This is a genomic window from Amycolatopsis sp. NPDC005232, from assembly GCF_040607795.1.
Lineage (GTDB): Bacteria > Actinomycetota > Actinomycetes > Mycobacteriales > Pseudonocardiaceae > Amycolatopsis.
On the sequence record NZ_JBEXHL010000032.1, the window covers coordinates 1 to 112144 of the forward strand.

The following is a 112144-nucleotide window of genomic DNA, read 5'->3' on the forward strand; positions in this document are numbered from 1 at the left end:
GCCTCGACGTCGGCGATGGTGTCTTCGGCGACCTTTTTCTGTTCGTCGTTGGTGAAGTAGATCGCGGAGCGGTAGCTCAGGCCGATGTCGTTGCCCTGGCGGTTCTTCGTGGTCGGGTCGTGGACCTGGAAAAAGAATTCCAGCAGGTTGCGGAAGTCGGTCTGGGAGGGGTCGTAGAGAACCTCGATGGCCTCGGCGTGGGTGCCGTGGTTGCGGTAGGTGGCGTTGGGGGTGTCGCCGCCGCTGTAGCCGACGCGCGTGGACACGACGCCGGGCTGGTGGCGGAACAGTTCCTCCATGCCCCAGAAACATCCGCCCGCGAGGATCGCCTTTTCCGTGGTCATGGTTCGCCATCGTAGCGGCGCCGCAGCAGGCCGAGCACGAGCGCGAGCGGCGGCCACGCGTCCCGCCCGCGCCGGGTGGCCGTGAACGAGCGCAGCCGCACGTCCGGCCCGGTCAGCGGCAGCAGCGCCACCTCCGGCCGCGTCGGGCGCGCGACCGGCAGCAGCCCGACGCCGGGCCCGGCGACGATCAGGTCCTCCACGAGGTCGAGGCTGTCGGCCAGGTGCGTGACGCGCGGGGTGAACCCGGCCATCGACGCCAGCGTGCGCACCACGTCCTCGTCGGCGCGGTTGCGGGAGTTGCCGATCCAGTCGCGGTCGCGGAACGCCTCGAACACGGCGAGCGTGCCCTCGCCGGTCACCCGACCCGCGTCCGTCGCCGGCACGCCCAGCCCCCACTCGGCCGTCCACAGAGGACGGACGTCGAGCGACCGGTCGGTGGTCGCGGGCGCGAGGTCGTAGTCGTAGATCAGCGCCAGGTCGACGTCGTCGGCCAGCAGCTGGGTCATGGCTTCGGCAGGTTCGTACTCGCTGATCACCAGCCGCACCCGTGGATGCGTCCGCGCCAACCGGTCGGCCGCCGGTAGCAGAGCGCGCCGGATCGCCGTGGCGAAGCCCGCCACCCGCACGGTGCCCGCCGGCTCCGCGTGCGGGTCGAGGTCCGCCCTCGCGGCCTCCACGGCGGCCAAAATCGTCACGGCGTGCTCGGCCAGCCGCTGCCCGGCCGGGGTCAGGCGGACGAGGCGGCCGTCCGGTTCGAGCAGCGGCGCGCCCGTCTCCCGCGCCAGCGCGGCGATCTGCTGCGACACCGTCGACGTGGTGGTGTCGAGCACATCCGCGACGGCGCGCATCGAGCCGAGCCGCGACAGCTCGAGGAGGAACTGCAGCCTGCGGGTGTCCATGCCGCCATTGTCCAGGATTCCCGGACAGTACGTCCACGATCGGCACGTGGACACGAACGGTGACCATCGGTTCTCCTGGACGCGTGCTCTCCTCCTCCACCCGCACCGGGGCGGCGCTCGCCGTCGCCGCGATGCTCTGCGTGCAGCTCGGCCTGGCGCTGTCCGTCGGCTTGTTCGACCGAGTCGGGCCCGAGGGCGCCGCGTGGCTGCGGCTCGCCTGGGCCGGGGTGCTGCTGCTCGTGCTGGTCCGCCCGCGCCCGTCGTCGTTCAGCCGCTCGACGCTGCTCGCGTGCGTGGTGCTGGGCGTCGTCACCGCCGGCATGACGATGCTGTTCATGGCCGCCGTCGCCCGGCTGCCGCTGGGCACCGCGAGCGCGCTGGAATTCCTGGGCCCGCTCACGGTCGCGATCACGCGCGGGCGCGGCGGCAAACGCCTGTGGCCCGTGCTCGCCGCCGTCGGCGTGCTGCTGCTGACCGAACCCTGGGAGGGCGGGGCGGACCTGGTCGGCGTCGGCTACGCCCTCGCCTCGGCGGTCTGCTGGGCGACCTACATCCTGCTGACGCAGCGCGTCGGCGACGAGGTGTCGGGCGTGCGGGGCCTCGCGGTGTCCATGCCGGTGGCGGCGATCGTGGCGACGCTGGTGCAGGGGCCGGCGGTGTTCGGGCACCTGTCGTGGGAGCTGCTGCTTGCCGGGCTGGGACTCGCGATCCTGCTGCCGGTGGTGCCGTTCAGCTTCGAGATGCTCGCGCTGCGGCGGCTCACAACGTCGTCCTTCGGCACGCTCATGAGCCTCGAACCCGCTATCGCGATGACGATCGGGCTGCTCGTGCTCCACCAGGTGCCCGACCTGGCCGCGGCCGCGGGAGTGCTGTTCGTGGTGGCGGCGGGCATCGGTGCCGAACGCACGGGCGCGCGGGAACCCGTTGTGGCGCCTTAGGTTTCGGCCAGGCGAGCCCGGCGCGTTCGCAGGAAGGCGCGTTCGGTGTCGTTGCTGGCCAGGCTGATCGCCTCGTCGTAGGCGGCGACGGCTTCCGCGGTCCGGCCCAGCCGGGTGAGCAGGTCGGCGCGGGTGGCCGGCAGCAGGTGGTACCCCGGCAGGTCCAGCTCGTCCACAGTGGCCAGCGCCGCCGCCGGACCGTGCACCTCGGCCACGGCGACCGCCCGGTTGAGCGCTACGACCGGGGTCGGGGAGTGCTGCAGGAGCTGGTCGTAGAGCGCCAGGACCTGCGTCCAGTCGGTGGCCGGCCCGTCCGTGTGCACGGCGTTGATCGCGGCCTGCAGCTGGTACGGACCCGGCTGCCCCCGGCGCAGGCAACGGCGCACCAGGTCGTGCCCCTCGGCGATCAGCTCGCGGTTCCACAACGACCGGTCCTGCTCCGCGAGCACCACCAGCTCACCCGAGGGACCCACGCGCGCCGGCCGGCGGGCTTCGGTGAGCAGGAGCAGCGCCAGCAGCCCGAGCACCTCCGGCTCGTCCGGCATCAGCTCGGCGAGCGCCCGCGCCAGGCGGACGGCGTCGGCGCACAGGTCCGTCCGCAGCAGCTCGCCGGACGTCGACGTGTAGCCCTCGTTGAAAACCAGGTAGAGCACGGTGAGCACGGGCGGCAGCCGGTCGGGCAGGTCGGCCGCGCCGGGCACCCGGTAGGGGATGCCCGCGTCGCGGATCTTCTTCTTCGCGCGCACGATCCGCTGGGCGACGGTCGCCTCCGGCACGAGGTAGGCGCGTGCGATCTCCGGCACCTCCAGCCCGCCGAGCAGCCGCAGCGTGAGCGCGGTCTGCGCGAGCGGCGACAGCGCCGGGTGGCAGCAGGTGAAGATCAGGCGGAGCTGGTCGTCGCGCACGGGTCCCACCTCCTCGGGCTCGTCGCGTTCGTTCAGCAGCAGCGCCTGCGCGTGGCGCGCCTCGCGCGTGGACTCCCGGCGCAGGCGGTCGATGGCGCGGTTGCGTGCGGTCGTCACGATCCACCCGCCGGGGTTGGGCGGCAGCGCATCGGCCCATTTGGTGACGGCCACCGCGAACGCGTCCTGCACGGCCTCCTCGGCGAGCCCGATGTCGCCGAGGAGGCGCGTGAGCGTGGCCACGCAGGGGCCGTACTCGGCCCGGTAGACGCTGTCGAGGTCCACCGGCGCCTCAGCGCTGCGAGATGTCGTCGAACGGGCGCACCTCGATCAGCTGCCCGCAGGCCAGCGCGCACTTCTCGGCCCAGGCGAGCGCCTGGTCGAGGTCGTCGCACCGGATCACCCAGAACCCGCCGAGCTGTTCCTTCGTCTCGGCGAACGGGCCGTCGGTGATCGTGACCGTGCCGTCTCCGGGTCGCACGACCGTGGACGCGTGCGAGGGCCGCAGACCACCGACGAACACCCACACCCCGGCGGACTTCATGTCCTCGGTGACCCGGCCGGTCCGGGCCAGCATCGGCTCGAAGTCCTCTTCGGGCTCCGGCTTGCTCTCGTCGAGCTGGACGGCGAGCAGGTACTGCTTCATGGTGGGCTCCTTCGCTCGGGCGACCGGTCCGTTCGCCGGTCCCTCACCCTGCCCACGAACCGGCTCGACGCCATTCGACACCACGAAGGGAAAAACTTCTCGCTTTGCCGGGTTCTCGGCACTACGCGTCGGCGAGGAGCTTCTCGCGCTTGCTCGCGTAGTGGATCGCCCACGCGGCGGCCCCGAACGCGAGGCCGGTGAGCGGGTTGCCCATGGCGATCTTGGCGAAGGCGAGCCAGCCCGTGCGGTCCTAGCACCACCGCCAGCACCACGAACACCACGCCGGACGCCACGGAGCTCACGATCCCCGGGATGAGCCCCGCAAAGGAGTTCACCACCACGAACACCAGCGACGGCAGCGACGACACGAGCCGGCCCACGAGCCCGCCCGTCCGTTCCCACGCCGTGCGCGGCCGTGACTCGGAGGCGGACCCGGCGTCGTCCCGCCGGGCTTCGGTCTTCGTCCCAGGTCGCTCCACACCTCCGATTGGAACGGGCGGGAACTAGGCAAACTCCTAGCTTGGGCCTACGGCCGGGTGGTCCGGGCGGTCACCCTGCGTGGGTCCGCCGCGTGGTGAGTCGTCCCACACCCGCCGGGCCCAGCTTCGTCGCCGCGCAGGAAGGGGTCGGTTACCTGGGAGTGCGTACTTCTGGATCACCCCCGCGGTCCTTAGGCTGAGGACATGCACGTGGAAATCTGGAGCGATGTCATCTGCCCGTGGTGCTACCTCGGGAAGGCGCGGTTCGAGGCGGCTCTGGAGGGGTTCGAGCACCGGGACGAGGTGGAGGTGACGTTCCGGTCGTTCGAGCTGGACCCGTCGCGCGACACGGTGGAGCCGTTGCAGGAAATGCTGACCGCGAGGTACGGGCCGCAGGCGGTCGAGATGGAGGAGCGCCTCGCCGGGCTCGTCGCGGAGGTCGGGCTCGGGTACCGGTCCGACCGGGAGATCGGCAACACCTTCGACGCCCACCGGCTGATGCACCTCGCACGCGAGCGCGGGCTGGAGCGCCAGATGGTGGACGCGTTGTTCACGGCCAACTTCGCCGAGGCGCGTCCGCTGTTCACCGGGGACACGCTGCTCGACGTGGCGGTGGAGGCCGGTCTCGACCGCGACGACGCGAGCCGGGTGCTGGCCGATCCGGCGGCCTACGCCGACGCCGTGCGGGCGGAGGAGCGGGAAGCGGCGCAGCTCGGCGCGACCGGGGTGCCGTTCTTCGTGCTGGACCGGCGCATCGGCGTCGCGGGTGGTCAGGCCACCGAGGTGTTCGCGCAGGCGCTCGAGCGCGCGTGGAGCGAGCGCGCCGCCTGACCGGAGACCACCGGGTCCACTGTGGACGGCGTGCTCAATCGGACCAGCCGCTGAGCCGGTTGAGCAGCCGTTCCAGCACTTCCGGGTCGGCGGCGACCGGCGCGCCCGACACGGGCTCGTCCACGAGGGTGCGGCGTTCCTGCCGACGCGGCAGGCGGACCTGGCCCGCCGTCATGCCGCTGGGCAGCGGCATCTCGCACCACGTGAGACGGCCGTTGCGCAGGGGCTCCACGCCGATCCGGTCGCCGGGCGCGGTTCGCGGCGGGTTCGGGCCGACGAGGTCGTCCTCGATCTCGACCACGAGCACCTCGCCGCGCAGCTGCAGTCGCACGGTGATGAACGCGGGGGCGGCGGTGTTGCTCTGGTCCACGATGTCGCCGACGAGCCGCGACGTGGTGGCGGTGACCTGTTCCAGCATCGGCAGGAGCGACCAGTCCGACAAGATCAGGCGGACGAACAGCTCGGTGCACGGAACCGCACTGGGCTGAGCCACCAGTCGGAGATCGTCCACCTGGGTGGTGCGCGTGCTCAAGCCTCACCTTCCTCATCGGCTCACTGCCGCCCTCCGCGGGCGGGACCGGTTGGGGCATCATGCCATCGACCTCCCGCGGGTTCGCGGCGGGAGGTCGATGTGCGTGTCCGCACGCCTCACGCGTCCGGAGTCGCGCGGTGAACGTCCCAGGTCACAGCTTCGAGTGGCCCACCGCGAAGGTCGAGTGGACGACGTCGATGAACGGGATGCCGGAAATGCCCGGTGCGGACGTGCCGGGTTCAGGAATGTGAACGATCACTTGTCGCCCAGGTCCCAGAACAGGCCGGTCATGATCGCGACGGCCTCGCGCGCCAGCGGAGCGAGCAGGTGCTCGTCGGGCGCGTGCTGGGCGCAGGCCGGGTACGAGTGGGGGAGCCAGATCGTCGGCATGTCCAGGACTTCCGCGAACGCGTCGTTGGGGATCGTCCCGCCGAGGTTGGGCAGGAGCACGGGCGCGCTGCCTGTGGTGCGGGCGACGGAGTCGGCGGCCCAGCGCACCCAGGGGTGATCGGGATCCGTGCGCGTCGGCGGCCGGCTTTCGGTGACCGCGACTTCGACCATCGGAAAACCGTGCTCCGCCAGGTGGTTCCGCAGCGCCGGCTCGAGCCCGGCGAGGTCCGTGCCCACCACCGACCGCAGTTGCAGCGTCGCCTCCGCGCGGCCCGGGATGGCGTTGACCGGTGACGCTGGCGTGCCGGCGAGGAACGCCAGCACCTCCACGGTGTTCCAGCCGAACAGTCGTTCCGCGGGCGTGAGATCCGGCTCGCCCCAGCCCTCGTCGACGGCCGGGTCGTCCGCTCCGCCGCCGACCGGCACGGTGGCCAACGCGTCGCGCACGGATTCCGGGATCGCCGGGGGACGCAGTCCCGGCACCAGAATCCGGCCCCGTCCGTCCACAAGGGAGGTGATCGCAGCGGCCAGTGTGGTGGCCGCGTTGCGGAGCACGCCACCCCAGTTGCCGGAGTGGTGGTCGCGCGGGCGCAGGTCCGCGGTGAGCGTGAACTGCGTGACGCCGCGCGAGCCGAGGAACAGCGTCGGCAGGTCGGCGCGCACGCGGGGCCCGTCGGACGCGATCAGGACGTCCGCGCGCAGCTCGTCGCGCAGCTGCCCGCACACCTCGACGAGGCCGGGGGAGCCGCGTTCCTCACCGGTTTCGACGAGCACGACGAGGTTGAACCCGAGCTGCCCGCGGGCCCGCAGCACCTCGCGCAGGGCGAAGAGGTTCAGCGTGTGCTGGCCCTTGTTGTCGGCCGACCCGCGGCCGTACCAGCGCTCGCCTTCGGCGATCAGCGTCCACGGGTCGAGGCCTTCGCGCCAGCGGGGTGCTTCGCCGTTGACGACATCGCCGTGGCCGTAGAGCAGCACCGTGGGCCGGTCGGCGGACTCGTGGCGGGTCGCCACCAGCAGCGGGCACTCGGGCGCCACCGGGTTCTCGGCCACCCGGGTGCGGCAGCCCAGGGCTTCCAGGGCCGGGGCGAGCTCGTCGGTGAGGTACGCGCGCAGCCGCGGGTGCCCGGCGGTGAGGTTGCTCTCGGTCCGGTGCGCCACGCGGCGGGCGAGCTCGGCGAAGAGCTCGCCGGAGTCGAACCGCTCCAGGGCCTGGTCGATCGTGTCCGCGCGCTGCATCGAGCACCTTCCGGTCGGGGGACGCCGGGTCCGTTGTAGCACCCGGGCCCGACGAGAATGGACTCAACCTTTTCGCGGTCCCGCTCGTCTGACCGGTCATGTACGCGCGCGAGGACCGGCATGGCCCGAGGTGACAGTGAGTTTGCGGACTTCGTCCGCGCGGTCTCGCCGCGGCTGCTGCACGCCGCCTACCTGCTGACCGGCGACCGGCACCAGGCGGAGGACGACGTCCAGACCGCGCTGGTGCGCACGTACACGTCCTGGCCGCGGATCCGCAAGCAGGACCCGTTCGCCTACGCGCGCAAGGTGCTGGCCAACCACGTGATCGACCGCTGGCGCCGCCCGTACCGCGAGCAGGCCACCGAGGAGGTGCCCGAGCGCGCCGTCGAACGCGACTTCACCGTCGGCGTCGTCGACCAGGAGTGGCTCATGCGGGCGCTGGCGCCGCTGAGCCTGCGGGAACGCGCGATCGTGGTGCTGCGGCACTTCTGGGACCTGTCGGAGGCCGACGTCGCGGCCGAGCTGAAGGTGTCGCTGGGCACGGTGAAGAGCACCAACTCGCGTGCGCTGGCGAAGATGCGCGGCACGGCCGCCGAGCGGCACTCGTGCGCGGCGGGGCAGGCGTCGTGACGGATCTCGAAGCGCTGCGCGGGGTGCTGGCGGAACCGCCCGCCGTGGCGTTCACGGCCGTGGACGTGGCGAACGTGATGCGCAGGGGACGCCGGCGTCGTCGCGTGCGCCGGCTGTCGGCCGCCGCCGCGACGGTGGTCGTGCTGGTCGGCGTCGTCGTGGGCGCGCAACTGCTGCGGACGCCCGACTCGCCCGCGGTGACCACACTGGCCGTGACGGCGGCCCAGCCCGAACTACGCGCCGCGGCTCCGATCGGCGAGGTGGTGGGCACCAAGATCGTGGACCCGGAAGGCGAGGTGGTGCTGTTCTTCGAACGCGCACCGGCCGGACCTGACGCCTCGCCGTACCAGCTCGTGCTCGGCCACCGCGACGGCGACGGCATCACTTCCGAGCTCGCCACCGGCTCCCGCGCGAGCTCACCCGGCTTCCACGCGCTCACCGCGGGCCGCCCGGGCCGGGACCTGCCGCTCTACGGCTACTACTCCGGCCCCGCCACCCGCGTCACCGCGGAGGTGGGCGGCCTGATGTACGGCGCCGACACCCAGCGCGTCGAGGCCTTGGCGGTCACGGTGTTCTGGTTCCCCCGCCGCGACACCACCGTCTTGGGCGGCATCTCGACGTTGCCGATGAACGCGTACAGCGCGGTGGGTGACGCGCTGCCGAAGTAACGGCTCAGACCGTCCGCGCCGCTTCCCACGCCGCGCTCGCGCTGAAGTACGTGTCGTAGATTTCCTGGACCTCCAGGAGGCTTTCGGGGGCTGCTTTGCCGTACGCGATGCGTTCGAGGTGGCGGAAGTACTCGAAGCGCTCGACGCCCGGCGCGATGACGATGAGCAGGTCGGCGTCTTCGCCCGGCGCGGCGGCGAAGGCGTGGGTCAGGTTGGGCGGCACGACGACGAGGTCACCGCGGTCGGCGGTGACGACGGTGTCGCCCGAGAGGACCTGGACGGTGCCGCCGAGGACGTAGAACAGCTCGGCCGAGCCGGCGTGGTGGTGGGGCGCCGCGCCGTTGGCGCCGTCCTTGAGCTCGACCTGGATTGTCGACAGGGCGCCGCCCGTGGAGCTGCTGTCGGCGAGCAGCTTGACGGTCGTGGGTGCGCGGCCGATGACCTCGGCGTCGCCCGACCGCACGATCACGGAGTCGTCGAAGCTGGGAATGACGATGGACATGTGAAGCCCCCGGGAAGTCCGTCGTGGGATCGCGGCGGCGCCGGATCCGCGGCGAACCTACCACGCTCCGACCAGGCCCAGTGCCGTGAATTTCCCCAGCGCGCCAACGGTTTTCCGTGACCGGTACACCGCACTGGCGAAGAGGAGGGGTACCTCCGTATAGTGGAACGGAGGCACCCCTCCTCTTAAGCGCAGGCTCTACACACAGGGAGCGACCATGTCCGCACGCGAGGCCATCGAGGACCTGATCTTCACCTACGCCGCGCACGTCGACGCCGGGAACTTCGCCGCGGTCGGCGAGCTGTTCGCCCACGGCACCTTCGCCGGCGGCGACCCGGCGACGGGGCGCGAAGCCGTCGAGCGGTACTTCCACGACACGCTCGTGCGCTATCCCGACGGCACCCCGCGCACCCGCCACCTGACCACCAACGTGCGCGTCCACGTCGACGAGGCCGCCGGCACTGCCACGGCCCACAGCTACTGGACTGCGTTGCAGGCCGCACCCGGGCTGCCGCTGCAGCCCATCGCGTCGGGCCACTACGACGACCGCTTCGAACGCTCGCACGGCGCGTGGCGCTTCGTCGAACGGCGTCCGCACGTGGCGCTGGCCGGGGACCTCAGCCACCACCTCAAAGCCGCGTGACCCGCCCGCTGCGGGCCGACGCCCGCCGCAACCGCGACCGGCTCGTCGCCGAGGCCGGGGTGGCGTTCCTCGCCCACGGCACGGGCGCGTCGCTCGAGGAGATCGCGCGCCGGGCCGGCGTCGGGATCGGCACGCTCTACCGCCACTTCCCGCGCCGCGAAGACCTGCTCGACGCGGTGTTCCAGGGCGAGGTGGACGCGCTGCTCGACCTCGGCCGGGAGCTGGCGCGCGCCGACGACGCGTTCGGTGCCCTCGGTACGTGGCTGAGGGCCGTGGTCGACCGCCACCGTGCGTGGCAGGCCATCGCGGCGGCGACGGGCCAGGACCGTCCGAACGCGACACTCGCGGCGTCGCGGATTCCCGTTGAACAGACCGGGAAAACGCTGCTCGCCCGAGCACAAAAGGCGGGGGAGGCCCAAAGGGGTGCGACGATCGCCGACCTCCTGCGCCTCGCCGGCGCCATCGGTCAGGCAGCCGACGAAACGCCGGACGACCCGAAGCTGCCGGACCGCCTGCTGCACCTCGTGGTGGAAGGGCTGCGGGCTCAGCCGCGCACGGGCAAGCGCGCGAGGTAGTGGTCGCGGGCCGTGAGGCTCGTGTCCAGGTGCCGCACCAGCGGCTCGAAGAACGAGCTGCGGTACGTCGAGTCCGTGACCGCGCCGGCCGCGAAGTACAGCGCCGAGAACGCGGCGATGAACAACGACACCTGCAGCAGCTCGTTGGCGATCGGCATCTGGATACCGAACAGGGTGCCCGGTGTCGGATCGTGCCCGACCCATGACTTGATCACCGGCGCGCGGACCGTGATCACGCCGAACGCCACGAAGAACACGAACGTGAGCACCGACAGCACGAGCGTCTGCAGGATCTGCGTGAGCAGCAGGACGAGCACCATGTTCGCCCGCTCCAGCTTGGTCAACGGCACCCGCTCCGGCGCGGGATCGGTGCACGACGCGAACGGGGTCCCGTCCAGCGTGTCCGGTTCGGCGGGCTTCTTCGCCTTCGTCAGCGACCGGACCTCGTCCGACAGCGTGGACACGAGGAACAGCACCGCCACCACCGAGAAAAGCCCGACGACGAGCCAGATCCGGTGCCGGGTGAGGTCGGCGGTGACCTGCCAGATCTCGGTGGTGAAGAAACCGAACACGGTGAACAGCAGGAGCAGCGGCAAGGCGCGGGACGTGAGGTCACCGAGGCGGCCGAGCTGGCGGAACGCGGCCCGCAGCGCCCAGCCGAGAATCGACCCGCCGCCGAAGAACGCCGCGACGAGCAGCACCACCAGCAACCCGAGCTGTTCCAGCACCCCGACCACCAGCGAGTCGTGCGGCGGCGCCGCGGCGTCGACGATCGGGTTGAGCACCAGGAACACCGCGGCCACCCCGAGCGCGACGGGTGTGCCCCGCCGCGCCGGCACGCGCCGCTGGACCCAGCGCGCGGCGAGCCACGCGCCGACCGAGGGCACCACCACGTACGCGAGGAGCACGACGAGGTAGAGCAGCGCGAACCAGGTCTGGTCCATCCGCCGCGCGAACTCGTCGTCGCTGCCGCCGTCGAGCACCGACGTGGCCGTGGTGAACAGCAACCCGAGCACCACGAACACCTCGGCGGGCACGATCCGCACCAGCAGGTGAGCCGGGCGGCCGCGCACCACCGACGGCAGGCCGCGCCGCCGGAACCACTGCTCGGCGGCTTCGCGGTCGTAGGGTTCGCGCGCGCTGTCCACGTCGGGTGACCTTAACGGGACTCGCGTGAACTCTCCTGGCGGAACGCGATCAGCCGCGGCGACGCTTGCGCAGTGCGTCCCGCGTGCGTCGGCCGACGAACAGCGTCGGCACCGACAGCGCCACGCTCACGCCGAGCGGCAGGCCCTGCTGCCACGCCGGCGCGCCGAGCGCCACCGGCGTCGCCGAGTCCTGCGCGTCGAAGTCGCTGACCCCGCCCCAGCGTGACGGCGGCAGCACGATGAAGCGCGCCTTGCCGATCACGTCGTCGACCGGCACCGTGCCGTTGACACCGCCCCCGCCTTGGCAGGTGGAGTCGCACGAGTCGTTGCGGTTGTCGCCCATCACCCACAGGCTGCCCTGCGGCACGGTGACCGGGGCGAACGACTTCTGCGCCGGGTCGTTCGGGTCGATCCAGTGGATGTAGGGCTCGTCGAGCGCTTTGCCGTCGACGATCACCCGGCCTTGCGGGTCGCAGCACTGCACCGTCTGCCCGCCGACGGCGATCACGCGCTTGACGAAGTCCTGCTCGTCCGGCGGCGCGAAGCCGACGAGCGAGCCGAGCTCGCGCAGTCCCTTCGCGAAGATGTTGCTCGGCTCCTGCGGCGCGATCTCGTGTTCCGTCCACGGACCGGGTCCGCGGAACACGATCACGTCACCCGGCGAGGGGTCGGTGAAGTCGTAGGTGACCCGGTCGACGACCACGCGGTCGCCGAAGCACCCCGTGCAGCCGTGCAGCGTGGTCTCCATGGACTCGGACGGGATCATGAAGACCTTCGCCACGAACTGCTGGATCAGGATCGTGAGCACGAGGGCGATCACGATCAGGATCGGCAGTTCCTGCCAGAACGGACGTTTCTTGCGCGCCTTGCGTCCGCGACCGTCCGAACCGGACGACTCGCCCTCACCGTCCTGATCAGGACGTTCGGGGTCACTCTCGGCGGAACCGCGGGGGATGGGGTCGACCACGGGGCCAGGCTACCGACTTCCCGCTCAGCGCCGCCGCAGCACCACCGATCACGATCGGGGTGTCGTCCCGCTGAGGGATCACTGGGGTTTCCCGCAGTCGCGCCCGCTTGGCGTGAAGTGATCTTGACCGGAGGGAGCCGGCGGTGGACACACCCGTGCTGAAATGCGGGAACCTGGTGCTGGGCGAGCTGGATCCGGTGCTGCGCGCCGTGCGTGACACCGGTCCGGTGGCCCGCGTGCGGACGCCGGCGGGTGACGAAGCCTGGCTCGTCACCCGGCTCGCGGAGCTCAGGCAGCTGCTGCTCGACCCGCGGCTGGGCAAGACACACCCCGATCCGGGCGACCGGCCGCGGCCCGCGAACGCCACGGCGACATCCGGGGCGCGCTCGTGCCCCACTTCACCGGCCGCAAGATGCAGCGTCTGGCCGACCGCGTCGCGGCGATGGTCGACGAGCAGATCGACGTCGTGCTCGCGGCCGGGCCCCCGGCCGACCTGCACACGACTTCTCGCTGCCGCTGTCGTTCCGGATCCTGTGCGACCTCGTCGGCGTGCCCGATTCAGACGGCTTTCTCGCCTTGCTCCTCGGCGCCGGCGAGGTCGACGCCGAGCACGCGGCGGCCGCGGCGCTGGACGAGCTGTACGCGTACCTGCGCGAGCTCGCGCGCCACAAACGAAGCACCCTTGGCGACGATCTCGCGTCCACGCTGTGCAAGATGATCCCGGACGACGCCGATGTGTCGGGCCTGCTCGCGCTCGCGAGCTTCTCGTTCCTCGTCACGCCGAGCAACCTCAGCGCGGGCATCGCACTGCTCGCCGGCACCCCGGCCAGCGCGACCGTGTGCGGGCCGACCCGCGCCTGCTCGACACGGCCGTGGAAGAGGTGCTGCGCGTGGGCCGGGTCGCCGAATCCTGCGTGCCGCGGTACGCGGCCGAGGACATCGCCGTGGCCGACATGGTGATCCGCGCGGGTGATCTCGTGCTGTGCGACCACTACTCGACCGGCTTCGACGACCTCGTGTTCGCCGATCCCGAGCGCTTCGACGTCGGGCGCCGCCCCAACCCGCACCCGGCGTTCAGCTACGGCATGTCGCACTGCATCGGCGCTCCGCTCGCGCGGGTGGAGCTGCGCGCCGCGTAAAACGCTTTGCTGCGGCGGATGCCGGACTTGCGCCTGGCCGTCCCGTTCACCGAGATCCCCATGCTGGGCACGGAACTCGGCGACCAGGTGGGCGGGTCGATCGCCCGGCTCCCGATGACCTGGTGAGTGCCCGGCCTAGACTGCCGCGCATGCCCGAAGCTCTCGTCACCGGCGCGACAGCCGGAATCGGCGCGGCGTTCGCCCGCCGGCTCGCCTCGGACGGATTCGGGGTCGTGCTCGTCGCCCGGGACGCCGCCCGGCTCGAGCAGTTCGCGCGCTCGCTGCGGGCCGACCACGGCGTGCCGGTCGAGGTCCTCGTGGCGGACCTCGCCACGGACGCCGGGATCACCCGCGTGGAGCAGCGCGTGGCCACGGTGGACCTGGTGGTGAACAACGCCGGGTTCGGGCAGCAGGCCGAGTTCCTCGAGACCGAGGTGGCCGCCGAGCTGGACATGCTGCGGGTGCACTGCGAGGCCGTTCTGCGGATCACGAAGGCGGCGTTGCCCGGCATGCTGGCCCGACGGCGCGGGGGAGTGATCAACGTCGCGTCGGTGGCGGCGTTCTTCTCGCGTGGCACCTACAGTGCGTCGAAGGCCTGGGTCGTCGTCTTCAGCGACAGCGTGCGCGAACAGGTGCGCGGCAGCGGGGTGCACGTGATGGCGCTGTGCCCCGGCTGGGTGCGCACGGAGTTCCACGAACGGTCCGGAATGGACACCAGTGGCATCCCGGACTCGCTGTGGCTGGACGGGGAGACCCTCGTCGCCGCCGCGATCCGCGACTTCCGCCGCGGCACGGCGGTGAGCGTGCCGGACGTCCGGTACAAGGCCGCGGCGGCGCTGGGGAAGCTGCTGCCCCGCCCGCTGATGACACGGATCGCGGCGCGGACGGGCAGCAAACACTGATACAGGGCCGAAAGTCTCCGTGCCCCGAAAAGTCTCAGTGCCCGAACGCTTCCGCGAGCCACCACGAGCCACCGTCGTCGGAGACTTTCGCGTCGATCACCAGCGGCGCTTCGCGAGGACCGTCGAGCCACCTCGTCACCGCGGCCAGGTCGCCAGGCGTGCGCACGGTGACGCCGGTGCAGCCGAACCCGCGGGCTATCGCCGCGAGGTCCGTGTCGGGGAAGCGCACTGTGTCGAGGTCGGCGTCGCCGAAGTGGTGGACCTCAGCGCCATAGGCGGCGTCGTTGTAGACGATCACCACCAGCGGCAGCCGCAGCCGCACCGCCGTCTCCAGCTCGGAGATCGCCATGTGGAACCCGCCGTCGCCGGCGCCGAGCACGGGCAGCCGGTCCGGGCGCGCGAGGGCCGCGCCGATCGCCGTGCCCAGCCCGAGCCCGACGCACTGGTAGGCCTGCGTGAAGCAGAACCCGTTCTCGTCCGGCACGGACAGGTACGCGCTCGGGTAACCCATGAAATTGCCCGAGTCGATCGACACCACCCGCCGGGCGGGCAGCAGGTCGTCGAGGCGGGCGCTGAGCGTGCGCGCGTCGATGCGGCCGTCGCCGGAGTTGTCGAGGTGCGCCACGTCGTTCCAGCGCACCTCGGCCGCCAGGCGCGCCGCGACCTCGGGGCCGCGGTAGCCCGCGGCCTTGTGCCCGCGCGCTTCCAGCAGTTCCAGTACGTCGACCGCCGTGGCCGCGACGTCGCCGACCACACCGAGGTCGATCGGCCGGTGCGCGCCGAGCGCGGCCTGCTCGCGATCCACCTGTACGAGCCGAGCCCGCGGCCCGAGCAGCTTGCCGTGGCGCGTGGTCCACATGTTCAGCGCGCAGCCCCAGCCCACGACCAGGTCCGCGTCCGCGATCAGCTCCGCGGTGAGCGGTGACGAGAAGCCGCCGCTGATCCCGAGTGACCACGGGTCGTCGTGGAAGAGGCCGTTGGCCACGGCCGAGGTCGCCAGCAGGGCGCCGGTGACGTCGGCCAGCGCCCGCAGCGCGGTGGCCTGGCCACGGGCGCCGCGGCCGGCGATGAACACCGGGCGCCGCGCGTCGGACAGCAGCTCCGCCAGCTCGTCGGACACCGCGGTCTCCGGCCGGATCGGCGCGGGACCGGGCATCTCCGGCGCTTCGCCGGGCGGCGGGGCTTCGTGCTGCTGCAGGTCGATTGGCAGGCTGAACACGACGGTCCGGTTCTCCTGCCGCGCGGTGCGGAACGCGCGGATCGTGTCGGCGAAAGCGGATTCCGCCGAATGCACGCGGTCGGCCACCGCGCCCACCGCGATGCCGAGCGCGTCCTGGTCGATCTTGAAGTTCGACAGCACGGCCGCCGCGGCGGCGTCGGCGGTGACCACGACCATCGGCGTGCGGCTCTTCGCGGCCTCCGTGATGCCGGTGATCGCGTTGGTCAGCCCGCAGCCCTGGTGCAGGCTCAGCACGGAGACCTGGCCGCTCATCCGCGCGTACGCGTCGGCCATGCTCGCCGCGCCGCCTTCGTGGCGCGCGGCGACGAAGCGCACGCCCGCCGCCCGCAGCGCGTTGGTCACCTCGAAGTTGCCGCTGCCGACCACGCCGAAGGCCATACCCGCGCCGAGGTCGGCGAGCGTGCGCCCGACGAGTTCCGCGACCTTCACGCGCCACGCTCGACGAGCGCGAACACTCGGGCCGGGCTGCCGGAGCCGCCGACGATCGGCAGCGGGCTGATCACCAGCATCGCGCCGGTGGCGGGCAGGTTCGCCAGGTTGCGCAGCTGCGTCAGGCCGAACTTGCCCGCGCCGAGCAGCAGTTCGTGGCACGGGAAGGCCGGGTCGAGCCCGGGCGCCTGACCGGCGTCGGTGCCGACGGTCTCCACTCCCAGCCCCGCGATCGGCGTCTCCTCGGCGAGCCACTTGGCGCACTCCGGCGAGATGCCGGGGGTGTGCGAGCCGGACTCGTCGGCGTTGAGGAACTCGTCCTGGTCGCTGGAGTGCACGTCCCAGCCGCTGCGGTAGAGCAGCCACGCGCCCGCCGGCAGCGCGCTGTGCTCGGACTCCCACTCGCGCACGTCTTCGATGGACAGCAGGAAGTCGGGGTTGCCCTCGGCTTTCGCCGACGCGTCGAGCACCACCGCGGGCGCGACGAGCGTGCTCAGCGGCGCCTGGGCGACGTCGAGACCGTCCTTTCCGGACAGCCAGTGCACCGGCGCGTCGAAGTGGGTGCCGGTGTGCTCGCCGGTGTGGATGTCGTTCCAGTACCAGCGCGGGCCGCGCTCGTCGTAGCGGCTGATCTCCTCGAGCCGGAACGGGATCGTGTTCGCGAACGGCTCGGGCAGCTGCAGGATCGGGGTGCTCGAGGTCAGGGGAGCGGTGAGGTCCACGACCTCGATGCCACCCCCGGTGATCGCCGCGCTCAGCTCGGCCAGCAACGACATGTGTCCTCCAGTGCTCGACGGTGAACTGCTCATCCGTGAAACCTGGGGGAGACCCTATGCCCCGCAAGGGGTTCCGGGGAACCGCTCAGCCGGCGCGCAGGCCGTAGAAGCCGGCGATGTGCCGCGTCACCTCGGCCGACGCACGATCCGGGTCGCCGGTTTCGATCGCGTCGAGGATCCACGTGTGTTCGGTCGCGAGCTGCCACGCCGTGGCGGGCCAGTCGGCCGTCCGGGCGTACCCGGCGGTCATCTCGTCGCCCACGGCGTCTCCGAGCGAGGCGAGCAGCACGGCGGCGAGATCGTTGTGCGCGGCGCGGGCGAGGCCGAGGTGGAAGCCGGAGTCGAGCTCGCGGAACCGCACGCGGGTCACGCCGGGACGGCCCATCTCGGCGGTGACCTCCCGCAGCTGTTCGAGGTCCTCCGGAGCCGCGCCGCGGGCCGCGCGCGCCGCCGACGAGCGTTCGAGCTCGAGCCGGATGGACATGAGGTCACCGGTGGCGAACCGCGACAGCGAGAGGTGCAGCCGGAGCAGCTTGTGCAGCGCGCCGCTCGGTTCGCCGGCGACGACCGCGGCCGCCGTGCCCGTGGCCGCCGGTTCGAGTACGCCCGCCGCCTCCAGGGCGCGGACTCCGTCGCGCACGTGCGCGGGCCCGACGCCGAGGGCCCGAGCCAGGTCGCGTGCGGCGGGCAGGGGGTCGCCCGCGCCCAGCCGCGCGCTGAGGATCCAGTCCTGGATCCCCGCCAGCGCCTGGCCGGGTGACCCGAGGTACCGCACGTTGTCCGGTTGGCCCATCGATCGGACCGCCTCCTCGACCGCGTTGTCGGATTTCCGGCTGGTCCGAGCCTAGGTCAGCGGTGGTCAGACCACAATGTGGACTGCTCCGGTAAGTCCAGCTCGTCGGCAAGCGGTGCGAAGAACGCCTCGACGGCCGCGTCGTCGACCTCCGCGAGCGTGCCCGGGCGCCAGCGAGGTGAGCGGTCCTTGTCGAGGATCGCCGCCCGGATGCCCTCGGCCAGGTCGGGATGCGCGAGGAATCGGCTGCACAGGCGGAAGTCCTGGCGCAGGCATTCCTCGATCGAGGTCATTCCACGGGCCTGGCGGACCGCTCGCAGCGTCACCTTGAGTGCCGTCGGGGCGGCCGCGGTGATCGCGGCGCGGGCTTCGCGCGGCCCCGGCTCGTCGATCGCATCGAGGCGGTACAGCACGTCTTCGACGGTGGTCGCGCCGCCGTACGCGTGGTCGATCCAGCACCGCGCGGCCGCGAGCGGCGCAGGGCCGGGATCCTCGGCGTACTTCGCCACGGTCGCCTCGGGTGCAGCGCCTGCGGCGAGGTCTTCGACGAGCGGCGCCAACCGGCCGGCGGGTACGTGGTGGTCCGCGAGTCCACAGTGGACCGCGTCGCCAGGGCCCACGCGACCCGCCGTCAGCGCGAGGTGCACGCCGAGCTCCCCGGGGGCACGGGCGAGCAGCAGCGTGCCGCCGACGTCGGGTGCGAGGCCGATCGCGACCTCCGGCATCGCGAGCACCGAGCGTTCGGTGACCACCCGGACCGCCGCGTGCGCGCCGATCCCGATCCCGCCGCCCATCGTGATGCCGTCCATGAGTGCGACGACGGGTTTCGGGTAGCGCGCGAGGCGGGCGTCGAGCCGGTACTCCTCGCGCCACAGCGTCCGGGCGACCGCCGGATCGCCGACGGCCGACGAGTGCACCACGCCGATGTCGCCGCCCGCGCAGAACGCCCGATCGCCCGCGCCGTCGAGCACCACCGCGGTCACGGCGGGGTCGGACTCCCACTCGTCGAGGGCGGTCAGCATCGCCCGGATCATGGGCAGGTCCAGGGCGTTCAGCGCCTCCGGGCGGTTCACGGTCAGCCTGCCGATCGCCCCTTGTCTGCGGGCCAAAACGGTGCTCACGTCGATCAAGTCGGACACCTTCGCCTTCGTGCAGCCGGGTGGTGCTTGGGCACAGGGTTGCACAGCGCCTTGCACGAACCGCCCCTTGCACAAACCGTACGCCCACTTCTATGGTCAGACCACATTCAAGGCAAGACCAGATGCAATTCAGGTCGTGGAACGAGGTGTGGACACGGTGGGTGAGAGCGGCGGCGAACCGATCCGGGTGATGCTGGCCAAGATCGGGCTGGACGGCCACGACCGGGGCGTGAAAGTCGTCGCGCGGACCCTGCGCGACGCGGGCATGGAGGTGATCTACACCGGCCTGCACCGCAGCCCCGAGCAGGTGCTGGAAGCGGCCGTTCAGGAGGACGTCGACGTGCTCGGCGTCAGCCTGCTCTCCGGCGCCCACATGCCGATCTTCACCCGCATCTTCGAGCTGATCGACGCGATGCCCGACCGGCCCGGGTTCGCGATCGTCGCCGGCGGCGTGATGCCGGACGAGGACGAGGAGGCGCTCAAGAAGATGGGCGTCGCCGAGGTACTCGGCCAGGACACCACCCCGGAGACGATCGTCGAGCGCATCCGCGCGCTGGTCGGCGTGACGGAGGAGGCCTGATGGAACAGTGGACTTGGCCGCCGCGCTACGACGAGACCTACCGCCCGCCGTCCGGGCAGGCGCACTGGTTCCCGCGCCGCGAGACCATGCCGGCCGGGGAGCGGGACGAAGCGATCCTCGCCCGCATCCGTGAGGTGATGGCCTACGCGTGGGACCACGCGCCGTTCTACCGGCGCAAGTGGGAGGAAGCGGGGATCCACCCGTCGGCCATCCGCGACCTGTCGGACTTCGAGAAGGTTCCCGTGGTGCGCAAGGAAGAGCTGCGCGCCGACCAGGCGGCCCACGAGCCGTTCGGCAGCTACCTCGCCGTGGACCCGAGCGAGGTCAAACACGTGAACGGCACGTCGGGCACCACCGGCCGCCCGACCGCGTTCGGCATCGGCGAACGCGACTGGCGCAGCGTCGCCAACGCCCACGCCCGCGTGATGTGGGGGATGGGCATCCGCGAGCACGACACGGTGCTGGTCGCCTCGCCGTTGAGCCTCTACTGGGGTTCCTGGGGCGCCTATCTCGGCGCGGAACGCCTCGGCGCCCGCGTGTTCCCGTTCGGCGCGGGCACGCCCGGGCAGACCGCCCGCACGGTCATGTGGATGAAGCAGATGGGCGTGACCGTGTTCTACGGGACGCCGTCGTATGCGCTGCACCTGGCCGAGGTCGCCGCCGACGAGGGCGTGGACCCGGCGGATCTGGGGCTGCGCAAGCTGTTCTTCTCCGGCGAGCCCGGCGCGAGCGTGCCGACCATCCGCGGCCGCATCGAGGCGGCTTTCGGTGCCGAGGTCTACGACTCGGGCAGCATGGCCGAGGTCAGCCCGTGGATGCACCTCGGTGCCGCGAACCACGAGCCGGGTGTGTTCGCCTGGCAGGACCTCGTCTACACCGAGGTGTGCGACCCCGTGGACCACCACCGCGTGGACTACGGCCGTGAGGGCACGCCCGTCTACACCACGCTGGAGCGCACCAGTCAGCCGATGATCCGGCTGCTGTCCAACGATCTGACGCGCTGGGAAGCGCCCTCGGCCGACCGCGGCCGCACGTACCCGTTCCTGCCGCAGGGCATCTACGGGCGCATCGACGACATGTTCACCGTGCGCGGCGAGAACGTGTACCCGAGCGCGATCGACGACGTGGTGATGGCCGCCGAGGGCTACGGCGGCGAGCACCGCATCGTGATCAGCCGCAAGTCCACGATGGACACCCTCGCCGTGCAGGTGGAGCACCGCGGCGTCGCGGAGTCCACTCTGGACGGCTGGGCCCGCGCCATCGAGGACAAGCTGCGCCGCGCGCTCGGTGTCGGCGCGCACGTCGTCCCGGTGGAGTACAAGACGTTCGACCGCACCGAGTTCAAGGCCCGGCGGGTGATCGACGACCGCGACCTGCTGCGCCGCCTCGGAAGTGGGTCGTGAAGACGCCGGGCGACGTGGTCGGGCGGGTGCTCGCTGGGGAGCACCCGGCCATCGCACGGATGCTCACGTTCGTGGAACGGCGTACGGCCGGGGTCGACGAGGCGCTCGCCGAACTGCACGGCAAGGCAGGCAACGCCCACGTCCTGGGCCTCACGGGGCCACCGGGCAGCGGCAAGAGCACGCTGGTCAAGTCGCTGACCGAGTACTACCGAAAGCAGGGCAAGACGGTCGGCGTGCTGGCGGTGGACCCGTCCAGCGTGTTCAGCGGCGGCGCGATCCTCGGCGACCGCATCCGGATGACGGGCCTCGCGGGCGACGAGGGCGTGTTCATCCGGTCCGTGGCCACCCGCGGCGCGCTCGGCGGGCTCTCACGCGCGACGCTCGACGCGATCACCGTGCTCGACGCCGCCGGCAAGGACGTGGTGGTGCTCGAGACCGTCGGCGTCGGGCAGGCCGAAGTGGACGTGATCAGCGCCGCCCAGACCGTCGCCGTGGTGAGCGTGCCGGGCATGGGCGACGACGTGCAGGCGATCAAGGCCGGCCTGCTCGAGATCGCCGATGTGCACGTGGTGAACAAGTCCGACCGCGAAGGCGCCGCCAAGACCGTGGCGGAGCTGCGCGACATGCTGCGGCTTTCGCACCGCAAGCCGCACCAGTGGAACGTGCCGATCCAGCAGACCGTCGCCGCCACCGGCGACGGCGTGCCCGAGCTCGCCGAGCAGTTCGCCGCGCACCTGGCATGGATGACCGAGCACGGCGAACGCGAGCGGCGCGCCCGGCGCAACAGCGCGACCCGCATCCGGTGGGTCGCCGAACAGCTCGTGCTCGACGGGCTGCGCCCCGGCGTCCCCACGTTCGACCGGGCGGTGGACGACGTGACCGCGCGCCGGGAAGACCCGCTTTCCGCCGCGCGCCGCCTGGTTGGGCGGCCGGGTGTGACGACTGACGAGGAGGAACTGTGGTGAACGAGCACGACCCGGCCCCGGCCGACTCAGCACTGACGACCGAGGCGCTCGTCGAGGCGGTCACGCGCGAGCTCGCCGGCTGGGAGGGGGACGAACTCGCGGCGTTCGTCGACCGCCAGCCCGAATCGCGCGAGGTCTACCGCTCCGGCAGCGGCATGGCGGTGCAGCGCGTCTACACGCCCGCCGACCTACCGGACGACTGGCACGACATCGGCCTGCCCGGCCGCTACCCGTACACGCGCGGCCCGTACCCGACGATGTACCGCGGCCGCACCTGGACGATGCGCCAGATCGCGGGCTTCGGGCAGGCCGAGGAGACGAACAAGCGGTTCCAGTACCTCATCGCCCAGGGCCAGACGGGCCTGTCCGTCGACTTCGACATGCCGACGCTGATGGGCCTGGACAGCGACGACCCGATGAGCCTCGGCGAGGTCGGTCGCGAGGGCGTCGCGATCGACACGCTGCCCGACATGGAGGCGCTGTTCGACGGCATCGACCTCGAGAAGATCAGCGTGTCGATGACGATCAACCCGTCGGCGTGGATCCTGCTCGCGATGTACGTCGCCGTGGCCGAACAGCGTGGCTACGACCTCAACAAGCTCTCGGGGACGATCCAGAACGACATCCTCAAGGAGTACGTCGCGCAGAAGGAGTGGGTGTTCCCGGTCCGGCCGAGCATGCGGATCGTGCGCGACACCGTGGTCTACGCCAGCGAGCACATGGCGCGCTACAACCCCGTCAACATCTCCGGTTACCACATCAGTGAGGCCGGGGCGAACGCGTTGCAGGAGATCGCGTTCACGATGGCCATCACGAAGGCCTACGTGGAGGACGTCGTCGCCACCGGGGTCGACGTGGACCAGTTCGCCTCACGGCTGTCGTTCTTCTTCGTCAGCCAGGCGGACCTCTTCGAGGAGGTCGCGAAGTTCCGCGCGGTGCGGCGGTTCTACGCGAAGATGATGAAGGAGACCTTCGGCGCCAAGAACCCGCAGTCGATGCGGCTGCGCTTCCACGCGCAGACGGCGGCCGCCACGCTCACGAAACCGCAGCCGCTCAACAACATCATCCGCACCGCGCTGCAGGCCCTCTCGGCCGTGCTCGGCGGCGCGCAGTCCTTGCACACCAACGGTCTCGACGAGGCTTACACGATCCCGAGCGAGCAGGCGATGAAGGTCGCGCTGCGCACGCAGCAGATCATCGCCCACGAAACCGGCGTGCCGAACGTGATCGACCCGCTCGGCGGCTCGTACTACGTGGAGAACCTGACCGATCGCCTCGAACAGGGCATCCACGACTACTTCACGAAGATCGAGGAGCTCGGCGGCGTGGTGGCCGCGATCGAACAGGGCTTCTTCCAGCGCGAGATCTCCGACACCGCCTACGACTACGCGCGCCGCAAGGCCAGCGGTGACCGGCCCGTGATCGGTGTGAACTCCTACGTCGACTCCGGTGACGGCGAGAAGATCGAGACCCACAAGCTCGACCCGGAGTCCGAAGCCCGGCAGCTCTCGCGCCTCAAGCAGGTGCGGGCCGACCGGGACCCCGACCGGGCGAAGGCGGCGATGGAGCACCTGCTCGCCGTGGCGGCCGACCCGGCGGCGAACCTCATGCCCGCCACGATCGAGGCCGTGAAGGCACACCTGTCCATGGGAGAGATCACCGGTGCGCTGCGTGATGTCTTCGGCTCCTACACCGAAACGCCGGTGTTCTGACGAGCCCAGCTCCAGTCCCCACCCCCTCACCCCCTCTCAACGACGAGAGTCCCGGAGGTGACCTGTGTACACACAGGTTCCCGCGCCACTGGGCGGCAGCCTCGGCTGGTCCGCCCTTGTGTCCGCCCTGCCCCTGCTGGTGTTGTTCGTGCTGCTGGGCGTGTTCCGCGTCCGCGCCTGGCTGGCTTCGGTGATCGCGCTCGTGCTGTCGATCGTCGTCGCCATCGCGGTCTACGGCATGCCCACCGGCCCCGCCCTCGATTCCGCGCTCGAAGGCGCGGCGTTCGGCTTGTTCCCCGCGCTGTGGATCGTGCTGAACTCGCTGTGGATCTACCAGATGACGAAGGTTTCCGGGCACTTCGACGTGCTGCGGCGCACGTTCGCGAAGATCAGCGACGACCAGCGGGTGCAGGGCGTGATCATCGCGTTCTCGTTCGGCGCCCTGCTGGAGGCGCTCGCCGGATTCGGCGCGCCGGTGGCGATCTGCTCGGTGATGCTGGTGGCTGTCGGGCTGAAACCGCTGAAGGCGGCGACGGTCGCGCTGATCGCCAACACCGCACCGGTCGCGTACGGCGCGGTGGCGCTGCCCGTGATCACACTCGCGAAGGTGACCGGGCTGCCGCTCGACGACCTCGCGGCCATGACCGGGCGGCAGGTGCCGATCCTCGCGCTGATCGTGCCGCTGGTGCTCATGATCGTGCTCGACGGGAGGCGCGGGCTGCGGCAGGCGTGGCCGGCCGCGCTCGTGTGCGGGGTGAGCTTCGCGGTGGTCCAGTACCTGATGGCGAACTTCGGCCCGGTGCAGCTCACGGACATCGCGGCGTCGCTTGTGTCCGCCGCGGCCGTGCTGGTGCTGCTGCGGTTCTGGCGGCCGAAGCCGGCCGAGGCGCCGGACCGTGCCCCGGATGACGGTGGTGCGCGGCCCGCGCCGGTTTCCGGTGGCAGCGGGGTGGCCGCGGCGACGGTGGTGCGCGAGCGGACGGTCGTCGACTCGCGAATCGAGCAACTGCGGTCGTTCGCGCCGTACGCGACGATCATCGTGCTGTTCTCCATCGCCGCGATCCCGGCGGTCGCGGCGGCGCTGGCCACGACGACCAAGACGTTCAGCTGGCCCGGCCTCCACATCGCGACGGCCGCGGGCAAACCGCTGAGCCTGGTGTCGTTCAAGTTCGACTGGCTCGCCGACAGCGGCTCGGTGTTGTTCATCGCCGGTGTCGTGTCCGCGTTCCTGCTGAAAGTACCGCTGCGGCAGGCGATCCGCGCCTACGGGCAGACGATCGTGCAGCTGCGTACCGCCGGGCTGACGGTGATGGCGGTGCTGGCGCTGGCGTACGTGATGAACATGTCGGGCCAGACGGCGACGCTCGGGTTGTTCCTCGCCGGCGCGGGCGGGCTGTTCGCGCTGCTCTCGCCGCTGCTGGGCTGGTTCGGCACGGCGGTGACGGGTTCGGACACGTCGTCGAACTCGCTGTTCGGGGCGCTGCAGGTGGCGGCCGCGCACGGCGCGCAGCTGCAACCGACGCTGATGGCGGCGGCGAACAGCAGCGGCGGGGTGCTCGGGAAGATGATCAGCCCGCAGAACCTGGCGATCGGCGCCAGCGCAGTGGGACTGGCGGGTAAGGAGGGCCTGCTGTTCCGGCGGGTGCTCGCGGCGTCGGCGGTGTTCGTGCCGCTGATGTGCGTGCTGGTGTACCTGCAGTCCACGCCGGTGCTGTCGTGGATGGTGCCGTGAGCGCGCGCGACGCCGTCGAAGAGGCCAACGCGGCGATCGGCGCGGCGGTGTCCACGTGCACGTTGCCGGCCGACGACGAGGCGGTGCTGCTCGACGTCCAGTACGAGCTGCTGGAACTCGCCGACGCGCTTGCCGCCGGCGTACCGGTGCCCGAGTTGCCCCGGTTGTGGCGGGCGGCTCGGGACCTCGGGCCCGTGGTGGCGCCGCGCGGGTTCGAGGTGCTCGGCGGGCTGAGTGCCGCCGCCGGGCTGCTGAAACTCGCGCGGGCAGTGGCGCGGCGGGCGGCGCGGGAAGCCCCGGCCGACGGGGTGGTGGTGCTCGACCGCTTGGGTGACGTCCTCCTTGCGATCGCGTTCCGCGCCGAGGAGCGCGAACGCTCACTCGGGTACGCCGGATTGTGTGCCGACTGAGCCGATGGTTACTAATCCGACCACAGTCACGGCCGAATAGCTTCGCAGCAACGGTTACGTGATGGCCGGGGGTCGGCCTACTTTTGGTCGGATTAGTAAGTGTGGTCATACCAACAAAGAGGTCATATTGACACTGACTGCGAGCTCCGATTACCTTGAGTGAGCACTACGCGGTGCAGAGGAACTCCGGTGAGATTCCGGGCCGGTCGCGCCACTGTGATCGGACCCCGCCCGGCGGGGTTCGCAGGCAGACCCTCTCGCCGCGTCCATCCTTGAGCGGGTCGCACGAACCCGAGGAGGAGCGTGACCACCGTGATACCCGGAACGATGCCGGAAACGACGCCGAGGAACCGGTCATGACGACCGAGGCGGCCTGGGAGCCGGTGCGCCGCGTGCGGATGCACGAACAGGTGCTGGCGCAGATCGAGGAGAAGATCCTCGACGGCAGCCTGCGCGCGGGGGAGAAGCTGCCCAGCGAACGCGAGCTCGTGAGCGCGCTGGGGGTGAGCCGGACCAGCGTCCGCGAGGCCCTGCGCGCGCTCGAAGCGATGGGGATCATCGAGGCCCGCACGGGTTCGGGCGCCGACGCGGGTTCGATCGTCACCGCGCGGTCGACCCCGGCGCTGACCAACCTGCTGCGGCTGCACCTCGCGCTCGCGCGGATCAGCCTGGCCGATCTGGTCGAGACGCGCGTGCAGCTCGAACGCAACGCGGCCCGCGGCGCGGCGGCGACCCGCACCCCCGAGGACGTGGCCCGGCTCGCCGAGCTGGTCGAGGGCATGCGCGCGGCGGACCAGGAGTACCAGCAGTTCAACGCGCTGGACACCGAGTTCCACGTGAGCATCGCCCGGATCTCGGGCAACGCGCTGGCCACCGACCTCATGCAGGCCCTGCGGGGTGCCGTCGAGTCGGAGATGGCGGCGGCGTTCGCGCGTCTGCCCGATTGGCGGGCCGTCGCGGCCGACCTGGTGGCCGAGCACGAGGAGATCCTGCGCGCCATCGAGGCGGGCGACGGGGATCGCGCGGCCGAGCTCGTGGCCGAGCACATCACGCGCTTCTACACCGATCGCGTGCTCAACCCCTGATCGCACGGCGGCATCCGGCGCGGTCCGGGTCGTAAGTCAGCGGAGCCCACCGGCCCGCCGAACGAGGCGGGCCGGGGCGTCGCCAGTCACCTGCACCAGCTCGTGCCGATCGCACCGAGGTTCGATTCACGCTGCCGCGGTGCGCGGCGTCGACTAGACTCGTTTGCCTCCTTTTCCCCACAGGGAGGAGTCGGTGATGAGCGACTTCCCCACTTCACAACACAGCAGGCGGGACGTGCTGCGCGCGGCCGCCGCCCTCACGTTGGGTTCGGTGGCGCTGGGCGCCTGCGCATCCGAGGAGGACACCGGGGGAACCACCGGTGGCCAGGCCCCGCAGGAGACCTTCAGCGAACCGTCCACAAAGCTGTCCGGTGACCTGAAAATCCTTCTCTGGAGCCACTTCGTGCCAAACCATGACGTGTGGTTCGACCGGTTCGCGCGCGACTGGGGTTCCCGGGTCGGTGTCAACGTGACCGTCGACCACATCGACCAGGCGCAGATCCCCACCCGGATCGCGGCCGAGATCCAGGCGCGGCAGGGCCACGACCTCATCCAGTACATCGCGACGCTGTCGCAGTTCGAGCCGAGCGTGCTCGACCAGCGGGACCTGGTCAGCGAAGCGACCGGGCGCTGGGGACAGCAGCTCCCGCTGTGCGAGAAGTCGAGCCTCAACCCCGCCACCGGCAAGTTCTACGCGTACTCGCCGGGCTGGGTCCCCGACCCGGGCAACTACCGCAGGTCGCTGTGGGAGGCCGTCGGCATGCCGAACGGCCCCACCACGTGGGACGAGCTGCTCATCGGTGCGGCGCAGATCAAGAGCAGCAAGGGCATCCCGCTCGGGCTCGGCATGTCCCAGGAAATCGACTCCAACATGGTGCTGCGAGCCCTGATGTGGTCCTACGGCGCGTCGGAGCAGGATGCGAACGAGCGCGTCACGATCAACTCGCCGGAGACGATCGCGGCCGTGGAGTACATGACGAAACTCTACGGGCAGGCGATGACGCCCGAGGTCTTCTCCTGGAACGCCGCGAGCAACAACCAGGGCCTGGTCGCGGGCAAGATGTCCTACATCGTCAACTCGATTTCGGCCTGGCGGACCGCCGCCGGGTCGAACCCGGCCGTCGCCGACGACACGTTCTTCGTGCCGGCGCTGCGCGGACCCGAGACCGCGCTGGCTGCGCAGCACGTGCTGTACAACTGGATCATTCCGCAGCACGCCACCGGGGTGCCGGCGGCGAAGGAGTTCCTGCTCCACTACACCGCCAATTTCGCCTCGGCGACCTACCAGTCGAAGCTGTACGACTTCTCCGCGTGGTCCAAGCTGACCCCCGAGCTGCCGAACTGGCTCGCGAACGACCCGTTCGGCTCTCGGCCGCCGGACAAACTGAAGCTCCTCGCCGACGCCGTCCCGTGGAGCGCCAACATCGGTCATCCGGGGCCGGCCAGCACGGCCATCGGCGAGGTGTTCAGCACCTTCGTCATCCCCAATATGTTCGCCAGGGCGGTGCGCGGTGAAGCCACCCCGCAGCAATCGGTCGCCGAGGCGGAGGGGCAGATCAACGCGGTCTTCGCCAAGTGGCGTGCCGCTGGGCTCGTCGGCGGCTGAGTGCGATGGCGGTCGTCGAGGTTCGTGACCTGGTGAAGCGGTTCGACGGCGGGCGGGTGCCCGCCATCGACCGGGTGAGCCTGGCCGCCGCGGCCGGGGAGTACCTGGTGCTGCTGGGCCCGTCGGGCTGCGGCAAGACGACCCTGCTGCGGACCATCGCCGGGCTTGAACAGCCGACCAGCGGCGATGTGCTGATCGGCGGGCACGTGGTGACCGGACTGCCGCCCCGGGCGCGTCAGATCGCGATGGTGTTCCAGAGTTATGCGCTCTATCCGCACAAGACCGTGCTGGCCAACATCGTGTTCCCCCTCCGGGCTGGGGGCATGGGCAAGGAGGATCGCGAGCGCAAGGCCCGCTGGGCGGCCGGGCTCTTGGGCCTCGGCCCGCTGCTGGACCGCAAACCCCGACAGCTCTCCGGTGGTGAACGGCAACGGGTGGCACTCGCCCGGGCACTCGTCCGCGACCCCCAGGTGTTCCTCCTCGACGAGCCGTTGTCCAATCTGGACGCGAAGCTGCGCGCCAGCGCCCGGGACGAGCTCAAGCGGTTCCAGGAGGACGTGGGAACCACGACGATCTACGTGACTCACGACCAGGCCGAGGCGATGGGGCTGGGCGACCGGATCGCCGTACTCAACGCCGGCCAGGTCCACCAGGCCGGCCCTCCGGTGGAGGTCTACGACAACCCGGCCGACACCTTCGTGGCGACGTTCATCGGCTCGCCGCCGATGAACCTGATCCCGCACGACGGCAAGCTGGTCGGGTTCCGCCCCGAGCACCTGCTGCCGGTCGAGAACGTCCCGGCCGGCGAGCGGGTCACGATGCCGCTCGCCGTGGAGCGGCTCGAATACCTCTCCGGCGACCGGCACGTGTACGGCACGGTGTCGCGGATCGGCGAGCCCACCAGGGTGGTCGCCCGGCTGCCGGCCACAGTGGACACCTCGATCGCGGCGGGCGAGACGCACGAGTTCGCGGTGCCCGGCACACGCCTGCGGTTCTTCGACTCCGACAGCGGGCAACGCTCCGACCCGGTCCGCCTGGACGGTGGGTGAGGTGGCCACCACCGCCGACGCGGTCACCACTCCCGAGACCGCCCCGGCGCGGCGCCGGCTGGCGGACCGCGACGGCCTGCTGGCATGGGGTTTCCTGCTGCCCAGCATCGTCTACATCGTCGCGCTGGTAGGCGTCCCGTTCGTGCTCGCCATCGCGTTCGCGTTCTCGGACGTGACGGCAGGGGACCCGTCCTACGATTTCGTCGGCTTCCGCAACTTCACGCGGGTCTTCCAAGACCCCGTGTTCTGGCGGGCCCTGGGCAACACGTTCGTGTTCACCCTCATCTCGATGGTCCTGATCGTGGTGCTGGGCAAGGTGCTCGCCAACATCCTCGTCGCGGACTTCCGCGGCAAGTGGCTCGTCCGCTTCCTGGTCCTGCTGGCGTGGACGACGCCGGTGGCCCTGTCGTCGATCTCGTGGCTCTGGTTGCTCGATTCCATCTACTCGCCGATCGACTGGATGCTGCGGCAGTTCGGCGCGCTCGGTCCGGCGGAGAACGTGTACTGGCTCGGCCGGCCAGGCCTGTCGATGGCCTCGGTGATCGCGGTCCACGTCTGGCGGCTGACCCCGCTGGCCGCGGTGATCATGATGGCCGGGCTGATGGCCATTCCCAAGGACATCGACGAGGCCGCGCGGGTCGACGGAGCCGGGTACTGGCGCCGGATGTTCGAGATCACCATCCCGCTGGTGCTCCCGGTGGCGGCGGTCGCCGCACTGTTCGGCGCGATCTTCACGTTCACCGACATGGCCGTGGTCCGCGTGCTCACCCGCGGTGGCCCCAACGACGCCACGCAGGTGCTCGCCAGCTGGGCCTTCTACCGCGGCATCGACGGCGGCGACGTCGCCCAGGGCGCCGTCATCGCGCTCTTCCTGTTCCCGCTGTTGCTCGCCGCAGCGGTGCTCATCCTGCGCGCGGTGCGCCGGATCGAGGTGCGATGACCACCGCCGAGGAAGCCGGCCGGCTGCGGCAGCGATACGCCAGGCGCCACGTGTTGGCCCGGGTGGGCCTGTACCTGACAGCGATCGTGGCGGCGCTGATCTGCGCGGCGCCCTTCCTGTGGAGCCTGATCACGGCGTTCAAGCAGAACCGGGACCTGTACAACCCGCAGAACAACCCGTTCGTGTTCAACCGGCCGCCCACCGCGGACCACGTCGGCTACCTGTTCACCGACACCGAGTTCCTGACCTTCGTGGCCAACACGCTGCTCGTCGGGATCCTGGTCGTGCTGATCACGCTCGCGCTCGGCCTGCCTGCTGCGTATGCGCTGGCCCGGCTGGACCGACCGTGGTCCGGGCCGATGGCGATCGGCATCTTCCTCGTTTACCTCGTGCCGCCCAGCCTGCTGTTCCTCGCGCTCTCGCGGATCGTGGTGGCCGTCGGGCTCCAGGACTCGACGTGGTCGCTGGTCCTGATCTACCCGACCATCACCATCCCGGTCTCGGTCTGGCTGCTCATGGGATTCCTCAAGAACATCCCGAAGGACATCGAGGAACAGGCCATGGTCGACGGCTACAGCCGGGTGGGCGCGTTCGTGCGGGCCGTCCTGCCACTGGCCTACCCCGGCGTCATCGCGGTGGTCGTGTTCGCGTTCACCCTGACCGCGAGCGAGTTCATCTACGCGCTCGCCTTCGTCGCCCCCACGGACCAGATGTCGGTGAGCATCGGGGTGCCGACCCAGCTGGTGCGCGGTGACGTGTTCTTCTGGCAGTCGTTGCAGGGCGCCACCGTGCTGGTGGCCGTGCCGATCGCACTGGTGTTCACCTGGTTCCTGGACCGGTTCGTCAGCGGATTCACGATGGGCGCGGTCAAGGAATGAGCAGCGGAGTGGGCTCCCTGACCGAGCACGGCCACCGGATCGACCTCGGGGGCCGCGCAACGCCCAGGGAACCGGATCGCGTGCTCAACCCCTGATCTACGCTGTCGGCCATGACTGACAGCGCTACCTCTGCCACCGGGGCCACCGCGCTGGCGGCCTTCGGCTACGAGCTCGGGGTGCTCAAACGCGTCCGCCGCAGCGGCTGGTGGCAGGCCGGCGTGCGCGATCCCGAGTCCGTGGCCGAGCACAGCTTGCGGGCGGCTCAGCTCGCGGCGTTGCTGGCCGCCGAGGAAGGCGCGGCACCGGAGCGCGCGGCGTTTCTGGCGCTGTGGCACGACACGCAGGAGACCCGTACGGGTGATCTGCCGCATTCGGCCGGGCCCTACCTGGTGAAACCGGACCCGCGGGCGATCACGGCGGACCAGACAGCGGCGTTGCCGTCGCGTGCGCGTGCGGTGGTGCGCGAGGCCGTCGACGAGTACGAGGCGCGGGAGTCCACTGAGGCGCGTTGCGCCAAGGATGCCGACAAGCTGGAAATGCTCCTGCAGGCGCTGGAGTACCGCTCGTCGGGTGTGTCCACAGTGGAGGAGTGGGTCGACTCCGCGTGCGCCGGGTTGTTCACCTCGACCGCCCGCCGTCTCGCGACGGCCGCGCTGGCGTTGCCGCCGCTGTCCTGGCGCACACTCTGATCACGGTTGGTTGGAAACTCGCCGGCCGGGGAATTCTTCCTGTGACCGACGGGAGGCAGAACGATGAGGTGGAGGATCACAGCAGCGTTGGCGGGCGCGGCGGCGGTCGCGGCCACGATCGGCTTCGCCGACAGCGCGAACGCGGCCACCGCACCGTGCGGCGCGCAGGCGAAAGCCTGCGTCCAGCTGCACACCGGCACGGCCTGGCTGATGGACAACGGAAACGTCGTCCGCGGCGGTGTGCCCATCACGGTGGGCAAACCCGCGTACCCGACGCCGGCCGGCACGTTCCACGTGCAGTACAAGGACATCGACCACTACAGCAAGCAGTTCAACGGGCCCATGCCGTACTCGGTCTTCTTCACGACCACCGGCGTGGCGTTCCACCAGGGCAGCCTGGAGGTGCAGTCGCACGGCTGTGTCCACCTCTCCCACGCCGACGCGGTGGCGTTCTACAACGCACTCCACCCGGGTGACGTGGTCCAGGTAGTCAAGTAGTGGAGTAGGACGGTCGCGGGGTGGGGAGGATCCCGCCCCGCGCGGTCGTGGTGGTCTGGACCCCGTGCTGGCAGGATGGCCGGGTGACGGTGGGGCAGGGGGAGCGGCTGGGCCCGGACTTCGCGCGCGTCTGGGCGGCCGCTTCGGTGTCCGTGGTGGGCGACGGCGTGCGGATGGCGGTGCTGCCGCTGCTCGCGGTGGCGGTGTCGCCGACGGCGGTCGCGGTGAGCGCGGTCGCGGCGGCCGGGGCGCTGCCGTGGCTGGTGTTCTCGTTGTTCGGCGGCGCGCTGGCGGATCGGTACGACCGCCGTACGTTGATGTGGCGCACGGACGCGGTCCGGGCCGTCGTCGTGGCGGCGGCCGCGATGTGGGTTTTCCTCGCGACGCCGCCGGTCGGGGTGCTGGTGGCGCTGGCGTTCGCGCTCGGGTGCGCCGAAACGGTGTTCGACAACGCGTCCACGGCGACGCTGCCCGACATCGTGCCGCCCGAGCGGCTCGACGCGGCGAACGGCCGTTTGCAGGGCAGCCAGGTACTCGGCCTGCAGTTCATCGGGCCGCCGCTCGGGGCGGCGTTGTTCGCGGCTTCGGCCGGGGCGCCTCTGGTGGTGGACGCGGCGTCGTTCGCGCTGGCGGCTTTGCTGATGTGGTTCGTGCGGGCGCGGCCCGCCGTGCCGGTGCGTTCGGGCCGCTCGATGCGGGCGGACATCGCCGAAGGCGTGCGCTGGCTCTGGGGTCACCATGGGCTGCGGCTGCTCGCGATCGAGCTTGGGGTGGCCGCGCTGGCGGTGCAGCTGGCGACGTCGGTGCTGGTGCTGCTCGTCGTGCAGACGTTGAACGCGCCGGAGTTCGCCTACGGCCTGGTGCTCGCCTCCGGTGCCGCCGGTGGCGTACTGGGGTCGTTCGTCGCGGGGCCCCTGAAGCGCAGGTTGCCGCTCGGCGCGCGCATCGGTCTCGCCATCACGGCCATCGGCGCCGCCCTGGTGGTGACTTCGTTCGCGACGTCCGTGTGGCTCGTGGGCGGAATGTACGCACTTGGCAGTTTCGGCATCATCCTCTGGAACGTGCAGGCCGTGTCGGTGCGCCAGCGCCTGGTCCCGCGCGAACTGCGCGGCCGCGTGAGCAGCGCCTATCGCCTCATCGGCTGGGGCGGCATCCCGCTCGGCGCGGCCCTGGGCGGTGTCCTCGGCACCGCGGCAGGCGTCCGGACCCCGATCCTGGTGGGTGGCTGCCTGGTGCTCGGGTCGCTCGTGCTGGTGCCTCGGCTGGGGAAGCTGGAGCGAGACGCTCGCTAGGCTGGCCGGCATGGATCTTTCCGTGCGGTACGGGCCCGAGCCCGACCAGTTCGCCGACGTGTTCCTCCCTGCCGCCACCACCCCCGCTCCTCTCGTTCTCGTGCTGCACGGCGGTTCCTGGCGGCTCGACGTCGACCGCGGATACGTCGAACCACTGGCCCGGGCGCTGGCGCGCCACGGGTTCGCGGTGGCCAACGTCGAGTATCGCCGGCCCGGCGGCGGGGGCGGCTGGCCCGAGACCTTCACCGACACCGGCCTCGCCGTGGACACGCTCCCGGGCCTGATCGAGGCCGCGGCGCCGGGCCGCGTCGACCCGGCGCGGCTGGTGGTGCTGGGTCACTCGGCCGGCGGCACGCTCGCTCTGTGGGCCGCGCACCGGCCCGGCGCGCCGGGGGTCGTCGCGCTCGCCCCGGTGGCCGCGCTCGCCGACGCCCACCGCCGTGACCCCGAAGGTCCGGTCGACCGGCTGCTGGGCGGTGGCCCGGACGAGGTCCCGGAGCGCTACGCCGAGGTGGATCCGGCCGCGCTCGGCACGCCGCCCGGGCCCGTCGTGCTCTTCCACGGCGAGGTCGATTCCGCGTTGCCCACCAAGCTTTCGAGTGACTACGCCGACGCGATCGGCGCGGAACTGGTGCTGGTGCCCGGCGCCGACCACCTGGACGTGGTCGTGGCGGACGGGCCGGCGTGGCCCGCGCTGGTGGACACCCTCACCAAGATGTCCACAGTGGAACGGTCCTGAATGGAGTGTCCGCTGCCCGTCATCGGGTACGTCCGCACCGCCCGCACGGAACTCGAGCGCACCCCGGTGCAGGCCGGCGCCAACCGTGGTGAGGAGGGCGTGCTCGAGCTCGCCGAGGAGTACGTCGAGGGTCTCGACGGGCTGGCCGGGTTCGACTACGCCTGGCTGCTCAGCTGGCTCGACCGTCCGGACCGGCCCCTGGCCAGCCTCACCCAGGTGCCCTACCTGCTGCGCCGTGAGCAACGGCGCATGGGCATCTTCGCGATGCGCGGGCCACGGCGGCCGAACCCGATCGGGCTGAGCCTGGTGCGGATCGTCGAGGTCATCGGGCACACGGTGCGCTTCGCGGGCGTCGACCTGCTCGACGGCACGCCGATCCTCGACCTCAAGCCCTACGTCACCGCATTCGACCGCCCGCCCGGCGAGCCCGGCAGCGGTTGGTTCGACGACGTCACGGTGGCCGAAGGCACCACCCCGGAGGACCTCGCGCCGCCCGGGGAGACGGGGAGGTGTTAGCCGCGCTAAGGGATCGCGTCACAGAACGCCGCTGGTCGTGGCCGCGACGCGAACCTAGCGTCGATCGTGGCCCTGATCCCCGACGACGCCAAGGAGACCCCCAGTGGACGCCGGCACCCCCTCCATGATCCTGACGGCCGCGCTGATGCACGGCCTCGGCATGCACACCGGCGCGTGGATGGCGCGCGAAGGCGACGCCGGTGACCACCTGACCCCCGCGCTGTACAAGGACATCGCCCGCACCGCCGAGGCCGGCAAGCTGCACGCGATCTTCCTCGCCGAGCAGATGACCAACCAGGAGGTCGGTACCGAGCGCCCGTGCGGCGCGCTCGACACCGTCACCGTGCTGTCGCTGATGGCCGGGATCACGGACAAGATCGGCCTGGTCGGCACCGGGTCGACCACCTACAACCAGCCCTACGACCTGGCGCGGCGCTTCGCGACGCTGGACCACCTCAGCCAGGGCCGCGTCGGCTGGAACTCCATCGCCACGCAGAACCCGACCGTGATCGAGATGTTCGGCGGCGGCAGCCACCCCGACCACGCGCAACGCTACGCGCGCGCCGACGAATTCATCGACGTGGTGCTCAAGCTGTGGGACAGCTGGGAGGAGGGCGCGCTCGTCGGTGACAAGGAAGCCGGCGTGTTCGCCGACCCCGATCTGGTGCACGAGATCAACCACGTGGGCGAGTACTTCGCGGTGAAGGGCCCGATGCCGTTCGCGCGCTCGCCGCAGGGCCGTCCGGTGATCTTCCAGGCCGGCTCGTCCGACCGCGGTCGCGACCAAGCCGCCAAGTACGCCGACGTGGTGTTCACCGCCCAGCACGTGCTCGAAGACGCCGTCGCCTTCCGCGACGACATGCGCCGGCGCGCGGCCGAGTACGGCCGCCACCCCGACAGCATCAAGATCCTGCCCGGCATGTCCGTGGTCCTCGGCGCCACCGAGAAGGACGCGCAGGAGCGCAAGCAGCTGATGGACGAGGTCTTCGGCGTCACCGCGAACATCAAGAAGCTCTCCAAGCGCGTCGGCCTGCCGGTCGAGGTGCTCAAGCTCGACGAGAAGTTCCCCGCGCACCTGCTCGGCCCGGACGAGGAGTTCACCGGTTCGATCGGCTTCCGCCGCAGCATCGTGAGCCTCGCGGTCAAGGAGGACCTGACCGTCCGCGAGCTCATCGGCAGCTACGGCGGCGGTCACCACCAGGTCGTCGGCACCGCGGAGCAGGTCGCCGACCAGATGCAGGAACGCCTGCTCGCCGGTGCGGCCGACGGCTTCACGCTCATGGTCGACATGCTGCCCTCGGGCGTGCACGACGCCGTCGAGATGCTGGTGCCGGAGCTGCAGCGGCGCGGCCTGTTCCACACCGACTACGAGCACGACACCCTGCGCGAGAGCTTGGGCCTGCCCACCCCGTCGCTTGTCCCGGCCGCCTGAAGGAGTCGATCATGACCGCATTGCCGAGTATCGGGGGAGACCCCGTGCGCGTGCTGGGGATCGGCGGCACGCTGCGGCCGGGTTCGACGTCGGAGCGCGCGCTGCGGCACGCGCTCGCGGCGGCCGCGGCCGAGGGCGCCGAGACCGAGCTGATCACGGCCACGGAGCTGGCCCTGCCGATGTACGACCCGGGCGTGGCGCCGCTGACCGACGAGGCCGTGCGGCTGCTCGAAGCCGTCCGGCGGGCCGACGCCCTCGTGCTGTCCGTGCCCGGCTACCACGGCGGGATCTCCGGGCTGTTGAAGAACGCGCTGGACCACCTGCAGGAACTCGCGGGCGACCCGGTGCCCTACCTCGACGGCAAGGCCGTGGGCTGTGTCGTCGCGACGGGCGGCTGGCAGGCCGGGGTCACCACCCTGACGTCACTGCGCTCGACGGTCCACGCCCTGCGCGGGTGGCCGACGCCGCTGGGGGTCGTGGTGAACTCGGCGACCAAGCCGTTCGACGCGGCGGGCGGGATCGCCGACGCGAAGGTCGGCGACCAGCTGGCCACAGTGGGCCGGCAGGTGTGCGGGTTCGCGCGGTCGTGGAGTGCCGCGTGACGCTGTCACCGGCCCGGGAGGTGGTCGCGGCCGGCGGTGTCACGGACGCCGCCGCGGCGCTGGCCCGGGGTGAGGTCGTGCTGGTCGCGGGCGAGGCGGGGGCGGCGCTGGTCGCCGCCGCCGAGCTCGTGACCGGCGAGACGGCGCGGTTCCTGGCCGCCCACGGCGGGCCGGTCGGCTGCGCGCTGCCCGGCGCGTGGGTCGACCGGCTGCGAATCCCGGCTATGGTGCCCGGCTCCGACGTCCACGTCGGGGTGGGGCACGGGTCACCGGCCCGCACCCTGCGCGCCCTGGCCGATCCCGCGACGCGCCGCGAAGACTTCCGTGTGCCCGGGCCCGTGTTCCCCACTCGCACGCGCGAGCACGGCGTGCTCGAACGCCCCGGCCTCGCCGAGGCGGCCGTGGATCTGGCCCGGATCGCGGGCTGCGAACCCGCCGCGGCCTTCGTGGAGCTCGACGCCGCGGCCGACGGTCTGCCGTGGGTGTCCGTCACCGAAGTGGCGGCGTACCGGCGGGCGCGCGAACGGCTCGTCGAACGCGCGGCGGACGCCCGGCTTCCCTTGGCGCACGGTGGTTTCCGGGCGCTCGGGTATCGCGACCTCGTCGACGGCGGGGAGCACGTCGCCCTCGTGCACGGCGAGCCGGAGCGAGGCTCGGTGGTGCGTGTCCACGTGGAGTGCCCTGCCGGCGACGCCTTCGGCGCCCGGCACTGCGGGTGCGCGCAGGCCGTGCGCGATTCGCTCGACGAGATCACCCGCGCCGGATCGGGCGTGCTGGTCTACGTCCGCGGCCGCCGCTCACTGTGGTCCGCGCTCACCGGTCACCGGGTCCCGGACGGCCGGCCGGACGACGTGGCGGGCCAGATCATGCGCGACCTCGGTGTGGACGACTGACCGCATCCGGCGTTCCACTGTGGACTTCCGGCCGGGAATCGTGCCGCGGAACCGGGTTCGCGCCGCGCGCCTCACCCGAAACGGGTGAGGCCGCGCGCGTCGAAGGGCTCCACCGCGGGACCGCCGGGCGCACCGGTCCGCCGCTGCCCGCGCCCGCGCTGCCGGCGAGGCGGGCGGTGCGCGGGCCGGCGGGATATCTCGCCCTCAGCAGGTGATGGGGAAACCCGCAGTGGTTGAAAGGTTTAGGCGTCGCCGGGGAAGGGACCCTGGTCGGTGCGAAGAGGACTGAACCATGGCGGGCGATAAGCGGGCCGAGCGGATCGCGGAGTTCATCAGGCCGCTGCGCGTCGAGCCGGGGTCGAAGGTCCGCCTCTCCCGGGACTTCGACCCGGCCTACCGAGGTGACGTGCTGCGCAAGAAGGACGGCCGCGAGCTGCTCGCGGCGGGAGTCACCCTGCTGGCGGACTACCAGCGGCGCCTGGCCGCCCAGAACACCTACGGCGTGCTGGTCTGCCTGCAGGCATTGGACGCCGGGGGCAAGGACGGCACGATCCGGCACGTGATGAGCGGCGTGAACCCGCAGGGCGTGCGGGTGAGCGGGTTCAAGGTGCCCTCGTCCGAGGAACTGGACCACGACTACCTGTGGCGCTACGCGCGCCGGCTACCCGCGCGCGGGGACATCGGGATCTTCAACCGGTCGCACTACGAGGAGGTGCTCGTGGTGCGGGTGCACCCGGAGCACCTGGACCACCAGCAGCTGCCCGCGTCGGCGCGGCGCGGGCACGTGTGGGCGCGCCGGTTCCGGGAGATCAACGACTGGGAGCGCTACCTGACCGACAACGGGTTCAAGATCGTGAAAATGTTCCTCAACCTGTCGAAGGAAGAGCAGCGCACGCGGTTCCTCAGGCGGATCGACCGGCCCGACCGCAACTGGAAGTTCTCCGCGGCCGACGCCCGCGAACGCCGGTTCTGGGACGACTACCAGCGCGCGTTCTCCAAGGTGCTCTCGGCGACCAGCACGGAATGGGCCCCGTGGTACGTGATCCCGGCCGACCGCAAGTGGTTCGCCCGCACGTGCGCGGCCGCCGTGCTGGCGCACACCCTGATCGACATCGACCCCCAGTACCCGACGGTGAGTGACGAGCGGCGCGACGACCTCCTCGTCGCGCGGGCGGAGCTGGAAAGCGAAGCACCCGAAGGCGCGCCGGCCGACCCGTACGCCGCCGCCGAGAAGAAGAAACGGGACAAGAAGAAGAAAACGAAGCACTGACGACCGCGGTTTCGGCTCACGGCGATCGGAGGGCGGAAATGGTCGCACAGGAGCACGCGCCGGCGAAAGAGCACAACTGGTACTCACGCACCCCCGGCGACGTGGCCTCGGCGTTCGGCGTCGACCTGGAGTTCGGGCTCTCCTCGGCGACGGCCGCGGAGCGGCTGAGCGTGAACGGTCCCAACGCGCTGCCCGAGGAGAAACCGAAAGCGGCCTGGCTGCGGTTCCTCGAGCAGTACACCAGCTACATGCAGCTCATCCTGGTCGCGGCCGCCGCGGTGTCGCTGGTGATCAAGCAGTGGGGCACGGCCACGCTGCTGCTGGCGCTCACCGTCGGCAACGCGATCGCGGGCCTGCGCCAGGAGGGCAAAGCCGAGAGCGCGATGAACGCGCTGAAATCGATGATGAAGGCGACCGCGCGAGTGCGCCGCGACGGGGTCGAAGAAGCGGTGCCGGCCGAAGAGATCGTGGTCGGCGACGTCGTGCTGATCACGGCGGGCGACCAGGTCCCCGCCGACTGCCGCATCGTCGTGGCCAACGCGTTGCAGATCGACGAGTCGTCGCTGACGGGCGAGAGCACACCGGCGGTGAAGGACGCGGTCGCGTTGCCCGCCGGCAAGCTCGGCCCCGGCGACCAGTCGAACATGGCGTTCATGAACTGCCCGGTCACGCACGGCAGCGCGACCGTCATCGTGACCGGCACCGGCCAGGAAACGGAGCTGGGCAAGATCTCGGGGATGCTGTCGGCCACGACGCGCGAGAAGTCGCCGCTGACGAAGCAGCTCAACACGCTCACGCTGTGGATCGCCGCGGCAGCCGGGATCACCATGGTCGTGATGTTCGTGCTGGGCCGCGGCCGTGGTCTGTCGTGGGACGTCTTGTTCGTGAGCGCGATCTCGTTGGCGATCGCCGCCATCCCCGAGGCGCTGCCCACGGTGAGCCAGGTGATCCTGTCGCTCGGCAGCGTGGACCTGGCCAAGCGCAACGCGATCGTCAAGGACCTCCCTTCGGTCGAGACCCTCGGGTTCACCTCCGCGATCAACTCGGACAAGACCGGCACCCTGACGATGAACCAGATGACCGCCGTCGAGGTGGTGAACCACACCGACCGCTACACCGTGAGCGGCATCGGGTACAGCCTCGAGGGCAAGGTGCACCACGCCGCCGGTTCGGCGGGCGGCATCGAGAGCGCGATCCTGCCCTACCTGCTCGCCAGCGACGCGAAGATCGTCGACGCCAAGGTCGTCGGCGATCCCACGGAGGGTGCCCTGCTCGTGCTCGGCGCCAAAGCCGGTCTCGACGTCGACGCCACGCGGGAGAAGCTGCCGCGCACGGCGACCTTGCCCTTCGACCCGTCGTACAAGCTGATGGCCACCTTCCACCCGACGACCGACGACTCGGGCCGGGAGGTGGTGCGCTGCTTCGTGAAAGGCGCGGCGCCCGCGGTGCTGGACCGCGCCGCGACCGCCTTGTCGGGCGGCGAGTCCGTGCCCTGGGACGACGCCGTGAACCGGCAGGCCCGCGAACGCATGAAGAGCATGGAAGCGCAGGGCCGGCGTGTGATGGCCGCCGCCCAGTGCGACCTCGACCCGGCCACGTTCGACCCTGAAGGCGACTTGCTGTCCTACGTGACCGGCCTGCAGGTGATGAGCCTGGTCGCGATGGTCGACCCGCCGCGTGAGCAGTCCCAAGCCGCGGTGGCCAGCGCACAGGCGGCCCACATCCGGGTGCGCATGGTGACCGGAGACGACGTCACCACCGGTGCGGCGATCGCGAAGCAGCTCGGCATCCCGGGTGACGCGGTCCTGGGCTCGGAGTTCGCGGACCTGCCCGAGGCCGAACGGTTGTCCCGCATCGACGACATCGGCATCGTGGGGCGCGTTTCCCCGGAACACAAGGTGATCCTGGCCGACACGCTCAAGAAGAAAGGCGACGTCGTCGCGATGACCGGCGACGGCGTGAACGACGCGCCGGCCATCAAAGCGGCGGACCTCGGGATCGCGATGGGCAGCGGAACCGACGTCGCGAAGAACGCGAGCCGGATGATCCTGTCGGACGACAACTTCGCGACGATCGTGTTCGCCGTCGAGCAGGGCCGCAAGATCTACGACAACCTCACGAAGTACATCCGCTTCGTCCTGGTGCTGCTGGTCGTGTTCGTGCTGACGTTCCTGGGCGCCAGCCTGTTCAACATCGCGGCCGGGGAGCCGTTCACGCCGGCACAGGTCCTGTGGATCCACTTCGTGGTGAACGCGCCCTTCGGGTTCGCGCTCGGCTTCGACCGCGAAACACCGGGGCTCATGGGGCTGAAACCGCGGCCGCGCGGCGAGTCGGTGCTCACCCGCCCGGTGTTCGTCACCGTCGGGCTCTCCGGGCTGGTCGTGACCGTCGGGCTGCTCCTGCTGCTTTCGCTGGGCCAGACGTACTTCGGCAGCGCCGAGGTCGCCACCACGATCGCGTTCACGGCCTTCGCAATGTGCTTGATCGTGGCGGCGGTCGAATGCCGCAGCGAGACGGGGACCGCACTCACGATCGCCACGTTCGACAGCAAGCAGATGAACTGGGCGATGCTCGGCGAGTTCGTGCTCGCGGTGCTGGTCATCAAGATGGACGTCTTCAACAAGCTGCTGGGCACCACGGACCTGACGCTGACGGAGTTCTTCTGGGCCCTGGTCCCGGCGGTCGCGCTGCTGATCCTGTGGGAGGCCGGCAAGGCCGTGGCGCGGTGGCTGAAGGGGAGCGGCGCGCACCGGGTCAATCGCACGTGAGGAAAAAGTAAAGGAACCATTACCTTTCGTTGCCCGTTGTCAGGGCATGGAGCGCACGGTGATCGAGCTCGGGAGCCGCGACCTGCTCGTGGTGGCGGGACTGCCCGGAGCCGGCAAGACGACCCTGCTGCGCCACGCCGCCGGCTCCCTGCGGGTGCTCGATTCGGACCAGGTCCGCGGACGCCTCGGAGCCGTGCTGCCCGCCGCCGTGCCGTACCGGCTCTACCGGCCGGTGGTGCACGTGTGCCACCGCGCGCGGATCGTGCTGTTCGCGGCTCTGCGACGCGGGCCACTGGTCGTGCACGAGCCCGCCACCCGCGCGTCGACCCGCCGGTGGCTCGGACTGGTGGCCCGGGGCACCCGGCGTCCGGCCCGGTTGCTGTGGCTCGACGCGAGCGCCGAGGAGGCGCTGGCGGGGCAGCACCGCCGCGCGCGGCTCGTGCGGAGCCGCTCGTTCGCGCGGCACGTCGTGAGGGCCCGCGTCGCGCGGGAGGAGCTGCTCGCGGGGCGGGTGCCCCCGGGCTTCGCCGGCGCCCAGGTGCTCACCCGCTCCGCCGCTCCGTACGCGGTGCTCAGGCCAGGCGCCGACGGACCCACCAGAACGCCCCTGCCACGCACAGCGCGGCCAACAGCACGAACAGACCCGCCTCGCACAGCTGCAACGTCCAGAACCGCCCGGCCGGCTGCACGGGGTACAGCCGGGTGAACCCGGCCGCGGCCAGCTTGTCGACCGGCTCCATTCCCGGGATCGGGGGCCGCCCGACCCCGGCCAAGGCCAGGGTTTCGTCGTAGCTGTGGATCACGCCGGCGCCGTCGCGGAACACCTGCGTGCCGACGGTGAGATCGCCGAAGTGGGTCTGCTCGGTGAGCACGGGGGAGAGCAGCCGCGGGCGCACGAGGTTCTTCACGACCACGATCACCGGCAGGAATCCCACGAGCGCCACGGCCGCGCCGGCGAGCGTCCGCCGGAACACCGCGCCGCCGGCGACTCCGAGCGCGAAGCCGAACAGGCAGGTCGCCGGAAAGGAAACGAGCCCGAAGTCGAAGGTCGGGAACCAGCCGTCGACCCGCGTGGCCGGCGCGAACCACCACGCGTACGCGGCGGCGAAGACGAGCCCGTAGGCCACGGAGAACGTGCCGCCGAGCAGCAGCTTCGAGCCCAACCACCGACCGCGGGTCACCGACTGCGTCCAGGTGAACCGGAACGTGTGGTGCTCCAGCTCCGTGGCCACGACAGGCGCGCCGAGGAACATGCCGAGCGCGGCGGGCAGGAGCGTCAGCAGCAGCTGCGCGTAGTTGTGCACGAAGGCGATCAGCGTCGGCCAGTCACCGCATTGCGGGTCTGGCGCGCCGGCGAAGCAATCGGGCAGGTCCACTGTGGACAACGATGACCGCATGCCGGCGCCCATTGCGACGTAGCCCGCGGCCAGTACGACGAACAGGACGGCGAGGCCCAGCAGCCGCGCGCGGTCCTGCCGCCAGGAAACCCAGATCACGCCGCGACCTCCTTCGGCTGCCCGGCCGCGAGGTGGTGCAGCACGAGGTCTTCCAGCGACACCGGCTCGGCGCGCCAGCCCGGCGGAAGCGCCGGCCGAGGACCGCGCAGGAGCATCGTGGCCGCGTCGCCCCGGCGTTCGCAGGACAGCGGGACGATCCGGATCTCGTCCACAGTGGACGCCGGACCGGTGAGGCGCACGTGCTCCGCCATGAGATCGTCGACGTCGCCGGACAGCACGACCCGGCCGTGATCGAGCACCACGAGGTGGTCGCACAGCCGCTCCAGCTCGGACACGACGTGCGAGGACAGCACTACCGTGCAGTCGTGGTCGGCCTTCGCCGCCATCAGGCTGCCCATGAGGTCGCGGCGGGCGAGCGGGTCGAGACTCGCTACGGGCTCGTCGAGCACCAGCAACTCCGGTCGCCGCGCGAGGGCGACGCTCAGCGCCACCTGTGCCCGCTGGCCCCCGGAGAGCTCGCCGACGCGGCGTTGCAGCGGAATGCCCAGCTCACGCACGCGGTCGAGCGCCGCACGGTGGTCCCAGCGCCGGTTGAGCCGGCGCGCGGCTTCGAGCATCTCGCGCACTCGGAACGACTCGTAGAGCGAATGCCGCTGGTCGAGGTACGCGACGCCGTCGGTCGGCTGTCCCGGCTTCACCGGCCGGCCGAACAGCTCGAGATTTCCGGCCGAGGGCCGCTGGAGCCCGGCCAGGAGGTTCAGCAGGGTCGACTTCCCCGCGCCATTGGGTCCGACGAGGCCGACCACGCGACCCTCGTCGATTTCGAGTGTGCAATCCCGAAGCCCCCAGGCGCGACCGTAACGCCGGCCCAGGGCATGGGTCGCGATCGCCGCTGTGCTCACTCATTGTCCTTCCCAGAACGTTTTCCGATGCGCAGGAGCACGGACGAGACGAGGGCCTCGACGTCGGCGACGGTCAGGCCCGATCCGCGAGCCTCGTTGATCCACCGCTCGAACCCGGCGCGCAGGTGCGCTTGCCGTTCGGGCGACACGCCTGCCGGGTCGTCGCGCGCGACGAACGTGCCCATTCCGGGCCGGCCGCGCACGATGCCGCGGTGGTCCAGCTCGCGGTACGCCTTCTGCACGGTGTTGGGGTTGATCACGAGCTGGCGCGCGACCTCCTTGACCGTCGGCAGCTGGTCGCCCCGCTTGAGCTCACCGAGCCGCACGGCGTGCTCGACCTGCCGCACCAGCTGCAGGTACGGCGGCACACCCGAACCACTCTCGAACCGGAACTCGAACACCGTGTCCGTTACCCCTGTATCGGTTACCCCAATTGACTAGGGAACTAGGTTAACGGCCGGTCAGAGTGCTGATCATCCGGGGGTGGTCACTGGGCGCCCATGATCCGTCGCTGCAGGCCGCCGTCGTCTTCAGCCACTTCGGCGGCCGGACCGAGGTCGATCCGGACCGTGTGCACGAGCCCCGTGAACGCGTTGGTCCCGGCGGCGTAGGCGTCGGACACCGGCGTGCCGAGGTCGACGCCTACGTCGAGCGTCTCGTCGAAGGAGAAGTAGTACGCGATCGTCCGCTCCACGCGGGCCGCCGCGAGCTTCTCGCCGTCGGCGGTGAGCACGGCTTCGCCGCCGAGGCCGGGCCCGCCGCCGTCGTAGGTGAACTCGAGGCGCAGCTCGTGCCGGCCCGGGGCGAGCGGGTCGGTCGCCACCGCGGTGAAGTGCTCGAGGCCGAAGTAGTTGTAGACGTAGACCGGGCGGCCGTCGGCGAAGTACAGCGTCCAGCCACCGAAACGGCCGCCCTGCGCGATGACGACGCCGGACGCGCGCGTGGCGGGCAGGTCGACGTCGGCGGTGATGACGTGCGAGCGGTTCTTGACGTTCGGCGTGGTCTCCTCGGTGAAGCGCCGCATCCCACCGCGGTAGGTCACCGACGTCCGCGCGCCCAGCAGGTCGAGCCGCCCCGCCAGCACGGGGTTCTCGCGTTCGGTGACGCGGTCGTCGAGCGGGAACACCTGGTGTTTCGCCGCCTCCACGAGGAAAAGGTCCTGCAGCTCCCGCAATTTCACGGGGTGGTCGGCGGCGAGGTCGCGGGTCTGGCTCCAGTCGCGGGTGAGGTCGTAGAGCTCCCAGACGTCGTCGGAGAACGGCCGACGCTTCGTCGCCACCATCTCCCACGGCACGCCGTGGCGCGTCACCGCGGTCCAGCCCTCGTGGTAGATCCCGCGGTTGCCGCACATCTCGTAGTACTGCGTGTGGTGGCGCTCGGGCGCCGCGGCGTCGGTGATCGTCTCGCGCAGGCTCACGCCCTCGATCGGCTGCTGCTGCACGCCGTCCACGCTGTGGGGCGCGGGAATGCCCGCGCAGTCGAGGATCGTGGGCAGTACGTCGATCACGTGGCCGTACTGGTGGCGCAGCCCGCCGGCCTCGGCGCCGCCCGCGGGCCAGTGCACGATCAGCCCGTCGCGGGTGCCACCGAGGTGCGAGGCGACCTGTTTCGTCCACTGGTACGGCGTGTTCAGCGCGAGCGCCCACCCGGCGGGCGCGATCGGGTAGGTGCCGGGGTCCCCGATCTCGTCGAGGTGGCGGATCATCTCCTCCGGGTCGTCGACGAGCCCGTGGCCCAGCCGGTGTTCCACGAGTGTGCCCTCGACGCCGCCTTCGCCCGACGCGCCGTTGTCGCCGAGCAGGTAGAGGAACAGTGTGTTGTCGAGCTCGCTCAGCTCGTCGAGCGCGGAGACGAACCGGCCGACCTGCGTGTCGGCGTGTTCGACGAACCCCGCGAACGTCTCCATGAACCGCGCGGCCAGCCGTCGGCGGGTGTCGTCGAGCTCGTCCCAGCGCGGCACGCCTTCGGCCCACGGCGCGAGTTCGGTGTCCCCGGGCACCACGCCGAGCTCCTTCTGCCGCGCCAGCGTCAGCTTCCGCTGCCGGTCCCAGCCGTGGTCGAACCGGCCGCGGTGGCGCTCGCGCCATTCGCGGCCGACGTGCAGCGGCGCGTGGGCGGCGCCGAGGGCGAGATAGGTGAAGAACGGGCGGTCCGGCGTGAGCGTGCGCTGTGTGCGCACCCAGTCGACGGCGTGGTCGACGAGGTCCTCGGTCAGGTGGTAGCCGTCCTCCGGCCGCCGGCCGGGTTCGACCGGCGTGGTTCCCTGGTACAGCAACGGGTACCAGTGGTTCATCTCCGCGCCCAGGAAGCCGTAGAAGGTGTCGAACCCCTCGCCGGTCGGCCACCGGTCGAAGGGGCCGACCGCGCTGATCTCGCGCGGCGGCGTCTGGTGCCACTTGCCGAACGCGGCTGTGCTGTACCCGTTGCCCTGCAGGATCTGCGCGAGCGTGGCGGCACTGCGCGGGCGAAAGCCGTGGTAACCCGGCGCCGAGGTCGCCATCTCCGTGGTGCCGCCCATGCCGACGGAGTGGTGGTTGCGTCCGGTCAGCAGCGCCTGGCGGGTCGGTGAGCACAGCGCCGTGACGTGGAAGCGCGTGTAGCGCAGCCCGCCGGCCGCGAGCCGGTCGGCCGTCGGCATGGCGCACGGGCCGCCGAACGCACTCGACGTGCCGAAACCCAGGTCGTCGGCCAGCACCACCACGACGTTCGGCGCGCCTTCCGGTGGTGGTACCGGCCCGATCGGCGTTCCCCTGCCGCGCTGCTCGCGCACGTCGAGTGCCGTGGGCGCGGGCACGGGCACGTCCGGGCGCGGCAGTACGTGGCGCCCGGCGGGGAACGCGGACATGAAGGGCTCCTTCCGAAGCGGACGCCAACGAGCTTCACAGCGGCGAGCCCGCGGCGGCCAGGCTCCGGACGGGGGTGGCCCAGACCGGAATTCGATCAGCCCGAGAGGTGATCCTTATGGGGTCCCGCCCGCGAGGGCGAGGAACCGTTCGGCCGCGGGGGAGAGCGGCCCGGTGCGCCAGACCATCCGGCCGCGCCGCAGCAACGGCGGGTCCAGTGGCACGGTGATCGCGCCCTGGCGACGGGCGTCTTCGGCCATCGCGCGGGGCAGCAGCGCCGCACCGGCTCCGGCCAGCACGAGGGGCACGATCATCGCGCGGTGCTCGGTCTCCACGACGACGCGGGGCTCGGCCGTGCCGCGCAGGGCTTCCTCGACGATCCACCGCGTCGCCGTGCCCGGCGGCGTGGTGACCAGGTCCAGCGCGGCGAGCTCGGTCACCGGCAGCACGTCGCGCACCGGCGAGTCCGCGGGCAGCACGGCGAACACCTCCTGCTCGGCGAGGTCGAGCCCGGCGAGCCCCGGCGTTTCGGCACCGGACTCGACGAGACCGACCTCGCTCTGTCCATTTCGGACGCGGTTCACGACGTCCGAGCCCGTCTCCGGCGCCCGCACGCGCACGAGGACCCGGGGGTGCGCCGCGCGGAACCGGCCGAGCAGCTTCGCGAGCGGGTCGACGGCGAGCGTGGTTTGCGACGCGAGGTCCAGCGTCCCGCCGCCGAGACCGAGGACCTCGCGCACGGACGCGTCGGCCGTGCAAAGGTCGCGCAGGATCTGCCGGGCCGGGGCGACGAGCGCCGTGCCGGCCGGCGTCAGCGTGGCGCCGTGGGGCAGGCGGTGGAACAGCAGCCCGCCGAGTTCCTTTTCCAGCGTGCGCACGGCGTGCGAGAGCGACGGCTGCGCGACGTGCAGCCGCCGGGCCGCGTTGGTGAAACCGCCGTGGTCGACGACGGCGAGGAAGTACTGAAGCTGGCGGCGTTCCATCCCCGCAGTTCAGGCCACGGGGGCGGGCCGCCGCAAGGCCTGGCGCCGCAACCGGGTGAACTGCTTGGCACTGTTGAGTGCGAAGACCCCGACCGTCACTCCATCGCGCTGGTAGGTCGCCACGAACGCGGGGTCGTCGGGGCCGCCCTCGGTGAACACGACCTCGTCACCGGGCTCGGGGTGGCCGGCGAGCTGCAGGGTGCCTTCGTACTGATCCGACCAGACGTAGCCGCTCGGCGCGTAGTGCCGCGTGGTGGTGCCGGCGAGCAGGTTCGCGACGGCGACACCGGCTTGCTCGCTCGCGTTGGTCCAGTGCTCGTGCCGGTGGCGCCGCCCGCTTTTCTCCGACGGGTGGGCCGCCGACCGGTAGGCCGCGACGTCGCCGGCCGCGACCACGTTGGGCAGTGCGGTGACGAGCCCGCTCGAGACGTGCACGCCGTTGCCCACCTCGAGGCCCGAACCGGCCAGCCACTCGGTCGCGGGCACCATGCCGATCCCGACGACGACCACGTCGGCCGGCAGTTCCTCACCGCCCACGAGCCGGACGCCGGTCACCCGCCCGCCCGCGGTCACGAGCTCGTCGACGGCGGCGCCGCAGCGCAGGACCGTGCCGTGACGATCGTGCAGCCGCGAGCACACCTCGGCCAGCTGTGGTCCCAGCACGCGTTCGAGCGGCGTGGCCAGCGCTTCGAGCACGGTGACGTCGAGACCGAGCGAGCGGCAGGTCGACGCGACCTCCGCCCCGATGAACCCGGCGCCCACGATCACCACCCGCGCGCCCGACACCAGCTCCGCGCGCAGGGCCAGCGCGTCGTCCAGCGTCCGCAGCACGTGGACCCCGGCGACGCCCTCCGTGCCGGGCAGTGTCCGCGCGCGCCCGCCCGTGGCGAGCACGACGCCGTCCACCGCCAGGTCACCGCCGTCGGAGAGCACGAGCCGGCCGGCGGCGGCGTCGAGCCGTTCCGCCTGGGTGCCCAGCCGCAGCTCCAGCGACGCCGTGTCGTCGGCATCGAGCAGGTCCAGCGACTCCCTCTCGGCGGTGCCGGCGAGGAAGGCCTTCGACAGCGGTGGCCGGTCGTAGGGCAGGTGCGGTTCGGCCCCGACGAGCACCACCCGGCCGTCGAACCCTTGCGCGCGCAGCTCCTGCGCGGCTCGCGCCCCGGCGAGCGAAGCGCCGACGATCGCGACGCTTTTCACGCGGCGTCCTCGGCGCGTTCCGCCTGCACGTAGATCACGCCACCGTCGACGAGTACCTCGTACGTGCGCACCGGCTCCTTCGCGGGCAGGCACGACGGCATCCCCGTCCGCAGGTCGAACAGTGCTGCGTGCAGCGGGCATTCGACGAAGCAGCCTTCGAGCCAGCCGTCGGCCAGGGACGCGTCCTGGTGGCTGCACGTGTCGCCGATCGCGTAGAGCTCGCCGTCGGCGTTGAACACCGCGATCGGCTCGGGCCCCGCGATCCGGACGGATTCGCCGGGGGACAGTTCGTCCACTGTGCACGCGCGCAGCATCTGGGCCTCCGGGAGGAGCTGGGGTGTGCTTGTGATGGGGTGCTTTTGATGGGCATAGTGTTGCGTATGGGGGAACGCAGAACGCGATACGCAACAAGTCTGAGTGTGCGGGCGGGGTGCCGTCAAGAGGTGTCCGGGGTCCGATCGGGGCGGATTTTGTGGCCTGTTCCCGGGCACGCCGCAGACCCGTGCGCCGGGTGGGCGCACGGGTCCGGCAGACCGGCGGCTACGCGGGACTGTGGCGGTAGAAGGGCTGCTTGATCGGGGCGAGCGGGGTGTTGCCGAGGATCAGGTCCGCGGACTTCTCGGCGGTCATCATCACCGGCGCGTAGATGTTGCCGTTGGGGATGTAGGGCAGCACCGACGCGTCGACCACCCGCAGGCCCTCGGTGCCGTGCACGCGCATGCTGCCCGGGTCCACCACGGACAGTTCGTCCACGCCCATCTTCGCGGTGCACGAGGGGTGCAGCGCGGTCTCGGCGTCCTTGGCGACCCAGTCGAGGATCTCCTCGTCGGTCTCCACGGCCGGCCCGGGCGAGATCTCGCCGCCGTTGAACGGGTCGAGCGCGCTCTGGTTGAGGATCTTGCGCGCCACCCGCACGGCCTCCACCCACTCGCGGCGGTCGTTGTCCGTGGACAGGTAGTTGAACCGCAGCGCCGGGTGCTCGCGCGGGTCGGTGGAGGTGATCTTCACCGTTCCGCGGGTGTCGGCGTACATCGGTCCGACGTGCACTTGGTAGCCGTGCCCGCCCGCCGGCACCGAGCCGTCGTAGCGGATGGCGATGGGCAGGAAGTGGAACATCAGGTTGGGGTAGGCCACCGCGTTGTTGCTGCGGACGAACCCGCCGCCCTCGAAGTGGTTGGTGGCCGCGGGTCCCGAGCGCAGGAACAGCCACTGCGCACCGATCCACGGCCGCTTCCACTTCGCGAGCGAGGGCTGCATCGACACCGGCTGCTTGCACGCGTACTGGATGTAGACCTCGAGGTGGTCCTGCAGGTTCTCCCCGACACCCGGCAGATCACGCACCACATCGATGCCCAGCTTCTCCAGCTCGGCCGCGTTGCCGACGCCGGAGAGCTGCAGCAATTGCGGCGTGTTGATCGCGCCGCCGCACAGGATGATCTCCTGGCCGTACACCTCCGCGGGCGCGCCGCGGCCCTGCGTGTACTCGACGCCGATCGCGCGGGTGCCGTCGAAGAGGATCTGCGACACGAACGCGTGGGTCTTCACGGTCAGGTTCTTCCGGTGCAGCACCGGGTGCAGGTACGCGCGGGCGGCCGAGAGCCGCCGTCCCTTGCGGACGTTGCGGTCGAAGGCGGCGAAACCCTCCTGCCGGTAGCCGTTCACGTCGTCGGTACGCGGGTAACCGGCCTGTACCGCGGCGTCGAAGAAGGCCTCGAACAACGGGTTGGTCGCCGGCCCGCGTTCCAGCTCGAGCGGGCCGTCGTGGCCGCGCCACGGCCCGTCGGGCGCGTCGGCGAGGCAGTTCTCCATGCGGCGGAAGTACGGCAGGCAGTGGGCGTAGTCCCACTCGGACATGCCGGGGTCGCCCGCCCAGCGCTCGTAGTCGAGCGGGTTGCCGCGCTGGAAGATCATCCCGTTGATGCTGCTGGACCCGCCGAGCACCTTGCCGCGCGCGTGGTAGATCCGCCGCCGGTTCATGTGCGGCTCTGGTTCGCTGCGGTAGCCCCAGTCGTAGTACTTGCTGCCGATGGGGAACGTCAGCGCGGCGGGCATGTGGATGAACACGTCCCACTTGGCGTCTTCGCGGCCGGCTTCGAGGACCAGCACCTTCGTCGCGGGGTCGGCGGAGAGGCGGTTGGCGAGCGCGCAGCCCGCGGACCCGCCGCCGACGATGACGAAGTCGTAGGTCTCGGTACTCATGTCTCCTCCTTCTCTCAGCTGGTCACGGAACCGGGCGCCGGGGTGTCCGGCTGGTGTTCGGGGCTCGTGTGCGCGGCGGCCCAGTGCCGGCGACGCACCCACAGCAGGACCCCGCCGACGAGCACGATCAACGCGGTGACGAGCACGGCACCCCACTGGAAGTACCAGTGGTCGTCGCCGTAGACCTCGGCCCGCGGCCAGATCAGGTTGATCGTCATGCCCGCGCCGTAGAGCACCGCGACGAAGTTCACCAGCGTGCCCCAGCGGCCGAGCTTGAAGTACGGGCCGTGCTCGGGGCGCGGCCACCGCCCGCGCAGGCGGCGCACCAGCATCGGGCCGGTGACCATCAGATAGGGGATGTAGAACAGGATGATCGCCGTCGAGGTGAGCACGAAGAACGCACGCTGGTTGCCGAGGTTGATCAGCAGCACCACGACCGTGAGCCCGCCGGTGATCAGCGCCGGCAGCACCGGCGTCTTCGAGCGCGGCGACACCTTCGCCAGCGCCTTGCTGAACGGCAGCCGCCCGTCGCGGGCCATCGCGAAGGTCATGCGGATCGCGGCGGTCTGCACGGCCAGGCAGCACACCGTGATCGCGATGGCCGAGCAGATCAGGAACGCGTCGCCGAGACCGGTGCCGAGCGTGCTCTTGAGCAGGTACGGCATGCCGGACGTGGAGAGCTCCTCGGCGTTCAAGTCGCCGACGGCCATCATGCCGACGAGCATCATCAGCCCGCCCACGATGAACGCGGCCGTGATCGCGCGGATGATCGCTCGTGGCGCGTGCTTGCGCGGCTGCGTGGTCTCCTCCGCGAGCGAGCCGGCGGTGTCGAAGCCGTAGAACACATACGCGCTCATCAGCGACGCGACCAGGAACGCGCCGAGGTACCCGAGCGACTGGCCGTCGCCGGTGCCGTGGGTGTCGAACACCAGCCCCGGGCCGCGTTTGATGTGCACGGCCAGCGCGATGATCAGCAGGACGCTCGCGCCGAGCTCCACGGCCACGCCGAAGTTGTTGATCTTCGCCATCAGCTTCACGCCGATGATGTTCACGATCGTCGCGAACACCACGAGCACGAGCGCGAGGATGATCGCGTTCTGCGCGCCGCCGGGGGTGGAGGTGAGGCCGGCGTCGGAGTCGCTGCCGACGATCTGGAACGCCGTGGAGACCTGCGGCAGGATGATCTGGTAGGCCACCGCGACGGCCGCGGCCGTCACGATCGCGCCGATGATCATGATCCAGCCCGCGAGCCACGACGTCGCCGGTTTCGCGATCTGCTTGGCCCACTGGTACACCGAACCGGCGAGCGGGAACTGCCCGGCCAGCTCGGCGAAGCACAGCGCCACGGCCAGCTGGCCGATGAACACGAGCGGCCAGGTCCAGATGAAGGCCGGGCCGCCTGAGCCGAAGCCGAAGAAGAACAGCTGGAACACGCCGGTCATGATCGAGATGTAGCTGAACCCGGCGGCGAAGCTGGAGAAGGAGCCGAGTGAGCGCTCGAGTTCCTGGCGGTACCCGAACTTGGCGAGCTCGGAGCTGTCGGAGTGGTCCCCGGCGGACCCCCCGCCCGCCGGCTTGGATCGTGTGGTCATGGTTCGTCGTCCTCAAAGGTGGTGGGGCGGGGGATCAGGGGGTGGCGAGCGGATCAGCCTTTGAACCAGCGCTGCGGTACGGGGTCGATGTTGTGGTAGACGTGCTTGGTCTCGCGGTACTCCGCCAGCCCCGAGGGGCCGAGCTCACGGCCGATGCCCGACCGGCCGAACCCGCCCCACTCCGCCTGCGGCAGGTAGGGGTGGTAGTCGTTGATCCACACGGTGCCGTGGCGCAGCGCCCCGGCCACGCGCTGCGCCCGCCCGGCGTCCGAAGTCCACACGGCACCGGCGAGCCCGTAGTCGGTGTCGTTGGCGAGCGTGATGGCCTCGGCCTCGTCGGTGAACCGCTCCACGGTGAGCACCGGCCCGAAGACCTCCTCCCGCACTACGGCCATGTCGCGGGTGCAGCCGGAGAACAGGGTGGGGCGCAAGAAGAACCCGCGCTGCAACGCGGGATCGTCAGGCCGGACGCCGCCCGCGCGCAGCTTCGCACCCGCCTTGACGGCGCCGGCGATGTAGCCCTCGACCTTCGCCCGGTGCTGTGCGGACACGAGCGGGCCCGCCTCGCTGGCGGGGTCGAGCCCGTCGCCGATGCGGATCCGGTCGGCCCGCGCGGCGAGCTCGGCGACGAAGCGGTCGTGCACGCCGTCCTGCACGATCAACCGCGCGCCGGCCGAGCAGACCTGTCCGGAGTGGACGAACGCGGCGGCCAGCGCGTAGTCCAGCGCGGTTTCGAAATCGGCGTCGTCGAACACCACGTTGGGGTTCTTGCCGCCCAGTTCGAGGGCTACGCGCCGGACGCCGCGCGCGGCCGCGGCCATGATCTTCTCGCCCGTGGCGAGCCCGCCGGTGAAGGACACGAGGTCGACGCCGGCATGCTCCACCAGGGCCGCGCCGACCGCACCCGGGCCGAGCAGCAGGTTCACCGCCCCGGGCGGCACGCCGGCTTCTTCGGTGAGCGCGACGAGCCGGATCGTGGACAGCGGCGTGACCTCACTCGGTTTGAGCACGGTGGTGTTGCCCGCGGCCAGCGCCGGCGCGAGCTTCCACGACATCTGCAGCAGCGGGTAGTTCCACGGCGCGATGAGCGCGCAGACACCCACCGGTTCGTGCGTGATCCGGCTGATCGCGCGCGGGTCGCCGGTGTCCACCACGCGCCCGGCGTCGTGCGCGGCCAGGGCGGCGTAGTAGCGGAAGACCGCGGTGACGTCGTCGATGTCGATGCGGCCCTCGGCCAGCGTCTTGCCCGTGTCGAGCGTTTCGGTGCGGGCCAGGGCCTCGCGGTCGCGCTGCAGCAGCGCGGCGATGCGGGTGAGCAGGTCCGCGCGGTCGGCCGCGGTCGTTCTTCGCCAGGGCCCGGCGTCGAACGCCCGGCGGGCCGCGGTCACGGCGGCGCCGACCTCGGCGGGACCCGCCACGGCCACGGTGGCCAGCACTTCGCCGGTGGCGGGGTTGAAAACTTCCGAGCGCGCCTCGTCGGCGGCTTCGGTCCAGATTCCGTCGATGTGGAGGTCCTTCATCAGGCCTTCCCAAGCAGCTCGCGGAGCCTTTTGCCGCGCGGGGTGTGACGCGCGGCACTTCGAGTGCGTACATTTGTACGCTAAGCGTGTACACATGTCCACAACGAGTTCTCGGCGCCGACACCAGGCGTTCGCACGAGGCCGTGCGACGATCAGCGGTGCCCGACGAGACCGGTGAGTGAAGGAGCTTGGCGGCGATGACGACGCGTGACACCGCCGGGCGCAGGAAGCTGCGCGGGCCCAACGACCCCGAGCGGCGGGCCCGGATCGCGAAGGCGGCGATCGAGGTCGTGGCCGAACGCGGCATCGACGGGCTGACCCACCGCGCGGTCGCGGCGGCGGCCGGGGTGCCACTCGGTTCCACGACCTACCACTTCGCGACGCTCGACGACCTGCTCGAGGTGGCGCTGCACGAGGCCGCCGCGAGCAACGTGCGCGAGCTTCGGGAGTGGGAGCAGGCGCTCGACCCGGAGGCCGACTTCGCCGCGGCGCTGGCCGATCTGGTGATGGGCTACATCCACGAGCTCTACCCGCACACGGTCGTCGAGTACGACCTCTACGTCGCCGCCCTGCACCGGCCGCGGCTGCGGCCGGCGAGCGCCGCGTGGGACGACGCCCTGATCAAATTGTTCTCCACCCGCACCGACCCGCTCACCGGCCGGCTGCTCGCCGGGTTGTTCTGCGGCCTGCTCATGCAGGCGGCGCTGGCCGACCCGCCGCCGACCCGGCCTGAGATCGAAGCGCTCTTCCGTCGCGCCATCGAGGGCCCCGCGGCCTGACGGGCTTTCGTTGGGGTTGAGCCGAAACCGCTTCCGCGCACCAGGTTCGAGGCGGCGTCCGGTAATCGGGTGACGCGAAAATCCCGTCCTTGACAGCGCCGGTCGAGCGCCCGCATTGTGTTCCGGAGAGAGCAACCCGGCGCGTCCTGCGCAACATCAACGCCGGGGGTGCCTCTCCCGTGACTTCTGCCGTTTTCGCGCCCGGCACCTCCCGCATCGAGCCGGCCCCGCCCCGACCGTCCCGCCCCGAGAGGAGCACCGCCGGTGACCACCACCGACCTCCCGCAGAGCCTCCTGCCGACGCTGTCCGGCCGCCATTACACCGACCCGGAAATCTTCGCCCGTGAGCAGGAGCGGATCTTCGAGACGGACTGGTTCTGCGCCGTGCGCACCGCGGACCTGCCGACCGCGGGGATGTTCGAGACCGTGCAGATCGGCCGCGAGAGCGTGCTCGTCGCCCGCGGCCGCGACGGGAAGGTGAACGCGTTCCTCAACGTGTGCCGCCACCGCGGCGCGCGCCTGTGCACCGACGCGCGAGGGCAGGTGAAGCGCGCGTTCCAGTGCATGTACCACGCGTGGACCTACGGCCTCGACGGCAAGCTCATCGCCGCGCCGAACCTCACCGGCATGCCCGACGTCGACCGCACCGAGTACGGGCTCACGAAGCTGGCCGTGCGCGAGTGGCTCGGCTACGCGTGGGTGTGCCTGGCCGAGGAACCGCCGTCGTTCGAGGCCACGGTGATGGCCGACGTCTCGGACCGGCTCGGCGGGCCGGGGGAGATCGAGGCGTACGGGCTCGACGGGCTCGCGCTCGGCCGGCGCATCGAGTACGACGTGAAGGCCAACTGGAAGCAGATCATCGAGAACTTCATGGAGTGCTACCACTGCGCGACGATCCACCCGGAGCTCACCGAGGTGCTGCCGGAGTTCGCCGACGGCTACGCCGCGCAGTACTACGTGGGCCACGGCGCGGAGTTCGGCGAACAGATCGCCGGGTTCACCGTGGACGGCAGCGAGGGCGTCACGCGGCTGCCGGGTGTGGGGGAGCACCAGGACCGCCGCTACTACGCGATCACCATCCGGCCGCAGGTGTTCGTGAACCTCGTGCCGGACCACGTGATCCTGCACCGGATGTTCCCGCTCGCCCCGGATCGCACGCTCGTGGTGTGCGACTGGCTCTACCTGCCCGAGGTGGTGGAGTCCGGGGCGGACCTCGACCGCTCGGTGGAGCTGTTCCACCGCGTGAACCTGCAGGACTTCGAGGCGTGCGAACGGTGCCAGCTCGCGATGGACTCGCGTTCCTACGCCCGAGGCGGCGTGCTGGTGCCGAGCGAGCACCACATCGGCGCGTTCCACGACTGGGTCCGCGCGCGGACCGAAGGTTAGATCAGCGCGCGGATCGCCTGTTCGAACCCGGTCACGTGGTCGAGTGTGAGGTCGGCGGCCTTCTTCGCGTCGCCCTCGATGATCGCCGTGAGCAGCGGCAGGTGCTCGTTCACGTGGCCGGCCATGCCGCGCAGGCGCGGCAGGAACACACACCAGATGCGGGTGGCGAGGTTGTCGTAGTGGATCAGGGTGTCCTCGAGGAACGGGTTGTGCACGCAGCCGTAGATCGCGCGGTGTAGTTCGAGGTCGGTGCGCAGCAGCTCGGTGTTGTCGGCCGGGTTCGCCGTGTCGAGCTGCTCGCGCAGCACCGTGAGGCCGGCGCGGTCGGCGTCCGACGCGCGCTCGGCCGCGGCCGCCGTCGCCATCGGCTCCAGGGTGCGGCGCACCTCGGAGATGTGCGCGAGGTCGGAGATGTTCACGTCGGTGGCGAACGTGCCGCGGCGCGGGTAGGCGACCACGAGGTGCTCGGTCTCGAGGCGTTTGAGCGCCTCGCGCACGGGCGTGCGACCCATGCCGAGCATGCTGCCGAGCCAGTCTTCGTTGATCGGGTCGCCCGGTTTGATGTCGAGCATGACGAGGCGGTCGCGGATGAACAAGTAGGCCTGTTCCGCGAGTGACGGGCCGCTGACCGGGATCGGGCTGTTGACCTGGGTGCTCACCCCACCTACCCTACATCGAAGATTGATATATCAGAAGTCGATCAGCCAGTTCTGAGTCCAGCGAACGGAAGCAGGCAGGAATGACCTCGACGATCGGGGGAGCGGGCGCCGTGCTCGGCCGCTCCCTGCAGGACTTCGACCCGGACGTGGCCGCCGCGATCGGCGCCGAGATGCGTCGCCAGACCTCGACGCTGGAGATGATCGCCAGCGAGAACTTCGCGCCCACGGCGGTGCTGCAGGCCCAGGGCTCGGTGCTCACCAACAAGTACGCCGAGGGCTACCCGGGCCGGCGCTACTACGGCGGGTGCGAGCACGTGGACGTGCTGGAGAACCTGGCGCGCGAGCGCGTCAAGGAGCTCTTCGGCGCCCGCTTCGCGAACGTCCAGCCGCATTCGGGCGCGCAGGCCAACGCCGCCGCCATGGCCGCGCTGCTCAAACCCGGCGACCGCATCTTCGGCCTCGCGCTCGCGCACGGCGGGCACCTCACGCACGGCCTGCGGATCAACTTCTCCGGCCTGCTCTACGAAGTCTCGGCCTACGAGGTGTCCGAAAAGGACTTTCGCGTGGACCTGGCCGAGGTCGCGCGGCTCGCGCGGGAGCACCGGCCGAAGCTGATCATCGCCGGCTGGTCGGCCTACCCGCGGCAGCTGGACTTCGCGCGGTTCCGCGAGATCGCCGACGAGGTGGGCGCGTACCTGATGGTCGACATGGCTCACTTCGCCGGCCTTGTGGCCGCCGGGCTGCACCCGTCGCCGGTGCCCCACGCGCACGTCACGACCACGACCACGCACAAGACCCTCGGCGGCCCGCGTGGCGGCGTCGTGCTGACGAACGACCCGGAGCTGGCGAAGAAGGTGAACTCCGCGGTGTTCCCCGGCCAGCAAGGCGGCCCGCTGGAGCACGTGATCGCGGCGAAGGCGGTGGCGTTCAAGATGGCCGCCGAACCGGAGTTCGCCGAACGCCAGGCCCGCACGTTGCGCGGCGCGAAGCTGCTCGCCGAACGGCTGCTGGCCGACGACACCACAGCGGCCGGCATCTCCGTGCTGACCGGCGGCACCGACGTGCACCTGGTGCTGGCCGACCTGCGCGAGTCCGTGTTGGACGGAAAGCAGGCCGAGGACCGCCTGCACTCGGTGGGGATCACGGTGAACCGCAACGGCGTCCCGTTCGACCCGCGTCCGCCGATGGTCACCTCGGGCATCCGCATCGGCACCCCGGCGCTGGCCACGCGCGGCTTCGGTGACGACGAGTTCCGGGAGGTCGCGGACATCGTGGCCACGGCGTTGCTGCCCGGATTCGACGAAACCGTCGCGGAGAAGCTGCGCGCCCGCGTGGCCGCCCTCACCGCGAGGTTCCCGCTCTACCCGGACTTGGAGGCCCCGCAGTGAACCCGACGGCCCCCGGCGCCGACCTGCCCGAACACCCGGACTTCCTCTGGGACAACCCGGAACCGAAGCGGTCCTACGACGTCGTCGTGGTCGGCGGCGGGGGCCACGGCCTCGCCACCGCCTACTACCTCGCGAAGGTCCACGGCATCACCAACGTCGCCGTGCTGGAGAAAGGCTGGCTCGCGGGCGGCAACATGGCCCGCAACACCACCATCATCCGGTCCAACTACCTGTGGGACGAGAGCTCCGGCATCTACGAGCACTCGCTGAAGCTGTGGGAAGGCCTGGAGGAGGACCTCGGCTACCCGATCCTGTTCAGCCAGCGCGGCGTGCTCAACCTCGCGCACAGCCTGCAGGACGTGCGCGACAGCGTCCGCCGCGTCGAGGCCAACAAGCTCAACGGCATCGACGCCGAGTGGGTCGACGCGGCCGGGGTCAAGGAGATCTGCCCGATCGTCAACACCTCGCCCGACGTGCGGTACCCGGTGCTGGGCGCGACCTACCAGCCGCGCGCGGGGATCGCGAAGCACGACTACGTGGCGTGGGGGTTCGCTCGTGCGGCCGCCGCGCTGGGCGTCGACCTCATCCAGGACTGCGAGGTCACGGGCATCGAGAGCACAGCCGGCCGCGTGACCGCGGTCGGCACGACGCGGGGCCGGATCGCCGCCGGCAAGGTCGCGTTGTGCGCCGCCGGGCACTCGTCGGTGGTCGCGAAGATGGCGGGGTTCGACCTGCCGCTGGTGTCGCACCCATTGCAGGCGCTGGTGTCGGAGCTGCTCGAACCGGTGCACCCGACCGTGGTCATGTCGAACGCCGTGCACGTGTACGTGTCCCAGGCGCACAAGGGCGAGCTCGTGATGGGCGCCGGCATCGACTCCTACGCGGGTTACGGCCAGCGCGGCGCGTTCCACATCATCGAGGACCAGATGGCTGCCGCGCTGGAGCTGTTCCCGGTGTTCGCGCGGGCGCACCTGCTGCGCACGTGGGCCGGGATCGTGGACGTCACGCCCGACGCGTCGCCGATCGTCGGCCTCACGCCTGTGGAGAACCTCTACGTCAACTGTGGCTGGGGCACCGGCGGGTTCAAAGCCACGCCCGGCGTCGGCGACTGCTTCGCCCACACCGTGGCGAAGGGCAAGCCGCACCCGTACGCCGAGCCGTTCACCCTCGACCGGTTCACCACCGGCGCCCTCGTCGACGAGCACGGCGCCGCCGCCGTCGCCCACTAGGAGCACCCGTGCAACTCATCCCGTGCCCGTGGTGCGGTCCCCGCGAGGAGACCGAGTTCCACTACGGCGGCCAAGCGCACGTCGCCTACCCGCAGGACCCGGCCGCACTGTCCGACGAGGACTGGGCGAAGTTCGTGTTCTTCCGCGCCAACCCGAGCGGCCCGCTGCCCGAGCGGTGGACTCACAGCGCGGGCTGCCGCCGGTGGTTCAACGCCGTGCGCGACACCCGCACCCACGACCTCCTGGCGGTCTACCGCCTCGACGAGCCCAGGCCGGTGATCCCGTGACCCGACTGCCCGACCGCGGCGTCGTCGACCGCGCCGTCCCGCTGAAATTCACCTTCGACGGCCGGGAGCTGACCGGCTTCCGCGGCGACACCCTCGCTTCGGCCCTGCTCGCGAACGGCGTGCACCAGGTGGCCACGAGCATCAGGTACGGGCGTCCGCGCGGCATCCTCGCGGCCGGCGTCGAGGACGCGACCGCGCTCGTGCAGATCGAAGCGCCGTTCCCGGAGCCGATGCTCAGCGCGACCACAGTCGAGTTGTACGACGGCCTGGTCGCCCGCGGCCTGCCCGGCCAGGGCAAGCTCGCCGCCGAGCCCGACCCGGCGCGTTACGACGCCAAGCACGTCCACTGCGACCTCCTCGTCGTCGGCGCCGGGCCGGCCGGGCTGGCCGCCGCGGCCGGCGCCTCCGGACGAGTGCTCCTGGTCGACGACCAGCCCGAGCCGAGCGGTGAGATCCCGGACGGCGTGCGGTTCCTCTCCCGCACGACGGCGTTCGGCGTGTACGACGACGGGTTCGTGCTGGCGCTGGAACGACGCGGCGAGAACGCGGCCCCCGAGCGGATCTCGCGCCGGCGCGTGTGGCGGATCCGCGCGAAGCGGATCGTGCTCGCGACCGGCGCGCACGAGCGGCCCGTGGTGTTCCCGGACAACGACCGGCCCGGGATCATGCTCGCCGGCGCGGCGCGGACGTACCTGAACCGCTACGGCGTGCTCGCCGGGCGGCGCGCGGTCGTATTCACCACCAACGACAGCGCCTACGCGGCCGCTTTCGACCTCGCCGACGCCGGTGCGGAGATCGCGGTCATCGCCGACGCGCGGGACACCGTGTCCGCTCGCCTGCGGGAAGACGCCGCGGCGCGGGGGATCGAAATCCGGACCGGGCACGGGGTCGTCGGCACCGCCGGGGGTGACCGCATCACGTCGGCGGTCGTCGCGGAACTCGGGGCCATGCAAGGGGATCGCTTCGCCTGCGACCTGCTGCTCGTGTCCGGCGGCTGGAACCCGGCCGTGCACCTTTTCAGCCAGGCTCGCGGCACTCTGCGCTACGCACCCGAGCTCGGCGCGTATGTCCCGGACGGTGACCTGCCGGCCGTACGCGTGGTCGGCAGCGCGGCGGGGGAGGGCCTGCCGGAGGCGAAGGTGCTGTGGCAGGTCCCGGCGGCGGAGTCCGAAGTGGACACCCGATTCGTCGACCTGCAGCGCGACGCCACCGTGTCCGACGTCCTGCGCGCGACCGGCGCCGGCCTGCGGTCGCTGGAGCACGTGAAGCGCTACACGACCATCGGCACCGCGCACGACCAGGGCAAGACGTCCGGGCTGCTCGCCGCGGGCATCACCGCCGAGGCGCTCGGGCGGGACCTGGCCGGGCAGCGGCCGACGACATTCCGCCCGCCCTACACCTCCGTGTCGTTCGCCGCGCTGGCCGGCCGCAATCGCGGCGACCTGCACGACCCGGTGCGGGTGACGGCGCTGCACCCGTGGCACGTCGAGCACGGCGCGGAGTTCGAGAACGTCGGCCAGTGGAAGCGGCCGTGGTACTACCCGCGGCCCGGGGAAGACCTGGAAACGGCCGTGCTGCGTGAATGCCGCGCCGCCCGTACCGGCGTCGCGCTGATGGACGGCTCCACGCTGGGCAAGATCGACGTGCAGGGCCCGGACGCCGCGGCGTTCCTCGACCTGCTCTACACGAACCTGATGAGCTCGCTCAAGGTCGGCCGCATCCGCTACGGCGTGATGTGCGGGGTCGACGGCATGGTCATCGACGACGGCACCGTGATCCGCGTGGCCGAGGACCGGTTCCTCGTCACCACGACCACCGGCAACGCGGCGATGGTGCTGGAGTGGATGGAGGAGTGGCTGCAGACGGAGTGGCCGCACCTGCGCGTGTTCGCCACGTCGGTGACCGAGCATTGGGCCACGATCCCGCTCGTCGGCCCGCGCTCCCGCGCCGTGCTCGCGAAGGTGGCGCCCGGCCTCGACGTGTCGAACGACGCCTTCGGGTTCATGACCTGGCAGGACGCGGTGGTCGCCGGAATCGACGCCCGCGTCTGCCGGATCAGCTTCTCCGGTGAGCTGGCGTACGAGATCAATGCGCCGTCGTGGTACGGGATCACGCTGTGGGAAGCGCTGCTGGCGGCCGGCGCCGAGGACGGGATCACACCGTACGGCACGGAAACCATGCACGTGCTGCGCGCCGAGAAGGGCTACCCGATCATCGGCCAGGAGACCGACGCGACGGTGACCCCGCAGGACCTCGGCATGAGCTGGGCCGTGTCGAAGAAGAAGCCCGACTTCCTCGGCAAGCGGTCCTTCACGCGTGCGGAGAACCTTCGGCCCGACCGCAAGCAGCTCGTCGGCCTGCTGCCGCAGGACCCGGCTGCGCTGCTGCCGGAGGGTTCGCAGCTCATCGAGTCAGACCACGTGCCCGAGCCGCCGGTGCGCATGCTCGGCCACGTGACGTCGAGCTACCGCAGCGCCGCGCTGGGCCGCACGTTCGCCCTCGCGCTCGTGCGGTCCGGACGGGGACGCGTCGGCCAGACGCTGTACGTGCCGGTCGGCGAAGCCGTGGTGCCGGTGACCGTGACGGAATCCGTGCTGTTCGACAAGGAGGGGACCCGTCGTGACGGCTGACCTGATGCGCCGCGCCCCGCTCGCGGACCACGCGGCCGCGCTGGCCGCCCTCGCACCCGCCGTGATCGCGGTGGAGCAGCCGTTCCTGACGCAGCTCACCGTGCGGGTGCGCGGAGGCCATGACGCCGTGGGGGAGATGCTCGGGGTGCCGTTGCCGGCCCAGCCGTGCACCTTCACGTCCGGCCGCGGGCCGTTCGGCGGCGTGGACGTGCTGTGGCTGGGGCCGGACGAGTACCTGGTCCTCGCCGGACCCGGCGCGGTGACCGAGACGGATCTGCGGCCGGCGATCGTGGTCGGGGCGGTGACCGACACGTCGGCGCAGCGCACCACCGTCCGGCTGGCCGGGCCGGCCGTGCGCGACGTGCTCGCGCACCGCTGCGCGATCGACCTGGACCCGGCCGTATCGCCGCCCGGCACCTGTGTGCAGACGTTGCTGGCCCGCACCGGGATCGTGCTGCTGGTCCGCGAGGCCGCCGAGTTCACCGTGCTCGTGCGCCAGTCCTTCGCGCCCTACTTCGCCGCGTGGCTGGCCGACGCCGCCACGGAGTACACCGAGGAGGCACCGTGGCCTTCACGCTGACGCTGAAGTGTCCCGAGCGCGCGGGCATCGTCCACGCCGTCACCACATTCCTGATGGAGCGCGGGTGCGACATCGTCGAGCACCAGCAGTTCGACGACGACGTGCGCGGCTCGCTGTTCCTGCGCACCTGCTTCACCTGTTCCGTGCCGGCCACTGTGGACGATCTCCGGCGAGCGTTCGTGCCGGTGGCCGGTGACTTCGGCATGGAGTTCGAGTTCGCCGACGGTACGGCGCCGCGGGTGCTGGTGATGGTGTCGAAGTTCGGGCACTGCCTCAACGATCTGCTGTTCCGCTGGCGCGCCGGCAGCCTGGGCGCCCGGATCGCGCTCGTGGTGTCGAACCACGAGGACCTGCGCCCGATGGTCGAGGCCGCCGGCGTGCCGTTCGAGCACGTGCCGGTGACTCCCGCGACGAAGGCCGGAGCCGAGCAGCGGCTGCTGGACCTGGTGTGGGAACACGAGATCGACCTCGTCGTGCTCGCCCGGTACATGCAGGTGCTCTCGGACGAGCTGTGCGGCAAGCTCGCGGGCCGCGCGATCAACATCCACCACTCGTTCCTGCCGGGGTTCAAGGGCGCGAAGCCTTACCACCAGGCCTACGACCGGGGCGTGAAGTACGTGGGCGCGACCGCGCACTACGTGACGCCCGACCTCGACGAGGGCCCGATCATCGAGCAGGAGGTGCAGCGCGTGGACCACACGTACTCGCCGCGGGAGCTCGTCACCGTCGGGCGGGACGCCGAGGCGCTCGCCCTGTCGCGAGCGGTCCGCTGGCACAGCGAACGCCGCGTCCTGCTCAACGGCAACAGCACCGTCGTCTTCCGGTAAGGAGTGTTCGTCATGACCCGAGTCGTGATCATCGGCGCCGGCATCGTGGGCGCCAACCTCGCCGACGAGCTCACCGCGCGCGGCTGGACCGACGTCACCGTGCTGGACCAGGGGCCGCTGCCGCTGACCGGTGGTTCCACCTCGCACGCGCCCGGTCTCGTGTTCCAGACCAACCCGTCGAAGACGATGACCGAGTTCGCGCGCTACACCGTCGAGAAGTTCAGCGGCCTGGACGTCGACGGGCTGCCGTGCTTCAACCAGGTCGGCGGCATGGAAGTGGCGAGCACGCCGGCGCGGTGGCACGACCTGCACCGCAAACACGGCTGGGCCACGTCGTGGGGCGTCGAGGCGCACCTCATCGATGTCGACGAGTGCGTGCGGCGCTGGCCGTTGCTCGACGGCTCGCGGATCCACGGCGCGCTGTACGTGCCGACCGACGGGCTGGCGAAGGCGTCGCGCGCGGTCGTCGCGCTGGCCCGCCGCGCCGAATCGCGGGGCGCGCGGTTCGTGGGCTCGACGAAGGTGACCGGGCTGAAGCATTCCGGCGGCCGGGTGACCGGCGTCGAGACGGACCACGGTGAGTTCTCCGCAGACATCGTGGTCTCGTGCGCCGGGTTCTGGGGGCGCGAACTCGGTGCGCTGGCGGGGATGTCCGTGCCGCTGCTGCCGCTCGCGCACCAGTACGTGAAGACGGGTCAGGTCGCGGAGCTGGTGGGCCGCAACACGGAGACGAGCGAGGCGAGCCTGCCGATCCTGCGCCACCAGGACCAGGACCTGTACTTCCGGGAGCACGTGGACCGGCTCGGCATCGGCTCGTACGCCCACCGGCCGATGCCCGTCGAACCCACCGGCGTGGACGGCGAGGTGACGGAGTCGTCGATGCCCTCGATGCTGCCGTTCACCGACGAGGACTTCGCACCCTCGTGGGAGGAGAGCAAGCTGCTGCTGCCCGCGCTCGGCCGCACGAAGGTCGAGGAGGGGTTCAACGGCATCTTCTCCTTCACTCCCGACGGCGGTTCGCTGGTGGGGGAGTCCGAGCATGTGCGCGGGTTCTGGATCGCCGAGGCGGTGTGGGTGACGCATTCGGCCGGCATCGCGAAGGCCGTGGCGGAATTGCTCGTGCACGGTCGTTCGGAGACCGATCTGCACGAGGTGGACGTGCACCGGTTCGAGGAGGTGCAGCTCGCGCCGGAGTACGTGAGCGAGACGTCGCAGCAGAACTTCGTGGAGATCTACGACGTGCTGCACCCGTTGCAGCCCAAGCTTTCGCCGCGTGACCTGCGGGTGAGCCCGTTCAACGTCCGGCAGCGCGAGCTGGGCGCGGTGTTCCTGGAGGCGGGCGGCTGGGAGCGGCCGCACTGGTTCGAGGCCAACGCGCCGCTGGTGAAATGCCTGCCGCACGAGTACCTGCCGCCGGCGCGCGACGCGTGGGCGGGGCAGTTCCACTCGTCGATCGTGGCGGCGGAGGCGTGGCACACGCGCAACGGGGTGGCGCTGTACGACATGACGCCGCTCAAGCGTGTGGAGGTGAGCGGGCCGGGCGCGCTGGAGTTCTTGCAGGGGCTGACGACGAACCAGCTCGACAAGTCCGTGGGTTCGGTGACCTACACGCTGATGCTCGACGATGCCGGTGGCGTGCGCAGTGATGTGACGGTGGCGCGGCTGGAGCCTTCGGTGTTCCAGGTCGGGATCAACGGGAACATCGATGTCGCGTACCTGAACTCGCTGGTGCCTGACGGGGTCCGGGTCCGGGACATCACCGGGGGCACGTGCTGCGTCGGCGTCTGGGGACCGCTCGCGCGCGACCTGGTGCAGCCGTTGTCGGCGGAGGACTTCTCGCACGCGGGTCTCAAGTACTTCCGAGCGCGCTCGGCGCGGATCGCCGGGGTGCCGGTGACGGCGATGCGACTGTCCTATGTGGGCGAGCTCGGCTGGGAGATCTACACGTCGGCGGACAACGGGCTGCGGCTGTGGGACGCGTTGTGGGCGGCGGGACAGGAGCTCGGTGTGATCGCGGCCGGGCGGGCGGCGTTCAACAGCTTGCGACTGGAGAAGGGCTACCGGCTGTGGGGCACCGACATGACCACCGAGCACGATCCGTACGAGGCCGGGGTCGGGTTCGCCGTTCGCCCGGCGAAAGGTCCGTTCACAGGACGGGAGGCGATCGAGGGCCGTTCGGAGGAGACGGCCGCGCGGCGGTTGCGGTGCCTGACAGTGGACGACGGGCGGACGGTGGTGCTGGGCAAGGAACCGGTGTTCGCTGCCGGCGCTGCTGCGGGTTACGTGACCAGCGCGGCGTACGGCTACACGGTCGGGCGGCCGATCGCGTACGCGTGGCTGCCGGGGACCGTCGGCATCGGCGACGCGGTGGAGATCGAGTACTTCGGGCGGCGGGTCGCGGCGACGGTGGCCGCGGAGCCGTTGGTCGACCCGGGTATGGAACGAATTCGCCGCTGAGAGGGATTTCCATGCGGGATCAGATCATGAGCGAGTTTCTGAAGTCCCTGGCGAGGCCGCCGGTGGGGTCCGCGGTAACGGCCGGCGGGACCGTCGCGGCCCTCGCGTTGGCTCAGGCCGCGGCCCTGCTGGCGCGCACCGGCGGCGGGGATGGCGGCAGTTGGCTGCGCCGCACGGGTCCGGTGCCGGCGCTGGGGGTGGACGAACTCGTCTCGCGGGCGGAGCGGATCACGGCGGCGGTGCGGAGTGGTCTAACTAACCAACTGGTTGGTTGACGAACGTCGGGGATCGGTGTCTGATGGAGAGGTAGGCACGAACTCCCGGAAGGCACTCATGTCCAAGACCTGGCTCATCACCGGCAGCTCCCGCGGCTTCGGGCGGGAGCTGGCGAAAGCAGTCCTCGACCACGGCGACCGGCTCGTCGCGACCGCTCGCAAGCCCGAACAGCTCGACGACCTGCTCGCCCAGTACGGCGACCGCGTGCGCGCCATCGCCCTCGACGTCACCGACCCGGCGGCCGCCCGCGCGGCCGTGCAAGCGGCGGTGGACGCGTTCGGCTCGCTCGACGTCGTGGTGAACAACGCCGGCTACGCCAACTCCGCACCCATCGAAGAAATGCCCGACGACGACTTCCGCGCCCAGGTGGACGCGAACTTCTACGGCGTCGTCAACGTCACCAAGGCCGCCCTGCCGATCCTGCGCGCCCAGCGTTCGGGGCACCTCGTGCAGTTCTCGTCGGTCGGCGGCCGCGTCGGCGGCTCGCCCGGTATGGGCGCGTACCAGGCCGCGAAGTTCGCGGTCGAGGGCTTCTCGGAGGTGCTGGCCAACGAGGTCGCCCCCTTCGGCGTCAAGGTCCTCATTATCGAGCCCGGCGCGTTCCGCACCGACTGGGCCGGCTCGTCCATGCGCGTCGACCCGGTGACCCCCGACTACGACGAGACCGTCGGCGCGATGAACCGCCGCCGCACCGACTCCGCCACCTGGCCCGGCGACCCCGCCCGCGCCGCCAAGATCATCGTCGACGTCGTCGACCACGCCGACCCGCCCCGCCGCCTCCTGCTGGGCGCCGGCGCGGTGGAGCTGGCCGCTCGGTCCTCAGCGGAACGCGCGGCCGAGGCCGAGAAGTGGGCCGACGTGAGCCGCTCGGCGGACTTCCCTCCGGGGGAGTGATTCCGCCCCTTCGAAGCACCCGCGGCGCCGGCGCGGAGCACTAGCATCGGTCGCATGAGTCGACGTGCTGGGCCGGACCGGTGAGGGCCTTCGTCGTCACCGGGCCTGGCGTGGCCGGGGTGGCCGAGGTGCCGGAGCCGGTCGCGGTGATGGGCGAGGTCGTGGTGGCCGTGGAGCGCGCGGGGGTGTGCGGTACGGACTTCGAGTTCTTCACCGGCGAGATGCACTACCTCGGCGACGGCCAGGCGCGCTACCCGATGCGGATCGGGCACGAGTGGTGCGGCACCGTGGTCGAGACGGGTGAGGGCGTGCATCCCGCATGGGTGGGGCGGCGGGTCGTCGGCGACACGATGCTCGGGTGCGGGCACTGCCGGCGGTGCCGCGACGGCCACCAGCACGTGTGCGCGGACCGGCAGGAAGTCGGGATCCGTGGCGGGCGGGCCGGGGCGCTGGCGGAGAAGATCGCGGTGCCGGTGACGTCGCTGCACGAGGTGCCCCCGCACCTCGACGCGACGGCGGGCGCGCTGGTCGAGCCGGGCGGGAACGCGCTGCGGGCGTCGCAGGCCGCGTTGGGCGAGAAGGACGGCATGCGGGTCGCGGTCTACGGGCCGGGCACGATCGGGCTGCTCACCGCGATGTTCCTGCGCGCGGCCGGCGCCGAGGTCCACCTGGTCGGCGCCACGGCCGACTCGATCGCCTTCGCGCGTGAGCTGGGGTTCTCCGCGGCCGCGGAGCCGCCCGCGTCGCCGGTGGACGCGGTCGTGGACGCCACCAGCGACCCGGCCGTCCCGGCGGCCGCGCTGGAGCTGGTGGAGCCGTCGGGCCGGATCGTCTACATCGGACTCGCCGGTGAGCCCAGCGGGATCGACACGCGGCAGCTGGCCCTCAAGGACGTGACGGCCGTCGGGATCCTCAGCGCGTCGCCCGGCCTGGAGGCGGCGATCGACCGCTACGCCGACGGGGATGTCAACCCGCGGCCGATCGTCGCGGCGACGGTCGGGCTTCACGAGGTCGCCGACGTCTTCGCCGGACGCCGCCCGCCGGGCGCGGGGCCGAAGATCCTGGTCGACCCGAACCGGACGTGAAGGCCGGTCCGTGGGCATGGGTCGGGGGACCGCGCCCACGGACCGGGGTCAGGCGAGGTACTCCGCGGCCGCGCGCAGGCTCACGTACGAGCCGCTGAACGTGTCGATCCGCGGCCCCGTGCTCGACGGTCCGGGCACGCCGGTCTCGACGCGGATGTAGTCCACATCGGACAGTTCCGCGAGGAACGCGAGCACCGCCGGGTGCCGGTGTGCCTCGCGCGTCACCACGACCACGCTCGCGAAGTCACGAGCCTCCGAACGCACCGACGCGGCGTCCGCCGGGGACGCCGTCAGAGCCCGGGTGCCCGGCACCAGGTCGGTCAGGTGCGGGCCCAGGCCCCACGGCATCGGCCCCGCCGCGATCGTCGGGTCGGTGCTCACGTCGACGACCAGCGGCGCACCCGCCAGCCGCGGCGAGCCCTGGATCCGCAGGGCCGCGCGAGCCGCCGAGAGGCCCAGCGCGTAGTCGACCGGCTGCGGCTCGGCGGGCGTCGGCGAGGTGCCCAGCGCCGCCGTCCGGGCGGCCGCGTCCGCGAGCCGTTCCGCGGACAGCGTCCCGTCCGAAACCGCGGCCACGATCGCAGACGTGATGGCGTCCAACGTGTCCGCCTCGAACGCCGCCCCGCCGATGCACAACGCGTCCGCGCCCGCGGCCAGTGCGCGGACGGCCGCGCTGCCGAGCCCGTCGTGCCGGCCGTAGGAGCCGGAGACCGCGCCCATCTCCAGCGCGTCCGTGATCACCGCGCCGTCGAAGCCCAGCTCGCCACGCAGCACCTCGGTGAGCGCGACACGGTTCAAAGTCGCCGGTTCGTCGCCCCACGCCCGCACTACGAGGTGGCCCGACATGATCGACCGCACGCCCGCCGAGATCGCCGCGGCGAACGGAACGAGCTCGATCTCCCGCAGTTCGTCGACCGTCCGCGGCAGCACAGGCAGCGAAACGTGCGAATCCTCCGTCGCCGCACCGTGGCCGGGGAAATGCTTCGCGCACGCGGCCACGCCGTACTTCTGCAGCCCCGTCACGAATGCCGCGACGTGCGGCGACGCCTTCGCCGGGTCCGACCCGAACGCGCGCACCCCGATGATCGGGTCCTCCGCCGCGAGCGTGAGGTCCGCGCACGGCGCCAGGTTCACCGTCACGCCGCACGCGGCCAACCGCTCGCCGAGCGCCGCCGCGACCGCCGTGGTGAGCTCCGGGTCGTCGGCCGCGCCCAGCGCGAGCGGGCCGGGCACGAACGAGCCGGTGTTCACATCGAGGCGGGTGACGTCGCCGCCCTCCTCGTCGATGCCGACCACCACGTCGTCGCGTTCGGCCCGCAGCGCCGAGGTCAACGCCGCCACCTGCTCGTCGTCGACCACGTTGCGCCCGAACAGGATCACGCCGCCGAGGCCCTCGCCCAGGCGCCGCCGCAACCAGTCCGGCGCCGTCGTGCCCGCGAAACCGGGCAGCAGCACCGCTTCCGCCCAAGCCCGAGGATCAGTCATCGCTCACCCCTTCACCGCGCCGGCGGTCAGGCCGGACACCAGCTTGCGCTGCACGATCAGGAAGAAGATCAGCGCCGGCACCGCGTACACCGCCGAAGCCGCCATGATCGCACCCCAGTCGACCGAGAACGCGGTCCTGAACGACGAGAGCCACACCGGCAGCGTCTGCTTGTTCGGGTCGTGGATGAACACCAGCGCGAACAGGAACTCGTTCCAGGCGGTGATGAAGCTGAACACCGACGTGGTCACCAGCCCCGGCCCGAGCAGCGGCAGCGTCACGCGGCGGAACGCGCCGGCGCGGCTGCAGCCGTCGATCATGGCCGACTCTTCGAGGTCGTACGGGATGCCGTTGATGAAGCCGTAGAGCATCCAGACGGTGAAGGGCAGCGACGTCGCGAAGTACACCAGCAGCAGCGAAGGCAGCGTGTCGAGCAGCCCGATGTCGCGCATCAGCAGGTACATCGGGATGAACAGCGCCGAGAGCGGTGCCAGCTGCGCGACCAGGATCAGCAGCAGGAACCCCTTGCGCCCGCGGAAGCGGAACCGCGCGAGCGGGATCGCCGCCAGCACTCCGACCACGAGGGCCGCGATCACGGCGCCGAGGGTGACGATGAGGCTGTTGGTCAGGTACGTCACGAACCCCGGCTTGGTGAGCGCGGAGACGAAGTTCTCGAGCGTCGCCGAGGAGGGGAGCAGGTCGTACTTCGGCGAGAGCACCTCGCCGGGCGTCTTCAGCGACGTGGTGAACATCCAGTACGTCGGGAAGAAGAACACCAGCGCGATGAGCACGCCGACCACCGAGAGCGTGATCCGCTGGGTCAGGGACTTCTTCACGCGAGTTCACCGTCCTTCGAGCGCACCAGCAACTGCACGTAGCGCGCGGTGACCAGCAGCAGGATCACCAGCATGATCGTGGCGATGGCCGCGGCCGAGCCGAAGTGGCTGCCCGCGATGCCCTTGAGGTACTGCAGGATCGCGAGCGTCGTGCTCGCGCCGTCGGGCCCGCCCTGGCGGATGGCCCAGATCTGGCCGAACATGTTGAAGTCCCACAGCACCGACAGGAACGTGACCATCGTCAGGATCGGGCGGATCGCGGGCCAGCTGACCGCGCGGAACGTCTGCCACGGCCCGGCGCCGTCGATGCCGGCGGCCTCGTACTGCTCGCGCGGCACGCCGATCAGGCCCGCGTAGAGCGTGAACGCCACGAACGGCGCGGCCTGCCACAGCACCAGCAGCCCGACGACCGTCATCGTGCTCACCCCGGTGGAGAACCACGAGTAGCCGATGAACGAGTGGAACCCCAGCCGGTCCAGCGTCTTGTTCAGGATCCCGTACTGCTGGTCGAAGATCCACTGGAACACCGTGGTCGTCGCGATCACCGGCACGGCCCAGGCGAGCACGAGCGAGATCTGCAGGAGGATCCGGACCACCGGGTTGAGGTGGCGCATGAGCACCGCGATGACCAGCGCGACCAGCAGCGTGGCGGCCACCAGCAGGGCGGTGAACACGATGGTCCGGACGGCGACCGCCCAGAAGTCCGGGTCCGTCAGCTCCTCGGTGTAGTTGTCGAACCCGACCCACACGGCCTTGCCGGTCACCAGCTCGTGCAGGTCGAGCTTGCGCAGGCTGATGCCGAGCATCTGGATCGTGGGCCAGCCGAGCAGCACCAGGACGGCGACGAGGGCGGGCAGGAGCAACAGATAAGGCGTGGCCCGCTCGCCGAACCCACCCCGGCGGCGCGGTTTCGCGGGAGTGACGCGCGCCGATGCCGGCGGGGTGGCCCCCGCCGGCATCGGCATGTCTTTGGTGGCGGTCATCCGCCGATGATCTTGTCGAGGGCGGCGTTGGCGTCAGCCGTGGCCTGGTCGATCGACTTCTTCCCGGTCAGGTACGCCGTCAACATGTCCTTCAGCGGGTTCTGGCCCGATTCGACCTCGCCCCACTTCGGGCTGGTGGGCACGGCGCGCCCGTTCTTCGAGGCCTTCGCCATCACGCCGCCGAGCGGGTCCTTGTCCAGCGCGCTGGTGTCGGTCGAGGTGCCCGGCACGTAGCCGGCGGCGGCCATCTGGCTCATGTACTTGGTGCTGGTGAGCAGCTTCAGGTACTCCTTGGCGAGGTCCGCGTGCTTGCTGTTGAGCGGGATCACCAGGTTCGAGCCGCCGAGGAACACCGGGGCCGTCTGGCCGGCGGTCTTGCTCGGGATCGGGAACGCGCCGGTCTTGTCGGTGATGCTCGGGTCGGTCTTCGCGGCCGTGGCGACCTCGCCCGGCGTGCCGATGAACATCGCGACCTTGCCGCCGCCGTAGATGCCGGCCTGCTGCGGCGTGGCCTCGTCGTTGTCCTTCGGCGCGGTGGTGCCGGAGGCGTCCACGAGCTGCTTGTAGAACTCGAGACCCGCCTTTGCACCGGCCGAGTCGAGCGTCGACTTGAAGCCCTTGCCGTCGGCCTGGGCGACGTCGCCGCCGTTGTCCCAAATGAACGACAGCAGGGTGTACCAGTACTGACCCGGCAGGTAGAGGGGCTGGAAGTCCTTGTCGCTGCCGAACTTCGCCTTCAGCTTGGCGATGTCGTCGAGCCACTCCGCGTTCGAGGTCGGCGGTGCGGTGATACCGGCTTGGGCGAACATGTCCTTGCGGTAGAGGACCTCGCGGTTGGCGGCGTAGAACGGCACGCCGTAGGTCTTGCCCTCGAACTCGCCCGAGGCCTTGAGTCCGGTCAGCCACTGCGCGCCGTTGAAGCTGTTGACGTCGGCGGAGAGGTCGGTGAGCACCTCGTCGGAGGCGAACGCCGGGGTCTGGGTGTTGCCGACCTCGATCACGTCGGGCGGGGTGTCACTCGCGAGCGCGGTGGTCAGCTTCTGCTGGATGCCGTTCCACGGCTGGATCTGGTAGTTGACCTTGACCCCGGCGTGGGCCGCCTCGAACTCCTTGTTGAGGGCACCCGTGAGGCTGTCCGGCGCGGAGCCGTCCATGAGCCAGACCGTGAGCGTGCCACCGTCCGAACCACCCGAGCCGGACGCGGTGTCACCGCCGCCCGAACCGGCACACCCGGCTGTCGCGAGGGTGAGGGCGGCGGCACCCGCCGCCAGTTTGAGCCAGCGCTTCACTTGTCTGTCCTTTCGGTGTCCGGCCCCCAGGCCGGTCGAGTGACAAATGGTGTAGACCAATGTTGAGCAGAGTGGTCCGGACCACAGCTGGTGTCAAGCCGGTTGCCAAGACGTTGTAAACGCGACGGAGAGTTTGACGCTGCGTGTCCGGCCGGTTACCAGCGTGCGGCGCAAAAGTGCAGGTGGCGCACCGGAAAACCTTTACCGGGCAGGGTTTGTCTCGCCGTGGCGGTTGTTCGTGAAGACCTCGCCGGAGTGCGGGACGCGGACAGAAGCTGTCCGCGAGACGGGGCGCGACCCGGTCCAGTGGTACGGGCTGGTCCGCCTGAAAGGCGGGCGGCAAGAAATCGGCGCGGCTCGGGCAAGGCCGAGAGTGGACATCGGCCCCGCGATCGTACGGAAGCCCGCGATCGGGATTCGGGTGGGCGAGTCCCGCTAGCCGGGACGCCGCGAAAACGAGTGCTGCGCAAGGGGTTGACACACGAAAAGGGCCCCGCCCGGCGGGTGCCGGGCGGGGCCGTGGTGCGCTCCCCGAGCGGGTCAGGGTCGACCGTTCGGTGGTTGACCGAGCGGTGCGGGATTGGTCAGCGCTGGGTCGTCGAGTGCTGGACCGGTCAGTGGTTGACCTTGAACCACGGCTGCGACCAGCCGAGGTAGGTCTGGCCCCACGAGCTCTTGATCTCCGAGATCGTGGTCTGGGTGTAGCTGCCCGCGCCGTGGATGTCGTTCGACAGGAACTGGCCGCCGCCGATCGAGATCATGGTGTGGCCCGCGCCGCCGTTGGAGAAGAAGGCGAGCCCGCCGGCCGGCACGTTCTGGTCACCGGCGTGCTTGTACTGCGCGGGGATCTGGGTCCAGTGCACGTACGCGGTCTCGGAACCGCTGGCGGAGAACCCGTAGTTCTGGGCGTTGATGCGGTCGCACCAGCCGTCGTAGGAGGCGACGTTGTTGGTGTGCACGCGGGTCTTGGCGTAGGCCACGGCCTGCGCGCAGGTCTTCGCGTCACCGAGCCCGGTGGTGGAGCAGGTGCTCTGCGGCGGCGTCGGCACGCCGGTGCAGTCCGGGGCGATGCGGCCGTCGGAACCGGTGTAGACGTAGGTGTCGGTGATGTAGCCGCCCTTTGCCGCGACGTGGTCCCAGATATTGCTGGTGCCGTACTTGCCGGTCACCGTGTCGCCGGTGGTCTGGCAGTCGATGACCACGGCGGTGCCGTCGGCGATGGTGCCGACGGAGCTCGCGCCGGTGCCGGGCGCCGAACGCACGGTGAGCGGCGCGCCGGAGTCGGTGTGCACGGTGCCGTTGGCGTCGGCGGCCAGCGCCGGCGCGATGCCCGACAGCGTCAGCGCCGCGGCGAACGCGACCAGGCCCAGCGTGCGTTTCGCGATTCTCATCCTCGGTCCTCCTGATCCCCAGTGGGTGTGGGAACCAGGTTCGCCCGAGCCGATACACGCGCCGTACAAATGCGTTCGCGGCGGCCGTGAACCCCGGACAATCCGGACGCGCGGTCAGCCCTTGCGGGGGTGGCCCGACTTGCGCCGCGGCACGTAGTCGCGGCTGTCGCCCTGGATCAGCCGCGAGCGCAACGTGGTGAGCAGCTCCGAGGTCTGGTTGGCGTGGTCCTCGTCGCGCGAGGCCAGCCCGAGCAGCAGCGCGTCCGCCAGCACCTCGGCGCTGAGCATCTCGCCGGTGAAGTTGCTGGGGGAGTGCGTGGCCTGCAGGGCCACGGCCACGCGGTCGCCGAAGACGGGTGCGAGCGAGTCGGTGATCAGCAGCGTGTGGGCGCCGACCTCGCGCGTGCGGTCGAGCAGCACCTCGATGTCGCCGAGCAGCCGGCTCGGCAGGAACAGCACCACGACGTCGCCCTCGCCGAGGCCGAGCAGGTCGTCGGCGAGGCGGAAGCCGGTGGCGCCGCTGGCGCGGGCGCGACGGCCCATCCGGCCCAGGCGCAGCGCGACGTACCCGGCGAGGAAGCTCGACGGGCCGATGCCGAAGGCCAGCACCTCGCGCGCGCCGGCCAGCAGGTCCACGGCCTTCTCGAAGTCCTCCTCCGAAATGAGGCGCCAGGTCTCGGCCAGCCGCTCGGTCGCCTCGGTGAACACGCGCGCGAGCACGGTCGTGGGCTCGCCGGTGGGCTCGCCGATCTGGCGGTGGCGCAGCTCGATCGACGGGCTGGTCTCGGTGACCACCTGCCGGGCGAGGTGCTGGCGCATGTCGGCCAGGCCGCTGTAGCCGAGCGTCTTGGCGGTGCGGACCACGGTGGCGTCGCTCGTACCCGTGGCCGAGCCGATCTGCTCGGCGGTGGCGAAGATCGCCTCGCGTGCGTGGTGGCGCAGGTACTCGGCGACGGCGCGCTCGGCCCGCGACATCCCGGCGAGGCGGCCGGTGATCCGCTCGGTGAGCGAATCGCCGCCGTCAGCGGGGGTGGCGTCGTCGGGCATCGGATCACTCTCCTGTCGGCTCGCCTGCATCGTAGTGGTCCGCGGTGCCGTCGTGTGCGGGACCACAGTGGACGGTGTGGCGCGCCCCTGTGATCCGCGGCGCGGGTTGCCCTCCGGGAATGCGGTGACTAGGGTTCGAGTTAGTCATTGTTAGTGACTAATTCGAACCGGGGAGCTGACGATGTCGGTGATCGAGCTGACGACCTTCACGGTCCGGCCCGACCGGACGCGGGCGATGCTGGATGCCCGCCCCGGCATGGTGGAGGCCTTCCGCCGGGACCGGCGCGGGTTCGTGTCGGCGCGCCTGGTGCGGGTGTCCGAGGACACTTGGCTGGACTTCGTCGAGTGGACCGACGACACGGCCTGGGACGCCTCGCGCGCGAAGGGTGCGAACCAGCCGGAGATCGCCGCGTTCTTCGCGACGCTGGACACTCTGGTGAGCTCCGAGCGGGGCGTGCGCTACGACGACCCGGCGGGCGCGAGGGTCCGGACCATTGCCTATGGGCCTTCTCCGTCGCAGGTGGGGGAGCTGTACCTGCCTGAGGGAGCCGGGCCGTTCCCGGTGGTGGTGCTCGCCCACGGCGGGTTCTGGACGGCGCTGTATGACCGTCGCCAGATGACCCGTCTCGCCGACGACCTCGTCGCGCGCGGGTATGCGGTGTGGAACGTCGAGTACCGCCGCCTGGGCGAATCCGGCGGCGGCTGGCCGGGCACGTTCACCGACTTCGCCGCGGCGGTGGACGCCGTCGCCACCCTCGACCCTGCGCTCGACGTCTCGCGTGTCGTCCTCGTCGGCCACTCCGCCGGCGGCCAGCTCTCGGCCTGGGCCGCCGGCCGTTCGGCCCTGCCCACCGGCGCACCGGGCGCGGACCCCAGGGTCACGCCCGCCGCCGTCGTGTCACTTGCCGGTGTCCTGGACCTGCGCGGCGCGGCCGACGCCCGCCTCGGCCGCGAACTGGCCGATCCTGATCTGCCGGCCCCGGCCGGTGCCCCCGTCGAAGCGGACCCCGCGCACGTTACGGCCGTCGCCGCCCTCGCCGGCGCCGGCCTGGTCCCCGCCCTCCTCGGCGGCACCCCGGCCACCGTCCCGGACCGCTACGCCCTCGCCACGCCGGCCGGCACGGGCGTCCCCCTGCTGGTCGTGCACGGCGACGCGGACGAGATCATCCCGGCGGCCCAGGCGCGCAGCCCGTACGCGGAGGAGACGATCGACGTCGCGGGCGCGGGCCACTTCGAGGTGATCGACCCGGCGAACCCGTCGTGGGCGCGCGTGGTGGCGTGGCTGGAGACGAAGCCGGCCGGGTGAACTCCGACCGGCCCCGGTTATCCGGGCTGGGTACCTCGCCACTGCCGACCAGTCGCAGCCTGGCGCGGTGCGGCTCGGCGGTGTCCGATCTCGGAGTGGCCGCGCCGGGCCCGTGGCAGGTGATCGGCGGGGGAGCTCGGCCGGGTGATCGGGGCCGGTCGCTACGCTGCCGGACATGACCACCACTCGTCCGGCTTTGCGGGGGTTGCCCGGGTTCGTGCTCGTCGTGCGGTTCTGCACGGAGCTGGCCCTGCTGGCGGGCCTCGCGGTCGCCGGGGCACGGCTGGGTGGGAGTGTGCTGCTGGACATCGTCGGCGGGGTGCTGTGGCCGGTGCTGGCCGGGGCGATCTGGGCGCTCGTCGTGGCCCCCAAGGCGCCGCGGCGGGCGCCGGAGCCGACGCGGTTCATCCTGGAGTTCGCGTTGTTCGCGGCGGCGGCCGTGGCGCTGGCGGCGTCCGGGCTGCTGATCGCCGGGATCGTGCTCGCGGTGGTCGGCGTGGCGACGGCGGTCGCGGTGCGGGTCTTCGCCAAGGACTCCTAGCCGGAAGCCCTGGTTGTGGTGCCTCAGTCGAGCCGGTCCAGGACGTCCAGGTCGGCGCGGGTCAGCGAGTTCGTGGTGATCGCCAGCTCCGTCAGCAGGTTGTGGTTGAGCGAGTTGCCGATCGGCTCCGGCACCTCCGTGCGCTTGAGCCCGCGCACGCCCTGACCCGAGAGCCGCTCGCGCACGGTCGCGATCACGCGGTCGACCTTCCGCACGTCCCACTCGCCGCCCGGCTCGAGCGCGCCCATGATCTCGGCGACGTGGCCGCGGCTCATGGGCTGCGGCTGGACCTCCCGCCGCAGGTACTGCTGGCCGAGCACCGTGAGCACGAGCCGCTGGGCGGCGGTGAGGTCCCACTGCCGGCCGGGCAGCGTCGGGCCGGTGACGGGCATCGGCCGGTTGTGGTCGGGCGCGTTCACGCGGACCTCGAGCGGGTGCTTGCGCCCGCCGGAGCCGACCACGAGCAGCGTGGTGAAGCCCGCAGGCAGCGGCTCGGGCTCGTCGTCGGAGTGCAGCAGCCGCGTGGGGGAGAACTCGATCGGCGTGTGGCCGGAGTTGCTCAGCAGCCACCAGCCCCGCCGGTACGTCAGCGCGCCGTGCTCCCGGCTCACGCGCGGGTCGTCCTCGCCGACCTTGACACCGTCCGGCCCGGGTTGGCGCCCGAACGGCAGCCGTGCGTACTCGGCGGGCAGCACGACGGCCGTGCCCGCCAGGCCGCGGACCACGACGGCGCCTGGGGTTTCGGCCGCGGGGTTGTCAGCGGGGAAGGAGGTCACCTCGGGTCCTCTCGAATCGGGGACCGGTCCCGTCGCAGGCCGGTACGGTGCGCGCATGGATCTTCGCACCACTGCCCGGGCGGCCGCCGCCCCCGTGGCCGCCGCGGCTCTGCTCGGCGCTCTCTCCGCGTGCGGGAGCGACGCCGCCCCCGTGGCACCGGCGGCGTCGGCGTCCGCGCCGGCCTCTTCCTCTTCGGTCGCTCCGCCCTCGACATCGGTGCCCGACCGCGAGCCGCACACCCTCGTGCTCAACGCGACGGGCGAGGGCAAGCTGACCCAGATCAAGTACACGCTCGACGGCGAGACGAAGCAGACCGGCGCGGTGACCCTGCCGTGGCGCCAGTCGCTCACCGTGCCGGCCGACGGCAAACCGCACCAGTGGACGCTCGAGATCTCCTACGCGGGCGGCACCAAGGGCACCGTCGACATGTTCTCGATCGTCGACGGCAAGGAGAGCATCCACACGGGTGCGGGCAGCGCGGGTTCGCCCGGCTCGCACATCAGCGGCAGCGCGTCCGTCGGCGGGACCGTGCAGGGCTGAGGACCCGCGCTCACACCGGTCCGGCGTCGTGGGACCACCAGTCGATCAGCGCGAACGGATCGTTGCCGCGGTGGGCGATCGCCTCGATGGCCGTCGCGTCGTCCGTCCACTTGAGCACGCGCTCGCCGCCGGGATCCTCGGTCGCGCAGGAGAGCCGGCCTGTGCGCCCGGCGCGGGAGTACGGCCGGTCGCCCGAGAAGTCCTTCGGCAGGCTCGTGCACGCGGCGTCACTGTCGCCGGTGCTGTTGAAGACCTGGCGCATCGTCGCGGCGTCCGGCAGCTGGTAGTAGACCACCAGCCCGGCGCCGCTCGTCCGTCCACACGCGACAGCGGCGAGCGCGGTCACCGCACCGAGGTCCTGCCACTTCTGGTCCGCGGACGGGCGCACGCAGTTGAGCCGCGACTGCTGCGGCACGTGCTGCAGCAGCGCGCGCTCGGCGTCGGTCGGGAACGCCGGCGCGGCGTGGGCGTTCACCTCGCTCACGATCCGGCTCAGCGGCGCGAGGTGCCACTGAGACCACCACCCGCCGACGGCGCCGGGCGAGGAACCCGTGACGTGGCCGATCATCGAGAACGCCTCGAGGCTCCAGTCCATCGCGACCGTGCCCTCGGGACCCGGGTGGCACAGCACCTGCCCGAGGTCCACGCTGAGCCAGTCGAACCGCGTCGTGCCGAGGAAAGCGCCGCCCGGGCACCCGCTCCCACTGGGCGCCTTGGCCGAGCCGACGAGACCGGTGAACGCCGAGCGCAGCGCCGCTACGTCGGCGAACCGGAAGTACGAAACCTGACGCGCGCCCGTGCCCTGCGGGGTGCAGGTGATCCCCGCGACGGCACCGGGATACGCGTCGAGGTCCGCGGGTGCGGCGCGCCGGCACGCTGAGCCGGCGGCGACGTCGAGCACGGCCTTTTCGTCCGGGGTGGGGAACGCGGCCGGCGCCCAGCCCGTCCAGCCGGCCCACGCCTTGCGCAGCGCGGCGTCGTCGGGTGCTTCGGCGCGGCTGACGGTGCGGGCCTTCTCGTCGGTCCAGACCACGGTCGCCGTGCCGTCGCGATCCTGGCACAGCACGCGGCCGCGCACGGGTCCGGTCGCGGGGTAACGGTGTTCGCCGCCCGTCGCGGCGGCGCAGTCGCCTTGGTTCGCTTCGACGCCCGCACGTGTGACGGCCTCGGCGTACGCGGCCGTGACCTGCTGCGGAGTCGCGTAGAGCGCCGTGGTCGCCGCCTGCCCGGACGCGTCGTGGCACGTCACCGTGGCGGTCGCGCCGGCCACGGGCTGGTTCGCGGCGGCGCACCCGTCGCGCAGGGCCGTGGGTACGCGGGCCAGCGTCGAGTCCGCGGTGCCCGGCGAACCGCCGGTGGTGAACCACAGTACGAGCGACGCCACCACCACGAGCGCGGCGGCCGGGATGCCCACCGCCTGCCACCGGCGCTTGCGGCGCCCGGCCCGTTCGGCCGCCTCGGTGGTGGCCACGAGATCGTCGACGAGCTCCGCACACGTGCGGTGCCGCTGGGCCGGATCGCGGTCGAGGGCCCGGCGCAGCGCGGCGACGCCGGGGTGCGCGAAGTCGGCGTGGTGGTGCGGCGGACTGCCGGAGAGGCATTCGTAGAGCACGCACGCCAGCGCGTACACGTCGGCCGCCGCCCCGACCGGCCGGCCCTCGCGTTGCTCCGGGGCCGCGTAGTTCATCGTGCCGAGGAACCCGCCGGTCGCGGTGAGCCGCGTCAGGTCGAGGTTGCGTGCGATGCCGAAGTCGCACAGGTACACACCACCGGTCGCGTCTTCGAGCAGGATGTTGCCCGGCTTCACGTCGCGGTGCACGAGGTTGCGGGCGTGCGCGGCGTCCAGCGCCGCGCCGACCCCGCGCCCGATCGCCACCGTCTGCTCGAACGACAGCGCGCCGCGGCGGTGGATCAGCCGCGCGAGGTTCGTGCCGAGCACGAACTGCATCGCGAGGTACCCGAGGTGCCCGTCGGCGGAGAACCCGGCGTCGTAGGACGCGACGATGTGCGGGTGGTCCAGGGCCAGCGCGATGCTCGTCTCACGCTCGAAGCGCCGGCGGAACCCCGGCTCGGCCATGAACTCCGGCCCGACGACCTTGAGCGCGACGGGCCGCTTCGCCACTAGGTCGTAGGCCTCGAAGACCTCGCTCATGTTCGTTTTGGCGAGCTGGCGCAGCAGCCGGTAACGGGGCAGCCGGCCGGTGATGTCCGGCCGGTCGAGCGTCGGTGCTTCCGTCTCGTCCACTTCTTCGTCCCCCGAGGTGCGCCGGGGGAGCTTAACCGGTGGCGCGCGGATGCCGCTCGGCCTGGCAGGTCGCGGCCGCGCGCCAGGGTTGCGTCCCGCGCGGTGGTGGATGAAACTCCGGGCTATGCCGAGCCCGTTCAGCGCCGAAACCGGCGAAGCGATCCAGCACGCGCGTCAGCACTCCGTCGGTGACCTCCTCCGGCGCACGGCCGCGCGGTACCCGGACAAGCTCGCCGTGGTCGACGGGGAGCGGCGGCTGAGCTTCGCGGAGTTCGACGCGGCCGTGAACCGCTGCGCCCACCGCCTCGCCGAGCGCGGTCTCGTCAAAGGCGACCGGCTCGCGCTGCTGAGCCACAACTGCCTGCAGTACGTGGTGCTGGCGTTCGCGACGGCCCGGCTCGGCGTGGTGCTCGTGCCCGTCAACTTCATGCTCGGCGCCGACGAGATCGCCTACATCCTCGGCCACGCCGGCGTGTCCGGGCTGGTCGCTGAAGACGCGCTCCTGGCCACCGGGGCGGCGGCGCTGGAGCGCGCGGGGCTCGGCGGCGGGGTGCGCGGCCGCATCGGCGGCACCGCTGAGGACTGGGAAGATGTCGACGCCTGGATCGACGGCCCTGGCGACGAGACCGAGCCCGGTGTGGCCGTCGCCGACGACGACCCGCTGCGGCTGATGTACACCTCCGGGACCGAGTCGCGGCCGAAAGGCGTGCTGCTCTCGAGCCGTTCGCTGATCGCGCAGTACGTGTCGTGCGTGATCGACGGCGGCATGAGCGCCGACGACGTCGAGGTCCACTCCCTGCCGCTCTACCACTGCGCGCAGCTCGACTGCTTCTTCTCCGTGGACGTCTACCTCGGCGCCACCAGCGTGATCCTGCCCGGCCCGGACCCGGCCGCGCTGCTGGCGGCCGTCGAGCGCGAGCGCGCCACGAAGCTGTTCGCGCCGCCGACGGTGTGGATCTCGCTGCTGCGCCACCCGGCGTTCGACACCACCGATCTCTCCAGCCTGCGCAAGGGCTACTACGGCGCCTCGGCGATGCCGGTCGAGGTCCTGCGCGAGCTGGCCCGGCGGCTGCCCGACGTCGAGTTCTGGAACTTCTACGGCCAGACCGAGATGGCGCCGCTGGCCACGATCCTGCGTCCGCACGAGCAGCTGCCGAAGGCCGGTTCGGCGGGCCGGGCTTCGCTCAATGTCGAGACGCGCATCGTCGACGAGGACGGCCGCGCGCTGCCGCCGGGGGAGATCGGCGAGATCGTGCACCGCAGCCCGCACGCGACGCTCGGCTACTACGAGGACGAGGAGAAGACGGCCGGCGCGTTCGCCGGTGGCTGGTTCCACTCCGGCGACCTCGGCGTGCTCGACGACGAGGGCTACCTGTCCGTGGTGGACCGCAAGAAGGACATGATCAAGACCGGCGGGGAGAACGTCGCGAGCCGCGAGGTGGAAGAAGCCCTCTACCGCCTGGACGGCGTCGCCGAGGTCGCCGTGTTCGGCGTCGCGCACCCGCGCTGGATCGAGGCGGTGACGGCGGCCGTCGTCCCGCGCGAGGGCGTGGAGCTGACCGCCGAGGCCGTGCTCGCCCACGCGCGCGAGCACCTGGCCGGCTACAAGTGCCCGAAATACGTGGTCTTCACCGACGCGTTGCCGAAGAACCCGAGCGGGAAGATCGTGAAGCGCACTTTGCGCGACACCCACGCGGACCTCGCCGCGGAGGAGCAGGGCGCTCAGCCGTCGGGCACTCAGTCTTTGGGCGCTCGGTCTTTGGGTACTCAGTCGCCTGGTGCCGTCAGGTAGCGCTGCGCGACGGCCTTGTTGTAGCGGCTCAGCAGCGAGCCGAACGAGCGCAGATCCTCTTCGCTCCAGTCGCCGAGCAGCTCCGCGGCCGCGTTGCGGCGGCGCGACTGCGTCACCCGCATGCGGTGGCGGCCCTCGTCCGTGGGCGTGAGGATGCTGCGCCGACGGTCGGCGGCCGAGGGGCTGCGTTCGACGAGCCCTTTGCCGAGCAACACCGAACCCTGCCTGCCGACGGTGGACGGGTCTAGACCGAGTGCCCCGGCGAGCGTTCCCACGTCCGCCGAACCCAGTTCGTCCAAAGTGCGCAGCAGCAGGTACTCCGCTTGGTCCAGTTCGGCGTACGCGTCGGTGCGTCGGCGCAGCAGTTCGAAGTTGCGCACGAGCACCGCCGTGGCCAGTTCGAGCACGTCGAGTGTGTCGCCGGTCTCGGCGAGCCGATCCGCGAGCTTCGAGGCTGCGAAAGTCGGTTCGATCACTCGGAACTCCAAACCCCTGTATGACACCGGTATTTATCGGTATCATACCGGTGATCACTCCGAACGCACGGGAAGGCGGGTTTTGTGCTGCCCACGGCCAGGGAGTTCCGCGACAGGGTCGTCGCTTCGGATCCGGGTCTCAACCGGTTGAGATCGGCCGGTTCGGCGACCATCGGCATGGCCAGCGCCCTGGCGGTGGAGTACCTCGTGGCCAAGCTCACCGGCGCCGACGCCATGGGCACACTCACCTCGATGCTGCTCGGCGCGGTCGTCGGGATGATGGGCGCGATGGCGCTCGGTGACGGCAGCCGGTGGGTGAAGACCCGCACGGCCGCGTTCTTCCCGGTCGCGCTCGGCACCGGTATGACGCTCGGCGTGCTCGTCGGCAACAACGGCACCCTGATGCTCGTCGTGTTCGTGCTGGTGATGTTCATGTCGGTGTACGTCCGCAAGTTCGGCGGGCCGTTCTTCTTCTACGGCTTCATGGGCTGGATGGGCTACTTCTTCGCAGCGTTCCTGCACGCGACGTTCGCGACGCTGCCGAGCCTGCTGCTCGCCGTGGTCGTCGCGAGCGCGTGGCTGCTGCTGCTGTTCGTCACCGTGCTGCGGACCAACACCACGAAGACGCTGCGCCGCGTGCTGCGCGCGTTCGACGCGCGCGGCCGGGCCGTGGCGCGTGCGTGTGCCGACCTGCTGGCCAACCGCGAGCCCAAGCAGGAGGTGCGGTTGCGCCGGCGGCTGCAACGGCGGCAGGCGCGCCTGGCCGACACGGCGCTGATGGTCGAGGGCTGGTCGGCTCAGCCGGGCGCGGTGCCGCGCGGGCGTTCGGCGGCTTCGCTGCGGCGACAGATGGTCGACGCGCACCACCTGCTCGACGAGCTCGCCACGGCCGCGGACTCGTTGGTGCGCAGCGGTTCGGGCCTCACCGTGCTTGCGGCCGAGGTGGCCGACCGCCTGGCCCGCCGCGACGACCGCGGCGCGAGCGAGGTCGCCTACCGGCTCGCGGGGCACGCCGAGAGTGCCGGCGGTGCCGCGGGCGGCTGGTGGCCCGCGCGGCACTTCGCGGCGGCGGCCCTGGAGGTCGTGGCGGTGTTCGACGCCGCGCCGAAGCCCGAGGAGATCGCGGCCGAACCGGTGGACGACTTCGAGCCGGCCGTCGGGCTCGCGTTCGGCAACCTGCCCGGCTCGCCCGCCGCGGCGGGCGACGTGCCGGCTCGGCAGTCGAAGTGGAACCCCTTGGCGCGGCTGGACTTCATCACGCGGCAGGCGGTGCAGAGCGCGGTCGCGGGCGGGCTGGCGATCCTCATCGGCAAGGAACTGTCCGACGCGCGGTACTACTGGGCGGTGCTGGCGGCGTTCTTCATGTTCACCGGCACGGCCACGCGCACCGAGACGTTCATCAAGGGCTTCAACCGGGTGCTCGGCACACTCGTGGGGCTGCTCGCGTCGGTCGGGTTCGCCGAGCTGACCGCGGGCAACACCGCCGCCGTGCTGGTGACGATCTGCGGCGCGATGTTCTTCGGTTTCTACCTGATCCAGATCTCGTACGCGTACATGATCTTCTTCGTCACGATCATGGTCGGGCAGCTCTACAGCGTGCTCAACGAGTTCTCGGCGGGACTGCTCCTGCTCAGGCTCGAGGAGACCGCGGCCGGCGCCGTGGCGGGGCTGGTCGTCGCGGTGGTGGTGATCCCACTGTCCACCCGGGACACCGTGCGCAGCGCGCGGAACAACCTGCTGGCGGCCCTCGGCGACATCCTCAAGGCCGCGGCCGAGCGGCTGGAGCACGGCAAGGCCGTGGACCCCCAGCCCGATTTCGACGCCCTCGCGCGCGCCCTGGACCACCGCCGGTACCAGCTCGCGCTCGTCGCGCGGCCGCTGACCCGGCCCATCCTCGGCGGCACCGACTCGCCGAAGCGGCGGCACCGGCTTTCGCTCTACGCGGCGCTGGCCACGCACGGCCGCGCGCTCAGCGTCGCGGTCCGCTGGCCGGAAGGCACGTGCAGCGCGCACCCGGATGGCCCGGTCGCGGCGTGCGCCGCGCTGGCGGCGGCGGTGGAGGAGCTCGCCGCGACGCCGGTGGGCGCGCCCACCACAGCGGTGCGCGGTCCGCTGGCGAGCGCTGACGTGGCGTTGTTCGCGTACACACCGGCGGCGCCAGGGGATCGGGCGAAGGATCCGGTGCTGCTGGCGTTGAGCCACCTTTACCTGGTGCTGCGCGATCTGACGGCCACCGGCCCGATGGAGCTGCGTCCTTCGCCGGCACTCGCGTCGCCGGGGCCGCGGCTCTACCGGCAGATCCGGGCTGGGTTGCCGCCGGTGCCGGCCCCTGTGCCGACCGCCGTGCCGACCCGGGAAAACTGACATCCGCGCACGAACCGTGCCCTTCGCGACCTTCCTCTGAGACCGGCCGACGCGTTTCGGACGGCGGAGGCGCTATCACTCTCCTACTGGGGATTTCCGGGAGGAGGGCTCCGATGGCCGCGGAAACGAGGCAGACCGTCCAGCTGTGCCGGTGCGTGTGTTCGGTGCTGGGACACCACCATTCGGTGTGCGACGAGCTCGCCGTGCCGGGTGCCACGGTCGCGCTGGTGTCCGGCACCGACGTGCGGGCCGTGCCCGCGTGCCTCGGCTGCCACACCGCCGTGAACCGGCAGCTGGCGCGCCGCTGAGGCTTCGCGGGGGACTACGCTTTCCGGGTGGCGCGACGGAAGAACCCTGCGGTGGACCTGCCCGAGCACCCGAGGCTGACCCTGCCGCCGCGCACCATCCTGCGCGACAGCGTGTACGAGGCGCTGAAGGCGATGCTCATGGACCTCGACGTCGCTCCCGGCAGCCGGCTGTCGATCGACGGCATCGCCCGCCGCCTCGACGTCTCGCCGACCCCCGTGCGCGAGGCCCTCACCAAACTCGAGTCCGACGGCCTCGTCGCGACCCGGCCCAACGCCGGCTACGTGGTCGCGCCCGTCCTCGACGAGACCGAGCTGGACCACCTCTTCGACGTCCGCGTCCTCCTGGAGCCCGAGGCCGCCCGCCTCGCCGCCGGCGCCGCCTCGAAGGCCGAGGTGTCCGCCCTGCGCGCCGCCTGCGCGGCCATGTCCGCCCACCCAGCGGGCGAGGACTACCACGCCTACCGCGACTTCGCGGTTCTCGACGTACGCCTCCACCGCGTCATCGCGGAGGCCTCGGGCAACCCGCTCATCGCCGACGCCCTCGCCCGCCTCCATGCCCACACCCACGGCTACCGCCTGTACTTCCGGGTGGGCATCGCGGCCGAGACGACGCGCGAACACGCGGCCATCGTCGAGGCGATCGCCTCGCACGACGGCCCGGGCGCGGCGGCCGCGATGCGGACGCACCTGGACCGGTCACGGGTCCGGCTGCACAGCGCCTACGACGGCGGGGTCGGCCAGTCCGAAGAGGACTGACCGGGGCTGTGCCCGGGCACTGATCTGCTTCGCACGACGGCCGCGCGGCCCAGGCCGCGGTCCACGAGCATCGGGACCATTGGCGCTCGGCGGCGCGGAGGTTCAGCCGGCGGCGCGGCCGGTAGCGCTGGCGGGGTCGCCGGCCGGCGACCGACTGAAGCGATGTCGCCGCGACCCGGTCGTGGTGCTCAGCCGTCTCGACCGTTCGCGCCCGGCGGCGCGACCGGTCCTCCGGCGACGAGCGCGACGTTTCTCGCGGCGCGCTTCGCGTCGAGCGCGGCAGGAGGAGGCGACTGACCGCACCGGATTTCGGTAGCCGGCGACCGGTCCTGTGCTGCTAGGTTCGTGGGAGTCGTCCGGGCCCGCATTGGTTCGGGCCTTACCTTCCCCCGGCGACGAGGGCCACGGGTCGCGCGGCGATCGTGACTCGCCCCGCCGGGTGGCGTGAGGGAATGTCGATGTCGGGCGCCGGTGGTTATCGGTCGCTGTTGTGTACGCGTGGTGCGGCCGCGTTCTTCGTGGCAGCCGCGGTGGGGCGCGTGGGGATCGCCATGACGGGGCTCGGCCTCGTGTGGCTAGTGCATGCGCGCACCGGGTCGTACGGCACGGCCGGGCTCGCCGGCGGCGGGTTCGCTCTTGCCGAGGCGTTGTGGGGGCCGCAGGTCGCCCGGCTCGTCGACCAGTTCGGGCAGACGTGCGTGCTGCCGTGCTGTCTCGTCGCGCACGGGGGCGCGATCGCCGTGGTGCTGGGGTCCTCCGGCGTGGCGGCGGAGGTCGTCGCCGCGAGTTGTGCCGGTGCGGTCGTGCCGCAGCTCGGTGCGCTCTCCGGGGCACGGTGGGCGTACCTGTTGCGAGAGCGGACCGAGGAGCTGCCCACCGCCTTCTCGCTGGAGTCGCTGGCCAACGCCACCGCGTTCCTCCTCGGGCCCGTGCTGGTCACCTCTCTCGGCGCGTCCGGACACGAGGCGCCGGCCACCGCCGTCGCGGCGAGCCTGATTCTCGCCGGGGGAGCGGTGCTGGCCGCCGAGCGCCGCACGGCACCCACGCCCGCGAAGACCCTCCACACAGGACAGACCCTGCTCCGCCCGGCCTTCGCCCGGATCGCCCTGATGAACCTGGCCCTCGGCATGTACTTCGGCACCACGCAGGTCTCCGTGAGCGCCTTCGCCCTCGATCACGGCGCCCCGGCTGCACCGATCGTCGCCGTGGCCAGCGTCAGCGGGCTGCTGTCCGGCTGGGTCTACGGACTGCGCCGCCACCGCACCCCCGCCCGGCGCCGGCTCCTCAGAGCCGGCGTCTACCTCACCGGTGCATCGGCGGTGCTTCCCCTCGCTCCCAACGCACTCTGGCTCGCCGCCGCCCTCGCCCTCACCGAGGCGGCGATCCCGCCCACACTCGTCCTGCTGAACGTCGAAACCGAGAAGTCCGTCCACCCTACCGCGCTCACCCAGGCGTTCACCTGGAACAACTCCGCCAGCGCAGCCGGTTCTGCCCTCGCGGCCTCCCTCGCCGGACGAGTGGCGGACGGTGGGGGTGCCTCGGCCGCACTGGCACTGGCGCTGGTCCCCGCGGCCGGTCTCGTCGCGTTGGCTAGGCCACCCGGCGGTCGTCCATCGCGTCGCGGTTCCACGGGATGCCGAGGCCCGGCGTCTCCGGGGCGACGGCGTGCCCGTCGGAGATCGTCATCTCGGCCGTCGTGACGGCGCGCAGCTGCGGGATGTGCTCGACGTAGCGGCCGTTCGGAATCGCGGCGGTCAGGCTGACGTGCAGCTCCATCAGGAAGTGCGGGCACACCTGGACGTTGAACGCCTCCGCCAGGTGCGCGACCTTGAGCCACGGCGTGATCCCGCCGACGCGCGCGACGTCGACCTGCACGATCGAGGCGGCACCACGGTGGAGGTAGTCGCGGAACTGCGCCACGGAGTACAGGGACTCCCCGACGGCGACGGGGATCGGCGTGGCCGCGGACAACCGGGCGTGACCGGCGACGTCGTCGGCGGGCAGGGGCTCCTCGAGCCAGAACAGGTCCACCGCCTCGAACGCTCTCGCCCGCCGGATCGCCTCCGCCGCGGTGAGGGACTGGTTGGCGTCCACCATCAGGTCGAACCGCGGCCCGACAGCCTCGCGCACGGCGGTGAGCCGCTCCAGGTCCTCGTGGGCGGTGGGCTTGCCGACCTTCACCTTCACGCCGCCCCACCCCGCGGCCGCGGATTTCCGGGCGCCCGCGACGAGTTCGTCGGTGCTCAGGTGCAGCCAGCCGCCTTCGGTGTCGTAGAGCGGCACGCGCGGGGCGAACCCGCCGGCGACCCGCCACAGCGGCTCGTCCGCGCGCCGGCACTTCAGGTCCCACAACGCCGTGTCCACCGCGGCGAGGGCCAGCGACGTGATCGCGCCGACGGTGGTGGCCCGCGTCGAGGCGAACAGGTCGTGCCAGACCGCCTCGATCCGGCGCGCGTCCTGGCCGATCAGCCGGGGCAGCAGGTGGTCGCGCAGCAGCGCGAGCACGGCCGTGCCGCCGGTGCCGATCGTGTAGGAGTAGCCGAGCCCGGTGCCGCCGTCGGCGGTGGCCAGCTCGACGAACACCGTCTCCTGCTTGAGAAACGCCTGCACGGCGTCGGTGCGCTCCTGCTCCACCTCGAGATCGACGAGAAACGCCTCGGCCTTCACGACCACAGCCACGCGGTCCTCCTCGCTGACTCGGCAGGGACAGTGCACGATCCTATAGGAAAGTGCACCGATGAGTTTCCGCGCCCGCGCCGGTCGGTACGGGAAACGACCACGGAGGTGCGGAATGGGCAAGCTGCTCTACTCGGCGTCGATGTCGCTCGACGGGTTCATCGCGGGACCGGGCGGGGACATGCAGTGGGTGAAGGAGTTCTTCGGCCCCAACCCCGAGATCGACCGGCTGGTGGCGGACATCGGCGCGCTGCTCGTCGGACGCCGCACGTACGGCGGCGACGACCCGTACCGCGACACGGAAGCCGAGGGCAAGGCCTTCGGCGGCGCCTGGGCAGGTCCGCAATTCGTGCTCACGCGCCGGCCCGCCGAGCCGGCGCCCGACGTGACGTTCGTCGACGACCTGCGCAGCGGTGTCGAGCTGGCGAAGGCGGCCGCGGGGGAGAAGTACGTGAACGTCCTCGGTGCCACTGTCGCGCGGGCGTGTCTCGACGCGGGGCTTCTCGACGAGGTCCTCGTGTCGGTTTTGCCCGTGCTGCTGGGCGACGGGGTGCGGCTGTTCGACCGGCCCGGCGGCGATCCGGTGCGCCTCGAACGGAAGTCGCAGACCGAAGCGCCGCTCGCGACGAACCTGTGGCTACGCGTCGTGCGCTGACGAGATCAGGCCGGTGAGCACGGCTTCGGTGAGGTGGCGCAGCCGCGGCGTGAACTCGACGACGGCGTGGCCCAACCGCGGGTCCTCCCGGTAGAGCTGCGCGAGCGTCTCGGGCGGGTGCGAGATCTGCCAGAACGAGGCGGCCAGTGACGTCACGGCGCCGACGACGTGGCGCCCGCCTGCCGCGCCCAGCCCCGGCAGCGTCCGGGTGAGGAGGGCGGCGATGTCCTTGACGGCTTCCAGTGCGGAGAGCTTGAACGCCCGCACCGACTCGAGCGACACGTGCCGTTCGAGGGTGAGCGCCGCGTGGGCGAGGAGGTCGCAGAAGAGCGGTCGTTCGTCGAGCGTGCGCGCGATGACGTCGGCGACCTCGGCCGGCGACGCGCCGGTGGTCTCGTCCAGTGCCGCGTGCAGCCCGGCCGCCCAGTCGCGCCAGCTCTCGGCGGTGAGGTGCAGGTAGATCTCTTCGCGGGTCTCGAAGTAGCGCAGCAGCGCGGACTTGTGCACGCCGACTTCACCGGCGATGTCCCCGAGTGTCACGGCCCGCACGCCGTCGCGGGTCGCGAGCAGCCGTGCCGCGGCGAGGATCGCCTCGCGCCGCTGCTCCTTGTGCTCGGGGCGCCGCGCCCGCTGGAAGTCGGAAGTGACCACCTGCACAGGTTACCGCAACGCCGTTGTGTTGTTAAGAGAACGGCGTTGCGCTAACTTGGTGGTGCGGGGAGCCTCCCCGCTCGAGGCGAGAGGGATCGAACGATGAGCAAAGTGTGGCTGGTCACGGGTGGTTCGCGCGGTCTGGGCCGTGCGGTGGTGGAAGAGGTGCTGGCGGCGGGCAACGACGTCGTGGCGACGGCGCGCAACGTCGACTCCCTGAAGGACCTGGACGAGCGTTACGGCGATCATCTGCTGCGCCACCCGCTGGACGTGACCGACCCGGCGCAGGCCGAGGCGGCCGTCGCGGCGGCCGTGGAGCGGTTCGGGCGGCTCGACGTGGTGGTGAACAACGCGGGTTACGCCAACCTGGCCTCGGTCGAGGAGGTCGACCTGGCGGACTTCCGCGCGCAGGTCGAGGCGGTGTTCTTCGGGACTGTGCACGTGACCAAGGCGGCGCTGCCGGTGTTCCTGGCGCAGCACTCGGGGCACTTCATCCAGGTCACGTCGATCGGCGGCCGGGGCACCGCGCCCGGCATTTCCGCCTACCAGAGCGCGAAGTTCGCGACGGAGGGCTTCTCCGGCGTGCTCAACGACGAGGTATCGGGCCTGGGAATCAAGGTCACCATGGCCGAGCCGGGCCTGATGCGCACGGACTGGTCCGGGCCGTCGATGGAGGTCCGGCCCTACAAGCCGGAGTACGAGCCCACGATGGGCCCGCTGATCGAGCACCTGCGGAGCAAGCGGGGCATCGAGCCGATCGACCCGGCCGCGGTCGCGCGCGTGTTCCTTCAGGTCGTGGAGATGGCCGAGCCACCGCTGCACCTGGTGCTCGGCAGCGACGCCGTGACCATGATGCGGGCCGGGATGACGAAGCTGATGGCGGAGGACGAGCGCTGGGCCGAGCTCGGCCGCTCCGTCGACTTCGCGAGCTGAACCGGGCTGAGCCGGGCCGAGTCGAGCCGCGCGGGGTTTGAGCGGGAGGCGAATCGGGGCAAAACCGGGACACCACGGCGGTAGGTTGGCCCGCAAGGAGGACGTCATGGCTCGTTACGGCACCCAGTTCGGCCCGGACCTCACCTTCCTCGGCGTGGCGCGCTGCGACTGGGCCGATCCCGCCACCTACCCGAGCGCCGACGTCGTGATCCTCGGCGCGCCGTTCGACGGCGGCACCTCGCACCGCGCGGGCACCCGGTTCGGCCCGCAGTACATCCGGCAGAGCTGCTACCTCCCCGCCGACGGTTCGCGCCCGTCGCTCGCCCTGCGGGTGGACGCGTTGCGGGACCTGAAGGTCTTCGACGCCGGCGATGTCGAGATGTACTCGGGCGATGCCGAACGCTCGGTGCGCTCGCTGCAGGAAGCGGTGTACGCGGTCACCGCCACGGGCGCGATCCCGCTGGTGCTCGGCGGGGACCACACGATCGCGTGGCCGGACGCGGCCGGGGTGGCGCAGCACCGCGGCCAGGGGCGGGTGTCGATGGTGCACTTCGACGCGCACGCCGACACCGGCGACATCGCGTTCGGCTCGCTCGTGGGCCACGGCCAGCCGATGCGCCGGCTGATCGAGTCGGGTGCCGTGCGAGGCGACCGGTTCCTGCAGCTCGGCCTGCGCGGCTACTGGCCCGGCCCGGAGACGCTCGACTGGATGGCCGCACAGGGCATGCGGTCCTACGAGATGACCGAGATCGTCGCGCGGGGGCTCGAAGAGTGCCTCACCGAGGCGTTCGGGATCGCCACCGACGAGTGCGACGGCGTGTTCCTCTCGGTGGACATCGACGTGTGCGACCCCGGCCACGCGCCGGGCACGGGCACGCCCGAACCGGGTGGGCTCACCGCCCGGCAGCTGCTGGATTCCGTGCGGCGCATCGCGTACGAGCTGCCGGTGGTGGGGGTCGACGTGGTCGAGGTGTCGCCGCCCTACGACCACGCGGACATCACGTCGTTCCTCGCGAACCGGGTGGTGCTGGAAGCGTTGTCGGGCATCGCGCGCCGGCGCCGCGACCACGCCGACGGCACGGTGTGGGATCCCACGCGGCCGCTGCTGGCCGATCGGCCCGACCGGCGTCCGTGACGGGCGCGGTGACCCGAACGTGCGACGGTTTCCGCCCGTGCGGCCGATGCCGTGTGCCCCCGCGCGCCCCTACGGTGATGAGTCCTCGGAGTGGGGAGGACACGTGGCCAAGTCGGTCGAGGAGATCCTGGCGAACGTCGACCTGTACGCCGAGGACCAACGCGAGAACCTGCTGGCGGCGGCTGCGGCCGCCAGAAGTGGTTGTCCCGTCCCGCACACCGTCGCGGACGGCGGCTACCACCTGCTCACCCGCTACGAGGACGTGCGGGCGGTCTGCGCCGCACCGGAGCTGTTCAGCTCGGCGCAGCCCGCGATCCGCGGCGTGCCGGTGCGGGTGATCCCGATCGACACGGACCCGCCCGACCATCGCGAATACCGGCGGATCCTCAACCCGTTCTTCACGCGGGCCGCCCTCGCGCGGTACGAGCCGCAGCTGCGTGAACTCGCGCGCACGGCGATCGAGTCCTTTGTGGACCGCGGCGCCTGCGACATCGTGAGCGACTTCGCGATCCCGTTCAGCGCCGGCTCGCTCGCGCGGATCGTCTTCGCGACGGACAACCGCGACCTCGTGGACCGCGGGGTGGCGGCGGCCAAGGACGCCGCGGTCACCAGCAGTCCCGAGGCGTTTCAGACGCTCGCCGGCCTGGCGATGGAGGCACTGGCCGAAGCCGAAGCGAGGCCGGACGACGGCGAGGACAGCGTGCTGCGCGCGCTGGTCACCGCGACGATCGACGGCCGGGCGCTGACCCTCGAGGAACGTCTCGGCATGGTGACCACACTGTTCCTCGGCGGCCTCGACACCACGCGCGGGGTGATCGCGAACATCGCCTACCACCTCGCCACCCGCGACGACGTCGAGCCGATCCTGCGCGATCCCGGCGGCTGGCAGCGGGAGCTGGAGGAGTTCCTGCGGCTCGAGGCCACCGTCGCGTTCATGGCGCGCACGGCCACGCAGGACACCGAGATCGGGGACACGCCGGTGAAGGCGGGGGAGCGCGTCGCCGTGTTCTTCGCCGCGGCCAACCGGGATCCGGCGCGGTTCGAACGGCCCGACGAGCTGGTGTTCGACCGTCCGAACGTGCCGCACGTGTCGTTCGGCTTCGGCATCCACCGCTGCCTGGGTCTGCACTTCGCGCGTATTCAGCTGGCGGTGGCGTTCGAGGAGCTGCTGGCCCGCACCACACGGTTCCGCCTCGCGCCGGGTGCGGAGATCCGGCGACAGGTCGGACTGAGCCTGGGCAGTCCGTACCGGCTGGACGTGACGTTCGACCGCGTGTGACTCACGAGGGTTCGAAGCCGGCGATCGCCTTCGTGACCGCTTCCCCCATGGCGGGGCTGCCCGTGTGACCGGAGTCGTCGATCACCACGAGCTCGGCCGCCGGCCAGGCCTGCACGAGATTCCACGCCGCCCGCAGCGGCACGCTCAGGTCGAGCCGGCCCTGGATGAACACGGCGGGGATGCCGTGGAGGCGGTGGACGTTCCCCAAGATCTCGCCGGCTTCCAGCCACGCGTGGTGGCCGAAGTAGTGCGCGCACATGCGGGCGAGCGTGATGAGCTCCTCCGCGGGACGATCGCTGTACTGGCCGGGCTTGCCCTTGTTCTCGTGCGCGATCACGGCGTCTTCCCAGGCACACCAGTCGCGCGCGGCCTTCAGCTGCACCTCTCGGTCGGGTGAAGCGAGCAAGCGGGAGTACGCGGCGAGCAGGTCACCGTCGCGCTCGGCCTCGGGTACGCCGTCGCGGAAGGCCTCCCACTCGCGGGGCAGGAGCCGTCCGACGCCGCGGTAGAGCCAGTCGACCTCGTCGGGAGTACTGGTGAAGCCGGCGATCATCACCATCTCCGACACCCGTTCAGGGTGGCGCTCGGCGTAGGCGAGCATGAGCGTCGGGCCCCAGGAACCGCCGTACAGCATCCATTTCTCGACGCCGAGGTGCTCACGCACGCGTTCCATGTCGGCGATCAGGTGATGGGTCGTATTGTGCGCCAGGCTCACCGCCGGGTCGGCGATGTTCGGCACGCTCTCGCCGCACCCGCGCTGGTCGAACAGGATGATGCGGAACTTCTCCGGGTCGAACCCCTTGCGGCTGTTGCGGGTCCCGCCCGCGCCGGGGCCGCCGTGCACGCACAGCACCGGTTTGCCGTCGGGGTTGCCGCTGGTCTCCCAGTAGATCCGGTTGCCGTCGCCGACGTCGAGCAGGCCGTGCGCATACGGTTCGAGCGGCGGGAACGGGGCCATGGCGGGATCCTCCAGGGTGTCGGCGGCCCGGGAAGACTACTGATCGGATCTCGCGGTGACACCTCGTTTTCCGTGTGGCCGCTGGCTGACGCCGCAAATCGCGTCGGATGGGGCCGGTTGAGGCCAGCACACATTCGATATTTACATGATTAATCGACGTCATTACCGTTTCCTGGATGGACCACTTCGTCTCCGCGGTGTCCGCGGAACTGATTCCTGCGCTCGTGTCCTCGGTGGAAGCGTTGTTCCACGAGGACGGCGGCCGCCACGACGACCGGATGGATCTCGCCTGGCCGCAGCGCGAAGGCTCCGCCTACTACACCACGCTGCTGACCGACGAGGACGCGCTTTGCCTTGTCACACAGGGAGAACACGGCGTCGCCGGGCACCTCGTCGGCCGGCTCCGGCGGCAGGACTCGCTGCACCCCGGCGTCGTCACCGCCGTGCTGGAAAGCATGCGAGTCGCCGCTGAGGAACGCCGCACCGGGATGGGCACTGCGCTCGTCGAGCGATTCGACGAATGGGCGAAAAGCAACGGCGCGAACGGATTCGAGGTCACTGCCTATGCCGCCAACACCGACGCCCTCGCGTTCTACCGCGGGCACGGGTTCCGCGAGTTCGAGGTCACCCTCCGGCGCTGATCACCCCGTCGAGATGTCCAGCACGGCCTTGCCGTCGAGGACACCGGAAAGACGGACGGTCACCATGTGGCCCGCCATGCCGAACGAGCCACTGCCGCCGACGCCGAAGCTCATCTCGCCGGAGTCCTGCAGAATGCGGACGCCGCTCGAGGTGACGGACGCGGTGAACGTCATGCCGCTCGCGGTGATGTCGGCCTGGCCGGTCACGAGGACCTGGCACTTGCCGCCGGCGCACGCGCCCAGGTCGGTGCCGTTGGCGGCGGGCGGCAGCGTCGGGGGCGGTGAGCCGAGCGGGCGGCACTGCGGCGCGACGTCGTGGGAGTGGGCCAGCACTGGGTTCGCGGCCGCGATGGTGGGCAGGTCGGGTGTGGGCAGGGCGATCGTCGCCAGCACCCCGATGATCTGCTGCGCCTGTGGTTTCAGCTGCTCGACGGGCTGGAAGTCCAGGTCGGGCATGCGTGAGTCGCTCGACGGAAGTTTCGGCGCCACCGCGCGCAGCGCGGCGAGCAGGCTGTCGTGGTACTTGTCCGCCGCGGGGATTCCCGAAGGCGTGACGGTGCCCAGCGTCTCGACCAGCCGGGCGACGCCGGAGCCCGCTGAGGAGATGAAGCTGCTCAGGTCGAAGCCGCTGAGGCGGGCGTAACGCGGATCGGTGATGACGAGGTCCTCGATCTTGTGCGCCTTCAGTGCCGCGGTGGCGGTGACCGCGCCGCACATCGTGTCCGCCCACGCCACGAGCGGGCGCGTCGGCGCGGCGGCGTCCAGGGGACCGAACTGCCGCAGGGGCGCGCAGGCGGGCGCGACGTTGTACGACGCGTTGAGCTTCGCGTCGCCGCGCACCGCCCTCGTCAGATCGGCGGCCGCCGGCTTCAGCGCGGCGACGGCGGTGGCGAGCTCGCGGGCCTGCGCGAGCGTCGGCTGCGCGGTGGTGTCCGGGGGCGCCTTCTTGGTCACCTCGTCGAGTGATTTTCCCAGCTGTGCCACGTAGGTGTCCGCGGCCTTGACGCCCGACGGCGGCACGGACTTCAGTCCCGACCCGGCCTGGCCGATCCGCCCCGTGATGCCGCTGACGTAGGAGCTGATCTCCGAGGGGAGAAAGTCGGCCTGCGACGGGTCGGCCGCCGTGTGGTTCACCTCGTCGATCCCGGCCTGCAGGCCCTGCAGCGCCTGCACGCTCGTGCACACCGTCTGCGACCACGCCACGAGCGCCCGGGCGGCGGCGGGCACCGGGGGCAGCGGCGCGGGCAGCGCGTGCCCGCCCGTGGTGCATCCGGCCGCGACCAGCGTGAACGCTCCCAGCACGACCGCCGACCGAACCCGCATCTCCGACTCCCTTTCCGTGGTGCGCGCAGACTAGGCCGGCCCTCCGGGAGGGGTCCCCGACGATCGCGGGAGACTCCACTGTGGACGGTTCCGGATCAGGGGGCATGTAGCCGACCTCGGACACGGCGTGGATCAGCGGCGGGCCGCCCAGCTTGCGGCGCAGCCGGCTGATCTGCCCGGGCAGATCAGCATTTTCCGTGAAATTCCGTCACCCTGGGTGAGCAAGTGGGGGCGGGTTTACCCGATCGGGCGGAGGTTCATAGGATCTTGCCGCCGGTCGTGCCGCGGGCTCGCGGTCCCGGCGGTGTGGAGGTCTGGATGGCAGGCACGGGGCCCGGCGAAGGCCGCGATGAGCTCGACTCGGTCGCGAAGCTGGTGAGCCTGTCGGAGACGGCGCCGATGCCGCGCATCGACGGCGAGCGGCCACCGCTCGTCAAGCGGCCGAAGCCCCAGCCCGATCCGAGCGGGCTGTACCCCGAGCCCGCCACCGCGCCGCGCACCTCGGGCGAGGGCCCGGCCACGAAACCGCAGTCGATCGTCGGCGAGCTGCCGTTGGGGCTCGACGGGATGTTCGCCGCAGCGGGGCCCGAGCACGAAACCGAACGGACGCAGACCTCGCCGCCCGTGGGGAACCGGCGCAATACGCGGTACGTGGTGATCGCCGGCGCGGTGGTCGTCGCGCTGGCCGGGCTCGGCACGTGGGCGCTGTGGCCCGCGCCGGAAAGCGGCTCGGCCGGCCGGCCCGCGGAAGTGCCGGCCGCGCCGTCGAAGCCCTCGTCGGCGCCGCCCGCGGTCACCACCATGACGGCGAGCCCCACGCCGCCGACGGCCACCGACGAGGTGGACCACACCACCGTGCGCACCACCGAGGGGCAGAAGCCGCCGCGGCAGCCGGCGAGCGAGCACCCGAGCGCGCCGCACGGGACGGCCGGCACGACGTCGGAGGACATCTGGAGCTCGGCCGTGAGCTCGTACCTCCAGGACTGGAGCAGCCGCCACCAGCAGCCGCCGAGCCGCCACCGCGGCTGACGGGCGCGGAAGACGCAGGTAGCACCGATTTCCGCGGCGACGTGCAGGCTAAACGGGCGACCTCACGTAACCGGAGGGGGTCAAGGTACTACTCTGAGTGGGTCAAAGCCGCCCCCCGAGCCGCCTTGCGAGGTGCCCATGCCCAGCGCTCCGCCGTCCACGCTGTCGCCCAGTCAGGTTCCTGTGGGGGTCGACCCGAACCGGCCGAGCATCGCGCGGATCTACGACGGCTTCCTCGGCGGTAACCACTACTACGAGGTCGACCGCGCGGTCATGGAGAAGATCAGCACGGCCGTCCCCGAGGCCGTGCACATCGCGCGCGGCAACCGCGGGTTCCACAACCGCGCGCTGCGGATGCTGGCCAACCAGACGGGCATCCGCCAGTTCCTCGACTGCGGCTCCGGCCTGCCGACCGCCGAGAACACCCACCAGATCGTGCAGCGCGCCCACCGTGACGCGCACGTGGTCTACGTCGACAACGACCCTGTGGTGCTCGCCCACGGCCGCGCGCTGCTGGCCGAGAACGACTACACGCACATGGTCGACGCCGACATCTTCCAGCCGGAACTGGTGCTGGAGAACGAGACTGTGCGCGAGTACATCGACTTCTCGCAGCCGCTGGGCCTGCTGCACATCGGCACCATCCACCACTTCGAGGGCGACGGCGCCATCGACGTGATGCGCCAGTACATCGACGCCCTCGCCCCGGGCTCCTTCGTGGCGCTCGCGCACTTCTACGACCCCGAGGTGCCGGAGTTGACCGCCGTCGCGAAGCGGATCGAGGAGATCCTCGTGTCCGGTCCGCTGGGCGCCGGCCGCTTCCGCACGCGCACGGAGATCGAAAGCATGCTGCCGGGCCTGGAACTGCTGCCGCCCAACGCGACCAGCGGCCCCGGAATGTCCGTCTGCGACGAGTGGTGGCCGGACGGCCCGCGGCTCATCCCGCTCAGCGACTCGGCGAAGTGCGTCGCGGGTGTCGTCGGCCGCAAGCCCTGAGCTGACCCTTCCGCAGATCCCCGGCACCCGCGTGGTGCCGGGGATTTTTCTTGCCCGGCAACGGGTTCAGGTCGGCAACGCACGTGGCGCCGTGGCGAGTACGTGCTTGCGGAACGTCTCGCTCGCCGGCGGGAGCACCCTTCCGGCGAGCTGGGCCAGACCGATGTCGCGAGCCGCGGGCACGTCCGTGACGCGCAGGTGCGGGGTCGTCGGCGCGGTGGCCGCGGGCGGGAAGGTCGCGGTGTGGGGGAGCGGCAGCAGGGACACACCGAGCCCCGCCGTGACGAGCCCGCGCAGCGTCTCCACCTCCTCGCCCTCGAACCCGACGCGTGGCGTGAACCCGGCCTGCGCGCACAGCTGCTCGGTGGTCTCGCGCAGCGCGTATCCCCGGCGCAGCAGGATGAACGACTCCTCGGCGACGTCGGCCAGGCGGGCCTGCTTGCGGCGCGCGAGGCGGTGTTTCGGCGGCACGGCCAGCAGCAGTGGTTCCTCCAGCAGCCGGACCCAGTGGATCAGCGGGTCACCCGGGTCGCCGCTGGTGAGCACGAGGTCCGCCGTGCCGTCGAGCAGCTCGCGCGCCAGGCCTTCCTCGCCGTGCTGGCGCAGCTCGAACCGTGCCCTCGGGTGCGCGGCGCGGTAGCTGCTCACCACCGGCGGCACGAGCCAAGTGCCGAACGTGTGCAGGAACGCCAGCGGAATCACCCCGGACTCGGGATCGACGGCTTCGGCGACGGCCCGCAGGCCTTCGTCGTAGCACTCCAGGATCGCGTCGACGTGGGTCGCGAAGGCGTGGCCCGCGGGCGTGAGCCGCAACGCGCGGCCCGAACGCTGGAACAGGGCGGCGCCCGCTTCGCGCTCGATCCGGTGCAGCGCACGGGAAAGCGCGGGCTGGGTGAGCCGCGCGCGGGCCGCCGTGTCGGTCACCGTCGCCCCGCGGGCCACCTCCCGGAAGAGCCTCAGCACGTGCAGGTCCATGCCATCCATACTGCCATGGCATGGAACCGAGGAGAAAGAGGCATTGGACGCATACGGGCAGGCAGCACATGCTGGAAGCAGGTTTTCCGAGAGAGGAGCGTGGCTCATGGCCACTGTGGCCGAACAGCTCGTGCGGACACTTCGCGACGCCGGCGTGGAACGGATCTACGGCATCGTCGGCGACAGCCTGAACCCGATCGTCGATGCGGTGCGCCGCACCGACGGCATCGAGTGGGTCCACGTACGCCACGAAGAAGCGGCGGCGTTCGCTGCCGCGGCCGAAGCCCAGGTGACGGGGAAGCTCGCCGTGTGCGCGGGCAGCTGCGGCCCGGGCAACCTGCACCTGATCAACGGGCTCTTCGACGCCCACCGCAGCGGCGCGCCGGTGCTGGCGATCGCGTCGCACATCCCGTCGGCGCAGATCGGCACAGGGTTCTTCCAGGAGACGCACCCGGAGCAGTTGTTCACCGAGTGCAGCTACTACAGCGAGCTCGTGTCCCAGCCTGAACAGATGCCGAGGATGCTGCGGATCGCGATGCAGACGGCTGTCGGCAAGGGCGGCGTGTCGGTACTGACCATCCCGGGCGACATCGCCGACCGCAAGGCCGCGCAGCCGGGATCGGAAAAGGTCCAGCTCGTCACGCCGTCGCCCGTCGTGCCGCCGGCCGAGACGATCGAGGAGCTGGCGCGCCTGCTCAACTCCGGCGAGAAGGTGATGCTCTTCGCCGGCGCCGGGACCCGCGGCGCGCACGACGAGGTGCTGGCCCTGGCCGAGCGGCTCAACGCTCCGGTCGGCCACTCGCTCGGCGGCAAGGAGTGGATCCAGTACGACAACCCGTTCGACGTCGGCATGAGCGGCCTGCTCGGCTACGGCGCCTGCTACGACGCGATGCACGCCGCGGACCGGATCGTGTTGCTGGGCACGGACTTCCCGTACGACAACTTCCTCCCGCAGGCCCGCACGATCCAGGTCGACACCGACGTCGCGCGCTTGGGCCGCCGCACTCCGCTGGAGCTGGCGGTCCACGGTGACGTGAAGGCGACGATCGAGGCCGTGCTGCCGCTGCTGCGCCAACGGACCGATCGCACCTATCTCGACCGGATGCTGCGCGAGCACGTGCGGAAGCTGGAAAAGGTGGTGTCGGCCTACACCACGAAGATCGAGCACCGCCGGCCCATTCACCCGGAGTTCGCCGCGGCGATCCTCGACGAGGTGGCCGACGACGACGCGGTGTTCACCGTGGACACCGGCATGGGCAACGTGTGGGCCGCGCGGTACCTCACGCCCAACGGCCGCCGCCGCGTGCTCGGCTCGTTCCGCCACGGCAGCATGGCCAACGCGCTGCCGCACGCCATCGGCGCCCAGTTCGCGCAACCGGGCCGCCAGGTCGTGTCGCTCTCGGGCGACGGCGGGCTCGCGATGCTCATGGGTGACCTGCTCACGCTGCCCACCTACGACATCCCGGTGAAGGTGGTGGTGTTCAACAACGCCACGCTCGGCATGGTGAAGCTCGAGATGCTCGTGGACGGCCTGCCCGACTTCGGCACCGACCACGCGCCCGTGAACTTCGCCGCGATCGCCCAGGCGTGCGGCATCCACGCGACGCGCGTCGAAGACCCGCGCGACGTGCGGGAGGCGCTCGCGAAGGCGTTCGTCCACCCCGGACCGGCCGTGGTCGAGCTGGTGACCGACCCCAACGCGCTGTCGATCCCGCCGCACATCACCGGCGCGCAGGTCCGCGGCTTCGCGCTCGGGGCGAGCAAGACGGTGCTCAACGGCGGCGTCGGCAAGATGATCGAGCTCGCGCGCACCAACCTGCGCAACGCGCCGGGCTTCTGAGCCCGCGCCGGCCCGTACGCTGGGCGCCGAGGAGGTGACCGACGTGCGTGAGCTGGCCGGGCGCATGCGGGCGATCGACCCCGGAGCCGGGGCCGCCCTGCAGGTGGTCGCCCACTTCGACGCCCTGGTGGAGGCCCGCGCCGGTCTCGAGGCGACGGTGCGGGCCGCGGCCGTGCTCGCCGGTTGCGCCGCGGGTCTCGTGGTTCCCGGACGCCGACTGCGGGTCCGCGTGGAACCGGACGGCCGGCGCGTGGACGGCGAGGTGGCCGGGTTTGCGGTCACCCTGCCGGGCTACGCGGGCGCGCTCGTGTGGGTGGAACGCGAGGCCGAGGACCCGAGCCGGGCGGAGTTCGACCGCGTGCTCGTGGACCGGCTCGCCACGACGGTCGGGATCGTGCTCGACCGCACGGGTGCCGGGTTCCTCACTGGTGACCCGGCGGCGGTGGAGCTCCTGGTGGACGCGACCGCCGACGAAGCCGCACGGCTCGCGGCGGCCCGGCGGCTCGGGTTGTCGCCGGAGGGATCGTTCGTCGTGACGGTCTGCGCGGGCGGCCCGCACCCGCCCGGTGCGGCCCGGCTCGGCGACGTGGCGGTGACGATCGACCCGGCCGGATTACCTGCAAGGGCCGGCCCGGCGGTGCGGTCGGCGTCGGGACCGGCGGTCGCCGTGCGGGATCTGCCCTTGTCCTACGGGCAGGCGGTTCTCGCGCTGCGGCTCACCGCCGTCGACGAACCGGGGCCGTCGCATGTGGACGCCGCCGAGGTGGGTGGGCTGCTGGCGCTCGCCGACGGGTGCGACTCGCCGGCGGCCACGGCGGAAGTGACGCACCTCGAACGCGTCCTCGCCGCGCACCCGTGGGCGCTCGCGACCCTGACCGCGGTCGCGGCGGAGCCGAGCCTGCGGGCCGCCGCGGCGGCGCTCCACGTGCACCACTCGACGTTGCAGAGCCGAGTCGACCTGCTCGCCCAGGCGCTGGGCTACGGCGTCGCCACGCCGGCCGGGCGGACCCGGCTGACGGTGGCGTTGGTGCTGCGCCGGTTCCGCCGGAACCGCTGACCGCCGCGTGGCGGGCAACGGCCGCCGCGTGACGGGTTCACCGGGGCGGGCTGGGGGCTCTAGCGTCGGGGGTCGACGTCCCGAGAGGAGCAGGCGGCATGAAGAGGGTGCACCCACCGTTCGACCCCGAGATCGCGGCGGCGCTGGTGGTGGTGAACGAGGCGCTGCCGTCGTCGGTGACGCCGGAGCTCGTGGGCCGGCTGCGTGAGCTGACGGCGGCCGGGCACACGATGAGCGTGGCCGAGATCGGCGAGCACGCCGATGTGCGCGAGGTCGACGCAGGCGTTCCGCTGCTGGTGCTGCGGCCGAAGGGCAGCGACCCAGCTGTGCCCTTGCCGGGCGTGTACTTCATGCACGGCGGCGGCATGATGGCCGGCAACAGCCGCACGGGCGCCGACTGGCTGCTCGGCTGGCTGGCCGAGATCCCGATGGTGGTGGTGAGCGTCGACTACCGCCTCGCGCCGGAGCATCCGCACCCCGCGCCCGTCGAGGACTGCTACACCGGTCTGACGTGGGTGGGCGAGCACCTCGCCGAGCTGGGCATCGACCCCGCCCGGCTCGTGGTGGCGGGCGGCAGCGCCGGCGGCGGGCTCGCGGCCGCCACCGCGCTGATGGCGCGCGACCGGGGCGGCCCGCCCCTGCGGGGACAGCTGCTGGTGTGCCCGATGATCGACGACCGCGCGAGCACGCCGTCGAGCACCGAACTGATCGGTGAAGGCGTCTGGGACAGCGTCTCCAACGCCACCGGCTGGTCCGCGCTCCTGGGTGTCGCCGCCGGTGGTCCGGATGTCTCCCCGTACGCCGCGCCCGCCCGCGCCACCGATCTCTCGGACCTGCCGCCCGCGTTCATCGAGGTCGGCTCGGTCGAGACCTTCCGCGACGAGGCCGTCGCCTACGCGTCACGCCTGTGGCAGTCGGGCGGGCAGGCGGAGCTGCACGTGTGGCCGGGCGGGTGCCACGGCTTCGACGAGGTTGTCCCGCACGCCCCGATGTCCCGCGAGGCGCGGGCGAGCCGGGCCAACTGGCTACGCCGCGTCTTCGCCGAGTAGGACAGCCGAGTAGGTCACTTGCGCGCTTTGCGCGCCGCCTTGAGGAACTCGCGGTTGAGCGTGTTGATGCTCGTCAGCGGGATGCCCTTGGGGCAGGCCAGCGTGCACTCGCCGCTGTTGGTGCAGCCGCCGAAGCCTTCGGCGTCCATGGTGTCGACCATGTCCAGCACTCGCTGCGCGCGTTCGGGCTGGCCCTGCGGCAAGGAGTTGAGGTGGCTGACCTTCGCGGCGGTGAAGAGCATCGCCGAGCCGTTGGGGCACGCCGCGACGCAGGCGCCGCAGCCGATGCAGGTGGCGTTGTCGAAGGCGAGGTCGGCGTCGGGCTTGGGCACCGGCGTCGCGTGGGCGTCGGGGGCCGCGCCCGTCGGGGCGGTGATGTAGCCGCCGGCCTGGATGATGCGGTCGAACGCCGAGCGGTCGACGACGAGGTCCTTGATCACCGGGAAACCCTTGGCACGCCAGGGTTCGACGTCGATTACGTCGCCGTCGGAGAACGCTCGCATGTGCAGCTGGCACGTCGTGGTCGTCTCCGGCCCGTGGGCCTGGCCGTTGATGACGACGCCGCAGGAGCCGCAGATGCCTTCACGGCAGTCGTGGTCGAACGCGACCGGCTGTTCGCCCGACTCGATGAGCTGCTGGTTGAGCGTGTCGAGCATTTCGAGGAAGGACATGTCGGTGCTGATGCCGTCGATCGCGTAGTCGACGAGCTGTCCTTCGGTGTCGGGGCCGGACTGGCGCCAGACACGCACGGTGAGTTTCACGTGTAGCTCCGCTGGGTGGGGTGGACGTAGTCGAAGTTCAGGGGTTCCTTGTGCAGCACGGGTTTCTCGCCGTACTCCCAGGCCGAGACGTGCGAGAAGTTCTCGTCGTCGCGGGCGGCCTCGCCCTCGGGAGTCTGGTGTTCCTCCCGGAAGTGCCCGCCGCAGGACTCCTCGCGCACGAGTGCGTCCAGCAGCAGGAGCTCGGCGAGCTCGAGGAAATCGGCGACGCGCGCGGCCTTCTCCAGCTCCTGGTTGAGCTCCTCGCCGGTGCCGGGGATGCGGACGTCGCGCCAGAACTCGGCTCGGAGTTCCGGGACGCGTTCGAGGGCCTTGCGAAGGCCTTCCGCGGTGCGGGCCATGCCGCAGTGGTCCCACATCATCAGGCCCAGCTCGCGGTGGAACGAATCCACCGACCGCGTGCCGTTCACCGCGAGGAGCCGCTCGAGGCGGTCGCGGACGCCGGTCTGCGCCTCGACGACGGCGGGGTCGTCCAGGGTGACGTCGGTGAACCCGCCCTGTCCGATGTAGTCGTTGAGGGTCGCCGGCAGGACGAAGTAGCCGTCGGCCAGGCCTTGCATGAGCGCCGAGGCGCCGAGGCGGTTGGCGCCGTGGTCGGAGAAGTTGGCCTCGCCGATCACGAACATGCCGGGAATCGTGCTCTGCAGGTCGTAGTCGACCCACAGCCCGCCCATCGTGTAGTGGATGGCGGGGTAGATGCGCATCGGGACCTCGTACGGGTTCTCCGCGGTGATGCGCTGGTACATGTCGAAGAGGTTGCCGTAGCGGGCTTCGACGGCCGGGCGGCCGAGACGCTGGATGGCGTCGGCGAAGTCCAGGTACACCCCGAGCCCGCCGGGTCCGACGCCGTAGCCGGCGTCGCAGATGTTCTTCGCCGCCCGCGACGCGATGTCGCGGGGGACCAGGTTGCCGAAGCTGGGGTAGAGGCGTTCCAGGTAGTAGTCCCGTTCGTCTTCCGGGATCTCCGACGGCGGCCGCGGGTCCTGCTTTTCCTTCGGCACCCAGATGCGGCCGTCGTTGCGCAGCGACTCGCTCATCAGCGTCAGCTTCGACTGGTGGTCGCCGGAGCGCGGGATGCACGTCGGGTGGATCTGCGTGAAGCAGGGATTGGCGAAGTACGCGCCCCGCTTGTGGGCCCGCCAGATCGCCGACGCGTTGGAACCCTTGGCGTTGGTGGAAAGGTAGAAGACGTTGCCGTACCCGCCGGTGGCCAGCACGACGGCGTCGGCCAGGTGCGTGGTGACCTCGCCGGTGACGAGGTCGCGCGCGACGATGCCACGGGCCCGGCCGTCGACCACGATCAGGTCGAGCATCTCCGTGCGCGGGTGCAGCTCGACGTTTCCGGCGTCGATCTGCCTCGACAACGCCTGGTAGGCCCCGATCAGCAGCTGCTGACCAGTCTGGCCCCGCGCGTAGAACGTCCGCTGCACCTGCACGCCGCCGAACGAGCGCGTGTCGAGCAGCCCGCCGTACTCCCGCGCGAACGGCACGCCCTGCGCCACGGCCTGGTCGATGATCTGCGCCGACACCTCGGAGAGCCGGTACACATTGGACTCCCGTGATCGGAAGTCGCCGCCCTTGACCGTGTCGTAGAACAGCCGGTGCACGGAGTCGCCGTCGTTGCGGTAGTTCTTCGCCGCGTTGATGCCGCCCTGGGCCGCGACCGAGTGCGCGCGCCGCGGTGAGTCCTGGAAGCAGAACTGCACCACGTGGTAACCCTGCTCGGCCAGCGTCGCCCCGGCGGATCCACCGGCCAGGCCGGTGCCGACCACGATCACCCGGTGCTTGCGCCGGTTCGCCGGGTTGACCAGCTTCGCCGAGAACTTCCGCGCGCTCCACCGCTCGTCGATCGGCCCGGACGGCGCCTTGGTGTCGGTGATCGGCTCGCCGATCGTGTAGTCGAGCATGCTCAGCTCACCCATCCAGTCATGACGGAGATCGGCACGATCATGAACCCGCCGGTGATGACCACGGCCAGGACGGTGCCGACGGTCTTGACCGTGCGGTCCTTGGTCGCGCTCTTGATCCCCAGCGTCTGCGTGGCGCTCCAGAACCCGTGGTTGATGTGCAGCCCGAGCATCAGCAGGGCCACCAGGTAGATGACGTTGACCCACCACACCTGGAAGTCGGCGACGACGTTGTGGAACGGCTGCCCCTCCACGAAGTCCCGGTTCGCGACCCCGACGGTGAGGTCGAGGATGTGCCACACGATGTACACCGCGAGCGTCGCGCCGCCCCAGCGCATGGTGTGCGTGGCGAACGTCGCCCGCGGCCGCTGCCCGTGCGCGTACCGGACCGGCCGCGCGCGGCGGTCGCGTTTGGACAGCTGTACCGCGGCCGTGACGTGCAACACCAGTGCCACCACCAGGACCGCGCGCTGGATCCACAGGAACCACGCGTACGGCAGCGCCGGCTCCCCGATCGTGCGCAGCCAGGCCGCGTAGTGGTCGAAGGTCTCCGGCCCGAAGAAGATCTTCAGGTTGCCGGCCATGTGCGCGAGCAGCCAGACCACGAACAGCAGTCCGGTCGCCGCCATCACGACCTTCTTGCCGATCGACGATTCCCAGAAAAGCCGCACCGCCGAGCGTTTGCGCCGGGCGGTGGCGAGTTCACTTGCCACGGCTCCGACGTTAGGTCCGCGTCAACGAGAGGGCAAACACATGATTCCTCTCGTGACCAGAGACAAAGCCTATGATGAGCTTCATGCAGTTCCAGCAGCTGGCATATTTCCTGGCAGTGGCCGACACGCGGCACTTCACGCGCGCGGCCGAGCAGGCGCGTGTGGCGCAACCCTCACTGTCACAACAGATCCGCGCGCTCGAACGCGACGTCGGCGCCACCCTGTTCCACCGTGTCCGCGGCAACGTCACGCTCACCGAGGCCGGCGAGACGCTCCTGCCCATCGCGCGGCGCATCCTGGCCGAGACCGAGACGGCGTACCGGGCGATCCGCGAGCTCGACGAGCTGGGCCGCGGCCGCGTGCGCCTCGGCGCGACGCCCAGCCTGTGCACCGGCCTGCTGCCGGTGATGCTCGCGGCGTTCCGGCGCACCTACCCCGGCATCGAGCTGGCGCTGCACGAGAGCGGTTCCCGCGACCTGCAGACCGACCTTTCCGAAGGCGGGCTCGACCTCGCGATGATCGTCGACAGCCGGGTCCGCGACGACCACCGCCTGGAAAGCACGCCGCTGTTCGTCGAGGAGCTCGTGGTGATCTCCCCGAAGCACGAGCCGGCGCCGGTGCGCGGACGGCTCGCGATCCAGGACCTGAAGGGCCGGCCGCTCGTCATGTTCCGCCGCGGCTACGACCTGCGCGAGGCCACCGTGAACGCCTGCCGCGCCGCCGGGTTCGACCCGGCCTTCGCCATCGAGGGCGGCGAGATGGACGCCGTGCTCGAGCTCGTGCAGGCGGGCCTTGGTCTGGCCGTCGTCCCGAGCACCGTGGTGGGGGACCGGTTCCGGATGACGCAGTTCACCGAACCCGGCCTCAGTCGCGTCGTCCGGCTCGCCTTCCGCCGCGACGTCGAGCTCACGCGCGCGGCCCGCGCTCTGCAGGAGGAGATTGTCCGGTTCCTGGCCGGGGGAGGTGGGCTCGGTCACCTCCCACCCGGGATCCGCTCGCTTGCCGGGCGCTGACGGGGTCATGATCAACTCGAGGAGTCCGAGAGGGGAGTGCGTGATGGCGGGAGCGCTGAACGAGCAGTCGGCGGTACGGGTGCTGGAGCTCGGGGGAGTGCGCTTCACCTACGTGGTCGACGGCGCGCTGGCCATGGTGCCCGGCGGCTTCTTCCCTGCCATCCCGGCGGCCTACTGGACCGAACACTCCGAGGTGCTCGACGTGAAGGGACGCGTCACGGCCTCCGTCGGCGGCCTGCTCGTGGAGCGAGACGGCCGGTCGCTGCTCGTCGACGCCGGGCTCGGCGTCGTGACCGACCCGGTCGAAATCGGCGGCAAGCCGATCGCCTTCAGCAATTCCGGTGCCCTGCCCGACACCCTCGCCGCGCTCGGCCACAAGCCCGAGGACATCGAGGCCGTGGCGTTCACGCATCTCCACGTGGACCACACCGGCTGGGCGTTCGTCGACGGCCGCAAATTCTTCCCAGCGGCCACCTATCTCGTCGCCGCGCAGGAGTGGGCGCCGCACGGACGAGGGGAACTCATCCCGGGAGCGCCGGGCCGGGCCGAGGTGATCGAGCCGCTGGCGGGCACGCACCAGGTGATCGGCGACGGCGACGAGGTGTTCCCCGGTGTCCACGCGCTGGTGACACCCGGCCACAGCCCGGGCCACACCTCGTACGTGATCGAGGCGGGGGAGCAGCGCGTGATCGCGTTCGGCGACGTCTTCCACATTCCCGCGCAGATCACCCACCCCGACTGGCCTTCGCTGCCTGACGTCGACGCCGCGGGCGTGCTCGCCGCCCGTCGCCGGATCGTGGCGGAGCTGGAGCGGCCCGGCGCGATCGGATTCGGCATCCACTTCGGCGACCAGGCGTTCGGCCGCGTCCGGCGAGGCACCGATGGCCTGCTCAGGTGGGAACCGATCGAGGCCGAAGCGGTGCTGCCCGCTCCGCGTGTGCTGGGGGACTGAGCCCGCTCCGCCCGTGGGGCGACGCCCGTGGACAGGGTGCAGCGTGGGTGCTATAACCGGACTACTCCATACTGCATACAACATCCAGTCGAGCGGGTGACGCCATGTCCGAGCGCCGGACCACCACCGCGGTTCGCGAAGTGAAGGACGTCTACGGACGCCGGTACCGGGTCGGGGAAAGCGATCTGGACCTGCTCGGCCGACCCCGGAGCTGGATGCTCTGGCTCAGCGGCGCCGCGATGTTCGCGGCCGGGCTGCAGCAGTACGGCTTCGGCGCCATCGCGCCGGTGCTCACCGGCACGCACGGCTGGACGTTCACCGAAGTGGTCGTGTCACTTGCCGTGTGGGCGGTGGCCCAGTCGAGCGTGGTGTTCCCCGCCGCGTGGCTGCGCGACCACGGCCGGCTCTCGCCGTCGTTCGCGGTGGTGCTGGGCGGGATCCTGTGCGCGATCGGGCTCGTGACGCTCGGCCACGCGTCGAGCCTGGCCGTGGTCTTCGTGGGCTACTCGCTGCTCGGCGGCATCGGCACGGGGCTGGTCTACGGGACGTGCGTCGGCGCCGTGATGCGCTGGTTCCCCGACCACACCGCCACCCGAGTCGGCGCGGTTAGCGGCGCCTTCGCCTACGGCAGCGTCCCCTTCGTGCTCGTCGCCGGCTTCGGTCTCAGCTTCGGCAACCGCGGCGTGCTGCTCGACGTGACGGCGGCACTCGTGCTCGTCATCGTGGTCGGCGCGGGCGTGCTCCTGCGCTATCCGCCGCGCAACTGGTGGCCGTCCGGGGCACCGGACCCGCGCGAGTGGGCGCGGGACAAGGTCCGCAACCGCACCGTCTCGGTCAACCGTCCCGCCGTCCGCCACTACCGGCCGGCCGAGCTCCTGCGCTGCGGCACGACCTTCGCCCTGTACGTCACAGTGGTGCTGGCCGCCGCCGTGCTGCTGTTCGACCTCGCCTATCTCGCCACGTTCGTCGCCGAGCAGGGCGGCGGCACAGGCCTCGCGGCGGTCGCGCTCGCGGTGCTCGCCGGCGTGACGGGCACCGGCCGCGTGCTGCTCGGGTGGCTGTCCGACCGCGTGGGCCGCCGCCGGATCCTGCAGCTGGCCCTGGTGGCCGGCGGTATCGGCCAGTTCGTGCTCTTCTACTCCGGCGAGCACCGGCACGCCTTCGGCCTCGTGTTCGGCGCCGCGCTCGCCGGGCTGGGCAACGGCTGCTGCTATACCCTGCTGACCGGATTGGTGCGCGAGTACTTCGGCGAGGAGTCGGCGTTGCAGAACTTCGGTGTGCTCTACAGCGCCAAGGCCGTCGGCGCGCTCCTCGGCATCGGGCTCGCCGCCCTCGTCGTCACGGCGCACGGCTACTTCGGCGCCTTCGCCGCGGCCGGGATCTTCAGCCTGGCCGGCGCCGTTCTCACCGGGCGGCTGACGCAGCCGGGCCGGCCCAAGTCCCTGCTTCCCGCGCGCTGATCCCGGAGGTGGCCCCATGGGCCGGATGACGAGCCGACGCCGCGTGTTCCGCGTCGTCGACGGCGAGCTCACGATGCGCCCGGACACGCTCAGCGCAGAGGAACCGCTGGAGATCCGCGTGGCCGGCAAGGCGCTCACGATCACCATGCGTACGCCCGGCAGCGACTTCGACCTCGCCGCCGGGTTCCTGGTGGGCGAGGGGATCGTGCACCAGGGCGCCGACATCGCCGGGATCCGGTACTGCGCCGGGGCCACTGTGGACGGTTCCAACACCTACAACATCGTCGACGTCGTGCTGCGCGCCGGCGTGCCGCTGCCCGACCCGTCGATGGAACGCAACTTCTACACCACGTCCTCGTGCGGCCTCTGCGGCAAGGCGAGCCTGGACGCGGTGCGCACGACGTTGCGGTGGCCGGTGACCGCCGACCCGCTCGCCGTCGGTCCGGAGGTGCTGACGGGCCTGCCCGACGCGTTGCGCTCGGCGCAGAAAGTGTTCGACCGCACCGGCGGCCTGCACGCGGCCGGGCTCTTCGACGCCGCCGGAGAGTTGCTGTGCGTGCGCGAGGACGTGGGGCGGCACAACGCGGTCGACAAGGTCGTGGGCTGGGCCGCGCGCGAGGGCCGGCTGCCGCTGACCGGCACGATGCTGATGGTCAGCGGGCGGGCGTCGTTCGAGCTGGTGCAGAAGGCGGCGATGGCGGGAATCCCCTTGCTGGCGGCGGTTTCCGCACCCTCGTCGCTGGCGGTGGAGCTGGCGGAGGAGGTCGGGCTCACGCTCGTCGGGTTCCTGCGTGGCAGCTCGATGAACGTCTACACGCGAGCCGACCGGCTCGGCCTGCACGACCCGCTGCAGCTCGTCGAGCGCTGACTCGCCTGCCCGGACCACCCCAATGCGGCGTTGGTTGCGTTGAGCGCACCCAATGTGGCGTTCGGTGCGTTGAGCGCACCCAATGTGGCGTTCGGTTGGGGGGTGTGTCGGCACTACACAATTGGGGGGTTGTGTTGTGTTGTC

The 112144-nt window shown here is 71.4% G+C and carries 105 protein-coding genes; 65 read left to right on the plus strand and 40 right to left on the minus strand.

Features of this window, described 5'->3' with window-relative positions; all coding sequences use genetic code 11:
* Both msrA and ABZU76_RS39975 read right to left on the minus strand, forming a co-directional pair.
* Positions 1-344 (minus strand): peptide-methionine (S)-S-oxide reductase MsrA (gene msrA / locus ABZU76_RS39970; protein ID WP_354879946.1); only part of this gene is annotated, 344 nt, incomplete at its 3' end.
* Complete coding sequence (locus ABZU76_RS39975; protein WP_354879949.1) at positions 341-1243, minus strand: LysR substrate-binding domain-containing protein; 903 nt, start codon at positions 1241-1243, stop codon at positions 341-343. The genes ABZU76_RS39975 and msrA, both read right to left, overlap by 4 nt.
* An 83-nt stretch (positions 1244-1326) precedes the next feature.
* Between ABZU76_RS39975 and ABZU76_RS39980 the strand changes: the two genes are divergently transcribed.
* Positions 1327-2181 (plus strand): EamA family transporter, encoded by an 855-nt coding sequence (locus ABZU76_RS39980; RefSeq protein WP_354879951.1) that lies wholly within the window; start codon positions 1327-1329, stop codon positions 2179-2181.
* Here ABZU76_RS39980 and ABZU76_RS39985 read toward each other — a convergent pair.
* A complete protein-coding gene (locus ABZU76_RS39985) occupies positions 2178-3368 on the minus strand; it encodes an RNA polymerase sigma factor (protein WP_354879954.1) in 1191 nt (396 codons plus the stop codon). The two genes, ABZU76_RS39980 and ABZU76_RS39985, sit on opposite strands and share 4 nt — an antisense overlap.
* 7 nt (positions 3369-3375) lie before the next feature.
* Entirely contained in the window at positions 3376-3729 is a 354-nt protein-coding gene (locus tag ABZU76_RS39990; protein ID WP_220240488.1) for a YciI family protein, read from the minus strand.
* Positions 3730-4412: 683 nt separating this feature from the next.
* Here ABZU76_RS39990 and ABZU76_RS39995 point away from each other — a divergent pair.
* Complete coding sequence (locus tag ABZU76_RS39995; protein ID WP_354879957.1) at positions 4413-5039, plus strand: DsbA family oxidoreductase; 627 nt, start codon at positions 4413-4415, stop codon at positions 5037-5039.
* Between the two features lie 34 nt (positions 5040-5073).
* Here ABZU76_RS39995 and ABZU76_RS40000 read toward each other — a convergent pair whose 3' ends face one another.
* A complete protein-coding gene (locus tag ABZU76_RS40000) occupies positions 5074-5571 on the minus strand; it encodes an ATP-binding protein (protein WP_220240491.1) in 498 nt (165 codons plus the stop codon).
* Positions 5572-5826: 255 nt separating this feature from the next.
* Positions 5827-7197, minus strand: coding sequence for a M20 family metallopeptidase (locus tag ABZU76_RS40005; RefSeq protein WP_354879960.1), 1371 nt, complete (start codon positions 7195-7197; stop codon positions 5827-5829).
* 120 nt (positions 7198-7317) lie between these two features.
* Here ABZU76_RS40005 and ABZU76_RS40010 point away from each other — a divergent pair, with 120 nt between their 5' ends.
* Together ABZU76_RS40010 and ABZU76_RS40015 are read left to right on the plus strand one after the other, a co-directional pair.
* On the plus strand, positions 7318-7827 hold the full coding sequence (locus ABZU76_RS40010) for a SigE family RNA polymerase sigma factor (protein ID WP_354879963.1): 510 nt from the start codon (positions 7318-7320) through the stop codon (positions 7825-7827).
* Positions 7824-8495, plus strand: coding sequence for a hypothetical protein (locus ABZU76_RS40015; RefSeq protein ID WP_354879966.1), 672 nt, complete (start codon positions 7824-7826; stop codon positions 8493-8495). Before ABZU76_RS40010 ends, ABZU76_RS40015 begins: the two co-directional genes overlap by 4 nt.
* A gap of 4 nt (positions 8496-8499) precedes the next feature.
* Here ABZU76_RS40015 and ABZU76_RS40020 read toward each other — a convergent pair whose 3' ends face one another.
* Positions 8500-8997, minus strand: a complete 498-nt coding sequence (locus ABZU76_RS40020; protein ID WP_354879968.1) for a cupin domain-containing protein — start codon at positions 8995-8997, stop codon at positions 8500-8502.
* Between the two features lie 217 nt (positions 8998-9214).
* Here ABZU76_RS40020 and ABZU76_RS40025 point away from each other — a divergent pair, with 217 nt between their 5' ends.
* Both ABZU76_RS40025 and ABZU76_RS40030 read left to right on the plus strand, forming a co-directional pair.
* Complete coding sequence (locus tag ABZU76_RS40025; protein WP_354879971.1) at positions 9215-9640, plus strand: nuclear transport factor 2 family protein; 426 nt, start codon at positions 9215-9217, stop codon at positions 9638-9640.
* Entirely contained in the window at positions 9637-10215 is a 579-nt protein-coding gene (locus ABZU76_RS40030; protein ID WP_354879974.1) for a TetR/AcrR family transcriptional regulator, read from the plus strand. The genes ABZU76_RS40025 and ABZU76_RS40030 overlap by 4 nt, the downstream gene beginning before the upstream one ends.
* Here ABZU76_RS40030 and ABZU76_RS40035 read toward each other — a convergent pair.
* A complete protein-coding gene (locus ABZU76_RS40035; RefSeq protein ID WP_354879977.1) occupies positions 10185-11363 on the minus strand; it encodes a hypothetical protein in 1179 nt (392 codons plus the stop codon). The genes ABZU76_RS40030 and ABZU76_RS40035 overlap by 31 nt on opposite strands.
* Positions 11364-11412: 49 nt before the next feature.
* A complete protein-coding gene (gene lepB, locus ABZU76_RS40040; RefSeq protein WP_354879980.1) occupies positions 11413-12330 on the minus strand; it encodes a signal peptidase I in 918 nt (305 codons plus the stop codon).
* A gap of 549 nt (positions 12331-12879) precedes the next feature.
* Here lepB and ABZU76_RS40045 point away from each other — a divergent pair.
* The 3 genes from ABZU76_RS40045 to ABZU76_RS40055 all read left to right on the plus strand — a co-directional run bounded on the left by ABZU76_RS40045 (position 12880) and on the right by ABZU76_RS40055 (position 14371).
* Positions 12880-13290, plus strand: coding sequence for a hypothetical protein (locus tag ABZU76_RS40045; RefSeq protein ID WP_354880230.1), 411 nt, complete (start codon positions 12880-12882; stop codon positions 13288-13290).
* Positions 13245-13469 (plus strand): cytochrome P450, encoded by a 225-nt coding sequence (locus ABZU76_RS40050; protein WP_354880221.1) that lies wholly within the window; start codon positions 13245-13247, stop codon positions 13467-13469. The genes ABZU76_RS40045 and ABZU76_RS40050 overlap by 46 nt, the downstream gene beginning before the upstream one ends.
* Before the next feature lie 149 nt (positions 13470-13618).
* Positions 13619-14371, plus strand: coding sequence for an SDR family oxidoreductase (locus tag ABZU76_RS40055; protein WP_354879983.1), 753 nt, complete (start codon positions 13619-13621; stop codon positions 14369-14371).
* Between the two features lie 34 nt (positions 14372-14405).
* On the opposite strand, the gene ABZU76_RS40060 is transcribed toward ABZU76_RS40055, so the two are convergent.
* The 4 genes from ABZU76_RS40060 to ABZU76_RS40075 form a co-directional block, all read right to left on the minus strand.
* Positions 14406-16040, minus strand: coding sequence for a thiamine pyrophosphate-binding protein (locus ABZU76_RS40060; RefSeq protein ID WP_354879986.1), 1635 nt, complete (start codon positions 16038-16040; stop codon positions 14406-14408).
* Positions 16037-16816, minus strand: a complete 780-nt coding sequence (locus ABZU76_RS40065) for a cyclase family protein (protein ID WP_354879989.1) — start codon at positions 16814-16816, stop codon at positions 16037-16039. The genes ABZU76_RS40060 and ABZU76_RS40065 overlap by 4 nt, the downstream gene beginning before the upstream one ends.
* Before the next feature lie 85 nt (positions 16817-16901).
* A complete protein-coding gene (locus tag ABZU76_RS40070; protein ID WP_354879992.1) occupies positions 16902-17609 on the minus strand; it encodes an FCD domain-containing protein in 708 nt (235 codons plus the stop codon).
* Positions 17610-17665: 56 nt separating this feature from the next.
* Positions 17666-18730, minus strand: coding sequence for a 3-hydroxyisobutyryl-CoA hydrolase (locus ABZU76_RS40075; RefSeq protein ID WP_354880224.1), 1065 nt, complete (start codon positions 18728-18730; stop codon positions 17666-17668).
* A gap of 154 nt (positions 18731-18884) precedes the next feature.
* Here ABZU76_RS40075 and ABZU76_RS40080 point away from each other — a divergent pair, with 154 nt between their 5' ends.
* The 22 genes from ABZU76_RS40080 (at position 18885) to ABZU76_RS40185 (ending at position 42513) form a co-directional block, all read left to right on the plus strand.
* The gene (locus ABZU76_RS40080; RefSeq protein WP_354879995.1) at positions 18885-19328 is read left to right on the plus strand and encodes a cobalamin B12-binding domain-containing protein; all 444 of its coding nucleotides are present in this window, start codon (positions 18885-18887) and stop codon (positions 19326-19328) included.
* Positions 19328-20731 (plus strand): AMP-binding protein, encoded by a 1404-nt coding sequence (locus ABZU76_RS40085; protein ID WP_354879998.1) that lies wholly within the window; start codon positions 19328-19330, stop codon positions 20729-20731. The genes ABZU76_RS40080 and ABZU76_RS40085 overlap by 1 nt, the downstream gene beginning before the upstream one ends.
* Entirely contained in the window at positions 20728-21696 is a 969-nt protein-coding gene (gene meaB / locus ABZU76_RS40090; protein WP_354880001.1) for a methylmalonyl Co-A mutase-associated GTPase MeaB, read from the plus strand. The genes ABZU76_RS40085 and meaB overlap by 4 nt, the downstream gene beginning before the upstream one ends.
* The gene (locus ABZU76_RS40095; protein WP_354880004.1) at positions 21693-23408 is read left to right on the plus strand and encodes a methylmalonyl-CoA mutase family protein; all 1716 of its coding nucleotides are present in this window, start codon (positions 21693-21695) and stop codon (positions 23406-23408) included. The genes meaB and ABZU76_RS40095 overlap by 4 nt, the downstream gene beginning before the upstream one ends.
* Positions 23409-23472: 64 nt before the next feature.
* Entirely contained in the window at positions 23473-25140 is a 1668-nt protein-coding gene (locus ABZU76_RS40100) for an L-lactate permease (RefSeq protein ID WP_354880007.1), read from the plus strand.
* Positions 25137-25550 carry a hypothetical protein gene (locus ABZU76_RS40105; RefSeq protein WP_354880010.1) on the plus strand — a complete coding sequence of 138 codons (414 nt, stop codon included), beginning with the start codon at positions 25137-25139 and terminating at the stop codon, positions 25548-25550. Before ABZU76_RS40100 ends, ABZU76_RS40105 begins: the two co-directional genes overlap by 4 nt.
* Positions 25551-25906: 356 nt before the next feature.
* Positions 25907-26635 carry an FCD domain-containing protein gene (locus tag ABZU76_RS40110; protein ID WP_354880013.1) on the plus strand — a complete coding sequence of 243 codons (729 nt, stop codon included), beginning with the start codon at positions 25907-25909 and terminating at the stop codon, positions 26633-26635.
* A gap of 196 nt (positions 26636-26831) precedes the next feature.
* Entirely contained in the window at positions 26832-28241 is a 1410-nt protein-coding gene (locus ABZU76_RS40115) for an extracellular solute-binding protein (protein ID WP_354880016.1), read from the plus strand.
* 5 nt (positions 28242-28246) lie between these two features.
* Positions 28247-29290: an ABC transporter ATP-binding protein gene (locus tag ABZU76_RS40120; protein WP_354880019.1), complete on the plus strand. Its 1044-nt coding sequence runs from the start codon at positions 28247-28249 to the stop codon at positions 29288-29290.
* A 1-nt stretch (position 29291) separates the two neighbouring features.
* A complete protein-coding gene (locus ABZU76_RS40125; RefSeq protein ID WP_354880022.1) occupies positions 29292-30230 on the plus strand; it encodes a sugar ABC transporter permease in 939 nt (312 codons plus the stop codon).
* Entirely contained in the window at positions 30227-31108 is an 882-nt protein-coding gene (locus ABZU76_RS40130; protein ID WP_354880025.1) for a carbohydrate ABC transporter permease, read from the plus strand. The genes ABZU76_RS40125 and ABZU76_RS40130 overlap by 4 nt, the downstream gene beginning before the upstream one ends.
* 110 nt (positions 31109-31218) lie before the next feature.
* Entirely contained in the window at positions 31219-31797 is a 579-nt protein-coding gene (locus tag ABZU76_RS40135; RefSeq protein ID WP_354880028.1) for an HD domain-containing protein, read from the plus strand.
* A 63-nt stretch (positions 31798-31860) separates the two neighbouring features.
* Positions 31861-32295 carry a L,D-transpeptidase gene (locus ABZU76_RS40140; protein WP_354880031.1) on the plus strand — a complete coding sequence of 145 codons (435 nt, stop codon included), beginning with the start codon at positions 31861-31863 and terminating at the stop codon, positions 32293-32295.
* Between the two features lie 83 nt (positions 32296-32378).
* Complete coding sequence (locus ABZU76_RS40145) at positions 32379-33587, plus strand: MFS transporter (RefSeq protein WP_354880034.1); 1209 nt, start codon at positions 32379-32381, stop codon at positions 33585-33587.
* A gap of 10 nt (positions 33588-33597) precedes the next feature.
* Positions 33598-34326 (plus strand): alpha/beta hydrolase, encoded by a 729-nt coding sequence (locus ABZU76_RS40150; RefSeq protein WP_354880037.1) that lies wholly within the window; start codon positions 33598-33600, stop codon positions 34324-34326.
* Positions 34327-34842, plus strand: a complete 516-nt coding sequence (tsaA, locus tag ABZU76_RS40155; RefSeq protein WP_354880040.1) for a tRNA (N6-threonylcarbamoyladenosine(37)-N6)-methyltransferase TrmO — start codon at positions 34327-34329, stop codon at positions 34840-34842.
* 103 nt (positions 34843-34945) lie between these two features.
* The gene (locus ABZU76_RS40160) at positions 34946-36274 is read left to right on the plus strand and encodes an NtaA/DmoA family FMN-dependent monooxygenase (RefSeq protein WP_354880043.1); all 1329 of its coding nucleotides are present in this window, start codon (positions 34946-34948) and stop codon (positions 36272-36274) included.
* Positions 36275-36285: 11 nt separating this feature from the next.
* Complete coding sequence (locus ABZU76_RS40165) at positions 36286-36876, plus strand: NADPH-dependent FMN reductase (protein ID WP_354880046.1); 591 nt, start codon at positions 36286-36288, stop codon at positions 36874-36876.
* Positions 36873-37769 (plus strand): 3,4-dihydroxy-2-butanone-4-phosphate synthase, encoded by an 897-nt coding sequence (locus tag ABZU76_RS40170; protein ID WP_354880049.1) that lies wholly within the window; start codon positions 36873-36875, stop codon positions 37767-37769. Before ABZU76_RS40165 ends, ABZU76_RS40170 begins: the two co-directional genes overlap by 4 nt.
* A 292-nt stretch (positions 37770-38061) precedes the next feature.
* The gene (locus tag ABZU76_RS40175; RefSeq protein ID WP_220240520.1) at positions 38062-39039 is read left to right on the plus strand and encodes a polyphosphate kinase 2 family protein; all 978 of its coding nucleotides are present in this window, start codon (positions 38062-38064) and stop codon (positions 39037-39039) included.
* 38 nt (positions 39040-39077) lie between these two features.
* Positions 39078-41807: an HAD-IC family P-type ATPase gene (locus tag ABZU76_RS40180; RefSeq protein WP_354880052.1), complete on the plus strand. Its 2730-nt coding sequence runs from the start codon at positions 39078-39080 to the stop codon at positions 41805-41807.
* Positions 41808-41865: 58 nt separating this feature from the next.
* Positions 41866-42513, plus strand: coding sequence for an AAA family ATPase (locus tag ABZU76_RS40185; RefSeq protein WP_354880055.1), 648 nt, complete (start codon positions 41866-41868; stop codon positions 42511-42513).
* Between the two features lie 786 nt (positions 42514-43299).
* On the opposite strand, the gene ABZU76_RS40190 is transcribed toward ABZU76_RS40185, so the two are convergent.
* From ABZU76_RS40190 to ABZU76_RS40230, 9 genes are all read right to left on the minus strand, one after another.
* Positions 43300-44166: an ABC transporter ATP-binding protein gene (locus tag ABZU76_RS40190; RefSeq protein WP_354880057.1), complete on the minus strand. Its 867-nt coding sequence runs from the start codon at positions 44164-44166 to the stop codon at positions 43300-43302.
* Positions 44163-44567 (minus strand): GntR family transcriptional regulator, encoded by a 405-nt coding sequence (locus tag ABZU76_RS40195; protein WP_354880060.1) that lies wholly within the window; start codon positions 44565-44567, stop codon positions 44163-44165. The genes ABZU76_RS40190 and ABZU76_RS40195 overlap by 4 nt, the downstream gene beginning before the upstream one ends.
* A gap of 86 nt (positions 44568-44653) precedes the next feature.
* Positions 44654-47011: an arylsulfatase gene (locus ABZU76_RS40200; protein ID WP_354880063.1), complete on the minus strand. Its 2358-nt coding sequence runs from the start codon at positions 47009-47011 to the stop codon at positions 44654-44656.
* A 114-nt stretch (positions 47012-47125) separates the two neighbouring features.
* Positions 47126-47992, minus strand: a complete 867-nt coding sequence (locus ABZU76_RS40205) for a LysR family transcriptional regulator (RefSeq protein WP_354880066.1) — start codon at positions 47990-47992, stop codon at positions 47126-47128.
* A gap of 9 nt (positions 47993-48001) precedes the next feature.
* Positions 48002-49189, minus strand: a complete 1188-nt coding sequence (locus ABZU76_RS40210; protein ID WP_354880069.1) for an FAD-dependent oxidoreductase — start codon at positions 49187-49189, stop codon at positions 48002-48004.
* Positions 49186-49503: a bifunctional 3-phenylpropionate/cinnamic acid dioxygenase ferredoxin subunit gene (locus tag ABZU76_RS40215; RefSeq protein ID WP_354880072.1), complete on the minus strand. Its 318-nt coding sequence runs from the start codon at positions 49501-49503 to the stop codon at positions 49186-49188. Before ABZU76_RS40215 ends, ABZU76_RS40210 begins: the two co-directional genes overlap by 4 nt.
* A 226-nt stretch (positions 49504-49729) precedes the next feature.
* Positions 49730-51388 (minus strand): choline dehydrogenase, encoded by a 1659-nt coding sequence (gene betA / locus ABZU76_RS40220; RefSeq protein ID WP_354880075.1) that lies wholly within the window; start codon positions 51386-51388, stop codon positions 49730-49732.
* Between the two features lie 14 nt (positions 51389-51402).
* The gene (locus ABZU76_RS40225) at positions 51403-52980 is read right to left on the minus strand and encodes an amino acid permease (protein WP_354880078.1); all 1578 of its coding nucleotides are present in this window, start codon (positions 52978-52980) and stop codon (positions 51403-51405) included.
* Positions 52981-53033: 53 nt separating this feature from the next.
* Positions 53034-54500 (minus strand): aldehyde dehydrogenase family protein, encoded by a 1467-nt coding sequence (locus ABZU76_RS40230; protein WP_354880081.1) that lies wholly within the window; start codon positions 54498-54500, stop codon positions 53034-53036.
* Positions 54501-54697: 197 nt separating this feature from the next.
* On the opposite strand from ABZU76_RS40230, the gene ABZU76_RS40235 reads away from it, so the two are divergent.
* Positions 54698-55279, plus strand: a complete 582-nt coding sequence (locus tag ABZU76_RS40235) for a TetR family transcriptional regulator (RefSeq protein ID WP_354880084.1) — start codon at positions 54698-54700, stop codon at positions 55277-55279.
* Between the two features lie 264 nt (positions 55280-55543).
* A complete protein-coding gene (locus ABZU76_RS40240) occupies positions 55544-56665 on the plus strand; it encodes an aromatic ring-hydroxylating dioxygenase subunit alpha (RefSeq protein ID WP_354880087.1) in 1122 nt (373 codons plus the stop codon).
* On the opposite strand, the gene ABZU76_RS40245 is transcribed toward ABZU76_RS40240, so the two are convergent.
* Positions 56662-57324, minus strand: coding sequence for a GntR family transcriptional regulator (locus tag ABZU76_RS40245; protein ID WP_354880090.1), 663 nt, complete (start codon positions 57322-57324; stop codon positions 56662-56664). The genes ABZU76_RS40240 and ABZU76_RS40245 overlap by 4 nt on opposite strands.
* A gap of 80 nt (positions 57325-57404) precedes the next feature.
* Here ABZU76_RS40245 and glyA point away from each other — a divergent pair, with 80 nt between their 5' ends.
* The 10 genes from glyA to ABZU76_RS40295 all read left to right on the plus strand — a co-directional run bounded on the left by glyA (position 57405) and on the right by ABZU76_RS40295 (position 68977).
* Positions 57405-58712, plus strand: a complete 1308-nt coding sequence (glyA, locus tag ABZU76_RS40250) for a serine hydroxymethyltransferase (protein WP_354880093.1) — start codon at positions 57405-57407, stop codon at positions 58710-58712.
* Positions 58709-59941, plus strand: a complete 1233-nt coding sequence (locus ABZU76_RS40255) for a sarcosine oxidase subunit beta family protein (protein ID WP_354880096.1) — start codon at positions 58709-58711, stop codon at positions 59939-59941. Before glyA ends, ABZU76_RS40255 begins: the two co-directional genes overlap by 4 nt.
* Positions 59942-59949: 8 nt before the next feature.
* Positions 59950-60228: a sarcosine oxidase subunit delta gene (locus ABZU76_RS40260; RefSeq protein WP_220240537.1), complete on the plus strand. Its 279-nt coding sequence runs from the start codon at positions 59950-59952 to the stop codon at positions 60226-60228.
* Complete coding sequence (locus ABZU76_RS40265) at positions 60225-62858, plus strand: 2Fe-2S iron-sulfur cluster-binding protein (protein WP_354880099.1); 2634 nt, start codon at positions 60225-60227, stop codon at positions 62856-62858. Before ABZU76_RS40260 ends, ABZU76_RS40265 begins: the two co-directional genes overlap by 4 nt.
* Positions 62848-63438, plus strand: coding sequence for a sarcosine oxidase subunit gamma family protein (locus tag ABZU76_RS40270; RefSeq protein ID WP_354880102.1), 591 nt, complete (start codon positions 62848-62850; stop codon positions 63436-63438). The genes ABZU76_RS40265 and ABZU76_RS40270 overlap by 11 nt, the downstream gene beginning before the upstream one ends.
* A complete protein-coding gene (purU, locus tag ABZU76_RS40275; RefSeq protein ID WP_354880105.1) occupies positions 63423-64265 on the plus strand; it encodes a formyltetrahydrofolate deformylase in 843 nt (280 codons plus the stop codon). Before ABZU76_RS40270 ends, purU begins: the two co-directional genes overlap by 16 nt.
* Before the next feature lie 12 nt (positions 64266-64277).
* Complete coding sequence (locus ABZU76_RS40280; RefSeq protein WP_354880108.1) at positions 64278-66722, plus strand: FAD-dependent oxidoreductase; 2445 nt, start codon at positions 64278-64280, stop codon at positions 66720-66722.
* A gap of 11 nt (positions 66723-66733) precedes the next feature.
* Complete coding sequence (locus ABZU76_RS40285) at positions 66734-66997, plus strand: hypothetical protein (protein WP_354880110.1); 264 nt, start codon at positions 66734-66736, stop codon at positions 66995-66997.
* Positions 66998-67055: 58 nt separating this feature from the next.
* Complete coding sequence (locus ABZU76_RS40290) at positions 67056-67892, plus strand: oxidoreductase (protein WP_354880113.1); 837 nt, start codon at positions 67056-67058, stop codon at positions 67890-67892.
* An 80-nt stretch (positions 67893-67972) separates the two neighbouring features.
* Complete coding sequence (locus ABZU76_RS40295) at positions 67973-68977, plus strand: alcohol dehydrogenase catalytic domain-containing protein (RefSeq protein ID WP_354880116.1); 1005 nt, start codon at positions 67973-67975, stop codon at positions 68975-68977.
* A gap of 48 nt (positions 68978-69025) precedes the next feature.
* Here the strand turns inward: ABZU76_RS40295 and ABZU76_RS40300 are convergent, their stop codons facing one another.
* From ABZU76_RS40300 to ABZU76_RS40325, 6 genes are all read right to left on the minus strand, one after another.
* Complete coding sequence (locus ABZU76_RS40300; RefSeq protein ID WP_354880119.1) at positions 69026-70462, minus strand: glycoside hydrolase family 3 N-terminal domain-containing protein; 1437 nt, start codon at positions 70460-70462, stop codon at positions 69026-69028.
* 3 nt (positions 70463-70465) lie between these two features.
* Entirely contained in the window at positions 70466-71296 is an 831-nt protein-coding gene (locus tag ABZU76_RS40305; protein ID WP_354880121.1) for a carbohydrate ABC transporter permease, read from the minus strand.
* A complete protein-coding gene (locus ABZU76_RS40310; protein WP_354880124.1) occupies positions 71293-72279 on the minus strand; it encodes a sugar ABC transporter permease in 987 nt (328 codons plus the stop codon). Before ABZU76_RS40310 ends, ABZU76_RS40305 begins: the two co-directional genes overlap by 4 nt.
* Positions 72276-73568, minus strand: a complete 1293-nt coding sequence (locus ABZU76_RS40315; RefSeq protein WP_354880127.1) for a sugar ABC transporter substrate-binding protein — start codon at positions 73566-73568, stop codon at positions 72276-72278. The genes ABZU76_RS40310 and ABZU76_RS40315 overlap by 4 nt, the downstream gene beginning before the upstream one ends.
* Positions 73569-74182: 614 nt before the next feature.
* On the minus strand, positions 74183-74959 hold the full coding sequence (locus tag ABZU76_RS40320) for a hypothetical protein (RefSeq protein ID WP_220240548.1): 777 nt from the start codon (positions 74957-74959) through the stop codon (positions 74183-74185).
* Positions 74960-75073: 114 nt separating this feature from the next.
* Positions 75074-76006: a MurR/RpiR family transcriptional regulator gene (locus ABZU76_RS40325; protein ID WP_220240549.1), complete on the minus strand. Its 933-nt coding sequence runs from the start codon at positions 76004-76006 to the stop codon at positions 75074-75076.
* 181 nt (positions 76007-76187) lie between these two features.
* Here ABZU76_RS40325 and ABZU76_RS40330 point away from each other — a divergent pair, with 181 nt between their 5' ends.
* On the plus strand, positions 76188-77312 hold the full coding sequence (locus ABZU76_RS40330; RefSeq protein WP_354880130.1) for an alpha/beta fold hydrolase: 1125 nt from the start codon (positions 76188-76190) through the stop codon (positions 77310-77312).
* Positions 77313-77487: 175 nt separating this feature from the next.
* A complete protein-coding gene (locus tag ABZU76_RS40335; RefSeq protein WP_354880133.1) occupies positions 77488-77853 on the plus strand; it encodes a YrdB family protein in 366 nt (121 codons plus the stop codon).
* A gap of 23 nt (positions 77854-77876) precedes the next feature.
* Here the strand turns inward: ABZU76_RS40335 and ABZU76_RS40340 are convergent, their stop codons facing one another.
* On the minus strand, positions 77877-78629 hold the full coding sequence (locus tag ABZU76_RS40340; protein ID WP_354880136.1) for an FHA domain-containing protein: 753 nt from the start codon (positions 78627-78629) through the stop codon (positions 77877-77879).
* Positions 78630-78684: 55 nt separating this feature from the next.
* Here ABZU76_RS40340 and ABZU76_RS40345 point away from each other — a divergent pair, with 55 nt between their 5' ends.
* Positions 78685-79170 (plus strand): hypothetical protein, encoded by a 486-nt coding sequence (locus ABZU76_RS40345; RefSeq protein WP_354880139.1) that lies wholly within the window; start codon positions 78685-78687, stop codon positions 79168-79170.
* A 10-nt stretch (positions 79171-79180) separates the two neighbouring features.
* Here ABZU76_RS40345 and ABZU76_RS40350 read toward each other — a convergent pair whose 3' ends face one another.
* Positions 79181-81415: a serine/threonine-protein kinase gene (locus tag ABZU76_RS40350; RefSeq protein WP_354880142.1), complete on the minus strand. Its 2235-nt coding sequence runs from the start codon at positions 81413-81415 to the stop codon at positions 79181-79183.
* 124 nt (positions 81416-81539) lie between these two features.
* Here ABZU76_RS40350 and ABZU76_RS40355 point away from each other — a divergent pair, with 124 nt between their 5' ends.
* Positions 81540-83207, plus strand: a complete 1668-nt coding sequence (locus ABZU76_RS40355) for an acyl-CoA synthetase (protein WP_354880145.1) — start codon at positions 81540-81542, stop codon at positions 83205-83207.
* On the opposite strand, the gene ABZU76_RS40360 is transcribed toward ABZU76_RS40355, so the two are convergent.
* On the minus strand, positions 83183-83683 hold the full coding sequence (locus ABZU76_RS40360) for a MarR family transcriptional regulator (protein ID WP_354880148.1): 501 nt from the start codon (positions 83681-83683) through the stop codon (positions 83183-83185). The genes ABZU76_RS40355 and ABZU76_RS40360 overlap by 25 nt on opposite strands.
* Before the next feature lie 177 nt (positions 83684-83860).
* On the opposite strand from ABZU76_RS40360, the gene ABZU76_RS40365 reads away from it, so the two are divergent.
* From ABZU76_RS40365 to ABZU76_RS40380, 4 genes are all read left to right on the plus strand, one after another.
* A complete protein-coding gene (locus ABZU76_RS40365; RefSeq protein WP_354880151.1) occupies positions 83861-86047 on the plus strand; it encodes an FUSC family protein in 2187 nt (728 codons plus the stop codon).
* A gap of 113 nt (positions 86048-86160) precedes the next feature.
* Positions 86161-86355, plus strand: coding sequence for a hypothetical protein (locus ABZU76_RS40370; RefSeq protein ID WP_220240556.1), 195 nt, complete (start codon positions 86161-86163; stop codon positions 86353-86355).
* 27 nt (positions 86356-86382) lie between these two features.
* The gene (locus ABZU76_RS40375) at positions 86383-87111 is read left to right on the plus strand and encodes a GntR family transcriptional regulator (protein WP_354880154.1); all 729 of its coding nucleotides are present in this window, start codon (positions 86383-86385) and stop codon (positions 87109-87111) included.
* Positions 87112-87569: 458 nt separating this feature from the next.
* Positions 87570-88811 (plus strand): MFS transporter, encoded by a 1242-nt coding sequence (locus ABZU76_RS40380; protein WP_354880157.1) that lies wholly within the window; start codon positions 87570-87572, stop codon positions 88809-88811.
* Here ABZU76_RS40380 and ABZU76_RS40385 read toward each other — a convergent pair.
* Positions 88702-89790 carry a mandelate racemase/muconate lactonizing enzyme family protein gene (locus tag ABZU76_RS40385; protein WP_354880160.1) on the minus strand — a complete coding sequence of 363 codons (1089 nt, stop codon included), beginning with the start codon at positions 89788-89790 and terminating at the stop codon, positions 88702-88704. The genes ABZU76_RS40380 and ABZU76_RS40385 overlap by 110 nt on opposite strands.
* 112 nt (positions 89791-89902) lie before the next feature.
* Between ABZU76_RS40385 and ABZU76_RS40390 the strand changes: the two genes are divergently transcribed.
* Positions 89903-90442, plus strand: a complete 540-nt coding sequence (locus ABZU76_RS40390; protein WP_354880163.1) for a dihydrofolate reductase family protein — start codon at positions 89903-89905, stop codon at positions 90440-90442.
* Here ABZU76_RS40390 and ABZU76_RS40395 read toward each other — a convergent pair.
* Complete coding sequence (locus ABZU76_RS40395; protein WP_354880166.1) at positions 90425-91093, minus strand: TetR family transcriptional regulator; 669 nt, start codon at positions 91091-91093, stop codon at positions 90425-90427. The genes ABZU76_RS40390 and ABZU76_RS40395 overlap by 18 nt on opposite strands.
* Before the next feature lie 102 nt (positions 91094-91195).
* On the opposite strand from ABZU76_RS40395, the gene ABZU76_RS40400 reads away from it, so the two are divergent.
* The 3 genes from ABZU76_RS40400 to ABZU76_RS40410 all read left to right on the plus strand — a co-directional run bounded on the left by ABZU76_RS40400 (position 91196) and on the right by ABZU76_RS40410 (position 94440).
* A complete protein-coding gene (locus ABZU76_RS40400) occupies positions 91196-92026 on the plus strand; it encodes an SDR family NAD(P)-dependent oxidoreductase (RefSeq protein ID WP_354880169.1) in 831 nt (276 codons plus the stop codon).
* A 106-nt stretch (positions 92027-92132) separates the two neighbouring features.
* Complete coding sequence (gene speB / locus ABZU76_RS40405) at positions 92133-93161, plus strand: agmatinase (protein WP_354880172.1); 1029 nt, start codon at positions 92133-92135, stop codon at positions 93159-93161.
* A 103-nt stretch (positions 93162-93264) separates the two neighbouring features.
* The gene (locus tag ABZU76_RS40410) at positions 93265-94440 is read left to right on the plus strand and encodes a cytochrome P450 (protein WP_354880175.1); all 1176 of its coding nucleotides are present in this window, start codon (positions 93265-93267) and stop codon (positions 94438-94440) included.
* 1 nt (position 94441) lies between these two features.
* Here the strand turns inward: ABZU76_RS40410 and pip are convergent, their stop codons facing one another.
* Positions 94442-95398, minus strand: a complete 957-nt coding sequence (gene pip, locus ABZU76_RS40415; protein ID WP_354880178.1) for a prolyl aminopeptidase — start codon at positions 95396-95398, stop codon at positions 94442-94444.
* Between the two features lie 176 nt (positions 95399-95574).
* Here pip and ABZU76_RS40420 point away from each other — a divergent pair, with 176 nt between their 5' ends.
* Positions 95575-96039 carry a GNAT family N-acetyltransferase gene (locus tag ABZU76_RS40420; protein WP_354880181.1) on the plus strand — a complete coding sequence of 155 codons (465 nt, stop codon included), beginning with the start codon at positions 95575-95577 and terminating at the stop codon, positions 96037-96039.
* Here ABZU76_RS40420 and ABZU76_RS40425 read toward each other — a convergent pair whose 3' ends face one another.
* Positions 96040-97362: a hypothetical protein gene (locus ABZU76_RS40425; protein ID WP_354880184.1), complete on the minus strand. Its 1323-nt coding sequence runs from the start codon at positions 97360-97362 to the stop codon at positions 96040-96042.
* A gap of 318 nt (positions 97363-97680) precedes the next feature.
* On the opposite strand from ABZU76_RS40425, the gene ABZU76_RS40430 reads away from it, so the two are divergent.
* Positions 97681-98391: a hypothetical protein gene (locus ABZU76_RS40430; protein WP_354880187.1), complete on the plus strand. Its 711-nt coding sequence runs from the start codon at positions 97681-97683 to the stop codon at positions 98389-98391.
* Positions 98392-98529: 138 nt separating this feature from the next.
* Positions 98530-99387 carry an SAM-dependent methyltransferase gene (locus ABZU76_RS40435; RefSeq protein WP_354880190.1) on the plus strand — a complete coding sequence of 286 codons (858 nt, stop codon included), beginning with the start codon at positions 98530-98532 and terminating at the stop codon, positions 99385-99387.
* A gap of 66 nt (positions 99388-99453) precedes the next feature.
* Here ABZU76_RS40435 and ABZU76_RS40440 read toward each other — a convergent pair whose 3' ends face one another.
* Positions 99454-100362, minus strand: coding sequence for a LysR family transcriptional regulator (locus ABZU76_RS40440; protein WP_354880193.1), 909 nt, complete (start codon positions 100360-100362; stop codon positions 99454-99456).
* 106 nt (positions 100363-100468) lie between these two features.
* Between ABZU76_RS40440 and ABZU76_RS40445 the strand changes: the two genes are divergently transcribed.
* The 3 genes from ABZU76_RS40445 (at position 100469) to ABZU76_RS40455 (ending at position 104308) form a co-directional block, all read left to right on the plus strand.
* A complete protein-coding gene (locus ABZU76_RS40445) occupies positions 100469-102202 on the plus strand; it encodes a pyruvate dehydrogenase (protein ID WP_354880196.1) in 1734 nt (577 codons plus the stop codon).
* A 34-nt stretch (positions 102203-102236) separates the two neighbouring features.
* Positions 102237-103259: a helix-turn-helix domain-containing protein gene (locus ABZU76_RS40450; protein WP_354880199.1), complete on the plus strand. Its 1023-nt coding sequence runs from the start codon at positions 102237-102239 to the stop codon at positions 103257-103259.
* A 98-nt stretch (positions 103260-103357) separates the two neighbouring features.
* On the plus strand, positions 103358-104308 hold the full coding sequence (locus tag ABZU76_RS40455; protein ID WP_354880202.1) for an alpha/beta hydrolase: 951 nt from the start codon (positions 103358-103360) through the stop codon (positions 104306-104308).
* 14 nt (positions 104309-104322) lie between these two features.
* On the opposite strand, the gene ABZU76_RS40460 is transcribed toward ABZU76_RS40455, so the two are convergent.
* Genes ABZU76_RS40460 through ABZU76_RS40470 form a run of 3 tightly spaced genes read right to left on the minus strand, consistent with a single transcriptional unit; the run spans position 104323 to position 107707 of the window.
* Positions 104323-105069: a succinate dehydrogenase/fumarate reductase iron-sulfur subunit gene (locus ABZU76_RS40460; RefSeq protein WP_354880205.1), complete on the minus strand. Its 747-nt coding sequence runs from the start codon at positions 105067-105069 to the stop codon at positions 104323-104325.
* The gene (locus ABZU76_RS40465; RefSeq protein ID WP_354880227.1) at positions 105066-106994 is read right to left on the minus strand and encodes a fumarate reductase/succinate dehydrogenase flavoprotein subunit; all 1929 of its coding nucleotides are present in this window, start codon (positions 106992-106994) and stop codon (positions 105066-105068) included. Before ABZU76_RS40465 ends, ABZU76_RS40460 begins: the two co-directional genes overlap by 4 nt.
* Before the next feature lie 2 nt (positions 106995-106996).
* On the minus strand, positions 106997-107707 hold the full coding sequence (locus ABZU76_RS40470) for a succinate dehydrogenase cytochrome b subunit (protein WP_220240575.1): 711 nt from the start codon (positions 107705-107707) through the stop codon (positions 106997-106999).
* 83 nt (positions 107708-107790) lie between these two features.
* Here ABZU76_RS40470 and ABZU76_RS40475 point away from each other — a divergent pair, with 83 nt between their 5' ends.
* The 4 genes from ABZU76_RS40475 (at position 107791) to fdhD (ending at position 112000) form a co-directional block, all read left to right on the plus strand.
* On the plus strand, positions 107791-108720 hold the full coding sequence (locus ABZU76_RS40475; protein ID WP_354880209.1) for a LysR substrate-binding domain-containing protein: 930 nt from the start codon (positions 107791-107793) through the stop codon (positions 108718-108720).
* Between the two features lie 43 nt (positions 108721-108763).
* Entirely contained in the window at positions 108764-109672 is a 909-nt protein-coding gene (locus tag ABZU76_RS40480) for an MBL fold metallo-hydrolase (RefSeq protein ID WP_354880212.1), read from the plus strand.
* Positions 109673-109776: 104 nt separating this feature from the next.
* Positions 109777-111132 (plus strand): OFA family MFS transporter, encoded by a 1356-nt coding sequence (locus ABZU76_RS40485; protein WP_354880215.1) that lies wholly within the window; start codon positions 109777-109779, stop codon positions 111130-111132.
* Between the two features lie 16 nt (positions 111133-111148).
* On the plus strand, positions 111149-112000 hold the full coding sequence (gene fdhD, locus ABZU76_RS40490) for a formate dehydrogenase accessory sulfurtransferase FdhD (protein ID WP_354880218.1): 852 nt from the start codon (positions 111149-111151) through the stop codon (positions 111998-112000).
* Positions 112001-112144 lie beyond the last annotated feature (144 nt).

Coding starts and splice junctions, on each gene's coding strand:
- ABZU76_RS40325 (WP_220240549.1), bottom strand. CDS start 76,006: ATGCCCGACGACGCCACCCCCGCTGACGGCGGCGATTCGCTCACCGAG.
- ABZU76_RS40235 (WP_354880084.1), top strand. CDS start 54,698: ATGACGACGCGTGACACCGCCGGGCGCAGGAAGCTGCGCGGGCCCAAC.
- ABZU76_RS40005 (WP_354879960.1), bottom strand. CDS start 7,197: ATGCAGCGCGCGGACACGATCGACCAGGCCCTGGAGCGGTTCGACTCC.
- ABZU76_RS40440 (WP_354880193.1), bottom strand. CDS start 100,362: ATGGACCTGCACGTGCTGAGGCTCTTCCGGGAGGTGGCCCGCGGGGCG.
- ABZU76_RS40130 (WP_354880025.1), top strand. CDS start 30,227: ATGACCACCGCCGAGGAAGCCGGCCGGCTGCGGCAGCGATACGCCAGG.
- ABZU76_RS40445 (WP_354880196.1), top strand. CDS start 100,469: ATGGCCACTGTGGCCGAACAGCTCGTGCGGACACTTCGCGACGCCGGC.
- ABZU76_RS40280 (WP_354880108.1), top strand. CDS start 64,278: ATGACCCGAGTCGTGATCATCGGCGCCGGCATCGTGGGCGCCAACCTC.
- ABZU76_RS39995 (WP_354879957.1), top strand. CDS start 4,413: ATGCACGTGGAAATCTGGAGCGATGTCATCTGCCCGTGGTGCTACCTC.
- ABZU76_RS40120 (WP_354880019.1), top strand. CDS start 28,247: ATGGCGGTCGTCGAGGTTCGTGACCTGGTGAAGCGGTTCGACGGCGGG.
- speB (WP_354880172.1), top strand. CDS start 92,133: ATGGCTCGTTACGGCACCCAGTTCGGCCCGGACCTCACCTTCCTCGGC.
- ABZU76_RS40010 (WP_354879963.1), top strand. CDS start 7,318: ATGGCCCGAGGTGACAGTGAGTTTGCGGACTTCGTCCGCGCGGTCTCG.
- ABZU76_RS40455 (WP_354880202.1), top strand. CDS start 103,358: ATGAAGAGGGTGCACCCACCGTTCGACCCCGAGATCGCGGCGGCGCTG.
- ABZU76_RS40320 (WP_220240548.1), bottom strand. CDS start 74,959: ATGAGAATCGCGAAACGCACGCTGGGCCTGGTCGCGTTCGCCGCGGCG.
- pip (WP_354880178.1), bottom strand. CDS start 95,398: ATGGCCCCGTTCCCGCCGCTCGAACCGTATGCGCACGGCCTGCTCGAC.
- ABZU76_RS39990 (WP_220240488.1), bottom strand. CDS start 3,729: ATGAAGCAGTACCTGCTCGCCGTCCAGCTCGACGAGAGCAAGCCGGAG.
- ABZU76_RS40165 (WP_354880046.1), top strand. CDS start 36,286: ATGACCGCATTGCCGAGTATCGGGGGAGACCCCGTGCGCGTGCTGGGG.
- ABZU76_RS40480 (WP_354880212.1), top strand. CDS start 108,764: ATGGCGGGAGCGCTGAACGAGCAGTCGGCGGTACGGGTGCTGGAGCTC.
- ABZU76_RS40345 (WP_354880139.1), top strand. CDS start 78,685: ATGGATCTTCGCACCACTGCCCGGGCGGCCGCCGCCCCCGTGGCCGCC.
- ABZU76_RS40365 (WP_354880151.1), top strand. CDS start 83,861: ATGGCCAGCGCCCTGGCGGTGGAGTACCTCGTGGCCAAGCTCACCGGC.
- ABZU76_RS40290 (WP_354880113.1), top strand. CDS start 67,056: ATGTCCAAGACCTGGCTCATCACCGGCAGCTCCCGCGGCTTCGGGCGG.
- ABZU76_RS40180 (WP_354880052.1), top strand. CDS start 39,078: ATGGTCGCACAGGAGCACGCGCCGGCGAAAGAGCACAACTGGTACTCA.
- ABZU76_RS40110 (WP_354880013.1), top strand. CDS start 25,907: ATGACGACCGAGGCGGCCTGGGAGCCGGTGCGCCGCGTGCGGATGCAC.
- ABZU76_RS40070 (WP_354879992.1), bottom strand. CDS start 17,609: ATGGGCCAACCGGACAACGTGCGGTACCTCGGGTCACCCGGCCAGGCG.
- ABZU76_RS40420 (WP_354880181.1), top strand. CDS start 95,575: ATGGACCACTTCGTCTCCGCGGTGTCCGCGGAACTGATTCCTGCGCTC.
- ABZU76_RS40430 (WP_354880187.1), top strand. CDS start 97,681: ATGGCAGGCACGGGGCCCGGCGAAGGCCGCGATGAGCTCGACTCGGTC.
- ABZU76_RS40390 (WP_354880163.1), top strand. CDS start 89,903: ATGGGCAAGCTGCTCTACTCGGCGTCGATGTCGCTCGACGGGTTCATC.
- ABZU76_RS40230 (WP_354880081.1), bottom strand. CDS start 54,500: ATGAAGGACCTCCACATCGACGGAATCTGGACCGAAGCCGCCGACGAG.
- glyA (WP_354880093.1), top strand. CDS start 57,405: ATGACCTCGACGATCGGGGGAGCGGGCGCCGTGCTCGGCCGCTCCCTG.
- ABZU76_RS40475 (WP_354880209.1), top strand. CDS start 107,791: ATGCAGTTCCAGCAGCTGGCATATTTCCTGGCAGTGGCCGACACGCGG.
- ABZU76_RS40485 (WP_354880215.1), top strand. CDS start 109,777: ATGTCCGAGCGCCGGACCACCACCGCGGTTCGCGAAGTGAAGGACGTC.
- ABZU76_RS40300 (WP_354880119.1), bottom strand. CDS start 70,462: ATGACTGATCCTCGGGCTTGGGCGGAAGCGGTGCTGCTGCCCGGTTTC.
- ABZU76_RS40435 (WP_354880190.1), top strand. CDS start 98,530: ATGCCCAGCGCTCCGCCGTCCACGCTGTCGCCCAGTCAGGTTCCTGTG.
- ABZU76_RS40140 (WP_354880031.1), top strand. CDS start 31,861: ATGAGGTGGAGGATCACAGCAGCGTTGGCGGGCGCGGCGGCGGTCGCG.
- ABZU76_RS40215 (WP_354880072.1), bottom strand. CDS start 49,503: ATGCTGCGCGCGTGCACAGTGGACGAACTGTCCCCCGGCGAATCCGTC.
- ABZU76_RS40065 (WP_354879989.1), bottom strand. CDS start 16,816: ATGTCGTTGCTGGCCGAGCTGAGCGCGGCGATCACCGGGGGTGGCATC.
- tsaA (WP_354880040.1), top strand. CDS start 34,327: ATGGAGTGTCCGCTGCCCGTCATCGGGTACGTCCGCACCGCCCGCACG.
- ABZU76_RS40425 (WP_354880184.1), bottom strand. CDS start 97,362: ATGCGGGTTCGGTCGGCGGTCGTGCTGGGAGCGTTCACGCTGGTCGCG.
- ABZU76_RS40310 (WP_354880124.1), bottom strand. CDS start 72,279: ATGACCGCCACCAAAGACATGCCGATGCCGGCGGGGGCCACCCCGCCG.
- ABZU76_RS40135 (WP_354880028.1), top strand. CDS start 31,219: ATGACTGACAGCGCTACCTCTGCCACCGGGGCCACCGCGCTGGCGGCC.
- ABZU76_RS40465 (WP_354880227.1), bottom strand. CDS start 106,994: ATGCTCGACTACACGATCGGCGAGCCGATCACCGACACCAAGGCGCCG.
- ABZU76_RS40400 (WP_354880169.1), top strand. CDS start 91,196: ATGAGCAAAGTGTGGCTGGTCACGGGTGGTTCGCGCGGTCTGGGCCGT.
- ABZU76_RS40330 (WP_354880130.1), top strand. CDS start 76,188: ATGTCGGTGATCGAGCTGACGACCTTCACGGTCCGGCCCGACCGGACG.
- ABZU76_RS40355 (WP_354880145.1), top strand. CDS start 81,540: ATGCCGAGCCCGTTCAGCGCCGAAACCGGCGAAGCGATCCAGCACGCG.
- ABZU76_RS40225 (WP_354880078.1), bottom strand. CDS start 52,980: ATGACCACACGATCCAAGCCGGCGGGCGGGGGGTCCGCCGGGGACCAC.
- ABZU76_RS39975 (WP_354879949.1), bottom strand. CDS start 1,243: ATGGACACCCGCAGGCTGCAGTTCCTCCTCGAGCTGTCGCGGCTCGGC.
- ABZU76_RS40200 (WP_354880063.1), bottom strand. CDS start 47,011: ATGTCCGCGTTCCCCGCCGGGCGCCACGTACTGCCGCGCCCGGACGTG.
- ABZU76_RS40085 (WP_354879998.1), top strand. CDS start 19,328: ATGGAACAGTGGACTTGGCCGCCGCGCTACGACGAGACCTACCGCCCG.
- fdhD (WP_354880218.1), top strand. CDS start 111,149: ATGGGCCGGATGACGAGCCGACGCCGCGTGTTCCGCGTCGTCGACGGC.
- ABZU76_RS40175 (WP_220240520.1), top strand. CDS start 38,062: ATGGCGGGCGATAAGCGGGCCGAGCGGATCGCGGAGTTCATCAGGCCG.
- ABZU76_RS40285 (WP_354880110.1), top strand. CDS start 66,734: ATGCGGGATCAGATCATGAGCGAGTTTCTGAAGTCCCTGGCGAGGCCG.
- ABZU76_RS40380 (WP_354880157.1), top strand. CDS start 87,570: ATGTCGGGCGCCGGTGGTTATCGGTCGCTGTTGTGTACGCGTGGTGCG.
- ABZU76_RS40115 (WP_354880016.1), top strand. CDS start 26,832: ATGAGCGACTTCCCCACTTCACAACACAGCAGGCGGGACGTGCTGCGC.
- ABZU76_RS40055 (WP_354879983.1), top strand. CDS start 13,619: ATGCCCGAAGCTCTCGTCACCGGCGCGACAGCCGGAATCGGCGCGGCG.
- ABZU76_RS40335 (WP_354880133.1), top strand. CDS start 77,488: ATGACCACCACTCGTCCGGCTTTGCGGGGGTTGCCCGGGTTCGTGCTC.
- ABZU76_RS40370 (WP_220240556.1), top strand. CDS start 86,161: ATGGCCGCGGAAACGAGGCAGACCGTCCAGCTGTGCCGGTGCGTGTGT.
- ABZU76_RS40020 (WP_354879968.1), bottom strand. CDS start 8,997: ATGTCCATCGTCATTCCCAGCTTCGACGACTCCGTGATCGTGCGGTCG.
- ABZU76_RS40205 (WP_354880066.1), bottom strand. CDS start 47,992: ATGGAACGCCGCCAGCTTCAGTACTTCCTCGCCGTCGTCGACCACGGC.
- ABZU76_RS40025 (WP_354879971.1), top strand. CDS start 9,215: ATGTCCGCACGCGAGGCCATCGAGGACCTGATCTTCACCTACGCCGCG.
- betA (WP_354880075.1), bottom strand. CDS start 51,388: ATGAGTACCGAGACCTACGACTTCGTCATCGTCGGCGGCGGGTCCGCG.
- ABZU76_RS40150 (WP_354880037.1), top strand. CDS start 33,598: ATGGATCTTTCCGTGCGGTACGGGCCCGAGCCCGACCAGTTCGCCGAC.